The sequence below is a fragment of the Candidatus Diapherotrites archaeon genome, from assembly GCA_016205145.1.
Lineage (GTDB): Archaea > Iainarchaeota > Iainarchaeia > Iainarchaeales > JACQJH01 > JACQJH01.
Genome location: JACQJH010000002.1, coordinates 1 through 112,207 on the forward strand (window position 1 = coordinate 1; position 112,207 = coordinate 112,207).

General features: G+C 51.8%; 117 protein-coding genes, 4 tRNA genes and 1 pseudogene (1 of these 122 cut by a window edge). 49 read left to right on the top strand and 73 right to left on the bottom strand.

Features of this window, described 5'->3' with window-relative positions:
- Positions 1-26: 26 nt before the first annotated feature.
- The gene (locus tag HY394_03125; protein ID MBI4053003.1) at positions 27-1,190 is read left to right on the top strand and encodes a transposase; all 1,164 of its coding nucleotides are present in this window, start codon (positions 27-29) and stop codon (positions 1,188-1,190) included.
- Between the two features lie 84 nt (positions 1,191-1,274).
- Here the strand turns inward: HY394_03125 and HY394_03130 are convergent, their stop codons facing one another.
- Complete coding sequence (locus tag HY394_03130) at positions 1,275-1,817, bottom strand: hypothetical protein (GenBank protein MBI4053004.1); 543 nt, start codon at positions 1,815-1,817, stop codon at positions 1,275-1,277.
- 82 nt (positions 1,818-1,899) lie between these two features.
- Between HY394_03130 and HY394_03135 the strand changes: the two genes are divergently transcribed.
- The 3 genes from HY394_03135 to HY394_03145 are packed head-to-tail and all read left to right on the top strand — an operon-like array spanning position 1,900 to position 4,598.
- Complete coding sequence (locus HY394_03135) at positions 1,900-2,841, top strand: UbiA family prenyltransferase (protein ID MBI4053005.1); 942 nt, start codon at positions 1,900-1,902, stop codon at positions 2,839-2,841.
- Between the two features lie 42 nt (positions 2,842-2,883).
- The gene (locus HY394_03140; protein MBI4053006.1) at positions 2,884-3,606 is read left to right on the top strand and encodes a glycosyltransferase; all 723 of its coding nucleotides are present in this window, start codon (positions 2,884-2,886) and stop codon (positions 3,604-3,606) included.
- Positions 3,603-4,598, top strand: a complete 996-nt coding sequence (locus tag HY394_03145; protein MBI4053007.1) for a glycosyltransferase family 4 protein — start codon at positions 3,603-3,605, stop codon at positions 4,596-4,598. The genes HY394_03140 and HY394_03145 overlap by 4 nt, the downstream gene beginning before the upstream one ends.
- A 214-nt stretch (positions 4,599-4,812) precedes the next feature.
- Here the strand turns inward: HY394_03145 and HY394_03150 are convergent, their stop codons facing one another.
- A complete protein-coding gene (locus HY394_03150; protein MBI4053008.1) occupies positions 4,813-5,061 on the bottom strand; it encodes a hypothetical protein in 249 nt (82 codons plus the stop codon).
- Between HY394_03150 and thiM the strand changes: the two genes are divergently transcribed.
- The 5 genes from thiM (at position 4,953) to HY394_03175 (ending at position 11,156) form a co-directional block, all read left to right on the top strand.
- On the top strand, positions 4,953-5,933 hold the full coding sequence (thiM, locus tag HY394_03155; GenBank protein ID MBI4053009.1) for a hydroxyethylthiazole kinase: 981 nt from the start codon (positions 4,953-4,955) through the stop codon (positions 5,931-5,933). The genes HY394_03150 and thiM overlap by 109 nt on opposite strands.
- Positions 5,914-6,579: a thiamine phosphate synthase gene (gene thiE, locus HY394_03160; GenBank protein MBI4053010.1), complete on the top strand. Its 666-nt coding sequence runs from the start codon at positions 5,914-5,916 to the stop codon at positions 6,577-6,579. The genes thiM and thiE (HY394_03160) overlap by 20 nt, the downstream gene beginning before the upstream one ends.
- 27 nt (positions 6,580-6,606) lie before the next feature.
- The gene (gene thiL, locus HY394_03165) at positions 6,607-7,572 is read left to right on the top strand and encodes a thiamine-phosphate kinase (protein MBI4053011.1); all 966 of its coding nucleotides are present in this window, start codon (positions 6,607-6,609) and stop codon (positions 7,570-7,572) included.
- 261 nt (positions 7,573-7,833) lie between these two features.
- Positions 7,834-10,509: an adenosylcobalamin-dependent ribonucleoside-diphosphate reductase gene (locus tag HY394_03170; protein ID MBI4053012.1), complete on the top strand. Its 2,676-nt coding sequence runs from the start codon at positions 7,834-7,836 to the stop codon at positions 10,507-10,509.
- A 77-nt stretch (positions 10,510-10,586) separates the two neighbouring features.
- Positions 10,587-11,156 (top strand): cob(I)yrinic acid a,c-diamide adenosyltransferase, encoded by a 570-nt coding sequence (locus HY394_03175; protein MBI4053013.1) that lies wholly within the window; start codon positions 10,587-10,589, stop codon positions 11,154-11,156.
- Positions 11,157-11,172: 16 nt separating this feature from the next.
- On the opposite strand, the gene HY394_03180 is transcribed toward HY394_03175, so the two are convergent.
- The 6 genes from HY394_03180 to HY394_03205 form a co-directional block, all read right to left on the bottom strand.
- Positions 11,173-11,535 (bottom strand): hypothetical protein, encoded by a 363-nt coding sequence (locus HY394_03180; protein ID MBI4053014.1) that lies wholly within the window; start codon positions 11,533-11,535, stop codon positions 11,173-11,175.
- A gap of 209 nt (positions 11,536-11,744) precedes the next feature.
- Entirely contained in the window at positions 11,745-13,133 is a 1,389-nt protein-coding gene (locus HY394_03185; GenBank protein ID MBI4053015.1) for a hypothetical protein, read from the bottom strand.
- Positions 13,134-13,177: 44 nt separating this feature from the next.
- Complete coding sequence (locus tag HY394_03190; GenBank protein MBI4053016.1) at positions 13,178-17,899, bottom strand: S8 family serine peptidase; 4,722 nt, start codon at positions 17,897-17,899, stop codon at positions 13,178-13,180.
- 250 nt (positions 17,900-18,149) lie between these two features.
- On the bottom strand, positions 18,150-19,448 hold the full coding sequence (locus HY394_03195; GenBank protein MBI4053017.1) for a threonine synthase: 1,299 nt from the start codon (positions 19,446-19,448) through the stop codon (positions 18,150-18,152).
- Positions 19,449-19,504: 56 nt separating this feature from the next.
- Positions 19,505-20,179 carry a hypothetical protein gene (locus tag HY394_03200; protein ID MBI4053018.1) on the bottom strand — a complete coding sequence of 225 codons (675 nt, stop codon included), beginning with the start codon at positions 20,177-20,179 and terminating at the stop codon, positions 19,505-19,507.
- On the bottom strand, positions 20,176-21,102 hold the full coding sequence (locus HY394_03205; GenBank protein ID MBI4053019.1) for a homoserine kinase: 927 nt from the start codon (positions 21,100-21,102) through the stop codon (positions 20,176-20,178). The genes HY394_03200 and HY394_03205 overlap by 4 nt, the downstream gene beginning before the upstream one ends.
- Positions 21,103-21,245: 143 nt before the next feature.
- Here HY394_03205 and pdxS point away from each other — a divergent pair, with 143 nt between their 5' ends.
- From pdxS to HY394_03225, 4 genes are all read left to right on the top strand, one after another.
- Positions 21,246-22,145 (top strand): pyridoxal 5'-phosphate synthase lyase subunit PdxS, encoded by a 900-nt coding sequence (gene pdxS, locus HY394_03210; protein MBI4053020.1) that lies wholly within the window; start codon positions 21,246-21,248, stop codon positions 22,143-22,145.
- Between the two features lie 66 nt (positions 22,146-22,211).
- Positions 22,212-22,844 (top strand): pyridoxal 5'-phosphate synthase glutaminase subunit PdxT, encoded by a 633-nt coding sequence (gene pdxT, locus HY394_03215; protein MBI4053021.1) that lies wholly within the window; start codon positions 22,212-22,214, stop codon positions 22,842-22,844.
- A gap of 33 nt (positions 22,845-22,877) precedes the next feature.
- Positions 22,878-24,137, top strand: a complete 1,260-nt coding sequence (locus tag HY394_03220) for a magnesium transporter (protein ID MBI4053022.1) — start codon at positions 22,878-22,880, stop codon at positions 24,135-24,137.
- A gap of 37 nt (positions 24,138-24,174) precedes the next feature.
- Positions 24,175-25,407 (top strand): Nramp family divalent metal transporter, encoded by a 1,233-nt coding sequence (locus HY394_03225; protein MBI4053023.1) that lies wholly within the window; start codon positions 24,175-24,177, stop codon positions 25,405-25,407.
- Between the two features lie 188 nt (positions 25,408-25,595).
- Here HY394_03225 and HY394_03230 read toward each other — a convergent pair whose 3' ends face one another.
- From HY394_03230 to HY394_03245, 4 genes are read right to left on the bottom strand one after another with little or no spacing between them, the layout of a single operon-like run.
- Positions 25,596-26,483, bottom strand: coding sequence for a hypothetical protein (locus HY394_03230; protein MBI4053024.1), 888 nt, complete (start codon positions 26,481-26,483; stop codon positions 25,596-25,598).
- 39 nt (positions 26,484-26,522) lie between these two features.
- Positions 26,523-27,845, bottom strand: coding sequence for a cation:proton antiporter (locus HY394_03235; GenBank protein MBI4053025.1), 1,323 nt, complete (start codon positions 27,843-27,845; stop codon positions 26,523-26,525).
- A gap of 53 nt (positions 27,846-27,898) precedes the next feature.
- Entirely contained in the window at positions 27,899-29,209 is a 1,311-nt protein-coding gene (locus HY394_03240; protein ID MBI4053026.1) for a cation:proton antiporter, read from the bottom strand.
- A gap of 12 nt (positions 29,210-29,221) precedes the next feature.
- Positions 29,222-30,175, bottom strand: coding sequence for a sodium:calcium antiporter (locus HY394_03245; protein ID MBI4053027.1), 954 nt, complete (start codon positions 30,173-30,175; stop codon positions 29,222-29,224).
- Positions 30,176-30,238: 63 nt separating this feature from the next.
- Here HY394_03245 and HY394_03250 point away from each other — a divergent pair, with 63 nt between their 5' ends.
- Positions 30,239-31,585: a hypothetical protein gene (locus HY394_03250; GenBank protein ID MBI4053028.1), complete on the top strand. Its 1,347-nt coding sequence runs from the start codon at positions 30,239-30,241 to the stop codon at positions 31,583-31,585.
- A 15-nt stretch (positions 31,586-31,600) separates the two neighbouring features.
- On the opposite strand, the gene aroC is transcribed toward HY394_03250, so the two are convergent.
- From aroC to aroA, 9 genes are all read right to left on the bottom strand, one after another.
- Positions 31,601-32,668, bottom strand: coding sequence for a chorismate synthase (gene aroC / locus HY394_03255; GenBank protein ID MBI4053029.1), 1,068 nt, complete (start codon positions 32,666-32,668; stop codon positions 31,601-31,603).
- 13 nt (positions 32,669-32,681) lie between these two features.
- Positions 32,682-33,515: a shikimate dehydrogenase gene (locus tag HY394_03260; GenBank protein ID MBI4053030.1), complete on the bottom strand. Its 834-nt coding sequence runs from the start codon at positions 33,513-33,515 to the stop codon at positions 32,682-32,684.
- A gap of 13 nt (positions 33,516-33,528) precedes the next feature.
- On the bottom strand, positions 33,529-34,701 hold the full coding sequence (locus HY394_03265; protein MBI4053031.1) for an iron-containing alcohol dehydrogenase: 1,173 nt from the start codon (positions 34,699-34,701) through the stop codon (positions 33,529-33,531).
- Entirely contained in the window at positions 34,702-35,373 is a 672-nt protein-coding gene (aroD, locus tag HY394_03270) for a type I 3-dehydroquinate dehydratase (protein ID MBI4053032.1), read from the bottom strand.
- 1 nt (position 35,374) lies between these two features.
- Positions 35,375-36,472, bottom strand: coding sequence for a 3-dehydroquinate synthase (gene aroB / locus HY394_03275; protein MBI4053033.1), 1,098 nt, complete (start codon positions 36,470-36,472; stop codon positions 35,375-35,377).
- 115 nt (positions 36,473-36,587) lie between these two features.
- Positions 36,588-37,601 (bottom strand): 3-deoxy-7-phosphoheptulonate synthase, encoded by a 1,014-nt coding sequence (gene aroF, locus HY394_03280; GenBank protein MBI4053034.1) that lies wholly within the window; start codon positions 37,599-37,601, stop codon positions 36,588-36,590.
- A 243-nt stretch (positions 37,602-37,844) separates the two neighbouring features.
- Positions 37,845-38,363, bottom strand: coding sequence for a shikimate kinase (locus HY394_03285; GenBank protein ID MBI4053035.1), 519 nt, complete (start codon positions 38,361-38,363; stop codon positions 37,845-37,847).
- Positions 38,364-38,389: 26 nt separating this feature from the next.
- Positions 38,390-39,664 carry a cation:proton antiporter gene (locus tag HY394_03290; protein ID MBI4053036.1) on the bottom strand — a complete coding sequence of 425 codons (1,275 nt, stop codon included), beginning with the start codon at positions 39,662-39,664 and terminating at the stop codon, positions 38,390-38,392.
- Entirely contained in the window at positions 39,661-40,965 is a 1,305-nt protein-coding gene (gene aroA, locus HY394_03295; GenBank protein ID MBI4053037.1) for a 3-phosphoshikimate 1-carboxyvinyltransferase, read from the bottom strand. Before aroA ends, HY394_03290 begins: the two co-directional genes overlap by 4 nt.
- Before the next feature lie 40 nt (positions 40,966-41,005).
- Between aroA and HY394_03300 the strand changes: the two genes are divergently transcribed.
- Positions 41,006-41,686 carry a hypothetical protein gene (locus HY394_03300; GenBank protein MBI4053038.1) on the top strand — a complete coding sequence of 227 codons (681 nt, stop codon included), beginning with the start codon at positions 41,006-41,008 and terminating at the stop codon, positions 41,684-41,686.
- 15 nt (positions 41,687-41,701) lie between these two features.
- On the opposite strand, the gene HY394_03305 is transcribed toward HY394_03300, so the two are convergent.
- The 7 genes from HY394_03305 to HY394_03335 form a co-directional block, all read right to left on the bottom strand.
- Complete coding sequence (locus HY394_03305) at positions 41,702-42,637, bottom strand: transketolase family protein (GenBank protein ID MBI4053039.1); 936 nt, start codon at positions 42,635-42,637, stop codon at positions 41,702-41,704.
- Between the two features lie 39 nt (positions 42,638-42,676).
- On the bottom strand, positions 42,677-43,501 hold the full coding sequence (locus HY394_03310) for a transketolase (GenBank protein MBI4053040.1): 825 nt from the start codon (positions 43,499-43,501) through the stop codon (positions 42,677-42,679).
- 63 nt (positions 43,502-43,564) lie between these two features.
- A complete protein-coding gene (gene pheA, locus HY394_03315; GenBank protein ID MBI4053041.1) occupies positions 43,565-44,623 on the bottom strand; it encodes a prephenate dehydratase in 1,059 nt (352 codons plus the stop codon).
- A 35-nt stretch (positions 44,624-44,658) separates the two neighbouring features.
- Positions 44,659-45,405 (bottom strand): fructose-6-phosphate aldolase, encoded by a 747-nt coding sequence (gene fsa, locus HY394_03320; protein MBI4053042.1) that lies wholly within the window; start codon positions 45,403-45,405, stop codon positions 44,659-44,661.
- A 73-nt stretch (positions 45,406-45,478) separates the two neighbouring features.
- A complete protein-coding gene (locus HY394_03325) occupies positions 45,479-46,141 on the bottom strand; it encodes a hypothetical protein (protein MBI4053043.1) in 663 nt (220 codons plus the stop codon).
- A 72-nt stretch (positions 46,142-46,213) separates the two neighbouring features.
- Positions 46,214-46,471: a hypothetical protein gene (locus HY394_03330; protein MBI4053044.1), complete on the bottom strand. Its 258-nt coding sequence runs from the start codon at positions 46,469-46,471 to the stop codon at positions 46,214-46,216.
- 201 nt (positions 46,472-46,672) lie between these two features.
- Positions 46,673-46,987, bottom strand: a complete 315-nt coding sequence (locus HY394_03335; GenBank protein MBI4053045.1) for a hypothetical protein — start codon at positions 46,985-46,987, stop codon at positions 46,673-46,675.
- A 52-nt stretch (positions 46,988-47,039) separates the two neighbouring features.
- Here HY394_03335 and HY394_03340 point away from each other — a divergent pair, with 52 nt between their 5' ends.
- From HY394_03340 to HY394_03355, 4 genes are all read left to right on the top strand, one after another.
- Positions 47,040-48,350, top strand: a complete 1,311-nt coding sequence (locus HY394_03340) for a bifunctional folylpolyglutamate synthase/dihydrofolate synthase (protein MBI4053046.1) — start codon at positions 47,040-47,042, stop codon at positions 48,348-48,350.
- A 63-nt stretch (positions 48,351-48,413) separates the two neighbouring features.
- On the top strand, positions 48,414-49,649 hold the full coding sequence (locus HY394_03345) for a serine hydroxymethyltransferase (GenBank protein MBI4053047.1): 1,236 nt from the start codon (positions 48,414-48,416) through the stop codon (positions 49,647-49,649).
- A 5-nt stretch (positions 49,650-49,654) separates the two neighbouring features.
- The gene (locus HY394_03350; protein ID MBI4053048.1) at positions 49,655-50,506 is read left to right on the top strand and encodes a bifunctional 5,10-methylene-tetrahydrofolate dehydrogenase/5,10-methylene-tetrahydrofolate cyclohydrolase; all 852 of its coding nucleotides are present in this window, start codon (positions 49,655-49,657) and stop codon (positions 50,504-50,506) included.
- Between the two features lie 104 nt (positions 50,507-50,610).
- A complete protein-coding gene (locus tag HY394_03355) occupies positions 50,611-50,919 on the top strand; it encodes a hypothetical protein (GenBank protein ID MBI4053049.1) in 309 nt (102 codons plus the stop codon).
- Here the strand turns inward: HY394_03355 and HY394_03360 are convergent.
- Complete coding sequence (locus tag HY394_03360; GenBank protein ID MBI4053050.1) at positions 50,916-52,562, bottom strand: formate--tetrahydrofolate ligase; 1,647 nt, start codon at positions 52,560-52,562, stop codon at positions 50,916-50,918. The two genes, HY394_03355 and HY394_03360, sit on opposite strands and share 4 nt — an antisense overlap.
- A gap of 68 nt (positions 52,563-52,630) precedes the next feature.
- Between HY394_03360 and HY394_03365 the strand changes: the two genes are divergently transcribed.
- Genes HY394_03365 through HY394_03375 form a run of 3 tightly spaced genes read left to right on the top strand, consistent with a single transcriptional unit; the run spans position 52,631 to position 55,254 of the window.
- Positions 52,631-53,242, top strand: a complete 612-nt coding sequence (locus HY394_03365) for a phosphoribosylglycinamide formyltransferase (GenBank protein ID MBI4053051.1) — start codon at positions 52,631-52,633, stop codon at positions 53,240-53,242.
- Between the two features lie 33 nt (positions 53,243-53,275).
- Positions 53,276-54,829: a bifunctional phosphoribosylaminoimidazolecarboxamide formyltransferase/IMP cyclohydrolase gene (gene purH, locus HY394_03370; protein ID MBI4053052.1), complete on the top strand. Its 1,554-nt coding sequence runs from the start codon at positions 53,276-53,278 to the stop codon at positions 54,827-54,829.
- 38 nt (positions 54,830-54,867) lie between these two features.
- Positions 54,868-55,254 (top strand): hypothetical protein, encoded by a 387-nt coding sequence (locus tag HY394_03375; protein MBI4053053.1) that lies wholly within the window; start codon positions 54,868-54,870, stop codon positions 55,252-55,254.
- On the opposite strand, the gene HY394_03380 is transcribed toward HY394_03375, so the two are convergent.
- The 6 genes and pseudogenes from HY394_03380 to HY394_03405 all read right to left on the bottom strand — a co-directional run bounded on the left by HY394_03380 (position 55,220) and on the right by HY394_03405 (position 60,917).
- Positions 55,220-55,960, bottom strand: a complete 741-nt coding sequence (locus HY394_03380) for a DUF1624 domain-containing protein (GenBank protein MBI4053054.1) — start codon at positions 55,958-55,960, stop codon at positions 55,220-55,222. The genes HY394_03375 and HY394_03380 overlap by 35 nt on opposite strands.
- 21 nt (positions 55,961-55,981) lie before the next feature.
- On the bottom strand, positions 55,982-56,554 hold the full coding sequence (locus HY394_03385) for a 5-formyltetrahydrofolate cyclo-ligase (GenBank protein ID MBI4053055.1): 573 nt from the start codon (positions 56,552-56,554) through the stop codon (positions 55,982-55,984).
- A gap of 31 nt (positions 56,555-56,585) precedes the next feature.
- Positions 56,586-57,614: a phosphoribosylformylglycinamidine cyclo-ligase gene (locus HY394_03390; protein ID MBI4053056.1), complete on the bottom strand. Its 1,029-nt coding sequence runs from the start codon at positions 57,612-57,614 to the stop codon at positions 56,586-56,588.
- Between the two features lie 9 nt (positions 57,615-57,623).
- Positions 57,624-58,895: pseudogene (gene purD / locus HY394_03395) on the bottom strand (phosphoribosylamine--glycine ligase).
- A gap of 56 nt (positions 58,896-58,951) precedes the next feature.
- On the bottom strand, positions 58,952-60,514 hold the full coding sequence (purF, locus tag HY394_03400; GenBank protein MBI4053057.1) for an amidophosphoribosyltransferase: 1,563 nt from the start codon (positions 60,512-60,514) through the stop codon (positions 58,952-58,954).
- Between the two features lie 220 nt (positions 60,515-60,734).
- Complete coding sequence (locus HY394_03405; GenBank protein ID MBI4053058.1) at positions 60,735-60,917, bottom strand: hypothetical protein; 183 nt, start codon at positions 60,915-60,917, stop codon at positions 60,735-60,737.
- Between the two features lie 126 nt (positions 60,918-61,043).
- On the opposite strand from HY394_03405, the gene HY394_03410 reads away from it, so the two are divergent.
- Complete coding sequence (locus HY394_03410) at positions 61,044-61,529, top strand: GNAT family N-acetyltransferase (GenBank protein MBI4053059.1); 486 nt, start codon at positions 61,044-61,046, stop codon at positions 61,527-61,529.
- A gap of 83 nt (positions 61,530-61,612) precedes the next feature.
- Positions 61,613-61,852: a hypothetical protein gene (locus tag HY394_03415; GenBank protein MBI4053060.1), complete on the top strand. Its 240-nt coding sequence runs from the start codon at positions 61,613-61,615 to the stop codon at positions 61,850-61,852.
- Positions 61,853-61,922: 70 nt separating this feature from the next.
- Here the strand turns inward: HY394_03415 and HY394_03420 are convergent, their stop codons facing one another.
- Positions 61,923-62,690: a hydroxymethylpyrimidine/phosphomethylpyrimidine kinase gene (locus tag HY394_03420; GenBank protein MBI4053061.1), complete on the bottom strand. Its 768-nt coding sequence runs from the start codon at positions 62,688-62,690 to the stop codon at positions 61,923-61,925.
- Positions 62,691-62,770: 80 nt separating this feature from the next.
- Positions 62,771-62,845, bottom strand: a tRNA-Glu gene (locus tag HY394_03425).
- A 131-nt stretch (positions 62,846-62,976) separates the two neighbouring features.
- Between HY394_03425 and rpl40e the strand changes: the two genes are divergently transcribed.
- The 3 genes from rpl40e to HY394_03440 are packed head-to-tail and all read left to right on the top strand — an operon-like array spanning position 62,977 to position 64,918.
- Complete coding sequence (gene rpl40e, locus HY394_03430; GenBank protein MBI4053062.1) at positions 62,977-63,138, top strand: 50S ribosomal protein L40e; 162 nt, start codon at positions 62,977-62,979, stop codon at positions 63,136-63,138.
- A gap of 5 nt (positions 63,139-63,143) precedes the next feature.
- Positions 63,144-63,962, top strand: a complete 819-nt coding sequence (locus tag HY394_03435) for a UbiA family prenyltransferase (protein MBI4053063.1) — start codon at positions 63,144-63,146, stop codon at positions 63,960-63,962.
- An 8-nt stretch (positions 63,963-63,970) separates the two neighbouring features.
- Positions 63,971-64,918 carry a helix-turn-helix domain-containing protein gene (locus HY394_03440; protein ID MBI4053064.1) on the top strand — a complete coding sequence of 316 codons (948 nt, stop codon included), beginning with the start codon at positions 63,971-63,973 and terminating at the stop codon, positions 64,916-64,918.
- A gap of 47 nt (positions 64,919-64,965) precedes the next feature.
- Here HY394_03440 and fen read toward each other — a convergent pair whose 3' ends face one another.
- The 3 genes from fen to eno form a co-directional block, all read right to left on the bottom strand.
- Positions 64,966-65,991: a flap endonuclease-1 gene (gene fen / locus HY394_03445; GenBank protein ID MBI4053065.1), complete on the bottom strand. Its 1,026-nt coding sequence runs from the start codon at positions 65,989-65,991 to the stop codon at positions 64,966-64,968.
- A 331-nt stretch (positions 65,992-66,322) separates the two neighbouring features.
- Positions 66,323-66,592 (bottom strand): hypothetical protein, encoded by a 270-nt coding sequence (locus HY394_03450; GenBank protein MBI4053066.1) that lies wholly within the window; start codon positions 66,590-66,592, stop codon positions 66,323-66,325.
- A gap of 8 nt (positions 66,593-66,600) precedes the next feature.
- On the bottom strand, positions 66,601-67,863 hold the full coding sequence (gene eno / locus HY394_03455) for a phosphopyruvate hydratase (protein ID MBI4053067.1): 1,263 nt from the start codon (positions 67,861-67,863) through the stop codon (positions 66,601-66,603).
- A 71-nt stretch (positions 67,864-67,934) separates the two neighbouring features.
- Here eno and HY394_03460 point away from each other — a divergent pair, with 71 nt between their 5' ends.
- From HY394_03460 to HY394_03470, 3 genes are all read left to right on the top strand, one after another.
- Positions 67,935-68,504 carry a TIGR00270 family protein gene (locus HY394_03460; GenBank protein ID MBI4053068.1) on the top strand — a complete coding sequence of 190 codons (570 nt, stop codon included), beginning with the start codon at positions 67,935-67,937 and terminating at the stop codon, positions 68,502-68,504.
- A gap of 5 nt (positions 68,505-68,509) precedes the next feature.
- A complete protein-coding gene (locus tag HY394_03465) occupies positions 68,510-69,916 on the top strand; it encodes a site-2 protease family protein (GenBank protein MBI4053069.1) in 1,407 nt (468 codons plus the stop codon).
- A 98-nt stretch (positions 69,917-70,014) separates the two neighbouring features.
- Positions 70,015-70,215 carry a hypothetical protein gene (locus tag HY394_03470; protein ID MBI4053070.1) on the top strand — a complete coding sequence of 67 codons (201 nt, stop codon included), beginning with the start codon at positions 70,015-70,017 and terminating at the stop codon, positions 70,213-70,215.
- A 36-nt stretch (positions 70,216-70,251) separates the two neighbouring features.
- On the opposite strand, the gene HY394_03475 is transcribed toward HY394_03470, so the two are convergent.
- The 4 genes from HY394_03475 to HY394_03490 all read right to left on the bottom strand — a co-directional run bounded on the left by HY394_03475 (position 70,252) and on the right by HY394_03490 (position 72,692).
- On the bottom strand, positions 70,252-70,698 hold the full coding sequence (locus HY394_03475) for a PIN domain-containing protein (protein MBI4053071.1): 447 nt from the start codon (positions 70,696-70,698) through the stop codon (positions 70,252-70,254).
- Positions 70,685-70,927: a hypothetical protein gene (locus HY394_03480; GenBank protein ID MBI4053072.1), complete on the bottom strand. Its 243-nt coding sequence runs from the start codon at positions 70,925-70,927 to the stop codon at positions 70,685-70,687. The genes HY394_03475 and HY394_03480 overlap by 14 nt, the downstream gene beginning before the upstream one ends.
- Before the next feature lie 266 nt (positions 70,928-71,193).
- A complete protein-coding gene (gene ftsZ, locus HY394_03485; GenBank protein MBI4053073.1) occupies positions 71,194-72,195 on the bottom strand; it encodes a cell division protein FtsZ in 1,002 nt (333 codons plus the stop codon).
- A gap of 212 nt (positions 72,196-72,407) precedes the next feature.
- Positions 72,408-72,692: a hypothetical protein gene (locus HY394_03490; GenBank protein ID MBI4053074.1), complete on the bottom strand. Its 285-nt coding sequence runs from the start codon at positions 72,690-72,692 to the stop codon at positions 72,408-72,410.
- Positions 72,693-72,725: 33 nt separating this feature from the next.
- Between HY394_03490 and HY394_03495 the strand changes: the two genes are divergently transcribed.
- From HY394_03495 to HY394_03505, 3 genes are all read left to right on the top strand, one after another.
- Positions 72,726-72,998, top strand: a complete 273-nt coding sequence (locus HY394_03495) for a hypothetical protein (GenBank protein MBI4053075.1) — start codon at positions 72,726-72,728, stop codon at positions 72,996-72,998.
- Positions 72,981-73,053: transfer RNA gene (locus HY394_03500), tRNA-Asn, on the top strand. The genes HY394_03495 and HY394_03500 overlap by 18 nt, the downstream gene beginning before the upstream one ends.
- Positions 73,054-73,213: 160 nt before the next feature.
- Positions 73,214-73,375 (top strand): hypothetical protein, encoded by a 162-nt coding sequence (locus HY394_03505; protein MBI4053076.1) that lies wholly within the window; start codon positions 73,214-73,216, stop codon positions 73,373-73,375.
- Positions 73,376-73,463: 88 nt separating this feature from the next.
- On the opposite strand, the gene HY394_03510 is transcribed toward HY394_03505, so the two are convergent.
- The 3 genes from HY394_03510 to thiE (HY394_03520) are packed head-to-tail and all read right to left on the bottom strand — an operon-like array spanning position 73,464 to position 75,096.
- Entirely contained in the window at positions 73,464-74,276 is an 813-nt protein-coding gene (locus HY394_03510; protein ID MBI4053077.1) for a thiazole biosynthesis protein, read from the bottom strand.
- Between the two features lie 32 nt (positions 74,277-74,308).
- Complete coding sequence (locus HY394_03515; protein ID MBI4053078.1) at positions 74,309-74,446, bottom strand: hypothetical protein; 138 nt, start codon at positions 74,444-74,446, stop codon at positions 74,309-74,311.
- Positions 74,443-75,096 carry a thiamine phosphate synthase gene (gene thiE, locus HY394_03520; GenBank protein ID MBI4053079.1) on the bottom strand — a complete coding sequence of 218 codons (654 nt, stop codon included), beginning with the start codon at positions 75,094-75,096 and terminating at the stop codon, positions 74,443-74,445. Before thiE (HY394_03520) ends, HY394_03515 begins: the two co-directional genes overlap by 4 nt.
- Before the next feature lie 279 nt (positions 75,097-75,375).
- On the opposite strand from thiE (HY394_03520), the gene glpX reads away from it, so the two are divergent.
- Both glpX and HY394_03530 read left to right on the top strand, forming a co-directional pair.
- A complete protein-coding gene (glpX, locus tag HY394_03525; GenBank protein ID MBI4053080.1) occupies positions 75,376-76,332 on the top strand; it encodes a class II fructose-bisphosphatase in 957 nt (318 codons plus the stop codon).
- The gene (locus tag HY394_03530) at positions 76,304-77,281 is read left to right on the top strand and encodes an aldolase (protein ID MBI4053081.1); all 978 of its coding nucleotides are present in this window, start codon (positions 76,304-76,306) and stop codon (positions 77,279-77,281) included. The genes glpX and HY394_03530 overlap by 29 nt, the downstream gene beginning before the upstream one ends.
- A 68-nt stretch (positions 77,282-77,349) precedes the next feature.
- On the opposite strand, the gene HY394_03535 is transcribed toward HY394_03530, so the two are convergent.
- From HY394_03535 to HY394_03555, 5 genes are all read right to left on the bottom strand, one after another.
- A complete protein-coding gene (locus HY394_03535) occupies positions 77,350-78,279 on the bottom strand; it encodes a hypothetical protein (GenBank protein ID MBI4053082.1) in 930 nt (309 codons plus the stop codon).
- Between the two features lie 38 nt (positions 78,280-78,317).
- The gene (locus tag HY394_03540) at positions 78,318-78,605 is read right to left on the bottom strand and encodes a GIY-YIG nuclease family protein (GenBank protein MBI4053083.1); all 288 of its coding nucleotides are present in this window, start codon (positions 78,603-78,605) and stop codon (positions 78,318-78,320) included.
- Positions 78,583-79,050, bottom strand: coding sequence for a hypothetical protein (locus HY394_03545; GenBank protein MBI4053084.1), 468 nt, complete (start codon positions 79,048-79,050; stop codon positions 78,583-78,585). The genes HY394_03540 and HY394_03545 overlap by 23 nt, the downstream gene beginning before the upstream one ends.
- 5 nt (positions 79,051-79,055) lie before the next feature.
- Positions 79,056-80,459 (bottom strand): hypothetical protein, encoded by a 1,404-nt coding sequence (locus HY394_03550; protein MBI4053085.1) that lies wholly within the window; start codon positions 80,457-80,459, stop codon positions 79,056-79,058.
- Between the two features lie 66 nt (positions 80,460-80,525).
- On the bottom strand, positions 80,526-81,422 hold the full coding sequence (locus HY394_03555) for a restriction endonuclease (protein ID MBI4053086.1): 897 nt from the start codon (positions 81,420-81,422) through the stop codon (positions 80,526-80,528).
- Positions 81,423-81,557: 135 nt separating this feature from the next.
- On the opposite strand from HY394_03555, the gene HY394_03560 reads away from it, so the two are divergent.
- The gene (locus HY394_03560; GenBank protein ID MBI4053087.1) at positions 81,558-82,313 is read left to right on the top strand and encodes a ZIP family metal transporter; all 756 of its coding nucleotides are present in this window, start codon (positions 81,558-81,560) and stop codon (positions 82,311-82,313) included.
- Positions 82,314-82,340: 27 nt separating this feature from the next.
- Here HY394_03560 and HY394_03565 read toward each other — a convergent pair whose 3' ends face one another.
- Positions 82,341-82,970, bottom strand: coding sequence for a thiamine diphosphokinase (locus HY394_03565; protein ID MBI4053088.1), 630 nt, complete (start codon positions 82,968-82,970; stop codon positions 82,341-82,343).
- A 62-nt stretch (positions 82,971-83,032) separates the two neighbouring features.
- Between HY394_03565 and HY394_03570 the strand changes: the two genes are divergently transcribed.
- Together HY394_03570 and HY394_03575 are read left to right on the top strand one after the other, a co-directional pair.
- Positions 83,033-83,764, top strand: coding sequence for a VIT1/CCC1 transporter family protein (locus HY394_03570; protein MBI4053089.1), 732 nt, complete (start codon positions 83,033-83,035; stop codon positions 83,762-83,764).
- Between the two features lie 65 nt (positions 83,765-83,829).
- Entirely contained in the window at positions 83,830-84,006 is a 177-nt protein-coding gene (locus HY394_03575) for a hypothetical protein (protein MBI4053090.1), read from the top strand.
- A gap of 16 nt (positions 84,007-84,022) precedes the next feature.
- Here HY394_03575 and HY394_03580 read toward each other — a convergent pair whose 3' ends face one another.
- The 3 genes from HY394_03580 to HY394_03590 all read right to left on the bottom strand — a co-directional run bounded on the left by HY394_03580 (position 84,023) and on the right by HY394_03590 (position 85,027).
- Positions 84,023-84,271, bottom strand: a complete 249-nt coding sequence (locus HY394_03580) for a hypothetical protein (GenBank protein ID MBI4053091.1) — start codon at positions 84,269-84,271, stop codon at positions 84,023-84,025.
- A gap of 204 nt (positions 84,272-84,475) precedes the next feature.
- The gene (locus tag HY394_03585; GenBank protein ID MBI4053092.1) at positions 84,476-84,661 is read right to left on the bottom strand and encodes a hypothetical protein; all 186 of its coding nucleotides are present in this window, start codon (positions 84,659-84,661) and stop codon (positions 84,476-84,478) included.
- An 84-nt stretch (positions 84,662-84,745) separates the two neighbouring features.
- The gene (locus HY394_03590; protein MBI4053093.1) at positions 84,746-85,027 is read right to left on the bottom strand and encodes a hypothetical protein; all 282 of its coding nucleotides are present in this window, start codon (positions 85,025-85,027) and stop codon (positions 84,746-84,748) included.
- 107 nt (positions 85,028-85,134) lie between these two features.
- Between HY394_03590 and HY394_03595 the strand changes: the two genes are divergently transcribed.
- Together HY394_03595 and HY394_03600 are read left to right on the top strand one after the other, a co-directional pair.
- A complete protein-coding gene (locus HY394_03595; GenBank protein ID MBI4053094.1) occupies positions 85,135-86,358 on the top strand; it encodes an NAD(P)/FAD-dependent oxidoreductase in 1,224 nt (407 codons plus the stop codon).
- 158 nt (positions 86,359-86,516) lie between these two features.
- Positions 86,517-86,743 (top strand) — tRNA-Ser (locus HY394_03600).
- Between the two features lie 169 nt (positions 86,744-86,912).
- Here the strand turns inward: HY394_03600 and HY394_03605 are convergent.
- Entirely contained in the window at positions 86,913-87,524 is a 612-nt protein-coding gene (locus tag HY394_03605) for a ferric reductase-like transmembrane domain-containing protein (GenBank protein ID MBI4053095.1), read from the bottom strand.
- Between the two features lie 131 nt (positions 87,525-87,655).
- Between HY394_03605 and HY394_03610 the strand changes: the two genes are divergently transcribed.
- Together HY394_03610 and HY394_03615 are read left to right on the top strand one after the other, a co-directional pair.
- Positions 87,656-88,078: a hypothetical protein gene (locus HY394_03610; protein ID MBI4053096.1), complete on the top strand. Its 423-nt coding sequence runs from the start codon at positions 87,656-87,658 to the stop codon at positions 88,076-88,078.
- Between the two features lie 112 nt (positions 88,079-88,190).
- Positions 88,191-88,340, top strand: a tRNA-Leu gene (locus HY394_03615).
- Positions 88,341-88,443: 103 nt separating this feature from the next.
- Here the strand turns inward: HY394_03615 and HY394_03620 are convergent.
- The 4 genes from HY394_03620 to guaB form a co-directional block, all read right to left on the bottom strand.
- A complete protein-coding gene (locus HY394_03620) occupies positions 88,444-89,418 on the bottom strand; it encodes an alpha/beta hydrolase (protein MBI4053097.1) in 975 nt (324 codons plus the stop codon).
- 81 nt (positions 89,419-89,499) lie between these two features.
- Complete coding sequence (locus HY394_03625; protein MBI4053098.1) at positions 89,500-90,690, bottom strand: bifunctional 3,4-dihydroxy-2-butanone-4-phosphate synthase/GTP cyclohydrolase II; 1,191 nt, start codon at positions 90,688-90,690, stop codon at positions 89,500-89,502.
- 151 nt (positions 90,691-90,841) lie between these two features.
- Positions 90,842-91,804 (bottom strand): Fic family protein, encoded by a 963-nt coding sequence (locus tag HY394_03630; GenBank protein MBI4053099.1) that lies wholly within the window; start codon positions 91,802-91,804, stop codon positions 90,842-90,844.
- 75 nt (positions 91,805-91,879) lie between these two features.
- Complete coding sequence (guaB, locus tag HY394_03635) at positions 91,880-93,319, bottom strand: IMP dehydrogenase (GenBank protein ID MBI4053100.1); 1,440 nt, start codon at positions 93,317-93,319, stop codon at positions 91,880-91,882.
- Positions 93,320-93,518: 199 nt separating this feature from the next.
- On the opposite strand from guaB, the gene HY394_03640 reads away from it, so the two are divergent.
- A complete protein-coding gene (locus tag HY394_03640) occupies positions 93,519-94,778 on the top strand; it encodes an adenylosuccinate synthase (protein ID MBI4053101.1) in 1,260 nt (419 codons plus the stop codon).
- 26 nt (positions 94,779-94,804) lie between these two features.
- Here the strand turns inward: HY394_03640 and asnB are convergent, their stop codons facing one another.
- From asnB to HY394_03660, 4 genes are all read right to left on the bottom strand, one after another.
- A complete protein-coding gene (asnB, locus tag HY394_03645) occupies positions 94,805-96,634 on the bottom strand; it encodes an asparagine synthase (glutamine-hydrolyzing) (GenBank protein MBI4053102.1) in 1,830 nt (609 codons plus the stop codon).
- A 120-nt stretch (positions 96,635-96,754) separates the two neighbouring features.
- On the bottom strand, positions 96,755-97,825 hold the full coding sequence (locus tag HY394_03650; protein MBI4053103.1) for a RimK family alpha-L-glutamate ligase: 1,071 nt from the start codon (positions 97,823-97,825) through the stop codon (positions 96,755-96,757).
- Positions 97,822-98,682, bottom strand: a complete 861-nt coding sequence (locus HY394_03655; GenBank protein MBI4053104.1) for a hypothetical protein — start codon at positions 98,680-98,682, stop codon at positions 97,822-97,824. Before HY394_03655 ends, HY394_03650 begins: the two co-directional genes overlap by 4 nt.
- Positions 98,683-98,778: 96 nt before the next feature.
- A complete protein-coding gene (locus tag HY394_03660; protein MBI4053105.1) occupies positions 98,779-99,192 on the bottom strand; it encodes an FAD synthase in 414 nt (137 codons plus the stop codon).
- Between the two features lie 106 nt (positions 99,193-99,298).
- Between HY394_03660 and HY394_03665 the strand changes: the two genes are divergently transcribed.
- The 4 genes from HY394_03665 to HY394_03680 all read left to right on the top strand — a co-directional run bounded on the left by HY394_03665 (position 99,299) and on the right by HY394_03680 (position 103,232).
- Positions 99,299-100,243, top strand: coding sequence for a tyrosine--tRNA ligase (locus tag HY394_03665; GenBank protein MBI4053106.1), 945 nt, complete (start codon positions 99,299-99,301; stop codon positions 100,241-100,243).
- Between the two features lie 145 nt (positions 100,244-100,388).
- On the top strand, positions 100,389-102,041 hold the full coding sequence (locus tag HY394_03670) for a Na/Pi cotransporter family protein (protein MBI4053107.1): 1,653 nt from the start codon (positions 100,389-100,391) through the stop codon (positions 102,039-102,041).
- A gap of 34 nt (positions 102,042-102,075) precedes the next feature.
- Positions 102,076-102,702 (top strand): hypothetical protein, encoded by a 627-nt coding sequence (locus HY394_03675; GenBank protein MBI4053108.1) that lies wholly within the window; start codon positions 102,076-102,078, stop codon positions 102,700-102,702.
- 314 nt (positions 102,703-103,016) lie between these two features.
- Complete coding sequence (locus tag HY394_03680; protein ID MBI4053109.1) at positions 103,017-103,232, top strand: hypothetical protein; 216 nt, start codon at positions 103,017-103,019, stop codon at positions 103,230-103,232.
- A gap of 34 nt (positions 103,233-103,266) precedes the next feature.
- Here HY394_03680 and HY394_03685 read toward each other — a convergent pair whose 3' ends face one another.
- Positions 103,267-103,965, bottom strand: a complete 699-nt coding sequence (locus HY394_03685) for a DNA alkylation repair protein (protein MBI4053110.1) — start codon at positions 103,963-103,965, stop codon at positions 103,267-103,269.
- Between the two features lie 11 nt (positions 103,966-103,976).
- Entirely contained in the window at positions 103,977-104,312 is a 336-nt protein-coding gene (locus HY394_03690; protein ID MBI4053111.1) for a hypothetical protein, read from the bottom strand.
- A 93-nt stretch (positions 104,313-104,405) separates the two neighbouring features.
- On the opposite strand from HY394_03690, the gene HY394_03695 reads away from it, so the two are divergent.
- Positions 104,406-104,660 (top strand): hypothetical protein, encoded by a 255-nt coding sequence (locus HY394_03695; GenBank protein ID MBI4053112.1) that lies wholly within the window; start codon positions 104,406-104,408, stop codon positions 104,658-104,660.
- Positions 104,661-104,666: 6 nt separating this feature from the next.
- On the opposite strand, the gene HY394_03700 is transcribed toward HY394_03695, so the two are convergent.
- Positions 104,667-105,512, bottom strand: coding sequence for a phosphoribosylformylglycinamidine synthase subunit PurQ (locus HY394_03700; GenBank protein MBI4053113.1), 846 nt, complete (start codon positions 105,510-105,512; stop codon positions 104,667-104,669).
- Between the two features lie 2 nt (positions 105,513-105,514).
- Positions 105,515-108,502 carry a phosphoribosylformylglycinamidine synthase subunit PurL gene (gene purL / locus HY394_03705; GenBank protein MBI4053114.1) on the bottom strand — a complete coding sequence of 996 codons (2,988 nt, stop codon included), beginning with the start codon at positions 108,500-108,502 and terminating at the stop codon, positions 105,515-105,517.
- A 112-nt stretch (positions 108,503-108,614) separates the two neighbouring features.
- Here purL and HY394_03710 point away from each other — a divergent pair, with 112 nt between their 5' ends.
- Positions 108,615-109,487, top strand: coding sequence for a hypothetical protein (locus HY394_03710; protein ID MBI4053115.1), 873 nt, complete (start codon positions 108,615-108,617; stop codon positions 109,485-109,487).
- Between the two features lie 6 nt (positions 109,488-109,493).
- Here HY394_03710 and HY394_03715 read toward each other — a convergent pair whose 3' ends face one another.
- The 4 genes from HY394_03715 to HY394_03730 form a co-directional block, all read right to left on the bottom strand.
- Entirely contained in the window at positions 109,494-110,618 is a 1,125-nt protein-coding gene (locus HY394_03715) for a thioredoxin family protein (protein ID MBI4053116.1), read from the bottom strand.
- 2 nt (positions 110,619-110,620) lie between these two features.
- Entirely contained in the window at positions 110,621-111,349 is a 729-nt protein-coding gene (locus tag HY394_03720) for a cytochrome C biogenesis protein (GenBank protein ID MBI4053117.1), read from the bottom strand.
- A 54-nt stretch (positions 111,350-111,403) separates the two neighbouring features.
- Positions 111,404-111,934: a thioredoxin family protein gene (locus HY394_03725; GenBank protein ID MBI4053118.1), complete on the bottom strand. Its 531-nt coding sequence runs from the start codon at positions 111,932-111,934 to the stop codon at positions 111,404-111,406.
- 122 nt (positions 111,935-112,056) lie between these two features.
- A protein-coding gene (locus HY394_03730; GenBank protein MBI4053119.1) for a hypothetical protein crosses the window boundary here: on the bottom strand, positions 112,057-112,207 show its 3' portion. 140 nt of this gene lie beyond the right edge of the window; 151 of the gene's 291 nt are visible here — the last part of the coding sequence; its start codon lies off the right edge, out of view; its stop codon occupies positions 112,057-112,059.

The following is a 112,207-nucleotide window of genomic DNA, read 5'->3' on the forward strand; positions in this document are numbered from 1 at the left end:
ATTGTATAAGTGATGTGGTGAATGGTTTGAGCTATTGTAGGCGTTGCGGTTCTGAAGAAATAGTTAAGCGGGGGAAGGCTCTAAACGCTTTGAAGACTACTTGGAAGCAACGGTATTTCTGTAAAAAATGTGGTTTCAAGTTCATTGATAAAAAACCTAATCTTTGTGTTGATTATGAGCCACCAAAGTTCGAGTACAAATCCAAAGAAATAGCACCTATTGACTGGTCGAGCTACAATGAGGCACAGCTTAATGAGAAACCGATGTTTCTCAAGATTCTGAATGATGTTCTGGAACTATTTATATTTGAGCAAGCAAAGAGCAACGGCAGACCGCTATTCAATGCAAAAGACATTTTGATTGCAATATTGGTCAAAATTTACAACAAAAACTCTGCAAGAAGAACAATATCGGATTTGAAACTTCTGAAAGAACTCGGCTACATAGAGCACATCCCGTGCTATGTAACGTTGATGAACCACTTCAACAATCTGAATTTCAAGCCGATTCTTGAGAAAATGATTGAGCTTACAGCACTGCCTTTGAAAGAGGTTGAAACTGATTTTGCCGCAGATTCGACAGGCTTTTCTACTTCTCAATTTGGCAGGTGGTTTGATGAGAAGTGGGGCGAGGAAAAAGAAAAGCGAATTTATAGGAAAGCCCACGTAATGACTGGCACTCTCACAAATGTTGTCACTTCTTGCATTATCACAAAGCAGGAGGGCAAAGGCACTGGAGATTCAACACAGTTCAAGCCTCTACTAAACAAGACCGCGCTTAATTTCAAAATGAAAGAGGTATCAGCAGATATGGCTTATCTTTCACGAGAAAATATCGAGGCAGTAATCAAAACTGGCGCTCTACCATTCATTCCTTTTAAGTCAAACGTAACAGGCACTGGAAATGGCTTGATTTGGCATACTCTTTGGAAATTCTTCAAAGACCGCCCACAGGAGTTTTACGAGTGTTATCATAAACGCTCTAATGTGGAATCTACTTTCAATATGATAAAACAAAAGTTCAGTGGCTTCCTAATGACAAGAACCTATACAGCCAACACCAACGAGATTCTTGCCAAAGTTGTCGCTCATAACATTTGTTGCCTAATCTCAGCTTATTTCGAGCTAAGGCTCGAAAGGGCTTTTTTAACAAAAGCCCAAGAAACAACCAAAATTTCGATATTACTCTAACTTTTTAAACAAGCCCGGGCGGGCCTTTCACCCGCCAGAAATCGGTATTTTTTCCGAATTTTTGGGGCGGGGATTATTCGGATTTCATGCGCCCGTCTGGCATTTCTTTTTCAGGTAGTCGCCGTAAATCTTTTCGCACAAGGCCTTGTCGTTTTTCGCATTCGCTATCTCGTAATAGCACTGGTCTTTTGCCGCCAAAGCGTTTTCAATCTTTTCGCAAACGCCCGGGTCGAGGAGTTCCACTGCGATGTTTCCGTAGCATGCGTTGCGGATGGTGTCGGTCACAATCCGGCCGCACAGTTCCTGGTCTTTCAGTATGCCTGCCACATTGCCGTAACAATCGTCCCTGACATTGACTGTCTCGATTCCGGAACAGGCCTGTCCGTTTTTCTCGGTTTCCGCCGCCACGCTGATGCAGGACTCGGTTTCGGTTTTAACGCTGAATTTTTGGCATTCGGCAAGCTTTTGGTCAAGCGTGCTTTGCATTCCGCCGGCGGGATTTACCGTGGTGCCGCCCGAGTCGGCTGTGCTTCCGCTGGTGGTGGGGGTTTGAGGGGGTGAATTGCTTTCATTGCCCTGCTGGCTGCAGCCCGCGGCAAAAACTGTCAAGGCGAAAAGCAAAACCATACAAGCTAAAATTTTGGTTTTCATAAATCAGATTTAAGGAAGAACTTTTTTAAATCCCTTTCCGCATTGTTTGTGTCGGCTTATGCCAGCGCAAACACATGCAAACGATTTTCTTGTCGGCTTGGTCAAACTGCTCCGGCCGCTTGAATGGAGCAAGGGCTTCGGCAACATGGCCGTTGCGGCAATCATTGCAAGCTATGCTTTCGGCGTCCAGCCAAGCATTCCGCTTTTTCTCGCCGGCTTTCTGGCGGTTTCGATGCTTTGGTCGGGCCTCTATGCATTGAACGACTGGACCGACCGGGAGGCGGACAAACTGCATCCCGTCAAGAAAAACAGGCCTATTCCTTCGGGCGCAATTCCGGCTGGCTTTGCATTGGGCCTTGCGGTCGTTTTGATTTTGTCCGCGCTGGCGATCGGCTTTTCCCTGGGAATGCTTTTTTTCATCTGCCTGCTTGCAATGCTGTTGAACCAGCTGCTCTACACCCTTGAACCGTTTTCGTTCAAGAAGCGCGCGGTAGTAGATTTGATTTCAGGTTCCGCAATCAACCCGGTTTTCAGGTTTTATGCCGGCTGGGTCCTCCTGGTTCCGGCATTCAATGCGCCTTTGCCGGCATTGCTTTTTGTTGTCGGCGTGCAGTTCGGCGGGTTCACCCTGTACAGGCTGACTTCGCATTCCGTCGAGGAAAAGCTCGGCTATAAAAGCTCGGCAACTGTTTTCGGCGAAGGCAAAGTGAAGGCATTGGCATACCTTGCGATTGTTTCGAGCGGCGCTTCGTATTTTTTGATGGCGCTGAATGGCGGCGGCTTTCTGGATTTTTGGAACGTTGCAGGCGCGGCCAATGATTTGGGCTTTTTGCCGTTCAAATTCTTCTGGCTCGGCGTTCTTTCGCTGCTTGCCCTGCCATTGTATGCGAACGTTCTGCTTAACCCGAAAAAGGCGGACATAAGCAAGGTTTATGTTCTTGTTTACCTGAATTATATCGTGTTTGTCGGCGGCATGATTGTGCTGTTTTTCTGGCAATGAATTTCGTTTTCAATGAATTTTGTTCCGGATGGTGTTTTTGTTTTGGCCCGCAAGCCGGTTGTTTCCGTCATAATCCCGACGCTGAACGAGGCGAAGTTCATCGAGCGGTGCATTTCTTCTTTTCAAACCCAGTCGGTTCCAAGACATGATTTTGAAATAATCGTGAGCGACAGCTCAAGCAACGACAATACCGCTGAAATTGCCCGCAAAATTGCCGACAGGGTTGTCGTCTGCGAAAGGATGAGCGCAACTCACGGCAGGAACGAGGGCGCAAAGCTTGCAAGCGGAAAATTCCTTGTTTTTGTCGACGCCGACACGGTTGTCGGAAAGCATTTCATTGAAGGCGTGGTTTGGGCGCTTGAAAAAGGAATTGCCGCGACCGGCCCGATTTTCGCGCTTGAAAAGGATTCATTGCGCATGAGGCTTTTTCTCCAGTACTGGAGTTTTCAGTCGCTTGTTTCCACTGCAATCGGCTTCCCGATTTTTCCCGGCTTCAATTTTGCCGTGCGCAGAAACGTGTTTGAAAAGGCCGGCGGCTTCCAGGAGAAAAGGACGGGCGAGGACATTGACCTTTCATTGCGCCTTGCAAGGCTTGGAAAAACCGTTTTCAGCGAAAACATGGTTGTGTTCACTTCCACGCGCAGGCTGAAGGAACAGGGCATAATCAAGTATGCGTTCAACGGTTTCACTTACATTTTTTTCGGGAAAAGCGTGCCATGGCACGAATACAGGAAGGATTTTGTCCCGCGGGGTGAGCGCAGATGAAAGTGCTTTTCGTGGTTTCGACTGCAAAGGACAGCGGCATTTTCACTTCCGCTAACGCCCTGGCGGAAAAACTGCGTGAAAAAGGCGTCGAGGTTGAAATCGACAACCTTCTTGGCAATGGCTATGACCTGGTGCATTTCCACAATCCTCTGCCGACAACGTTTTTTGCGGCACGCATCAAGTTCCTGAACCTGCCGTTCGTCTGCACGACAAACATGACAATAACCGAGCTGGACGGCCTCGTTCCAAACTATCTGTTCGGCCTGTCAAACCAGTATCTGCAGTTTTATTACTCGCACTGCGACAGGATAATCTGCACTTCGAGAAAAATCGAGGCGTTGCTCGGAGTTGAAGGATTTGCGTCCAAAACGGTTTTCATGCCGCTCGGCATCGACAACTCCTTTTTCCGGCCGAAACCTGAACTGGGCGGAATTTTCCGGCAGCGTTTCGGCCTGAAGCGAAAGGTTGTTTTGGCGGTTGCGTCCGCGCAGAAGCGCAAGGGCATTTTTGATTTTGTCGAAGTTTCAAAGGCGTTGCCGCAGTACGATTTTGTCTGGGTCGGGGGAATCCCGCAATTGCAGACGCTTGAAAAAAGGGCGGAGCTTGAAAAAATCGTGGCGGAAAAATATGACAACCTGGTTTTCACGGGCTATCTTTCTTTGGACGAGCTTCTGCAGGCGTACAATGCCTGCGATGTCTTTGTTTCGCCTACGTATGCGGAAACTTTTGGTTTGAACATAGTGGAGGCGGCCAGCTGCGGAAAACCCGCAATAGTGCGCGATTTGCCGGACCTGGACAACTTTGACCCGTTTGCCCTGAAGTTTTCCGACAACGAGGGCTTTGCAAGGCAGGTCTGCGCTGTCATGGAAGATGAAAGCCTGCGGAACGGCCTGTCGGAGAAGTCGCTTAAGGAATCCGCGAAGTTCAGCCTTGAGGCTAACTCGCAGAAAATCCTTGAAATCTACGAACGGCTTGTGCAAGGAAAAAATTGAGTGAAAGCAGAGGTTACTTTGCCCTCTGCTTCAGGTAACGCTTTTTCCGCTTCTTGCGGCGCATTTTCTTCTTTTTCCATTTCCATCTCTGGCGCGCCTTTGTCTTCTTGAAGCGGCTTGTTTCCTTAGTTCGAGTTCCCAAAAAAACCACCATTCCCGGCAAAAAAACCGGACAAATCGGATTTGAATACTACTGATTTGGAATGAAAGTATTTTAAAGGTTTGATTCGCCGGTTTCGTCCGGAGCCGTCACGCCCGGCTGGTGCGCTTTGTGGTGTTCGCGCTGTTGCGGAACACCACGCATGCTTTGCGGGATTTGCAAGGGATGCAACCCCTGCGCTCGCTTCGCTCGGAATGGCTGGTCCGAGACTAAGGCGCCCCGTTTGCGAAGCGCCGAGTAAACAAGGCAGGATTTTGCCGGCTTTTTTTCGTCAATCGGCTTTATTGTGTCGTTTTTTTGCATTTTTGCGTGCGGGCATTTTAATAAATTTTCAGCGCAGCATATGTTCTCTGATTTTGGGGTGGTTTGCTTTGGTTGAAGTTGTTTCGTTTTTGAGTGCCGTGCGCGAAAAAAAGCCGTTGGTGCATCACATCACAAACTGGGTCACGATTTACGATTGCGCAAATGTCGTGAGGGCGTTCGGCGCATTGCCCGTGATGGCGCATGCAAAGGAAGAGGTTGAAGAAATGGCTGGCATTGCGAACGCGCTTGTCCTCAACATCGGAACCCTCACGCCTGAACTGGTTGAGGCAATGATTCTGGCGGGAAAGGCGGCAAACAAAAAAGGCATTCCGGTCATCCTTGACTGCGTCGGCGTCGGCGCGACAAGCCTGCGTAATGAGAAGGCGGCTGAGATTCTTGAAACGGTGAAGGTTTCAATCATCAAGGGGAATTCCTCGGAAATCGCAAAAACCGCGGGCGCGAAAGCCCACACGAAAGGCGTGGAAGCGGCGGGCGTCGAGGGCGACCTGAAACAGATTGCAAAAAATTTCGCCAAAAAGCAGAATGCGATTGTAGTTGTTTCCGGAAAGGAGGACATCGTGACCGACGGCAAAAGGGTTTTTCTGGTGAAAAACGGCTGCAGCCAGATGGGCAGCATTGTTGGAACAGGCTGCATGCTTGCATCCGTTTTGGGCGCGTTTGCGGGCGCGGCGGAGAAGGAAAAATTGCTTGACGCAAGCATTGCCGCGTTGGTTTGCTTTGAGATTGCAGGCGAGCTTGCAGCAGGGCAAAGCAGGGGGCCCGGCACTTTCAAGGAAAGGTTTTACGATGAAATCGCTTCGCTTGACGCGTCGCAGGCCGACAGGTTGAAAAATGTCGAAGAGGTATCCTGAATTGGCGAAAGAACTTATTCTCAGCTGGGACCTTTACTTCATTACTGACCGCAACCTTTCAAAGCGGAACATTTTCCTGGATTGCGAGGATGCGCTCAGGGCCGGCGCCAGGGTTGTGCAGTACCGCGAAAAGAATTTTTCGAAGAAAAAAATGCTGGAAGAGGCCCTGAAGATCAAGGCGCTTTGCCGCAGGTTCGGCGCCAGTTTCATTGTGAATGACAACGTTGGCATTGCGTTTGAAACCGATGCTGATGGCGTGCATGTCGGACAGGAAGATGAGGCTGTGGAAAATGCCAGGAAAATTCTTGGCAATGAAAAGATTGTCGGCCTGACCGTGCATACCGTTGCGGAGGCGCTTGAAGGCGGGCGCCTTGGCGCGGATTACCTCGGCTTTTCTCCGGTGTTTGAGACTTCAACAAAGCCTGATGCGGGGAAAGCAGCGGGAGTTGGGGCGCTGGCAAAGGTTGTCAATGCAACTAGTCTGCCGGTTGTTGCGATCGGCGGCATAAGCGAAAAAAACCTTCCGATGGTTTTGCAGGCAAAGCCCTGTGCGGTCGCAATGATTTCAGCGGTTGTATGCGCCGACAGCGTTTTTGAAACCACTTCAAGGATCAGGAAAACAATCTTAAATTCTCGGCAGGAATAAATGCTATTTTCTAGCGAGGGGCATGGCATGGTATCCATCAGGGATTTCGGCGGCGAGTTTGCAGTCATTGACATGATAAAAGGAATTCTTGAAAAGCCCGGCAAAGACGTGGAAGTCGGCATCGGCGATGACTGCGCCATCGTGAATTTTGGCGGTAAAAAGCTTGTGCTTACCGTCGACGCGCTGGTTGAAGGCGACCATTTTGGCGGATGGTTTTCGCCGGAACAGGTCGGCAGGAAGGCGATTGAAGCAAACGTTTCCGACATCGCTTCGATGGGCGCGAAGCCGAAATTCGTTTTGGTGGGATTGTGCCTCAGGCGGGATTCGGAAGCCGGGTTTGTTGAACGCCTTTACAATGGCATCAATGAGGCGTGCAAAAAATACGGCGTTTTCGTCATTGGTGGAAATATCACGCACGGAACGCAGGTCGTAATCGACATTTTTTTGCTCGGCGAGCTGGAAGGCAATGCGAAACCGTGCCTTCGCAGTTCCGCAAGGCCCGGCGATTATATTGTTTCCTCCGGCAGCCTTGGCGGAAGTTGTGCCGGGCTGAATCTTTTCCTCAAAAAGGTTCCCGGCTTTGATGAAGTGAAAAAGTTTCACGTCGAACCGCACGCTAACCTCGGCAAGGCGCTTTTGCTCGCGCCTCTTGTCAATGCAATGGAGGATGTGAGCGACGGCCTCGCATCCGAAGTGAAAAACATCTGCAAGGAAAGCAATTGCGGCGCCGTCATTTTCGCGGACAATGTGCCGATTGCAATGGAAGTGAAAAATGCGGCGAAGGCGTTGGGCATGGATGCCTTGAATTTCGCGCTTTTCGGCGGCGAAGACTATGAACTGGTTGCAACCGTGCCGGAAAAAAACCTTAAAGCGGTCGAAGGCATCGGCGCGGTTGTCGTCGGCAGGATAATTGAAGGGAAAAACGTCTATCTGGAGCGCGGCGGAAAGCGGGTTTTGCTGGAAAAACGCGGCTATGACCACTTCGGAAAATGATGCCGGAAAACTTGGTTTTTTTGCATAAAAAATGCGTTTGGAAAGCAAATTATTTTGGCACAATTTATTAGCATAATTAACGTTAAATTTTTTGGCACATGGTTTTAATTCGGAATCCAAAATTTTTATTTTTTCAAATTTTGTTTTCTGATTTTTTATGTTTCGTGTAAAAAGGTTTTTATATGCCGGGCGGCTCTATTGTATGCCGGCATTTTTCAGCCGTTTGTTGTTGTTTTGCATTATTTTTAGCGGGGGGTCTTCATGGCGCAGGCAGGGTTCTCGGAAATCAGGAAAAGGAACGGTGACATAGCCAAGTTTTCCAAGAAGAAGATTGTCCTTGCAATCTGGAAGGCCGCGCAGGTCGTCGGCGGGAAGGACAGAGGCCTTGCAGACAGGCTTGCCGATCTTGTCATTGATGAACTGAACTCGAAATTTGACGAGAAAAGCCCCCCGAATGTCGAGCAGGTGCAGGACTGCGTCGAAAAGGTGCTCATGACATCCGGGCACGCCAAAACCGCGAAGGCATTCATACTTTACAGGCAGGCGCGCGCCGAAATAAGGAAGGAAAAAATGGTCGTCCTCGAAAAGGAGGAGATCGACGAGGTTGACAAGCGCTTCGACCTGAATGCATTGAAGGTTCTGAAGGCGCGCTACCTGCGCAGAAGCGAGGAAGGCAAGCTTGTCGAGGCCCCGAAACAGCTTTTCACGCGCGTTGCCGTGCACGTCGCCCTGCCGGACATGCTTTACGACGAAAAGGTTTTTGACAAAACCGCGAAGCAGAAAGCGCATCCAGCCGAAGAATTCGATTGCGCCGCAAACGACGGGAAATTTTCGGTCGGCATGTTCAAGCTCAACCAGTTTCATTTGGAGGGATTCAAGCGCCTTTTCGACAGGCTTAACATGGAGAAAAAGATGGTTCTGCCCTGGCATGAAATCCTGAAACTGCTTGAATCGGGTTATTTCGACAAGTTCGAAGGAAACATTTCGGAATTCTACGATCTCATGACTCTGAAAAAGTTTTTGCCCAATACTCCGGCAATCGCGAATTTTGGAAATCCTTTGGGCATGGGTTCGGCCTGCTTTGTCCTGGATGTTCCGGATTCGCTTGAAGATATAATGGAGACGCTGAAGAATACCGCGCTTGTCTTCAAGTCCGGCGGCGGCATGGGCTACAATTTTTCCAAGCTCAGGCCGGAAGGCGATTTCGTTTCCACGACATCCGGAATTGCATCCGGGCCTCTTTCGTTCATGCGCCTGTTTGATACAATGACTGAAGTCATAAAGCAGGGCGGCATAAGGCGCGGTGCAAACATGGGCATCCTGAACAGCAACCATCCCGACGTCGAAAAGTTCATTGTGGCAAAGAAGGGCAACATGGCCTTGCGCAATTTCAACATTTCCGTGCTGATAATGCCGGATTTCTGGGGCTATTATGAGAGGAACGAGCCTTATCCGCTTGTCAACCCGCGCACGGGTGAAGTGCTGAGGCACGTCAATCCGAGAATGCTTTTCGACATGATAGTTTACCAGGCTTGGGAGTCGGCCGAGCCGGGCGTGATTTTCTTCGACCACGTCAACGAGTTCAACCCGTTTTTCGCGCATCTTGGACCGATCGTAACGACAAACCCGTGCGGCGAAGTGCTCTTGTACCCTAACGAGCCGTGCAATCTCGGCAGCGTGAATGTCTGGGCCTTCGCAAAAGAGGACGAGGAAGGCAAGGTTTTCTTCGACTGGGATGAAATGGCGGGCATTGTCCGGCTTTCGACAAGGTTTTTGGACAACGTCATTGACATCAACAACTGGCCTTTGCCGCAGATCGAGGAAATGGCGTTGAACACGCGGAAAATCGGATTGGGCGTAATGGGCTTCGGCGATTTGCTGTATGAAATCTCGATAAGATATGATTCCGAGGACGGCAGGGCTTTCATGGAGCGGCTGATGGAAGCGGTCAACTATCATTCCAAGCTTGAATCCGTTGCCCTTGCAAAGTCAAGGGGCGCACTGCCGTATTTCAACAAGAGCTTCTACCCTGAAGGCAGGCTTCCGTTCAGCGGCAGCGTTGAAAAGGACAAATGGCACTTTGACTGGAACGAGGTTTCAGAAAAAGTCAAGTCGGATGGCATCCGCAACGGTTACACCACGATTATCGCGCCGACCGGCAGCATTTCAATGATTGCCGGCTGCAGTTCGGGCATGGAACCGGTTTTCAGCCTGGTCTTTGAAAAAAACGTCAAGGTCGGAAGCTTTTACTATGTGGACCCGGTCTTTGAAAAGGCGATGAAAAAGGAAGGCCTCTACGACGAAAAGCTCATGGAGCAGGTTTCCGAAAACGGCGGAATGCTGCATGACATTCCCTACATTCCGGAGCATTTGAAGGAAGTCTTCGTTACGGCAAGGGAAGTTTCGCCCGAAAACCACATCAGGGCGCTCGCGGCATTCCAGAAATGGACCGATTCCTCGATTTCAAAGACTAACAACTTTCCGGCCGACGCAACAGTGGATGACATGCGCATGTCATATCTGCTTGCCTATAAGCTCGGCTGCAAGGATGTCACAGTTTTCAGGGACTCGTCCATAATGGACCAGGTTCTTGTCGCGCCGATAAAAAAGGCGGAAAAAAAGGAATCGCCTGCGCTCCAGCCGGCGCACAAGCCATCGCATGAAACCGCAAACGCCGTGCCCGAAGAAAAGGGCTCTTTGAAGCTTGAGATGAAGGCAGTCGAGGCAATCGCCGTTCCGAAGAAAAAAGTCGAATTCATTCCCAACACGACCATTCCAAAATTCACTTTCGAGGACATTTCAAGGCACGGAAAACAGCAGAAGGACATTGCGTTTTCCAAAGCCGAGCTCAAGGACTGCCCCGAATGCAGCAATGCCTTGCAGTTCAAGGAAGGCTGCCTGACGTGCCCGGATTGCGGTTGGGGACTTTGCAAGTAGCTCGGCGATTTCGTCCGCCGGGTCCGACGACGGGTACACCGCTGTTGCGCTGTACCCATCTGCACTGATGGATGCTGATGAAAGAAAAAAATAATTCCGGTTTCGGCCTGGTTCAGGTTTTTTGGGGCAACGGGAAAGGAAAGACGACTGCCGCGTTGGGCACCGCGCTCAGGGCGATTGCGCTCGGCAAAAGGGTTTTGCTCGTGCAGTTCTTGAAGGCGGGCGTTGAAAAACAGCCCGGCCTGAATTCAAGCGGTGAAGTCGAATTGCTGCAGAAGTTTCCCAATTTTTTTGTGAAGCGCTTCGGCACCGGCGACTGGTTTTTTTCAAGGCACAAGGACAACCTTGAAGGGCATAAGCGGGAAGCATTGCTGGCGTTGAAGGAAGCCTGTGCAAACATTTCTTCCGGCGAATTCGACCTTGTTGTTTTGGACGAAGTGCTTTACGCGGTTTCTTTCGGCCTGCTTTCCGAAAAGCAGTTGCTTGAAGAGCTTGCGAAAAAGGCGCCGGGCACGGAAGTCATCCTGACCGGCAGCCACAAAAAGCTGGCAAAAATCGAGGCTGCCGCTGACCTGGTCACGGAAATAAGAAAAGTCAAGCACCCTTTCGACAGGGGCGTGCTGGCGAGAAAAGGCCTTGACTATTAAGCTGGTCGGAATCGAATCAGTTCACGACTGACACTGTTGCCGCGTAACCGGCTGAAGGGTAGTAAGAAGGATAATAGTAGTATGCGGGGTAAGTGTAATAGTAAAACGCATAATACGGGTAATAGTATGGGTAAGCGTATGGCAGGTAAGTGTTGTACGCATACCGGTATGCCGGCACGTACGTTGTGACCGGAACAACCATTGCCGGCTGGGGCGCAGGATAATAAGCCGGGTAGTATTGTGCCGCATAGCCGCCTCCATGAAAGCAATTGTAACCGTAACAGCCGCCGGGTTCGCGCTGGTAGCTTACGCTCCAGTCATCGCCGCCGAACTCGACATAGTTTACCCTTGCAAAGGCGGGGCCTGCAAAAAAAGCCAAAAAAAGAATTGCCGTCAGAAGTGGAACGGTTTTACCCAAACAACCACCAATAACTTGTTTAAGTAAATGAATTATTGCGGGTTTGTTTTTTAAACCCGACTTTCAGCGTTCAGGCAAGGCGGTTTTGGCATTCAACTATGCCGTGCTTGACTTTTGGCCGGCCGCTTTCAAGCCCGAATAGGCCTGCCGAAGGAAAATTCCGCTTGCTTTCAGCAGTTTCCTCCGCCGTCAAACTGCTTCCAGTTCGCGCCATTGCAGTAGCATGGCTCGTTGAGGCTGTTGTCTGCATAGACACTGCCTTCCGCGCCAGCATTGCACGTGCCCGGCGCGTCGGTCGGCGTCAATTTCATCACGCCTGAAATTTCAAGCTTTTGGGTTGGGTTTGCCGTGCCGATTCCGACGTTGCCGCTTGTGTTGATGCGCAGTGTGTCAGTCTGCCTCCATGTGTCGCGTATGGCGAATGAGCCGTCGTTGGTGACTGCGCCGGTGTCTGGTGCATTGCCGCCGGGGCCATTGGTTCGTCCGGCACCGATGGACCAGAACCTGCTTCCTTCGGCTATGTACATTTGTCCGCCTATCGTGAGCTTGGCTTTGGGAGTGTAACCGATTCCGACGTTGCCGCTTGTGTTGATGCGCAGTGCGTCAGTCTGCCTCCATGTGTCGCGTATGGCGAATGAGCCGCTGTTGTCTATGGCGCCGGTGTCCGTGGCATTTCCGCCCGGGCCGTTGGTGCGTCCGGTGCCTATAGACCAGAACCTGTTTCCTTCGGCTATGTACATCTGTCCGCCTACCGTGAGCTTGGCTTTGGGAGTGTAACCGATTCCGACGTTGCCGTTAACAAAGAGGCTGCCGTCGGTTCTCAGCGTGTTCGCCGCCGAGCGATAGAGTTTTGTGTCCGTGCCGAAGAGCAGTCCTGCGGCCGTGCTTGCCGTTGGAAGCTGGAGCTGTCCCGCGGAAGTCAAAGCCATTTTCACGCCATCATACGCGCCCGCGTCGGTATAATGGTGGATGTTAAGCGCATCAGACGCCGAATTGTAGGCAAACCCCCATTTCAATGCGGATAAATTAGTATTGTAAAATTCAAATCCCGCATTCGTTGCGGCGGGAACATTGAACCGAAGTCCTGCGCCGTATATCAGGCCATCGGTTGCCAGGGAATCTGCCGCAAAAATGCTGCCCTCGGTTTTCAGGGTGTTCGGCGCGGAACGGTATAGCCTGACATCCGTGTCGTTGAGGCTTGCCGCGCTGATTGCACTGAGGCTTGAAGGCGTTTTTGTCCTTGGAGACATTTCCGCGTCGTTGTCAATGGATATTCCGAGCCAGTGTTCCTGCGAAAAATCGATTGCCTTGAGCGAATTCGCGTCGCCGAGCATTGCGGAAAAATATCCGTCGCTCACGCTGATTGTCTGGGTTTCACGCCACAGCAATGAGCCTGCGGATGGCTGGGAATAGATTGAAAATGCTACGGAATGGCTTCCCGAAACCGGGTTTCCGAGAACGTCCAAAAGCCTTCCGTTGAACGGAATGGACGAGTTTGATGCGTTCACCGGCAGCAAGAGCGCCAGGAACAGTATTCCAATCCAGACAATTTGCTTCATTTTTCATGCCTCCATAAAAGCCAATAAATCATTCATAAGCATTCTCATGTTTTTGCCTGCTCTTCCCCCACTGAAACAACCGGCAGATCGTACACCGCCGGCTGGGCCCTGAAATTGTCGAAGTATGCGTTGCCGCTTCCGTTGTAGCCCCTTGCCCCTATCCTCGCGATTGTTTTCGCGGAAACGGTTTGGTTCAACAGCGAAGCCAAAAGGCTTGTTCCTGTCTCGTTCCAGATGAAATAATTCATGCTTGTCCCGCCGTTCGCATAATCCATTGCAGCAAGGTAGTTCGTGTTTGCGCTTGGCATGTTTCCGCCGTCATTCATGTTCGCCCAATTCCCGCCGGTATTAGCCAAAAATTTGTTGTCGCCTATTCCAAGGCATCTCATGCACAGCGCGGTATCGCTTGCGCCCATTAGGTCGACAAGCGAGCCGTTGGAAATGCCGTCAGCCTGGATGGCGTAAGAATACCTGTGCCGTTTGCCGTCAGGCATGCTTGGAATGCTTTGCTTGTACGCATTTGACGAGTTCTGCAAATTTGCGGAATACGCGCCGGAAATTTTCTGGATCGCGGTTATGGAGCCGTCGCCCAGAGTCCAGTCGCTTACGTAGGCGTCCTCGAAGTCAAGCCAGTACGAGTAAATTTTTCGCATGTCGGACGGCGGGCTTGAAGCCGAGGGATTGCCGTAATAGATTGCGAGCACGCCGTCGTAATTGGTGTTTGCCTGCCATGCGGACTTCAATTGCACCACGACTTTTGTGCTTGCGGTATTGCATCCGGCAACTTGCCTGTCAAGCTCGATGTGCAGGTTTTCGTCGTACACGCGCAAATCGTCGCAGCCCGTCTGCATCTTTCCCGCCGCCACAAGGCTTTGCGTGTCAAGCGTTATCTCCTCTTGCATCGTGGTTTCGCTCAAGTCCGAAAAGGTGTAGTTTGCGTCCAAGGCTTCCGATTTCACAGAGACAAAAATCGGCTTTTTATAAGAATAGGCGGCGTTTTCCCATCCGCTGTAAACGCCCCTGAACGTTTGCAGTACAACGCTGAACGGCGCGAGCAAAAAGCTCTGGCTCGACACCTGCGGCATGGAACCGCCCACCGAAAAGCTGAGCGAAAAATTCGGGCTTCCAGCAATATGCTCAAAGCCCCTTTCAACGCTTGGCGGCGGCTTTGGCGGCGCAACATATCTGCCAGTATGCCCTGTGTCATGGCCGAACATTGGCCAAGGCATGTTCGCCGCGTTGTAGTCGCCGTCAAGGTCCCAGGCATAGATTGAGCCGCGGTGCTTGGATTCCTGGTTGAAAAAATCGTAGTCGTCCTTGTATCCTGCGATAAGCTCGACTTTTCCGTCATTGTCAATGTCGTCGACAATCGGTGCGGGGCTGTACCTTATGGATTTTTCAGGATACGTGCCGACCGGATGTTTTTGGCCCTCAATGCCTTTGGGAAATCCGTTCACACTGCTTCCGTCCGTGTTCCACGCGTAAATTCCGCCGTGGCTTTCCTTGTTGGGCTGGAACGCATTGCCCGCTGAAACCAGTATTTCAGGCGCATTGTCGGAATCAATGTCCGCCATTATCACGCCGTAATTTGCGTTCCAGTTGATTTCCTGCGGCCAGCCTGAAACCGTTTCGCCGTTTGCGCGCAGCAAATGCGTTTTCGGCTGCCCCGCATAATAATTATAATTGCTTGTTGCGGCGATTTCCAGGAAACCATCATGGTCAATGTCCCCCAACGCGGGGGTTGCCTCAAAGGACAATCCTTTCAGCACGGGCCAGCCCGGAACAAGGCTTCCGTTTGCATCGAAAGCGTATATGCCGCCATAATCTGTACTGTAATTGTACCATTCGCCCGCGTTTCTGCCCATCGCACCGACAACTATTTCCAAATTGCCGTCATTATCAATATCTCCAACTGATGGCGATGCGAATATTGCGCTTGGTATGCTGACAGGCCAACCGTCCACGACCGAGCCGTCCATGTTGTAAACGTAAATGGCGCCCGAATCAGAGTATTCGCTGTCGCCGGTTTGCTGTGCCGAAACTATTTCCAGTTCAGGATCATCATCAAAGTTTCCGACCGCAGGATAAGATTGGATTTTTGCGACGTTGCCCGCAAAAGGGTTCTGCGGCAAATCCCATGACGCGCGAATCGTGCCATTGCCGTCTATGACAAGCATCTGTTCTGTTCCACCAACGCCTACATTTCCTTCAGGCCAGTTTCCCTTGACTATTATCTCGTCCGCGCCGTCATTGTCAAGATCGGCAAGCGTTATCGTATATTTATAATCTGTAGGCAATGGGATGTAATAATTGCCTGAAGACTGCCAAAATTTAAGGTCACCTACATTATTAAGTACGGACAGATAGCTGTTTGAGGCAACCACGATTTCCTTGTTTCCGTCCCCATCAATGTCGCCTATTGTCGGGATTGTCTGCGGGTAATCGTAAACATATCCCGACCACAACAAGGAACCATCATTTTTGAATGCTAGAATTTGAGCATTATCGACATAAGCAGTGATTATTTCCTTGTTTCCGTCATTCGTCAAATCCGCAACAACCGGTTCGAACAAGCCGCCGACAATGTACACGTCCCAAGGCGCATAATAATACCAGCCGTATTTGACAGGCCATCCTTTTTTCAGTGTCGGGTCCAGATAAACGTGGAAAATGTTTTCGTCGACGTTTCCCTGTGGCCTTTCAAGCGTGATTTTCATGTCGTACCATCCTGAAAGGCCCGAAGTGTCCCAAGTCGCCAACGTGCCATTTTCAACAGGCTGCAGGCCATTGTTTGCAAGCGAAATGCCTGAATTGGACCACGTGGCATTCGGGTCCGTGGCGAAATTGAAATCGGGGCTTGCCGCGAATTCTATCGTGTAGCCGTTGAAATTTCCGAGAACACTGCCGTTTATGTCAATAACATCGCCCGCCCTGAAAATGTCGTTGTTCAGCGGGCTTGTTGTTTTGATGTTGTTCACAGTGAAGCCGCCGTATTCGGTTGTCTGTTGCCCATTTGCGTTTACGACCAATTTCAAGCCATAATCGCCGTTTACTGTATTCGCCGCGTCAAAATCGAACGTGCAGAGCAGGCCTTCCTCCGGAACCTGGCTTGAGCCGTTGCAGATTGTCTGCCACGGATCTGTTTCGTTTAAGTGGTAGTAAAGCGTGTACCCGCTGAAATTGTCGCCTGTCGCCGTGCCAAGAATGTTTGCAGTCGTGTCATTCAATGGCTGAAACGAATGTATTTCCGCGATCGGGGGCGCTCCGCTCAGCGATGCCGCAGCAAGAACGTCAATTCTTCCGTGGCCCTGAGTGTTCATCGGTTCGCCGATGTCAACGGCGGTATTCTGCAGCGCCATTTTAATTTCATCCGGCGACCAGCCAGGGTATTTTTGTTTTAAAAGTGCGGCGGCACCCGCTACAACGGGCGCTGAAGCGCTTGTGCCGCTGAAGGAACTATGTTTGCCGTCGTTAAAATAAGGAATACAATTATATGGCCCCCCGTCACCCGACCATTTTGCCACACAAATATTCACGCCTACTGCCACAACGTCAGGTTTGACAAGATATTGATCGTAGCCATTCGAGTCAATCCATTTCACGGGCCCCCTTGATGAAAACGACGCAATTTCATCGTCTTTCCATGTTGCGCCGGCTGAAATGATCTTTCGACCCATCCCTGGGCTTGTCATTGATTCAGGGGAAGACCCGGCATTTCCTGCTGAAACAACCGCTACAACTCCTGCCCTGACTATATTATCGAATGCCTGGTTTTGCGTGTCATCGGGGTTTCCATTGCCCCCGAAACTATAATTTACCACGTCCAAATGGTCATCGAAGTTTCCGTCATTGTCCGGGTCAAGCGCCCAGTCAAGGGCTTCTATGACATCGCTCAAATATGCGCTGCCCTGGCTGTTCCCGACCTTTAGCGCGTAAAGTGTTGCGTCGCGCGCGACACCATTTAAGTCATAGCTTTCGTATCCCCCGTTTCCGGCGACAACAGATGCGACCAGCGTTCCATGCCCCTGGTCATCCATCGGGTCGTTATCCTCGTTAACAAAATCGTATCCGCCAGCGACCTTTGCGCACAAGCCGTCCGTAAACTGCTGGGTCGTGCAGTTCCCGAAATCGTCGTGCGTGTAATCGATGCCCGTGTCCATTATTCCGACCTTCACGCCTTTTCCCGTAATGCATTCCTTTCCGCTGGACGCGCATTGCCCGCCATCAATGTCAAGTGCCCAAACGTCATCCGCGTTGATTATTGGAATGGTTTGAAAAAGCTGCATCTGGCTTTTCGTGTTCGGCGTGACAGATTTCACTCCGGGCAAATCCAGAATTTTTTCCGCGTCCTCTTGTGAAATGTCCAGTGCGATGCCGTTGAATGTTTTCGAGTATTCGCCTAAAATTGCGAGCGTCGGCGTGCCAAGGGTGCTTTGCGCGCTGATTTCCGCCAGGGTTTTTGGGGTTTCGCTGTTTTTGCTTAACGCGTTCAAAATGCCCGTTTTTGCCTGTTCGTGCTGGGATTCGATTTTTTGCGCGTGCAGTCTGAGTTCCGCCCCGATATCGGTTGTCCTGGCGCTTGCGGCGTTAAAAATTTCCGGATTTTCCGACGCGGTCGCATTGGCAAAAAGCTCTTCGGCGTTTTCGTTCGCTTCCTTCAGTTCCGCATACTTCACTGCCAGCGGCGCCTCGTAGAATTCGACAATGAATCCGTTTGCGCCTTCAATGTTTTCATTCGGCCCCGGGCCGCCTGATTCCTGGCGCAAGGCAAAACCTGCGCCAGTAAGCGTATCCTGATTCGGATTTGCATCCGGAAAATCCGGTTCCTGTCCCTGTGCAACCACCGGGTTTGGCACGGCAAAGGCCAAGAAAAGAAAGAAAAGAACGAAACAAGGTAACAAGGTTCTTTTCAGGCTTGAGGCCATCCGATGCAATATATGCGTAAAACGTCAATAAAAATGTTGTGACCATCCACAATTTCGTCTATTGACGAAGCGAAATTTCTGCCGGTTTTGGTCAGGCGGTTTGCACCAATTCTTTGGCAAACCCGATCGCTTTTTGCACGTCTTTTATGTCGGGCTTCGCTGAAACCGGCTTGTTCGGGAACCTTGGCTTTATGCCTTCAAGCTGGCCCAGATGATAGTTGACTGTCGCATCCGGATCCTTCAAAAGGTTGCCCGTGAGTATGCCGACAACAATTTCATCGGGCTTTATGATTCCCTTTTCGACCAGTTTTTTCGCGCCCGCAACAGAGCAGGCGGAAGCGGGTTCGCAGCCGATTCCGGTTGCGTCAACCATTGCCTTTGCATCCATGATTTCCTGGTCGGACACCTCTTCTACAACGCCTTTGCTGTGCCTGACTTCGCGCAAGGATTTTTTCCACGAAACGGGGTTGCCGATTTTGATTGCGGTCGCAATTGTTTTCGGGTCTTTTATGGGCGTGAGGTTTTCGCCGTTTTCCGACCAGAGCCTGTAAAACGGGTTCGAGCCGTGCGCCTGCACTACCGCAAGCCTTGGCACTTTGGCTGTCAGGCCCAATTCTTCGAGTTCGCGGAATCCCTTGCCGATTGCGGAAGAATTGCCGAGGTTTCCGCCTGGAACCACAACCCAGTCAGGAATTTCCCAGTTCATCTGCTGGCAAAGCTCGAAGGCAATTGATTTCTGGCCTTCTATGCGGTAAGGGTTTATGGAATTGACGACGTAAAGGCCGAGTTCTTTTGCGTTTTCCAGCAGGAAGTTAAGCGCTTCGTCGAAATTGCCGTCGATCTGCACGGTTTTGATGCCGTAAGCGAGGGCCTGCGACAGTTTGCCGTACGCAATGTTGCCTTTGGGCACGAAAATGACGCCTTTGAGGCTTTCCGCCGCGGCATACGCCGCCAATGAAGCCGAAGTGTTGCCTGTTGACGCGCACGCAATCGCCTTTATGCCCAAAAAGTTTGCATGCGATACCGCGACGGTCATGCCGTTGTCCTTGAAACTGCCGGTCGGGTTTTCTCCCTGCGCTTTCAGGAAAAAATTTTTGAGGCCGACGTAATGCCTCACCTGTTCGCCGAAATGAATGCTTGTGTTGCCTTCAAGAATGGAAATGACCTTGTCGTCGGGAATGAGCGGGTGGATTATTTCCTTGTAGCGCCAGACGCCCGAACCGTAAGGATATGCCTTGCTGCCGACGCGCTTTTCAAACAGTTCCCTTGAAACAACCTCTTTTGCGGCTTCCAGGTCGTGCACAACGTCAAGCAATCCCTTGCAGTCGCATTCGCACCTTTCTTCCGTTGCGGGATATTCCTTTCCGCAGTCAAAGCATTTGAGGACCATTTCCATCAGTTTCGCACCCAGAAAGATTGGCATTAAAAAAACTTAAACCTATCATTTCACCGTGGCTCTTGTCGGTTGCGGGCGGAACTGTCACGGCGGTTTCTCTGTTGCCTGCCCTTTCCGGCTTGCCGGTGATAATAGCCTCCCGCGCCTGCGACATTTTCAGACGTGGAAAGGCCGCTTTCAATGCGCGCATGTTCAATTGGCAGGCCAAGGCCGTGAACAAGGTGTTCCAAATTCCTTGGCACGCAAACCTCTTCGGTTTCCCCGAAGGCCATGATTCGGAGATCCTTTGAATCGAAGCCGAAGCCGTTCTTCTGCAACGCTTCCTTTACATGCCGCGGGTTAAGCTGGATGCCTGCAGGCAAAACAACGAGCCTGTCGCCAAGCTGGGCCTTTGCAAATTCGAGGAGCCTTGAAGACCTTTTTTGCGCATCGCTTCCCGGAATGTATTCAAACGGCAGAATCACAAGCATGGCGGCATGATTTTCCCTTATCCGCATTATGCGCCGCCCCCAAAGGGCGTTTATTGCCGACCATCCGCGCTTCACCCGCCTTAATGCGCGCCTGTCTTCCCGCGCCAGCACGCCAAGCCAGTCCTGGTGGGAATTTTCAAGTGTTGTTGGTTCGTTGGTGAGATTCCATGCGGTGCCGACATGATATTCGGGGTGGACCAGAAGGTGTATTTCGCTTATTTGCCGCAACGGCACACGCCCGGGCTGTTGGCTCATAAAACCGCCGCGCCCTTCGCATTCATCTTTGAAACAACCGCGCCGCTTTCCATGCCGTTTTTGTAAAACGCCTCTTGCATGGCCTTCGCCGCGCGTTCCGCAACCGCCTTGTTTTCCGCAACGCAGAAAACGCTTGGCCCCGCCCCTGAAATGCTGCAACCAAGCGCGCCCGCTTCAAGCGCGGATTTTTTCACGTCGTAAAAGCCTGGAATGAGGGAAGCGCGGCGCGGTTCGACTACCGCATCATTGACTGCCTCGCCGAAAAGATTAATGTTTTGCGTGTGAAGCGCGTGCACCATCAAGGCGGTGTTCGCCCAATTGGAAATCGCCTCGTTCAATGGAATCTCTTTCGGCAAGACAGCCCTCGCTTTTTTTGTCGGCAGCTCGAAGTCAGGCGTGGCAACCGAAAAGAACGCGTTTTCAAGGCAGCCGATTTTCACTGCGGAAAGCGGGGAATAGCTTTTCACCAAGACAAATCCGCCGAGAAGCGAGGGCGCGACATTGTCTGCGTGGAAACCGGAAACAGCTTCTTCCGCTTTCGCGCAGGCAAAAACCATTTCCTCGCGTTTGAGTTTGTTGCCGAACAGCGCGTTGACCGCTACTGCCGCCGCCACGGCTGATGCGCCGGAACTTCCGAGGCCGCTGCCCAAAGGCATGTTTTTTTCAAGCGAAATTTCAATGCCAACATCATTCAAGCCGAGCTGTTCGAGGACAAGCCTTGCGGCAATGCCGGCAGTATTCCTGTTCACGTCTTTCGCAAGCCTGCCATTGTCGCCTTTGATGGCTGAGATGCGGACGCCTTTTTCGCTTGTGCGTTTTGCCTCGACAAAGTCGCCGGGCCTTTCAAGGCATAAGCCGAAAACGTCGAAGCCCGGGCCGGCGTTTGCAATCGTTGCCGGCGCGAAAGCCCTTGCCTTGTCCATGCAACAAGGGTATACAATAATGTTTTAATTTTTGCCGACGCCACCAATTATAACTGAAATCTTGTAATTATAGCTGAAATATCTTCGGAACTGCCAGTGCATGCCCTTTGTTTTGCATGTCTCCTGGCCTGTGGTGTTTTTGGATGGAATTGTCTGAAAAAATCGTTTTGCAGAAGGGCACTGAGCGCCTGAAACGCGGCTTTGCAAGGATGTGCAAGGGCGGCGTTATAATGGATGTTACAACTGGAGCGCAGGCGGAAATCGCGGAAAAAGCCGGCGCGGTTGCAGTGATGGCGTTGGAAGCGGTTCCTGCTGACATCCGGGCAAAGGGCGGGGTTGCGAGAATGGCTTCCCCTGAAAAGGTCGCCGAAATAATTTCCGCCGTGACAATTCCGGTCATGGCGAAGTGCAGGATCGGGCATTTTGCCGAAGCGCAGGTTTTGGAATCGCTTGGCGTCGACATGGTTGACGAAAGCGAAGTCCTCACGCCGGCGGACGAGGAAAGCCATATTGACAAGAAAAAGTTTGGTGTTCCATTCGTGTGCGGCTGCCGCAACATTGGTGAGGCTTTGAGGCGCATTGACGAGGGCGCGTCAATGATTCGCACCAAAGGCGAGCCTGGAACCGGAAATGTAGTGGAGGCAGTACGGCATTTGAAGCTTGTGAACCGGGAAATCGCGGAACTGAAAGAATTGTCCGGTGCGGAACTCAAAAGGAAGGCGAAGGAACTGCGCGTTCCGGTTGAGCTTGTGAAGGAAACGAAAAAGCTTGGCAGGCTGCCCGTCGTGAATTTTGCGGCCGGCGGCATTGCAACGCCGGCTGACGCGAGCCTCATGATGCAGTTGAAGGCTGACGGCATTTTTGTCGGCAGCGGAATCTTCAAGTCCTCGGACCCGGAAAAATTTGCCAAGGCGATTGTCGCGGCAACCCTCAACTTTTCTGACGCAAAAAAGGTTGCCGACGCGTCCCGCGGATTGGGCGAGGCCATGAAAGGCGAGGAAATTTCGCGGCTTGGCCTGAGAATGCAGGACAGGAGCACCTGAACGTTTTTCCGGGCTTTTTTGGTTTTTTGCCCGCAGGAACCTATTGGCTTTTTGGAAAGTGATTTTGTGCCGGAACCTAAAATTGCCGTCATCGGCGTGCAGGGCGCGGTCGAAGAGCACATCGATTGCCTGAACGCCTGCAATTCAAACGCAATCTGGGCCAGAAACGTTTCGGATCTTGAAGGCATTTCCGGCGCAATCATTCCGGGCGGCGAGTCGACCACAATCAACAAGCTCATGCTCGCAGGCGGAATGCATGCCAGATTGAAGGAAATGGCTTTGAATGGAATGCCGTTGCTCGGCACGTGCGCCGGCGCAATCCTTTTGGCGAAAGAGGGGGATTCGCAAACGCAAAAGACCGGCCAGGCATTGCTTGGCCTGATGGATTTCAAGGTCAACAGGAACGCTTTCGGCAGGCAGGCCGACAGCTTTGAAGCGAAAGTTCGGGTTCCGGAAATAGGAAAGCCGGATTTTCCAGGCGTGTTCATCCGCGCGCCCGCGGTCGAAGGCATTTCCGGCAGGGCGGAGGCGTTTGCAACGCTTGAAGGAAAGCCTGCCGGCGTGAGGCAGGGCAAAATGATTGCATTGGCATTCCACCCGGAGCTTTCAGGCGACCTGCGCATCCACTCGTTTTTCTGCGGGCTCGCCAAAAAATTCGCACAGGCCGATGGCAATGCCCGTGAAGCCAAAAATTTATAATAGGGGTTAATCGTATTCTTTTAGGTTTGCGTGTTGTCCAAAGCCGTTTATTTCAGCCAGCTTGCCGGCAAGGCCGTCAGCGACTCCAAGGGAAGGGCCATTGGCACGCTTAAAGACCTGGTCATGGTTGACGGCGAGCTGACCGCGCCCATTGTAGCGCTGGTCGTGAAATCAAACGGTTCAAGGAAAAAGATTCCATGGAAATTCGTTGAAAGCGTTGAACGGCAGGTTTTCCTTGAGGCCGAAAAGGACGGCGTGGAATTCGGGGATGTCGCCGAAACCGACCTTCTTGTCAATGAGGTTGTGATGGACCGCCAGATAATCGACGTGAACGGCGTGAAAATCCTGAAGGTCAATGACGTTTTGCTGTCAAAGTCCGGCGACCGGCTCGAGATAATAAGCGTTGATGTGGGGGCGGCGGGTTTTCTTCGCAGGCTCGGCATAAAGGCTTTTCCGCGCATTTTCGGCGGAAAAATCATTGGCGATTTTTTGATTCCGTGGAAGCATGTCGCGCCGCTTGAATTGAGTTCGGTTTCAAACATAAAGGTGAATGTCGAGGGCACAAAGCTCAACGAAGTGCATCCCGCGGACCTTGCTGATCTGCTCGAAGAGATGTCGCACAGCGAGCGCGCAATCGTTTTCAAGGCCATAAAGGACGAGCAGGCCGCCGATACGCTTGCCGAAGCCGCGCCGGACGTTGCAAAGTCGCTGTTCAAGTCCCTGACCCAGGCGAGAATCGCGCAAATTCTCAAAAAAATGGAGCCGGATGAGGCTGTTGATGTGCTGAGCCTTTTTCCGCATGAAACAGTTCTGAAAATCCTCAAGTCAATGGCCCCGGAAGAAGCCGCAAAGCTTTTGGGCCTGCTCTCTTTTCCGGATGAGGCCGCGGGTTCGCTCATGAACCCGAATGTGCTGTCCCTTGACAAGGATTTGACTGCGAAAAAGGCCATTTCAGTGCTTAGAACGAAAATGAGGGGCCTTGACAGGGCATATTACATTTATGTTGTGGACAAGAACAACAGGCTTTGCGGGATAACCTCGCTGAGGCGCCTGATAATAGCCGACCCTGACAGGAAACTTGGCGATTTCATGGGAAAGCGCGCCTATCGCGTCAAAACTTCGACGCCGGTCGAGAACATAACAAAGATAATCAACAAGTACGACCTCTTGTCCCTGCCTGTAGTTGACGACCAGAACCGGCTTGTCGGCGCGATAGCGATTGACGATGTCTTCGAGGAAATCGTGCCCGCAAGCCTGAAAAAAAGGCGTTATACTCACGTCCACGTCGGATGATTTTTTTTGTCGGCTGAAGGCTTTTTTTGGTGGCATCATGCCCGGATTTGACTGGAAAAAGATTGCGTTGCTGTTGGCGATTGTCGGCCCCGGCATAATCACTGCCGCTGTCGACAACGACGCGCCCGGCATTGCAACCTATTCGGTTGCCGGCGCAAACTTCGGCTTTTCATTCATGTGGACGCTTATTCCGATTGCGGTTATACTGATTATAATCCAGGAAATGAGCGCCAGGCTTGCGATTGTCACGGGAAAGGGCCTCGGCGACCTTATACGGGAGCAGTTCGGCCTCAAGCTGACTTTTTTCCTTATGCTCGGCCTTGTGCTCACGAACATTGCTAATACCATTGCACAGTTTGCTGGCATCAGCGCGTCCGCGGAAATTTTCGGTGTGAGCAAGTATGTCGCCGTTCCGCTTGCCGCGATTTTCGTCTGGATTCTCATAACCAAAGGCACTTACAAGTCGGTTGAAAAGGCGTTCCTGCTTGCAACCGTTTTTTACCTGACATATGTCGTGGTCGGCCTGACTGCAAAGCCGGACTGGAATGCCATAGTGCCGACGCTTTTCCAGCCGCAAATGCGGTTTGACATGGATTTCCTGCTCATGCTTACCGCGCTCGTCGGCACAACGATTGCGCCGTGGATGCAGTTTTACATCATGGCTGCGATTGTCGAAAAGGGAATCAGGAAGGAGGACCTGAAGTACACGAAGATTGACGTCGTGGCGGGCAGCATTATCACGCTCATAATCGCATTTTTCATCATAATGGTTACTGCAGTCGTCCTGCACTCCAACGGCATGAGGGTTGAAACAGCGGAGGATGCGGCCATGGCCCTTGCGCCTGTTGCAGGGGAATACGCTTCAAGGCTTTTTGCTTTCGGACTGCTTTCCGCCTCGCTTTTTGCCGCTGCGATTCTGCCTCTCGCCACGGCATTCTACCTGTCGGAGGCTTTCGGCTGGGAGCACGGCGTCGACAAGAAGTTTTCCGAGGCACCGTATTTTTACACGGCTTTCACTGCGACCATCGCGGTTAGCGCGCTTGTCATTATGCTGCCGGGCATACCGTTGATACCGCTCATGGTGGCATCGCAGGCAATGAACGGGCTGCTTCTGCCGGCAGTCCTGATCCTGATGCTGTTGCTTGTCAATGACAGGAAACTCATGGGCCCGTATGCCAATTCATGGAAGTCAAACCTTGTTGCGGGCCTGTGTTCGGCAATGCTCGTGCTCATGTCATTGTTCCTTGCCGCAAGCGTTTTTTTCAGGTGACTCCAAAAGCCGGGGAAAGGTTTTTTACCGGTTGCACAGCAGATCATATCTATGGCATCCGACTACGCTTTTTATTTGCAGTTGTTCGCATTGGCAATAGCTTTCCTTGCGGGATTTTTTATCGGAAGGCTGTCTATGGCGGTGCAGGTCGCCTCATTGAGGTCGGCGGCAAAACCCGGCAAGTGACCTCAGTCTTTTTGAAGGGTTTTTGTCACTGCCCAGTCCACAAGGTCCTCGGCAACGCCGAGCAGATGGCTTTTTATCCTCGCCTTGCCGTGGCCCTTCATGCCGGTCGCGTGGATTTCCGGCAGGCCATCCACAAGGTCTATGAATTGTGCGGCGCGCTCGACGTTCAGGCCGGTTTTTTCGCTCCCGGTTTCCTCAAACATTCCTTTCAGGCAGTCTATGACCGGCAGCAGCTGCCCAAGGTATTTCCTGTCGGATTTTTCAAGCAGGATTATGTGGTCGGCGGCGCTTTCAAGATTTTTGGAAACGCGTGAAATATAATGCAGGTCAATGGCCCTTATTTTCTGCTGCTGGCTGTCGGAAAGCGAGGAAATTATCGCCTTTTCTATCAGCACCTTTTTCCTGTCGATTTCCTCCTCGTGCTTTTCGATTATGTTCCGGTCGAAGCCTCCGGTCATAACCAAAACCATCGTCCTTATGCGCTGCACCATTGTGCGGAGCGTTGCAAGCGGGCTTTCAATGGTTATTGTCGACTCGCATGAAACCGAATTTTTTCCGATTTCAATGAGCTCTATGCCGAAAAGCCCTTTTTTTGAAAGCAGGCCTTCAAGCTTCGGCGGATTCCTGATTCGTATCCTGAAAGATTTCGCGGGGTTGACATAGCAGGCCATGACGAGCTTTTCAAGCGCGCCGATGCTGCATTTTTCCAGGTTTATTGAGATGCTGCGTGAAGGCCGTTCCGCGGCGCCAGAACTGATGATCAGCGAGCCGTCGGCCGATTCCTCGGCGGCTATTTTGGATGAAGCCCCCACGCCATGCTTCCTGCACCACGCCGTGGGCAGGTAAACATAGAACATGTTGCCGCTTTTCTGGACATTCCGGACCGGCATGAAAACCTAAATAGTTGCTAAATGTTAGCATTTATAATATTAGTTCCGTCTGGTTTTTGGCCTTTTTCCCGGCCCGGCGGACCCGTTCGTGCCCCCGACCACCACTTTGTCCACGAGCTTTTCGCGTTTTTCCTCTTCCCTTGCCGCCTGTTCGGGCATGGACTGGTGCGAATAGAAAACGCCCGCGCTCGTCGTGATATTGGTGAAAATTATTATCAGGAAAACAAGCTGGCTTATTTCCTGTGCATGGCCGTTGACATCAACGCCGATTGAAAGCGGATATGTCGCCAGCACCGCGGCGGCGAGGCCGCGCGCCATCAGCGACACTATCACGGTTTTGTCGGCTTCCAGCTGCCTGTTCAAAAAGATCAGAACCTTCGCCGCAATGAGCCTTGCCGAGCCGATGAGCACGACAAGGAATGCCGCAGCCAGCAGGGAAAATACCGTGAATGAGTTCAGGTCGGTTATTATGCCGAGATAGATGAAAAAGAACGTTTTAACGAAAAACGCTATTTCGGACTGGAAAAGCTTTATGTTGGCGTCGATTTCGATTTCCCGCATTTTGAGGAAGCCCATTATTTCCTTTGAATTGCCGAGGACCATGCCGAAGACCAGCGCCGCGACCGCGCCGTTTCCCTTGGCGTATTCAACGACAACGTAAATGGCGAAAAGGGTTGCGATTGTCAGCAGGTACTGGTATTCCTTTATGCTGCCATTGAAATCGCGCAGTATTTTCAGCCATGCTATGCCGGATACGGCGCCGACAAAGCCGGCTATCGCGAACGCCCCGAGAATAGACTGCATGACCACCTGGAAATCAATGCTCTTTGACACAATTATCTGGATAATCGTTATCGCGGCAATCACGCACAGAGCATCCGTTATGGTTGATTCAAGAGCCAGCATTGTCTTTGTTTCGTCCCTTGCAGTGGTTTTTTTCACTATTGGCACGATTATCGTGGAGCATGTGCCGCCTATTATCGCGCCGACAAGCAGGCCCACAAGTATGGGCCAGCCAAGGACGAAAAAGAATGCCGCGACAAACAGGAGCGTGATGACAAACGTCATGATGGTGAAAAGGGTTGCCCGGCTTATTTCCCTGAGGACATTCTGGAAATTCAGGTGAAGGCCGCCCTCAAAAAGCATTATTATGAGCGCCAGGGATGCGAAAAACGGCGTGATGTCGCGAAGGAAGGATATTGTTGCCTGGTCAAAAATGTTCAGCACCGGGCCCGCAAGCAGCCCTATTGCCAAAAGCAGTATGAAATCCGATACCCTGGTCCGTTTGAAAATTATCTGCCCGAAAAAACCCGAAAGGATTATTATCGAAATGAAAAGGAACGAAGTTATGACATCAACCATGCGAATCTCTCCGGGCAATATCTAATAGTGGTTCCAGGATTAAAATTTTCTGGTTAAAGCGGCTCCAACTGCATTTCCTTTGCCGTCCGGCCAGGCCCTACAATCACTTCCGAAACAAGCCCGTTTTTGCTGTCTGCATTCACGGGAACCCCGGATTTCTGGCGCGAATTCAGGTAAAACACCCCGGCCATCGCGACGACATTTGTCAGGATTATTGCGATGAAAGTCAGGCGGATTATGGCAGGGCCGAATTCCCCCAAATCGACTCCGGCGGAAACTACGTATGTTGCCAGCACGGCAGTGGCGAGGCCGCGCGCCATCAGCGACACTATCGCAGTCTTGTCCGCCTGCAGTTCCCTGTTGAACCGGGCAACAACCTCTGTCGCGGCAACCCTCGCCAGCACCAGGAACACGACGATTGAAACGCCGAGGGCAATCAAAAGCGGCGTAAACTCGCCGGGGTCGATTATTATTCCAAGGTAGACGAAAAAAAACGTTTTGATGAAAAACGCTATTTCGGACTGGAAAAGCTTTATGTTGGCATCAATCACTGTTTCCTTCATGCCCAATGCGGCGGTTATTTCCCTGGAATTGCCGAGAATCAGGCCAAAAACCAAAACCGCTATCGGGCCGTTGCCCTTGGCGTATTCTGCAAAGAAATAGAGGACGAAAAGAACTGAAATTGTCAGCAGATACTGGTATGGTTTCACTGTTTCCCTGTGGTCGCGCAGTATTTTCAGCCAAAAAATGCCTGCATAGGCGCCGAGAAACGCGGCAACCGCGAAAGCCGCAAGTATTCCCTGGAATATGCCCTGCACGTCAAGGCTCCTTGAAACCATTATCTCCAGTATGGCTATCGCCGAAACAAGGCAGAATGCGTCGTTTATAGTGGACTCCAGAAAAATCATAGTCTTTGTTTCATTGGATGCGCGCAGGCCCTTCAGCATCGGAATTATTATTTCCGCGCTCGTTCCCCCGAGCACCGCGCCAACCAGAAGGCTCACAAGCAGAGGCCAGCCGAAAGCCGACAGTATGCCGGCGACCAAAAAAAGCGTGAAAACGAAAACAAGGAAAGTGAAAAGCGTCGCCCTGCCTATTTCGCGCAGAACCTGCCTGAAGTTGAGGCCCATGCCGCCTTCAAACAGCATGAAAATCAGCGCGAGAGAGGCGAAAAACGGCGCAATGCCCCTCAAAAAGATTACTGTCGCATTGTCAAAAAAATGGAGCACGGGGCCGAGCAGAAGGCCGATTGCCATGAGCAGGAGAAAGTCCGAAATGCCGGTCCGCCGGAAAAACGCCTGGGCAAAAAAACCCGAAAAAATCACCAATGCGAGGAAAAAGAACGCGGTTAAAACGTCGGTCATTCCATACCAGCCTCAAATCAGCGCTGTTTGCCCGTAAACGAACAGGGCGACAAACGCAATATACCCCAAAATCAGCAGGACGCCTTCCCTTTTTCCGAAGCTTCGCTTTACCTGCAGGAAATACAGCAGGCTGATGTTCGCTATCACCGAAAACACTATGAGACGCATGTAATTCGAGACCGCGTAAACCGGCGCTATCAGCAGGGATATTCCCAAAACAAGCGAGAGATTGACTATGCAGCTTCCTATGACATTGCCCACCGCCAGAGAATAATGTTTTTCCCTGACCGAGAGTATGCTGATGGAAAGTTCCGGCAGGGTTGTGCCGACTGCAATCAGCGTTGCGCCGATGAGCGTCTGGGAAAGGCCGGCAATTTTTGAAATTTCAATCGTGGAATTCACCGCAATCTGGGCGCCCAGTATGACCGCCGCTGTCGAGACCGTGAACAGCAAAAGCTCCTTCGGAAGGCCGCGGCCATGGAATTTTTTGGGTTCCTCGACCTCGATTTTGTGCTTTTTCGTAAGCGTGGTGAAAACGTAAAACAGGAAAATTATTATGAAAAAAATGCCCGTCCACCTTCCCGGATTATACAGCAGAAGAAGCAGGGACATAAGCGACGTTCCCAGCAGGATGAGCGTGAGATTGCGCAGGGTTTCGGGGTTTATCACAATCGTGGCAAAAATCGCGGTTGCGCCCAGGACAAGGGCAACGTCTGCAATGTTGGCGCCGAAAACTGTTCCGAATGCGAGGTCGGAACCGTGATTGACCGACGCAATCACGGAAACGACAAGTTCCGGAAGCGATGTTGAAAGCGAAACCAGCAGGAAGCCAATCGTAAGCTCGCTCACGTGTATCCGCGCGGCTAGCTGTACGGCATACTTTATGACAAACTGCGATGCCTTGTAGATTACCGCAAGCGAGCCGGCGAGCAGCAGCAGGTTCAAAATCAGTGGGCTTAAGGGCATTTTAACCGCCATGCGTTCTGGTCTTTTATTTTAAGTGTTTTGTGATTAATAATGTTTCTTGCAATGCAGCCCGAAAAGCCACATGGAAGCATGCGCGCAGCCCCTGCCATGCAGGTGCCGCGGCGTTTTCTTTCCGCAAACATGGAATTCGCTCTCGTTCTGGCGTTCTTCGCGGTTTTCGCCCTGCTGTTCTTCAAGCCGACAATTTCATCGGGCGACCCGTACGGCTACTTTGCCGTTCTGCAGGGCATTGCAAGGGATGGAACGCTTGATTTTCAAAAACAGCACGATTTTGCGCAATCCATGGGCCAGACTACCTTGCAATTCAACGAAACCACGAAAAAATTCGTTTCAAAGTTTGCCTTCGGCTGGCCGCTCATTGCCCTGCCAGCCTACCTTGTCGCATTGTTCCTTTCAAACTTCTGGATTTTCCATGTCAAGGATGCGTTTTTCATGCAAACCGCTGGCGCCCTGCTAGTGGAACAGCTTGCAGTGACGCTCACAACGCTTGCATTGTTTTTCTCGACCCTGCTGCTGGTTTATCTTTCGCTCAAAAAACTGGGCTTCGGAAAAAGGCTGTCCGCATTCTCGGTTTTTGCCGCGGGCATTTCAACGCCGATCCTGCTGTATTACTCTTTCCTCGCAAGCTCGCCGCACGTTGCAGAGGCGTTCCTGTTTTCGCTCGTGATTTTCATTTCGGTTTCAGGAAAACTCGAAGCCAAGAAGCCGGCAATGCTGTCGGGATTTTTTCTTGGCCTGCTCGCCGCAGTAAGGTATCCGGGCATTCTTTGCGCGGCATTCTTTTTAGGTGAAAAACCCAAAACCCTTGCAAGAATTTTTTTGGGCGCAGTGCCCATGCTCCTGCTCCTTGCATTGTACCAGCAGGCGCAGTTCGGAAGCATTTTTTCCACGGGCTACACTTCGGACCCGGCAGGCTTTTCCGCATTTCCCGCCTTCGCCATTCCGATGATTTTTGACAGGGATTTCGGAATACTGTTCTGGTCGCCCATGCTCCTGTTCGGGTTTGCGGGCCTGTTCTTGCTTGAAGACAAGAACATTGCAAAAAAACTGCTCGCGTCATTTCTGGCAGTCTTCCTGTTTTACGCCTTTTGGCCGAGCTGGAACGCTGGCTGGAGCTACGGCAACAGGTTCCTGGTCGTGCTGTTTCCCGCCATCGCAATAGGCATTGCCGCCCTGCTGAAAAAATATTCAAAAATGCGTTCCGTTGTCTGCCTGCTGTGCATTTATTCCCTGCTTGTTGCACTGCTTTTCATCGCCTCAAGCGGGCACATCGAGCCGAACTTCTTTTCACGCCAGGCGGATTTCTGGTTTGCGCAGGGAAAAATCTTGAGCCTGCCGCAGATGCTGTTCGAAAAGCTCAGCGTTGTGCGGTTCTTTCTGGAAAAATAGCGTTGCCTTGAAAAATTACTTGCTTATGGCATTCTGCCTCAGCAGATGGTCTGCCAGAACAATTGCAACCATTGCCTCTGCAATAGGCCCGGCGCGCGGCGCAACGCACGGGTCGTGCCTGCCGAGAACTGAGATTTTTGCGTTCCTTCCCATGTCGTCGACTGTCGACTGCGCTTTTGCAATCGAGGACGGCGGCTTTACCACAAACCTCAAAACAATGTCCTGCCCGGTTGAAATGCCGCCGAGAATGCCGCCGGCATTGTTGGACTTGAATGAAACCTTTCCGCCTTTCATTTCAATCGCGTCGTTGCATTCGCTGCCCTTAAGCCTTGCGGCCCCGAAGCCCACGCCAATTTCCACGCCTTTCACGGCAGGCAAGGACATTATGGCTTTTGCCAGTTCCGCTTCAAGCTTGTCGAAGACCGGCTCGCCCAGCCCTGCGGGCGGCTTTTTCACCACGACTTCGATTATTCCGCCGACGCTGTCGCCCTCAGCCTTTGCCTTCACAATCGCGCGTTCCATGGCCTTTGCGGCTTTCCTGTCAGCACAACGCACAATGTTTTTTTCAATTTCTTTTTCCGAAAAAGATTTTGCGCGGACGCCCGCAATTTCCATTGTGTGCGAAATTATCCTTGTGCCGCGGGATGCGAGGATTTTTTTCGCTATCGCGCCGGCTGCGACCCTTGCAACGGTTTCGCGCGCGGAAGCCCTTCCCCCGCCCCTGTAATCCCGTATCCCGAATTTCTGCGAGTAAGTCAGGTCGGCATGGCCCGGCCTGAACAGGTTTTTCGTTTCCTCGTATTTTGAGGAATCAACATCAAGGTTTTCGATTACCAGCGCTATGGGCGTGCCAATGGTTTTGCCCCGGAAAACCCCTGAAAGGATTTTCATCCGGTCCGGCTCTTTTCTGGGCGTCGTTACTCTGCTCTGGCCGGGCCTGCGCCGGTCGAGTTCCTTCTGAATGTCCGCTTCGCTTACGCTTATCTTCGGCGGGCAGCCGTCGACTATGACGCCCAAAGCAGTGCCATGGCTCTCCCCAAAAGTCGTTATCCTGAAAAGTTGTCCGAAAGAATTTCCCGCCATAAAAACCACTTTTTCAATGCCCCAATGCGGACAAAAGCGCCTTTTCCATTTCGCCTGCAGGCGCCTTTTTCTCCGTGAACAGTTCGAATGCCGCGATCGCCTGGCCCAAAAGCATTTCGGTCCCGCCAATCGTTTCAATGCCTTTAATTTTAGCCATTTTCAACAGCCTCGTTTCCACGGGATTGTAAACTATGTCGAATACAATTAGCTTCTTGTTGTTTAATAATTTTTCCAACACGCCTTCCGGCAGCGGAAGCTCTTTTTCATTCGGATGCATGCCTGCCGGGCTTGCATTCACAAGAATGTCAAACATGTCGAGCTGCAGCCCGCCGATTGTTTCAGGGGAAACGCTTTTCGCGCCGGCTTTTTTTGCAAGCGCCTCGGCCTTTTTCGCGTCGCGGTCGACAACAAAAACGCCTGCCTTCTTTTCCGAAAGGCCGGCGGCAATCGCGCTTCCCGCCCCGCCGCAGCCGACAAGCAAAACCTTTTTTCCCGACAGGGCGGTTCTTTTTTCAAGGCAGCCGATTGCACCGAGCACGTCGGTATTGTAGCCTTTCAGCTTTCCGTCCGCGTTTACGATCGTGTTGATTGCGCCGCATTTTCCTGCCAGCGGGTCGAGTTCGTCAACAAGGCCGAACGCCAGCTGTTTCAAGGGCATTGTCACGTTGTAGCCGCGAACCCCCAAAGCCCTCATCGCATCGATTGCCGCCTTTGCTTCGGTTGTTTCGAATGACAAATAAACAAAATTCAGGTTCTCCGCCCTGAAGCCTGCATTGTGCATTGCAGGGCTGAGGGAATGCCCTATCGGCGAACCTATAAGAGCGCAGATTTGTGTCCTGGAATCCATCTTGAACCCGCCTTCAAAGTGTCTTTTCAAGTATCCCGCGCAGGTCCTGCCTTGAAATGGGCCGCACATTCCTGCGTTTCAGCATTCCCTTCATCGCATCATCCAGAATTATGTCGAAGTTGCGTTCGCTTATGCCTGAGGCCGAGAGCCTTGCATCCGTTCCGACATTGCGGGAAATTTTGGCTATTCTTGAAACGCCTTCCTCCGCCGACTTTTTTCCAAGGGCACCGGCGAGCATTGCAAACTTTTCTTTTTGCGCGGGAAGATTGAGCGCCATGACGTGCGGAAGCATGACCGCATTTATGAGGCCGTGCGTCATACTGAACTTTCCCCCGATGGAATGTGCGAAGGCATGGCAGGCGCCGGTGCCGGCATTGCTTATGGCCATTCCCGCAAGCACGCTTGCCAAAGCCATCCTTTCACGCGCTTCGAGGTTTTTGCCGTCGGAAAAAGCGGTTTCCAGGGAAACGTTCGCAAGCCTTACCGATTCCAGGGCAAACAGGTCCGTCACCGGCGAAGCACCGCCGGAAACAAACGCCTCGATTGCATGCGTGAGCACATCCATTCCCGATTCGGCTGTAACCGACGGGGGGCATGAAACAGTCAGCAGTGGGTCGACTACGGCGACTGCGGGAAACATCCGGTTGCTGCGCAATGCAAGCTTCTCATGGCTTGTGGGATCCTTGAATACGGCGGCCCGCGTGACTTCGCTTCCGCTTCCGGCTGTCGTGGGAACGGCCATGAACGGCAGGCCCTTCTTTGCGAAATCCTTTTCCACGTGGTCGATGGCGCTGCCTTTGTTTGTGGCAAGAATTGCCGCGGTTTTCGCCGTGTCAAGCACGCTGCCGCCGCCCAAACCGACAACCAAATCCGCTTTTTCCTTCCTTGCGAATGCAGCGGCCGCATCGCATGTTTCGAGCGACGGCTCGCCGGAAACGCCGTCGAATACCACAACCCCTGTTTTGCCGTTAACGGCGCGAATGCTTTCAAGCAGCGCGTCAACGTAACCCAGCCTTTTCATCGAACTTCCGCTTGTCACGAGCAGGATTTTTTCCGGCCCGAACGCCGAAGCAATCCTTCCGGTTTCGGAAATCGCATTGTTTCCGAAAACTATCCTGACGGGAAACCCGAACTCGAATTTTTGCAGCAGTTCTTTTGCCATAATAATCCCGACAATCAATTCCATTCAACTATCCTCAAATGCCCTCATTTCGTCGACCGACAGCTGGCCGGGCGCGGATTCCTTTCCAGTGCGCAGGCTCGCAAACGAGAATTCCGCGCCGAGCTGCGGCGAGGAAACCCTGCTGATTGTTCCAAGCGGGCCCATGCAGAATGCCACGATTTTCACGCCCTTCGACTTTGCGGCCTGCACCAATGCAAGAATGGTTTTGTTGTCTTCCTCGGACTTTGCCGCAGTAACAATCTTCACAACGGCCGGCCTGAGTGCGGACATCCGGTCAAGCAGCCTTTCAAGCTCTTCAAGCGCAGGCGTTCCGGAAAAGGAATGGTAAGACAAAATGACTTTCGCTTTTCCCTTTGCCTTCAAAATCTTTTCGAGGAGTTTTTTTTCAGAATGGAATTCGATGTCGACAAAATCCGCGCCAAGCCTGGCCGCATTCTCCAGCACGCCAACTCTTTTCGTTTCGTCGCCTTCGAATTTTCCTCCTTCGGCTCTTTTCCTGTTCGTCGCAATCACCGGCTTTTTGCACGCTTTCAAGAGCCTCTTCAAATCCGCCTCCGAAAGCCGTTCCATGAAATCCAGCCTCAGCTCAATCAAATCCGCCTTGGCATTCGCTTCCTTTATGTCAGAAATGCAATCCTTCACATTGCCCGACACTATCGGCACGCAGATTTTCATTTCACATCAATCCGTTCAAAGTTTCAATTACCGCTTTTTCCGGCACAGCCAGGCCGAAGCTTCCGTTCCTTTTAGCCATCCTGCCGATTTTTTCCGGCAAGGCCATTACGATTGCGCCGTCCCTCGACTTCTTGTCGCGCCGCATTTCGGCAATCAATTCACGCGCGCCGAATTTTGGCAACGCGGGCGAAAAGCCCAGGCTTTCAACCAGTGCAATAATCCTGTCCGCGTCCTTTGCCGCGAGGATGCCAAGTTTTTGCGCAACCTTCGCCTCAACCATCATTCCAATGGCGACGGCTTCGCCGTGCGAAAACTTTTCATAACCCGTAAGGGATTCTATGGCATGCCCAACAGTGTGCCCGAAATTCAGCACCTGCCGCCGGTTCGATTCCTTCTCGTCAGCCATGACAATCTTAGCCTTTATGGCGGCATTTTTTTCCACTATCTTCGCAAGCAGTTTTGGTTTGCCGGCAAAACCCGGGTTTTTTTCCAGAAATGAAAACATTTTTGCATCCGCTATGACGGCGTGCTTGGCTATTTCCGCAGAGCCGTTGCGCAATTCTGTCCCGGGCAGCCCGTTCAAATAATCAAGGTCGGCGAAAACCGCGCTTGGCTGTTTGAAGGCGCCGACGACATTCTTGCCGTTCGGCAAATCAACGCCGGTCTTGCCGCCGATGCTCGAATCGACCATTGCAAGCAATGTTGTGGGCACCTGCACCAATGCAATGCCGCGCATGAAAGTTGATGCGGCAAAGCCCGCGACATCGCCTGTAACGCCTCCGCCCAATGCAACTATGCACGATTTCCTGTCAAGGCCGGCATCAAAAACCTTCTGCTGAAGCAGTGCAAACGTTGCAAGGCTCTTGCTCCGCTCGCCGGCAGGAAAAGAAATGACTGATGCCTGGCTGCCTTTCCGTTCAATTTGCACGCGCAGGCTTTCCGCGAACTTTGCCGTGACAATGCTGTCCGAAATTATCGCGCATTTTTTTGCCTTCAGCCGTTTGGCTATGAATTCCGCTGCCCTGGCGGAAAGGTTGCGGCCGACAACGATATCGTATGATTCGGATGCCGGCCGTTTCAGCCTGACTTTCACTGCCATAATGTTTGCACCATTTGCCATTTTCCATCAAATCAATTTCAGGGCATTTCCCTTCCCACGCAGGAGAAACCAAGGTTTCTCCTTGCTAACCTCATCCTTTTTTGAACTTCATTTTTTACATTTCTCTTCCTACGGCCCTTGCAACCGGCCTCAGTTCCTTCATCATCTGGTCGAAGAGCGCAGGAGTCATTGCCTGCGGCCCGTCGCACAACGCGCTTTTGGGGTCGCAGTGCACTTCGACAATCCAGCCGTCAGCGCCCGCGGCAACCGATGCCTTGCTTATGGGCGGAATAAGGTCCGGCCTGCCCATGCTGTGCGTCGGGTCGACTATGACCGGCAGATGCGATTCCTTTTTCAGCAACGGCACCAGGCCGACGTTCAGCGGAAACCTGAATTCCTGTTCGAATGTCCTGACGCCGCGGTTGCAGAGAATCACCTGCTGGTTGCCTTCGCTCATAATGTACTCGGCCGCCATGAGGAATTCCTTCATTGTCGAGGCGATGCCGTTCTTCAAAATTACGGGCTTGTTGACCTTGCCCACTTCTTTCAGCAAATCAAAGTTCTGCATGTTTCTCGCGCCGACACGGAGAATGTCGACGTGCTTTGCCACAAGTTCGACCTGCCTTGTATCCATGACCTCGGTTTCAACGACCATGCCGAGTTCTTTCTTCGCCTTTTTAAGCAGTTTCAGGCCTTTCTCGCCCATGCCCTGGAAATCGTAAGGCGAAGTCCTCGGCTTGTAGGCCGATGCCCTCAAAATTTTCGCGCCCGACTTTTTCACTGCCTCGGCGGTCGTGAACAACTGCTCTTCCGATTCAATCGCGCACGGCCCTGCAATCATTATGACTTCCTTGCCGCCGATCCTGACGCCATCGACGTCGATGACCGTGTTTTCAGGATGGAATTCGCGGCTTGCAAGCTTGTATGGCTTGAGTATGGGCATTACTTTTTCCACGCCCGGCAATGAGGCAATCCTGTCGGCGTTCAGCTTGCGCTCGTCGCCGATCGCCCCGATGATTGTCCTTTCCGTGCCCTTCGAGACATGCGGCTGCAGGCCTGCAGAAATTATCGCCGCTTTGACGGCCTCAATTTCCTGTTCCGAAACCCCTTTTTTGAGGACTATTATCATTCCAAACCACTCCTTTGCATTTTGTGTTTTTATGATTAATAAACGTTTTGATATCCCGAAGCAAGACAGCAAAAAGACAAGCTTTAGCTGCCCGCTTCAGCCATAGAAGTAATAGGAAAAGAAGATTGTGGCCCCGGCTGGCCAGAACGCATTAACAGAATGAATTGCCTGAATCTCAGCCGAATCCATGAAAACAATTATTGCTGCTAACCTTTTTAAAGCCTAAGGCAGACTAAGGCAGGCTCATTCCAGAATGCCGCGCTTTTTCATCAACCGCACGATTTCTTCGACGTTTTCCTCGACGCTCGCGCTTTCGCTTGAAACCCGCGCATCAGCCGCATTCTCGTAAAACGGTTTGCGCACTTCCAGCAGATGCTTGACTTCCTCGATGCCTTCCTTGTTTGTCAGGGACGGCCGGTTCCTGTCCTTGCCAATGCGCTCGAAAATCTTTTCAGGCGAAGCCTCCAGCAAAACCACAAAGCCGTTTGCCTTCAGGTTCCCGGTATTCTCATCATCCATGACTGCGCCGCCGCCGGTCGCAATCACGTGGTTGTCCAGGCCGGACAGCAGGAAAATCGCTTCTTTTTCCATGCGCCTGAATTCCGCTTCGCCGGACCTGCGGAAAATCTCCGGAACCGTCCTTCCCGCGCGCTTCACTACCTCGTCGTCAGAATCCCTGAATTTCCAGCCCAGCTTTTTAGCAAGGGCCCTGCCGACAAAGGTCTTGCCGGTTCCCCTGTAGCCTATAAGCACGACATTCAACCTTCCACCACCAACAAATTCTCTCTTCAAATTTTCATTTCTTCAATCTTTACCTGGGGCACCGGCGGTTTTTCCGTTTTCGACGCGGCCCGTTTCTCAAAAACAAACAGGCCGATAGTGGAAACAATGTTTGAATAGAATATTATTATGAATCCTAAGAGAATAATAATTTTTTCAAACCCGCCAAAGTTAACGCCCGCGCTTGCAGGATAAGTGGCCATGACCGCGGCGGCAAGGCCCTTTGACATGGTCGTGGAGATAAGCAGCCGGTCAGGACACAGGCGTTTGTTGAAAAAAACCAGTATTTTCACCGCCACAAACCGCGCAAGCGCCATTCCCGCAAAAGCCGCAATGGAAACGAAAATAATTTCCGCCGAAAAGGCATCCAGGCTGAAAATTATTCCGAGGTAAATGAAAAAAAATGTCCTGGTGAAAAAGGTGAGCTCGGAATGCAGGGAAACCGTGCTGACGCCAAGGGAAGACTGCCTCATCCCCAGGAAAGCCATTATCCCGGATGCGTTTCCAAGGACAAGCCCGAAAACAAGCGCGGCCATCGCACCATTGCCTTTAGCGTACTCGACCACCGCAAACAGGAAAAACAGGATTGCCAAAGTCAGGAGATACTGGTGCTTGCTTGTTGTCGTGAAATCTCTCAGGGCCTTAAGCCAGAGAATGGCCAAAATAGCCGCGGCAAAAATAGGGATTGAGAAAGCGCCCATGACGCTTTGCGCAATCGACTGAACACTGATTGTTTTCAGCGAAACCACCTCGATTATCACGAAAGCTGTTGTGATTGTGAAAATGTCCGTTATGACGGATTCCATTTCCAGCAGGATTTTAGTCTGCTCGGAAGCACTTGACTTCCTGACCAGATGGACCACCATTGCCGTGCTCGTGCCTCCGAAAACCGCGCCGACAAACATGGCAGCAAAAAAATTCCACCCAAGGAACGACAGGATTGCGGTAACGAACAGCAGGCTCAGGAAAAAAACCAGCGCAGTGAACATCGTGCTTGACTGCAGGCTTTTAAGCACATTGTGAAAATTCAGCCTGAGGCCGCTTTCAAACATTATGAACGCCAGAGTGAGGGAACCCAAAAAGGGCGCGCTGTCACGGAAAAGCCCGATGACCTCCACAGGAAAGACTTTCAGGACCGGTCCGAGAAGCAGGCCAAAAACCATCAAAAGGATTATGTCCGACAGGCTCGTCCTCTTGAAAATCATCTGCCCCGCAAAGCCGGAAAAAATTATGACCGCAACAAACAGGAAAAGGAAGTAAACATCCGGCATCCTGAAAATCACTTCTCATTCAGGGCTGCAAGCGCGGAAAAAAAATCAGGATAACTTTTCCCAACGCAGTCCGGATTTTTGATTTTCACGCCCGCAACTTTCAGGCCCGCGATTGCGAACGCCATTGCAATGCGGTGGTCGTTGTACGTCTCAATCTCGGCGCCGTGCGGCAAGCCGCCGAAAACTGTCAGCGAATTCCTGCCTGCAACGGCCTTGATGCCCATTTTTGCCAGTTCGTGCGCGGGCGCCTTGATGCGGTCGCTTTCCTTGATTGAAAGGTGCCCTATGCCGGTCATGAGTGTTTTGCCTTTTGCGAACGCCGCGACAACCGCGAGCGTCGGAACCATGTCCGGCAGGGGATTCATATTAACCGAAATGCCCTTCAGTCCGTTTCCGCCTTTTTTCGGCCCTTGCACTTCCGCAAAATCCTTTCCGAAACTGACTTTGCAGCCCATTTTTTTCAGCACCTGCAGGAATGCCTTGTCGCCCTGCACGGATTCCGGATTAAGGTTTTTGACGCGCACCTTTCCGCCGAGAATCGCGGCGGCGGCAAAAAAGTAGCCTGCGCTCGAATAATCGCCTTCGATGTCCAGGTTTCTTGCCTTGTAAGCCTGCCCCGCCCTGACAGAAAATTTTTTGTAGCCTTTTCTTTGCACATTGACGCCGAAGCTTTTCATGCAATCAATCGTTATGTCGACATAAGGCTTGGAACTCATCGAACCCATGCATTCCAGCCCAACATTTTTCCGTGCGTAAGGCGCCGCGACAAGTATAGAGGAAAAGAACTGCGAGCTTTCCCCGCCGTGCATTCCGGCTTTTCCGCCGGCAAGGGTTCCGCCTTGAACCATTATCGGCGGGCAACCATTGTTGACGCTTTCGGCTTTCACTCCCAAGGCACGCAATGCCCTCAGGAGTTCCCCGACAGGCCTCTGCCTCATTCTCTCGTCGCCGTCCAATTCAATTGTCCTGCCGGTTTCGGCAAGCGCGCAAACCGAGGCGAGGAATCGCATTGACACGCCCGAATTGCCTACAAAGATTTTGTCTTTCGGCGCCTTTAGCCTGCCGCCGGTGCCGTGCACGACAACCGAATTCGTGCCGGCCGCGCTTTCAATTTCTATTTTTGCGCCCAATGCGCGCATGGCATTGATTGCATGCAGCTGGTCTTCCGCCAAAAGCGGGTTTTTCAAAACTGATCTGCCATTGGCAAGCGAGGCAAGAAAAATAGCGCGAAGCGTGTAAGCCTTTGACGGCGGCGCGGAAACTGATGCGTCCAATGCAGTTTGTGCGGGGATTGCCCGAATTTCGTCCGCCATGTTAAAGCTTTAAATACGAGGTTTCTTTTAAAATAATTGTATGGCTCAAGACAGGCGGCTCAAAATTCTGTGGTTCGAGGACGAGCCAAATATTTCCATGCTTTATGGGGAGGAACTTGGGGACGGCAGGCTTGCCGAGGCGGACGTGCATTTGTCGACAAGCCTTGCTGACGCGGAAGCCTATCTTGCGGGCAACACGCCGGACATCCTTTTCACCGACGTGAATTTGCACGGCCAAGGCAACGTTGCCGAATTCATCCGCGGCGTGCAGCAAAAAAATCCTGTCTGTGAAATAGCATTCGTCACCGCGGCACAGAAGTCTGCAGTGCACACGTGGCCCGGCACGCATTTTGTCGAAAAGACATCGGACATGGACACGCTGTTCGGGCATCTGCGGCAAATCCATGATTCCGCAAAAGCCAATCTGCGGCACGGCACAGCCCACCAGAGTCCGCAGGTTACGCCCGAATACGTGGAGGAACTCAAAAACGCGCATTTGGGCACTGAGAGAATTGCAAGAAGCGAGGCATACAAGCGGCTTGCAGGCACTGGCACGCATATCGGGGAAGGGAACAGAGAAGCAGACATAGGCATAAGATATGCGGAAACCTTTTTGGGGCGCAAGGGCGTTAACGGCCGGCAAACAAATAAACGAAAGCCCTGGTCTTCAAGTAAAAAACCATCTTCGGGAATCCGGCGGATGAAAGGAATTCCGCGCTGATTTGTTCGGAAAAAATTATTTTCTTTTGATTGCGGCCTTCGCCGCCTTCGCAATGCTTGGCGCGGTCAAACCATACTTTTCCCACAACTGCAACGGCTTGCCGGATTCCCCGAAAGTGTCGCGCGTGCCGATTCGTTCAAGCGGTGCAGGCATTTTTGCCGCCAGGACTTCGGCTATCGCGCCCCCGAGGCCGCCGTAAATGGAATGGTCTTCGCAGGAAACAATTGCACCCGTCTCTTTTGCGGCTTTTTCAATAAGCGATTCGTCAATGGGTTTGATTGAAGCCATGCCGATAACGCGTGCCGAGATGCCGTCTTTTTTCAGTTCCCCTGCCGCGTTGACAGCTTCGCTTAGAATCGGCCCGGCAGCGATTATTGAAACGTCTTTTCCGTCCGCAACGACGTTTCCTTTGCCGAATTTGAAAACGTGGTTTTCTGGGAAAACGTACGGCAGGGCCTGCCTTGCAGTGCGCAAATAAACCGGCCCTTTCACGCAAACCATTTCGCGGATTGCCGCGCGCGCCTCGTTGTAGTCGGCCGGATAAGCGATTTTCATGTTTGGAAGCGCGCGGAACATTGCAATGTCTTCAAGGCATTGCGCCGTTGCCCCGTCCTCGCCTGTCAGCAGGCCGGAGTGCGAGCCCATTAGCTTGACGTTTGTGTCGGAATAGCAAAGGCTGACTCTTATCTGGTCCATTGCCCTTATGAGAAAACAGCTGAACGATGCCGCGCAGGCAATCTTTCCGTCAAGCGCCATGCCCGCGGCAATCGAAACCATGTTCTGTTCGCACACGCCGAGATTGAAATACCTGTCAGGATAGGCTTTTCCGAAATTCCTGCCGTAAGTCGAGGCTGAAAGGTCGGCATCAAGAACGAAAATGTCCCGATTTGATCTGCCGAGCTCGATCAGCTCGTCAGCCCAAGCCTGCCTTGTAGCTTTTTCCCCCGCCATAATCATTCACTTCAACCGGATCCCACTTTGCCCATCCGCCTATTTTTCTCCCAGTTCTTTCATTGCTATTTCGAACTGCTCCGGATTTGCGGCTTTGCCGTGGAAGCTTCCATCATTTTCCATGAACGAAACGCCTTTTCCTTTAACCGTTTTCGCAATAATGATTGCCGGCTTTCCCTTGTTCTGCCACGCCTGTTCATATGCCTCGGCAATCCGCTTCAAATCATGGCCGTCAATCTGCAATACATTCCAGCCGAAAGCCTCGAATTTTTCTTTTATGGGTTCAAGCGTTATTTCGTCTTTTATCGCGCCGTCGTTCTGGAAGCCGTTCCTGTCAAGGATCGTGATAAAATTTTCAAGTTTGTGGTGCCCTGCAACCATGGCTGTTTCCCAGACCTGGCCTTCCTCGATTTCTCCGTCGCCAAGCATTGCAACGACCTTGTTTTTCCTTCCGTCCGCCTTTGCGGCGAGGGCCATGCCAAGCGCGGCGGAAAAGCCTTGTGCAAGGCTGCCGGTGCTGATTTCAATTCCAGGCGTCGAAAGCCTCGAAGGATGGCCCTGCAGTTTCGAGCCAATGAGCCTGAAAGTCATCAGCTGTTCTTTTGGAAAAAAGCCCTTGTCCGCAAGCACGGAGTAAATGATTGGCGAAGCGTGGCCTTTGCTCAGAATGAAGCGGTCCCTGTCCGGGCTTTTTGCGTTCTGGGGGGAAAAGTTGAGATAATTGCAGTAAAGCACTGTCAGCAGGTCGGTTGCGCTCAGGCTTCCGCCCGGATGGCCGGAATTCGCGTTGGAAGTCATTCTGACTATGTTGACGCGGTGCTGCCTCGCTTTCTCTTTCAGCTGTTCGATTGAAAGCTTCTGCATCAAAACCATCTGAACGAATTTGGACACGAAAAAGTATTAAAAGCATTTCAATTCGGTTTAGGTTTATTCTGAGGGATAGCTGCCCAGAATCTTGAGGAACATCGTGCGCTTTTCCAGCTCGCCGATGGTTTTCCTGGTTTTCGCGTCGGAAACATGGCCTTCAATGTCAATGAAGAACACGTAATCCCACTGCTTCTGCCTGGTCGGCCTGCTTTCAATCTTGGTCATGTTAACCTTGTTTTTCGCAATCGGCTCAAGCGCGGAAAACAATGCCCCCGCCTTGTGCGGAACCGAAAACACTATCGAAGTCTTGTTCTTCTTCGCCTTCTGCGCCCCGGTCTTGCCGATCACAAGGAAGCGCGTAACGTTCTGCGAATAATCCTCTATGTTTTCCGCGACAACCTTGAGGCCGAATTTTTCGGCGGCAAGCCTGGAAGCTATGGCCGCAGAGTTAAGGTAAACGCCCACTGTCTCAGCCGCCTTCGCCGTGGAAGATGTTTCAATCAGTTCGGCCCCCGGAAGGTTCTTGTTCAGCCATTCCCTGCACTGCGCGAGAGCCTGCGGAATCGAGTAAACCTTTTTTATTTCCCCCAACGGATGCTTTGAAAGCAGGTTGTGGTGGATGTCCAGGTAAATTTCGGAGACAATCTGCAGGTCAGAATGCAGCATCACGTCAAGGGTGTGGTTGACAGTTCCTTCCGTCGAATTCTCCACCGGCACGACGCCGAAATTCGCGCTTTCATTCTCGACTTCCCTGAACACATCCCTGATGGAGTCCGCGGCCATGTATTCAGTGGAAGAGCCGAAGTGCTTGATCGCGGCAATGTGCGAGAACGTGGTTTCCGGCCCCAAAAACGCGACCCTCAATGGAGTTTCAAGCTTTCTCGAAGCAGAGAAGATTTCCGCGTAAACGCCTTTCAGGGAATCCGATGGAAATGGCCCCCTGTTCTTTCCAGTCAACCTGTCAAGGATTTCCTGTTCCCTGCTCTGGATGTAAACCGGGACTCCGCTTTTTTTCTTTTCGCCCGCGATTTCCCTCACTAGGGCTGCGCGCCCGTTCAGCAATTCTAGCAGCTTTTCGTCAAGCGAATCGATTTTTTTGCGGATTGCGTCAATTGCCATTCAAGACACCGGCTAAAAATTGGCGTTTGCCTAATTTATTTCTTTGCATGCTTTGCCGAAGGCTCGTTTTGCAGGCTTTTTTGCAAAACATTTGGTTTTGCGAAACCCGCAGAATCCGTGATTCTGCTCGGGTTCCCAAAAGCCTTTGCCTTTTCCCAGTCCTCAAGGAAACGCTTTATGCCGGCATCGGTGAGGGAATGCCGGGCCATTTTCTTCAAAACCTCGAACGGCAGGGTTGCCACGTCCGCCCCGGCTTTCGCGCATTCAAGCACGTGCACGGGATGCCTTATAGACGCCGCCAGAACCTTGCATTTGAAATCGTAATTCCTGAAAACCCTGACAATGTCGCGGATGAGCAGCATGCCGTCCTCGCTGATGTCGTCAAGCCTGCCAATGAAAGGGCTAACATAGCTTGCCCCTGCCTTTGCCGCCAGAAGCGCCTGGTTCGCCGAAAAAACAAGCGTCGTGTTGATGACAATGCCTTCCCTGGACAGCACCTTTATCGCTTTCAGGCCTTCGGTTGTCATCGGAATTTTGATTATGACGTTTTTGTGCAGTTTTTTTAGATGGCGCGCCTCTGCAATCATTGCCTCGGCCTTCTCCTCGACGCATTCCGCGCTCACCGGCCCGTCGACGATTTCGCAGATCTCCTTTATGACCTGCTCGAAATCCCTGCCCGACTTCAATATCAGCGTCGGGTTCGTCGTAACGCCGTCAACCACGCCCCACGAAACCGCCTCGCGGATTTCGTCGACGTTCGCGGTGTCAAGGAAAACCTTCATGCCAGTCACTTCCAAATCAGCATTAACCTGCAAATCATTTGAACCTGAAAAAAGGTTAAAAACTCATCCACTGTTAGTCCGGCTTTCCAAGGATAAAATCGTAAAATTCCGGCACGCGCGGCGCGTCAGTATAGGTAACCGCGCTCATTTCGAAATACCTCTGCCTTTGGTCCATTGCAATGCCCGCAGCATGGTGGATTGTTCTCTGGAGCGTCGACATCAATATTGGATTCAGCTGCATCTCCGGCAGCTCTCCCACGGGCCTCCTGAATTTTCCGGTAATCGGATTGTATTCAAGCATTATGACTTTTCCGCGTTCGTCCCTGAACTTGTCGGTCTGGGCTGGCGTCACATGAATCCTCACTCTTGCCATGCCGTCGCCCTGCCCCAAATCAACGTTCACCTGAACTGAATTTTCATAATCTGAAAGCATCCTGACCTTGTGGACTATGAACTGTATCCTGCCGCCGAATTTCTGCCTTTGCTCTTGCATCCAGCCCCTGACAAGCTGGTTTATTTCGTCAGGATTGGAGCGGTCGATGTTGATGTTAATTCTCGGCATGCTGACCCATTCGGTCATTGTCTGCGTGTTCGATTGCGGATCGCACCGGATTATCAGGCGGCTTCTGTCCGAGCTGCCAAACTGGCTGATTGAAAAGCTGTCAGGCGAAATGAAAACCCGGTATGGCAAAAATGTTGCCCCTGTCTGCGGGCAAACCCGTTCTAATTCATGCAATCCAAACTGCTTGGAATGATAAATCGGGTCGCGGCCGTGAGGCTCATAAGGTCGCGGGGTCATTGGCAATCCTCATTTCTCGTCCAGATGCCTTTTCTTGTGCTTCGGGTTCCTTTGGTCAGGATAGGTTTTCATGCCCGCGACAACAACTTCAAATGGGATGCCGTGTATTCGTGCATATGCCTTAAGCGCTTCAATCCGCTCCGGACTTAACCTGTTCCCAGGCACATGGAAACGCCTGCTGTTGCTGTCAGAATCAAAAAATGCCACTTCCCTGTATGCCCTTCTGCCTATGCCGGAAAAAACAGTGCTGCCATCAGGGCCTGTCACTTCAATGGGCCTGCCGCTTGGCGTGTGCCTTCCAACTTCTTTAGGGGGGCGTGGCGTGGGTTCTAAGCCAGTCTTACTGAGCCGCCGCGCTACCTGTTTTCGTTTTGGTGGCATAATCGAATTACGCGCCCCGATTATAAAATACTGCCGTTTTTGCAGGCATAGCCGCCTGCTTTAGATTCCGGCATTGAAAATCATTGATTACATGCCCAGCAACTGCTCAAGCTGCTTTTGTTCCCTTAGGAGTTTTGCGCGTTCTTGCTTTAAGCTGCGAATCAGGTCCTTGATGTCACCCGTGCGGCTTTTTGAAAAAGTGGTTTCACTTAATTGGGCGATCTGCGCTTCCACGGAGTTGAGCCTTGTGCCGGTGCCTGCAAGGCGGCCCATCAAAGAGTTCCTGTCCTGGGCGCGTGCCTGCTTTCCAGGTTCGGGAAGAGGCATTTCTTCTCCAAGCCCCCGGTTTTTGCCGGGCGTGTGTGCAGGCGGAACTCTTCTCCTGCCATTCGGCCGCGCCATGACAGAATTAATCCGATGTTTTATTTAAATTTTTTCCCGCAACAAATCCCTAATGAACTATTCCGGCGCGCTTGACTTCCTCGGTTCCCTGAAGCAGGAGTTCATCAAGTTTGACCTCGACCGCATGGTGAAGGCCGTGCGACTGCTCGGAAACCCGCAGGATTCGTTCAAAAGCGTGCACGTTGCCGGCACGAACGGCAAGGGCAGCGTCTGCGCCATGGTTTATTCGATCCTGCGCGAGAACGGCTATTCCGCAGGCATGTACACTTCACCTCACCTTGTCGACGTCAGGGAACGCTTCAGCGTTGACGGAAAAAGCATTTCGCAGAAAGAGTTTGCGGAAATCGCTTCGCGGCTCAGGCTGGAAAACGAGAGGCTTAACCTTGACCTGAGCTATTTCGAGTTTTCAACCCTGCTCGCATTCGAGTTTTTCCGGCAAAGGAAAGTCGACTTTGCGGTTGTCGAAACAGGCATGGGCGGAAGGCTTGACGCGACAAACGTCCTGACGCCGAAAGTCTCGGTTGTGACTGCGATCGGCCTGGAGCACCAGCAGACACTCGGCAGGACGATTGAAAAGATCGCCTCGGAAAAGGCCGGCATTGTCAAGGAAGGCGTTCCAGCGGTCCTGGGCGAAGAAAATGAAAAGGTCGTGCGGGTTTTTGAACAAAAATGCGCAGAAAAAAATGCCAGGCTTTTCATTGTGCCGCGCAATGCCCTGGTGGAAAGGAAGTTTTTCGGCCTGCACGGGCAGACATTCTCGTTTGCCGGCAACGGCCTGGAGCTCAGGGACGCGAAAATGCCGTTTGCCGGCAGGCACCAGCTGCTGAACGCGTCAATCGCCTTGTCCGCAATTGCCGAACTGCAGAAACAGGGCTTTGCGTTTTCCGAAAAGGGAATCCTGCGGGGCCTTGCGAATGCGGATTGGCCGGGCAGGTTCCAGGCCGAAACTCTGGATGGCGTCACAGTCATTCTCGACGGCTGCCACAATCCGCATGGCGCGAGGGCTTTTGCGGAAACGTTCATGGAAATCTTTCCGGACAGGAAAGCCGTGTTTGTGATCGGGATATCCGCGGACAAGGACATAAAAAAAATGGCGGAAATTTTCGCGCCATTATGCGAAAAGGCAATCGTATGCAGTGCCGGATACCACGGCGCAAAAAAAGAGACCGTCGCAAGGGCGCTTGAAGGCAATAATGGAGTGAAAGCGGTTCTGGCTGAAAGCGTTGCGGATGCGTTAACATTGGGCAGGGAACATGCCAAAAAAGGCGGCCTGCTTTGCGTTGCCGGCTCGCTTTACGTGGTTGGAGAGGCTTTTTCCGCGCTCGGATTGAAAACAATTGGCCGAAAGGACAGGCGAAAGTAAAGCCTTTTAACACTTTAATGGTTAATTCTAATGTTTCAGTTGTGGCGGTGATGTTTTTTGCACCTGGAAAAACTCAAAAAATTCGACCCGGAAATTGCCGATGCCGTTGAAAGGGAAAAAAGGCGGCAGATGGACGGCATAGAGCTCATTCCGAGCGAAAACCTTGTCAGCGACGAGGTCATGGAAGCCATGGGAACGGTCCTCGCCAACAAATATTCCGAGGGAATGCCGCACAAGCGCTATTACGGCGGCAATGAAGTGATTGACGAAGTCGAGGATATCGCCATTGAAAGGGCAAGGCAGTTGTTCGGAGCCCAGCACGTCAATGTCCAGCCTCTTTCAGGCAGCCCGGCAAACATGGCGGTCTACTTTGCCACAATGGAACTGCACGACAGGTTCATGGGAATGGCTTTGGACATGGGCGGGCACCTGACGCACGGTTCGCCTGTAAACTTTTCCGGAAAATTTTACACGCCTCTGCCTTACGGCGTTGACAGGGAAACCGAAACAATCGATTATGATGCGGTCAAAAGGCAGGCTTTGAAGGAAAAGCCGAAAATGATCCTGTCAGGTTACACCGCTTATCCGAGGGCGATTGATTTCAGGGCATTCAGGGAAATCTGCGACGAAGCCGGAGCGATCTGCTTTGCCGACATTTCACACATCGCGGGGCTGTGTGCTACAGGGGTGCATGAAAACCCCGTGCCGTATTTTGACGTCGTGACAACGACAACGCACAAAACGCTCAGGGGACCGCGCGGCGCAATCATCATGTGCAAGGAAGAGCTTGCAACAAAAATCGACAAGGCAGTCTTCCCCGGCCTGCAGGGCGGGCCCCACGACCACATCAATGCGGCAAAAGCCGTTGCGTTCAAGGAAGCCATGTCGGACGAATTCAAGGCGTACGCAAAACAGATTGTGAAAAACGCCAAGGCTCTTGCCGAAGCATTGCAGGCCGAAGGATTCAGGCTTGTTTCCGGAGGAACCGACAACCACCTGATGCTTGTGGACCTGCGCAAGGCCGGCGTAACCGGCAAGCAGGCCGAAATCGCATTGGACAAGGCGGGCATTTACTGCAACAAAAATTCAGTGCCGTTCGATGAAAGGAAGCCCTGGGACCCGAGCGGAATCCGCATCGGAACGCCAGTGCTTACAACGCGCGGCATGGAGGAAAAGGACATGAAAGAAGTCGCGTCCTTCATTGCAAAGGCAGTGAAAAGCGTGGACGATGAGGCAAAACTCAAGGCCATAAAGGGCGATGTTTTGCATTTCTGCAGGAACTTCCAGTTCTACAAGTGACGGTTATGGCGGCAAAAATAATCGACGGCAGTTCGATTGCAAAAAGCATAAGGGAAAAAGTTGCAATTGAAGTTGCCGGGCTGAAGAAAAAAGGAATCTCGCCGGGCCTTGCAGTGGTCATTGCCGGCAACGATTCCGCCTCCGAGATTTACGTGAAAAAAAAGCAGGAAGCCTGCATTCAAGCCGGAATCTATTCCGAAAAACACGCCCTGCCGGAAAACGTCTCCGAAAAGGAACTGCTTGGCCTGATTGCAAGGCTTAACGCGGACAAAAAAATCAACGGCATACTCGTGCAATTGCCCCTTCCGGCCCACATAAACCAAAACCGCGTGATCCAGGCAATCGAGCCGGAAAAAGACGTCGACGGTTTCACGCTCAAGAACATCGCAAAGGTTTTTGTCGGAAAAGAAGACCTTGCCGCCGCGACCCCGAAAGGAAGCATGAAGCTCATAGAGTCAACCGGCCAGCCGATTGAAGGCAAAAATGCGGTTGTCGTGGGCAAAAGCAACCACGTCGGCAAGCCTCTGGCCGTGATGCTCATGAACCGGCATGCGACCGTCACTGTCTGCCACCGCCTGACAAAAAACCTGAAGAGTTTCACGAAAGAAGCGGACATTCTCTGCGTTGCAGTCGGCAAGCCGAACCTGATAACAAGGGACATGGTCAAAAAAGGCGCAATCGTCATTGACATCGGCATAAACCGGCTTGCCGATGGAAATGTTGTCGGCGACGCCTCGGAAGACGTCAAGGACGTGGCAGGCTGGATTACGCCTGTTCCGAGAGGAGTGGGGCCGATGACAGTTGCAAGCCTGCTTGAAAACACCATCATTGCGACCAAAAGGCAGATGGAAAAATGACCCGAAGACCTGAGCACGGCGGCGGCCCCGACAGACGCCGGCAAACAGAAAAACCGGGGCATTTCCGGCCAGGAATATATGAACCAACATCCGAAGAGCGGGCCATGCCAAGGGAAACTCTTCGCGCAAAAATCCAACAGTTGCACGAAACTGCAGAAAGATTGCATCACGAATTTGAAGAATTACGGACTAGATACTTGGCGATTCACAATCCGGAAATGCATTCACGCCCCCAAAATGATCCTCAAAGGAAAGAATGGGAGCACCTTGGGGATGCAATGGCAGAAGCAGAAACTATCCGAAGCGGTCTGTTGCATCAGGCATTCGTGCTAATACAACTTTATAAGGAAAGATTCCGAGAGGAATATTTTCATGATAGAAGCGACTATTTTGCCGGCAACCCGGAAACCTAAAACAGCCCGCTGATTTTCCCATCCGCATCGATGTCCATTTTTTCCGCGGCAGAGTTTCGGGGCAGGCCCGGCATCGTCACAATCTTTCCTGTGAACACCACTATGAAGCCCGCGCCGGCGCTCACGGAAATGCCCGCAACCTTCAATGTGAAGCCTTTCGGCCTGCCTTTGAGATTGGGGTCGTCAGACAAGGAGAACTGCGTTTTCGCCATGCAGACCGGAAGTTTTCCGAAACCATTCTTTTCGGCCCAGGCGATTTTTTCTTCGGCTTCCGCGGAAAATCCCACGCCTTTCGCACCGTACATTTCCTTTGCGACAACCAGGATTTTTTCCTTCACGGGCAATGCAGCATCGTAAAGGAACCGGAAGCTGTTTTTTGACGCGGCCAGTTTTGCAACCTCTTTTGCAAGTTCGGTTCCGCCTTTTCCGCCGCCGCCGAAAAAGTTGCAGACGAATGCCTTGACATCCAATTCCGAGCATTTTTTGCGCACGAATTCAAGCTCCTGAAGGGAATCGTTTTCAAAAAGGTTTATTGCAACCACGACGGGCAGGCCGAATTTTTTTGCGTTCTCAACCTGCTTTTCAAGGTTCGCAAAGCCGTTTTCGACTGCCGGAAGATTCGGCAGGGAAATGTCCTCTGCCAGGCCGTGCTCGCGCAAAGCCTTCACAGTCGCAACTATGACAATCGCACCCGGTTTCAATCCCGCCGACCTGCATTTTATGCCAAAGAATTTTTCCATTCCGAGATCGGCACCGAAACCCGCTTCGGTCACGACAAAATCCGACAATGCCATTGCCGTTTTTGTCGCAATAACCGAATTGCAGCCGTGCGCTATGTTTGCGAACGGCCCGCCGTGGATGAAAGCGGGATTTCCTTCAATCGTCTGCACCAGGTTCGGCTTAATTGCATCCTTCAACAGGATTGCAACCGCGCCCTGCACCCCCAAATCATGCACTGTAACCGGCTTTCCGGCCGCATTCAACGCAACAACTATGCGTGCAACCCTCTCCTTGAATTCCTGCAGGCTTTCCGAAAGGCAGAGGCACGCCATGATTTCGGATGCCGCGGTTATCTGGAAAGAATCCTTTCTCTGCGTTTTTGCTCCAAGCGAAACGGTTATTTCACGCAATGCCCTGTCATTCATGTCCATTGCGCGTTTCCAGAAAATATTTTCCACATTGATATTCAAGGCGTTGCCGAAATGCAAATGGTTATCAATCGCAGCCGAAATGAGGTTGTTGGCCGCCTCAACAGCATGGATGTCGCCCGTGAAATGCAAATCAATGTCAACCATTGGAAGGACCTGCGATTTCCCGCCGCCGGTCGCGCCGCCCTTCATCCCGAAAACCGGACCGAGGGAAGGCTGCCTCAGGCACACAATGGCCTTTTTTCCAATCCTGTTGAGCGCTTGGCAGAGGCCGATTGAAACAGTTGTTTTTCCCTCGCCCGCCCTTGTGGGCGTGATGGCCGTGACCAGAACGAGTTTTGCCCTGGCTTTTTTCCTGGCGGTTGCACGCGCAAGGATTTTCGCCTTGAATTTTCCGAGCGGTTCAAAATCTCCTTTGGCGAGACCGAGCCCTTCCGCGATCGCCTCTATCGGCACAAGTTTTGCGTTTTGGGCTATTTCAAGGCTGGACGGCATAAAAACCTTCACATAACAAATCACCAAAACAATTTTATTAAATTGCCAACCAGATTTGTCTGTTGCAAATGGCGCTCAATATCGCGGTTTTGGGTTCGACGCGCGGAACAGACCTGCAGGCGGTCATTGATGCCATAAAAAGCGGAAAACTCGACGCCAGAATTTCCATTGTCATTTCAAACAGGCCTGACGCATCCATACTTGAAAGGGCAAAAAATTCCGGCATCAGCGCAAAGCCGATTGAAAGCAAAGGCAAAAGCAGGGAAGCCTTCGACAAGGAACTGCTCCAGGAACTTGAACCGCACAGGCCGGACCTCATTCTCCTCATAGGCTACATGCGCTTCCTTTCCGACGCATTCGTGCAAAAATACAGGAACCGGATAATGAACATCCATCCGTCACTTCTGCCGGCATTTGCCGGCGGCATGGACAGGAACGTGCACCAGGCAGTGCTTGACGCGAAAGCCAGGGAAACCGGGTGCACACTGCATTTCGTTGACGAAACCCCTGACGGCGGGCCGATAATTTTGCAGAAAATCGTTGCCGTGGCTGGAAACGACACTGCGGACTCTCTGAAGGAAAAAGTGCAGGAAGCGGAACAGGAAATAATCGTGGAGGGCCTGAAGCTGTTCGCGGAAGGCAGGCTCAAAGTCGAAGGCAAAAGGGTTAAAATCCTTTGAAGTTTCAAGGTGTTTATCCAAAAGGTGGGTTTATTGAAAGTTTCAACCGCGCTGATTTCGGTTTCGGACAAGACCGGGTTGCAGGAACTCGCAAAGGAGCTTGCCGCCCAGAACATCAGGATAATTTCCACTGGTGGCACCGCGGCCGAGATTGAAAAGGCCGGAGTCAAGGTTACCAAAGTCGAGGATTTGACGGGCTTTCCGGAAATGCTCGACGGCAGGGTGAAAACCCTTCACCCCAAAATCCACGCGGGCATCCTTGCGGTCAGGAAGAACAACGAGCACATGAAAAGGCTTGAAGAGCACGGCATACAGGCAATCGACATTGTAGTGATAAACCTTTACCCGTTCAGGAAAACCGTTGCAAAGGAAAACGTTCCGATTGCAGAGGCGATTGAGAATATCGACATCGGCGGGCCCGCATTGCTGAGGGCAGGGGCAAAAAACTTTGAAAGCGTTGCAGTTGTAACCTCGCCGGACCAGTACATGCAATTGATCGCCGAACTGAAAAAAGGCAGGGGAATCCTTTCCGAGGAATTCAGGAAATTTTTGTGCGTCAAGGCATTCGAGCACACCGCGTCATACGACGCCGCGATAAACGCCTTCCTTGCCGAAAAATTCCTGCCCGAAGAACTGTTCCCAAAAACCCTGAATCTCTCGTTCGAAAAAGCGCAGGACTGCCGTTACGGGGAAAACCCGCACCAGAAAGGCGCGTTCTACCGGGAATTCGGCGTGAAAGAGCCCTGCATTGCAATGGCAAAACAACTGCACGGCAAGGAGCTTTCCTTCAACAATTTCAACGACGCCAACGCGGCAATAGAGCTGGTGAAGGAGTTTTCCCGGCCGGCGTGCGCGATAGTCAAGCACGCGAACCCGTGCGGCGCTGCCGTTTCGGATTCCATTTCACATGCATTCGAATCGGCTTATGCGTGCGACAAGGAAAGCGCTTTCGGCGGCATAATCGCGGTGAACAGGAAAATGGATCCGGAAACCGCACAGAAAATCGCGGCGTTTTTCAACGAAATAGTGATTGCCCCGGCCTTTGACGCCGATGCGCTTGAAAAGCTGCGTAAAAAGCAGAACCTGCGCATTCTGGAAGTTGCCGGCCTCGGCGAAAAGCCTGCTGAAAAAAGCCTGGATTTCAAGCGCGTGAAAGGCGGCCTGCTTGTGCAGGAAAGCAATGATGCGAAGCCTGACCGGGGCTCGCTCAAAATTGCCACAAAAAAACCGCCCTCCGGACAGCAGCTCGACGACATGCTTTTCGCCGCAACCGTGGCAAAGCACGTTAAAAGCAACGCAATCGTTTTCGCGAAAAACTGCGCCACGGTCGGAATCGGCGCGGGCCAGATGTCAAGGATTGATTCCACAAAGATTGCCGCAATGAAGGCCGGGGGCAGGGAGAAAGGCGCGGTCATGGCCTCAGACGCATTTTTTCCGTTCAGGGACAACGTCGACCTTGCCGCAAAGCTCGGCATAACCGCCATACTCCAGCCCGGCGGAAGCGTGCGCGACGGGGAAAGCGTGAAGGCCGCAAACGAACACGGGATTCCGATGGTTTTTTCTGGGGAAAGGCATTTCAGGCACTGAAGCAAAACTATAAATTCGGGTTTCAAGTTGTTTCATGCATGCGGACAAGAAGGCTGAAAACCCAAAGGCTTCCAAAAAAGCCCGGAACGCCGCCGCGTTCAATCCGCAACCCGCACACGACCAGGCCAAATACGCGTTTTGGACTGCCACCTGAAAGGCTTGCAAGATTGGCAGGACCGAACAATGCCACTGCAATAATGGGCGAATTGCGAAGAACCGGGAAACTCAGGATTCTTGAAGGTCCCGGTGAAATTGCCATTGGAATTGGCGATGGGGAATTCCCGATTTCCCCGGCAGTGAAAACTTACTTGACGCGCACTTTCCAGAACTATGTCACGCACGGCGCAACCAAATCGGGAATTGCGAATCTGAGAAGCCAGTTCGCTGCACTCAGGCCGATAAGAAGACGCGGGCCACAAGAATAATCCCGATTATTGCCGGCTGGTGCAGGAAATAAACCGGAAGCGAGTTCCTGCCCAGAAAACACATTTCCCTTATTCCGGCTGCACCTGCGGCTTCAGGCAGAGCGATTCTTCTTTTTGCTCCGCCATAAAGCGTTTCACCGGCAAACATTCCAATAAGCACCAGCCCGAACCATGGAAGCAGCGGGAAATAGTCAAAAGTCGTGAAGCCCGCCGGCTTGAGGCCGATCCACAGCAGCCATGGAAAACCGGATGAATAGCCGGATAAAAAAATTCCCGCCGCAATGACCGCAATGCCGGAAAAAAGGCCTGCCATTTTTTTGCCCAGGAACGGCACGGAAAGAATAACCGAAATGCCGATCAGGTGCAGGATTCCGAACCATATCGTTTCGGAGCGGAAAAAAATGAATGTAAACGCCGTTATAAGCATGCCAAGCGCGAATATTTTTGCGCCGCGCAGGAAAAACTTTTTTTGAATCTCCTTCCGCCCGAGCTTTTTTTTCGCCCTGCCGAAACTTATTGAAAGCGACATTCCGGCAAGGAAAACAAATGCAAGGCGGGCAAACCACCCCAGCTGGAACCAGGGAAAAGAGTAAATGTCCGTTTGCGCCGGCGTGAAATAGCTTAGGTCGAATGCAAAATGATACGCGGCCATCGCGATCAGCGCCAGGCCGCGCACAAAATCGATTTCCCAGAAACGTTCGGGCATAAAAGCAATAACATAAAACAGCTATTTAATCACGCGTTTTTCCGTCAGGATCAGGTCCATTTTCACGTCCTTCGCCTTTGCCGGGATTTTTTCAAAAACCTGGCATTCAAAGGCAAGCCCCGCGAACAGCGCTTTTTTGTTCACGCTCCGGATTTCCGCCAGCAGGCTGTCATAATAGCCCCTGCCGTAGCCTACGCGGTTTTTTTTCATGTCGAACGCAACGCCGGGCACGAAAACAATTCCGATTCCCGCATAGTCAGCCTTGACTGAATCGGGCCGCGGCTCAAGCAAGCCAAATGCTTTTTCGTGCAATTCGCCGAAATATGAGACCTGCGACAAAAAAATTTTTCCGTTGTCAAGCGTTACGGGAACGCAGACTTTTTTGCCGAGGCGCCAGCATTCTTCAATCAGTTCCCCTGTTTCGGCCTCGCTTTTGACCGAAACATAGCACCCGGCACTGCCGGCGGCCTTGAAGGCGCCAAGCGAAACGGCTTTTTCAAAAATTGCCGCGCTTTTTTTTGAGATTTCTTCCGCAGAAAGCGCATTGCGTTCTGCAAGCGCCTTTTCCCGCACGGCTTGTTTTTCGTCTTTCATGGAAATCAAAATCAGGCCAGTGCAATTTGTTTCATGTTATTTTGACGCCTTTGCCTTTAACGGTTTTTCCGATGACAAACGCCTTTTCGCCTGACTGTTCAAGCAGTTTCACTGCCTTTTCCGCGTCCTTTGCCCGGACAACCAGGACAAGGCCAATGCCGGCATTGAACGTCCTGAAAAACTCTTCGTCCGGAAGGCCACCTTCGCTTCTCAGTATTTCGAACAGCGCCGGAACCGGCCAGCTGCCCTTCCTTATTTCCGCACCAATGCCTTTCGGCAGTATGCGCGGAATGTTCTCGTAAAATCCCCCGCCGGTGATGTGCGCGATTCCCATTATTTTCACCTTTTTTGAAACTTGTCCGACCGGCACGAGATAGGATTTGTGCACGCAAAGCAATGCGCTGCCTACGCTTTCATTCAGGCCGGATGGCCGGCTGTGCACGTTCAGGCCCATTTTTTCGAAAAAGATTTTCCTTGCAAGCGAGTAGCCGTTCGTGTGCAGGCCGCTGGAAGCGATTCCGACAAGGGAATCGCCAGCGGAAATCTTTTCCGGAACAAAAATGCTGTCTTTTTCCACTACACCCACGATTGTGCCGGCCAGGTCAAATTCACCTTCGACGTATGTTCCCGGCATTGCCGCGGTTTCCCCGCCGACCAAGGCCAAACCGTTTTTCTTGCACGCGCCGGAAAGGCCGCGCACGATTCCGGTTATCGCCTCCGCATCGAATCCGCTTGAGGCAATGTAATCAAGGAAAAAAAGCGGTTTTGCATTCAGGCAAAGAATGTCATTGACCGAATGGTTGACGAGGTCCTCCCCGACAGTGTCCCATTTTCCCATCAATGCCGCGACCTTGAGTTTCGTGCCCACGCCATCAGTAGAGGAGACAAGCACGGGATGCGAGAATTTTTTGAGATCCTTCGCCGAATACGCGCCGCCGAAAGCCCCTATGTCAACCAGCACGTTTTTGTCGAATGTCTGCCTGACAAGGCGTTTGATTTCTTCCTTCGCCTTGTTGCCGGAATCAATGTCAACGCCGGCATCCCGGTATGTTATGGCAATCTTTTCGCCTTTCGGCAGCGCCCTCCAGCCGATGTCCTTCCTGAAATGCGCGTTCTCAAAGTCTATAACCGAAACAGCCCCGTATGCCATGCGGATTGATTCTTTCAGTTCGGGTGCAACCGCCGTGACTCCCAAAACCCTTCCGCCATTCGAGACAATCCTGCCGGTTCCGGAAAAAGCGGTTCCGGCATGGAACACCATTACATTCCTGTGCCTCGCTGCATCAGCCAGGCCGGAAATTTCCTTTCCGGTTTCGTATCTGCCAGGATAGCCGCCGGAAGCCATGATAACGCAGGCAGAAGCCTCGTTTTTCCACTCGATTTTTTCCTTGTCAAGCGTTCCGTCAACGCAGGCCAGCAGCGCATCCAGCAAATCCGACTTCATGAGCGGCAATACAACCTGCGTTTCCGGGTCGCCGAACCTGCAATTGAATTCGATTACTTTCGGCTCGCCGCCTTTTATCATGAGTCCCGCATACAATATGCCGCGGTATTCCCTTCCCTCGGCAGCCATGCCCTTCACGGCCGGGACCAAAATTTTTTCAACGGCTTTTTTCAGCACCGCATCCGAGACAACCGGGGCAGGCGCGTATGCCCCCATGCCGCCGGTATTCGGGCCAATGTCATTGTCAAACACGCGCTTGTGGTCCTGGCTTGAAACCATCGGCATGACGGTTTTTCCGTCGCAAAACGCGAGGATTGAAGCTTCCTCGCCTTCCAGCTTTTCTTCCAGAAGGATTTTTTCCCCGCTTCTGCCGAAAGACTTTTCCTCAAGCATGTCTTTGATTGCAGCAATTGCCTGCGCCTTTGATTCGCAGACGACAACGCCTTTTCCAGCCGCTAGGCCGTCAGCCTTGACGACAATCGGCACGCCGTGCTTTTCCACATGTGCAATCGCATCCTTTGCATTTTCAAAAACAGCAAACTTTGCGGACGGAATGTTGTGGCGTTTTAGAAATTCGCGCGTGAAAGCCTTGCTGCCCTCAAGAATGGCGGCATCCTTTTTCGGGCCGAAGCATTTGAGGCCGAGCTTTTCAAAAAAATCGGTTATGCCTTCAACCAATGGGCCTTCCGGCCCCACAACAGTCAGGCCGACGTCATTCGCCCTTGCAAATTCCGCCAAAGCCCTGAAATTTCCGGGCTGGATGTCGTGGCATTCCGCGATTTCCGCAATGCCCGCGTTGCCCGGACAGCAAAAAACCCGCGACACCTTTTTGCTCTGCAACAGCTTCCACACTATCGCATGCTCCCTTCCGCCGGAACCCACAACAAGGACATTCAAGACAAAAACCGCCTTAGCCTTTGGACCAAAACCGGCCTAGCCGGCAAAAAAAATCATTACTCGTACGTGCGCTTCGAATTGCCCTTGCCGCTGTCGGCAACCGCCTTCTTTGCAAGCTCTTTTCCGGCCGGCGTCGGGTAATGGCCGTTAAGGCACGCCATGCACAGGTCCTTTTCGCCGGATTCCAGGCCGATGGCGCTCACAAGGCCCTTCAAGGACTGGTAGACCAGGGTGTCGGCGCCGATTTCCTTGCGGATGCTTTCAATGACCTCCGGATTTATTTCCTTCATTCCCGTATCACCAAGGTCATCTTCCTTCAAATGCCTGCACGCAATCAGCTCGTCCATCGTGGACATGTCAATGCCGTAAAAGCACGGGCTCTTGATTGGCGGGCACGAAATGCGGACATGCACTTCCTTCGCCTTGCCCTCCTTGCGGATGAATTCCACAACAGATTTCGTGGTGTTGCCCCTCACAATGCTGTCGTCGACAAGAATTACCTTCTTGTCCTTCAGCACCGCCTTGTTGAGGCTGTACTTTTCCTTGACCTTGTCAATCCTGTTGCGGCTTTCAATGAACGTCCTGCCGATATAACGGTTTCTAATGAGGCCTTCCATTGCCTGCACTCCAAGCTCATGCGCATAGCCGTCGGCTGTCGGCCTCGCCGTGTCAGGCACGGCCACAACAACGTAATCGCCGTTTTTTATCTCCAAAGGCTCGACTTTCGCAAGCTCCTTTCCCAGATTCCAGCGCACGTTGTAAACGTTAGAGCCGTCAATGCTTGTCGAAGGATGCGAAAAATAAACCCATTCGAACATGCAGAACGCCTTTTTTTCGCATTTATGATAACGCTCAATCCGGGAATCATTGCCCTCGACAATGAGCATTTCGCCCGGCTGGATGTCCTTCGGTTCCTCCCTTGACACGAGGTTCAATGCAACGGTTTCGGATGCTGCGCCGACAAAATCCTCTGAAACCACGTAGCTCAGGGGCCTTATGCCCATGGGATCCCTGCTCGCAACCAGCGAATCGTCGCCGTTCAGGTAAACTATTTCGTACGCGCCGTCAAACGACTCGGACATGTTAGTCCATGCATCCTTCAGCTCGACCTTCTTGTCGCCGATGAACTGCTTGGCAATCATGTGCATCATGAGTTCGGTGTCATTGTTCTGAATCAGATGATACTTGCTTTTTTCAAGCGAAGCCTTCAGCTCGGAAAAATTCGCGATGTTGCCGTTGAAGCCGAAACTGAACCATTTCCAGATCCTGCCGTGATGCCTTTCAAACGGCTGGGCGCAGCACGCGTCATCCGACCCCGAAGTGGCATACCTGGTGTGGCCTATGCCCTTTGTGCCGGAATACTCGTCAAAAATCCGTTCGAACTTTACGTGGTCCGAGCTGTGGAAAACCTCGTTGACCGTGCCAAGGTCCCTGTACGTGTCAAGCATCTGCATCCTGTCAGCGCGGTAGGTGCTGATGCCCGCACTCAGCTGGCCGCGGTGCTGCTGCTGCAAAAGCATTTTGTATAAATAGGATACAACCCCGCCTTTCGGATACTTGCTCAAGGGTTTAGGCAAAAACGCGGCCGCAATACCGCACTTCTCCTTAGCCTCAGCCATCAGCACACCAGACGGAAAAAAGAAAGAAAATGATAAGAAAATAATAGTTGGCTAACATTTAAAATAAAAAGGTTTGTCATGCAGCCAGAAAAAACCGCAAGCGCAAGCCAGCATTTAAAAAAAAGCTAAAAAAACAGGAAAAAGATGCCTGCAAAAAAAGCTTACTCGGCGTTCTGCGATAGCAGAACGCCTTGGTTTCGAACCAGCCGGACGAAACCGGCTATTTGCAGGCCGGGCAGACGCCTTTGACGTGCGCAAGCTTTGACACGCCGAACAGGCCCAAGGCCGTGCCCGCGACAAGGTGGGCAGTGCTGACATCCAATGATTTCATGCCCATCAAAAGAAACGAAACGCCTGCCACAAGGACAAGAACGCCCATAACCAATCCACAGTTCCCTTTCATACCAGAATTCCTCCAAAAAAATTATGGAAACTATGTTATAAGATACAATTTTCCGGTATAAAAATCCATTAGTCCGAAAAGCGGCCTGACCGCAAGCATTTTATTCCTCCAAAGCTTAATTCGTTCATGCCGCCAAAAATAACTTTTTCCATCACCCTGCTTCCGGAACAAAAAGGCGAATTCGAAAAGCTCAGGCACAGGATATGGCGGCTTGGAACCATGCCGCCCAACCCGAAAAGATTCCACAGGATTTTCGCATATCAGGATGACCGCCTTGTCGGCTATATCCAGCTCATTGACCAGCCGGAATCGCTTGCAATGTATGTCGACGAAATCGCGGTAAGGGAAGATTTTGATTCCGGAAAAGGCAGTAGAGGCGCGGAGGCGAAAGGCGAAAACGCGGGCTTCGGTCTTGCTACAAGGCTAATGCTTGAAGCCAAAAAAGAGGCCATCCGGCGCAATTACAGGCACTTGGCTGCAGAAAGGCTTGTTCCAAGATTCCCTGCGGGAAGCGGCAGGATGCTTTTTGTCCGGGAACGGGGCGGATTTGCAAGGCTCATACCCTTGCCGGGCGCAAAAAAGGGCATAAGGGTGCTGCGCGGGCCGCACTGACTGCGCCGTATGAAGTGCTCACACCCCCAAAAATTATTAACTTTGAAGGCACCAATATTAACGTATCAGTGCAGGCGGTCGGAATGAGGCAGAGCATCGGGGCCATAATCATCGCCGTCATCACGTTCTTTGCGGGCGCGCCGCTGTGGGTTTCCATAGTGCTGCCTGTAATCTACGTGGTTGCCGCCGCATCCAACGGGCAGAAAAAAACCGAAGAAAACTACGACCAGTACAAGGGGGCCCTTGTAGGCATTGGCATAATCGCCACGGCCTTTGCAAGGCGCCTTGAAACCCAGTTGTTGTGGATGGCAATGACGGCGTGAAAAAACGCATTCTCCGCAAACGCGGCATTCAAGAGCCGTCAGTCTAAAAACTAATCCGGGCCACAATTGTTCACGGCATTACCACAAACACGCCTTTTCCAATCTTCCCGGCCCGCACTATTGCGGCATCAACAAGCTTTTCCGCCACTTCAACTGCACGAACCACAGGCATGCCCTTGGCGAGGTTTGCGGCAATTGCGCCTGCAAGCAGGCAGCCAGCGCCATGGCATTTCCTGCCGGCATCCTTTTTTTCAAAAACCCTGAAACGCACAACGCCTTTTTCCTTCCATGCAAGCAGGTCGCAAACCCTGCCTTTTTCCCTGGCCGCGTCTTTCACCAAAACGTGCTTTGGCCCAAGGGCAAGGATTTTGCAGGCAGTGCCTTTCGCGTCCTGCAAACCAGAAATTTTCATGCCGGACAGTTTTTCCGCCTCGAACCTGTTCGGAGTGCAGATTTCCGCGTTTTTCAAAAAGCTTTTCAGGGCGCCCGGTTCCGTGGCAAACTCGTGCGCTGTTGCCGCAACCATGACGGGGTCGACGACAAAACGCCTGCCTTTCAGCATTCTTTCCATTATGCCAAAATGATTTTTGTTAGTGACAACGCCGACCTTGACAACGTCAAATTCAATGTCATCCAGAACCGCTTTGAGCTGTGCCTCGAACAATTCGTCCGAAACGCTTTCCACCATGGAAACGCCTTGCGTGTTCTGCGCGGTAATGCACGTCAAAACCGTTGCTGCGTAAACACCCAGGGCATGGCTCGCCTTCAGGTCCATCTGCACCCCCGCGCCGGCATCGGAAGAAGAGCCCGCGATGACAAGCATTTTGGGAATGGGCATAAAAAACCAGCCGGCTTACCCGGCCTTTCACAAAAAGTGAAAGGCCTTGGTTTCGCTCCACGCAGCCGAAACTGCGTAATTGCTCCGACCGGGATTCGAACCCGGGTTACCGGCTTGAAAGGCCAGTGTGCTTGGCCGGACTACACCATCGGAGCTTCTGCCTGTGCGCTTTTTTAATTGTTTTGCTTTAAAAAAACTTAATAGCAAGCAGGATTTTAATTGGATTCTGTTAAGACTAGTTCAATATTGAATTGTTTTTAAGGCTATCATTGGCTGGTGAGGTTTAATGGCAAAGTTTGAGGTTGCTGTGGCAAGGCTTTTTGAGAACGTCTGGATCTGCATGAAATGCAATGCGCGCAATCGCGGCAGCGAGGGCAAGAAGCCTGACCGCTGCAGGAAATGCGGCAGCATCAGGCTCAGGTTGAAGCATAAAACCAAGAAGGCTTGAATGAAATGGACATCGCCGGTTTTGTGAGGCTTGCAAGGCCAGTCAACTGCCTAATGGCATCCGTTGCGGTTCTGGCGGGCTTTGCCGTTTCATCCGGTTCTTTTTCCTTCGGAATGCCGGTTCTGCTTGCAATGGCGGCCGCGTTCCTGGTCTGCGCCGCGGGCCAGACGGTGAACGACTATTTTGACCACAAAATCGACGCGGTTCTGCATCCAGACAGGCCGATTCCGAGCGGCAACGTCAAGCATTATGACGCACTGATCTTTGCCATGCTTTTGTTCATTGCAGGCAACTACCTTGCCGCGCAAATCAATTACATTGCGTTCGTGATCGCCGCGACGATTTCAGTGCTCCTGTTCTTTTACTCCGCATTCATGGAGAAATTCAAATACGTTGGCAACTGGGTCGTAGCGCTTGGGACTTCCCTGACTCTGGTTTTCGGCGCAACCATAGCCATGGACTTTTACGCGGTTTCATTCCTTGCCGCGCTTGCATTGTTCTCCAATGTCGGCAGGGAGATAACCAAGGACTTTGAGGACAGGGAAAAAGGCGAAACGGGGAAAATTACCTTGCCGAGGCTCATCGGAAAGAAAGCCAAGCTTGTTGTCCTGTCCCTGTTTTTCGCCGCAATTGCGTTGAGCTATTTTGTTTTCTTTGCGGGAATTTTCGGCAACATTTTTTATCCTGCAATAGTTTCGCTTGCAAATCTGGCTTTCCTTTACGCGTTCCTGCTTCTCAAAAACGATTCGTTTGAAAAGGCGCAGAAATACTGCAAGCTCGGCATGGTTTTGGCCCTGGCGGCATTCTTTGCCGGCGCAATGTAGGTGTGCCGATGCGCCAGGCCCTGCTGGAAAAGATTTCGGGCCTGCTTAAACGGAACGGGTTTTTCGTTTCAACCTTTTTCGCGTCAAACTCGTGCTTCGACATCATAGCAAAAAAGCCCGGGACCGGCACGATAATCCTGAAGGCGCTTGAGAACATCGATGCCATCAGGCCCGGCCAGGCCGCGGAACTCGAACGCCTCGCGGAAGTCTTCGGCTGTTCAGCCATGATTGTCGGGGAAAAGACAAAGGCTTTCAGGCTCAACGACAACACGGTTTATTCGCGGTACGGCATTTACGCCGTCAGCTTCGCCACACTGGAAAATTTTTTTTCCGGCAGGATTCCGGAGATAAGCTATTTCAAGGGCAAGGAAATAGTGGAGCTTGACCCTGAACTGCTCAGGAGAAAAAGGCTTGAATCGCAGTTGTCGTACGCATCCCTTGCCGACAGCCTTGGCACGACGATTGAAACATTGTACCGCTACGAGCAGGGCAACAAGGCTTCCCTGGAAATGGCAAAAAGGCTCGAGGACTTTTTCGGCCAGGGATTCGTGAAGGAAATAGACTTTTTCGGGCGCAGGGAAAAAGCCAAATCGGAAAAATCGGAAAAGCCGGCGCCCGCACCGCAAGGAAACAAAAGCGACCTGGCGGAAAGGCTCGAAAAACTCGGCGCCAGTGTTTCGGTTTTCAGGCACGCGACATTCCACGAGGCCGCGCTCGGCGGAAAGGAAAGGCTTGTCATAAGCGAGGCCGCTTCAAAGCGTGAAATCCTCCGCAAGGCCCCGGCGCTTGAAAAAACCGGCTCAGCACTGGAGGCTCATTCCGTGATTTTCGTTGACAGCCAGAAAGACGCGGGAATGCGCGGCCTTGACACCCCGCTCATGGAGAAAGAGGAAATCGCCTCGGTTTCAAAGTTCAAGGACATCATAAGACTTATCAAGGAAAAGAAAAAAGATTAACGAAATAGAAATGAAAAATCAGAGAGAAATGAAAAACCCGAGCAGGATCAGAACCACTTGTCGAGGCTGCTCTGGTTGCCCTTTTCCTGCGCCTTTGCCTCGATTTTTTTCAGGGCATTCGAAACGCGTTCCTCGGAAAAGCCGCGCTGTGCGCACAGGAAGTCGATTATTTTTTCGCACTGGGGCTCTCGGAATTCAAGCGAATAGCTTGTTTCAGGCTTCTGCTCCAGAAAAATCTCTTCAATTTTGCGGTAGTCGAAATCCGGTGCGTGCCCGGTTTCCTCAATAATTTTTTCGAACGAATCGTGCGCCTGCACAAGCTTGAGCGCTGTTTTAGGGCCGACCTTTGGAAACTTTTCATTGAAGTCCGTGCCGACCAGGATGCCTATCCAGACCAGTTTGCGGCGGTCGATGTTGAGAATGCGCAAAGTCTTTTCAAGTTCGATGCGCTCCGGCTCAACATCAATGTAGATGTTCCTGCCGGGAACCTTTCTCTTGCCGGAAACAGCGATGTTCCTGAACAGCAATGGCGCGCCGAAAAGCAATGAATCGTAGTCCTGTGAAACGCAGCCGAAAACATCGCCTTTCGCGCACATGAATGCTGCCTGCGCCTCGCCCTCGCTCGGCGCCTGGACAATCGGAATGCCCATCAGGGACGCAAGCTCTTTTGCTTCTTTCACCATGTCGCCGGTGATTGTCGCGGCCTGCGAGGCAAACTTTCTGGCATCCTCTTCCCTGCCCTCGCGCTTTGCCAGCTCGAATTTTTCCTTCGCCTGCGTCCTGATTGCCGAACGCTTTTCGCGGGTTTCGGCTTTCAGCTCGGATGGCTTGCCGTCGAAAACAAAAACCGGCCTGATGCCCTTTTCCATCAGGTTTGTCGTGCGGTAAAGCATTCCAGTGAGATGGCTTGTAATCCTGCCCCTCGAATCCATCAAAGGCGTGCCGTCCTGCCCGCGGATGGTTGAAACGAACTGGTAAAGCGTGTTGAAAGCGTCAACCCCGACAATCCTGCCCTGCAAGTGCTCAAGAGAAATCTTCTCCTTTTCCAAAAGCTCGCCGATTTGGGTGCCCATGCAAAATGTTAAACATGGCAGAAATAAAAAATCAATTGGTTATTTTTCGGAAGCGGCCCGCCCAATTTGTACGAATTTCGTAAATTTGCCGGAAAGCCTTAAATACGTCGGAAGCACCATTTGTTATGTGGCGGTTTTCCGCCCGTTCGAGCTTAGTTTGGTGAGCCTATCCGGATGTTGCCGGCAAAAGCCGGCGCTAAGTTCAAAGTTGGATGCGAAGGAAGGGATTTTCCCTTTTCCTTCCACATCCACCCCATTTTTCATTCTACACCCGCAATCTTCACCGGCCAGCCAAACCGATAAAAAAATGGGCTGCCTTGCGCAGTTAAAGTCACTGCCTGTGCACGCGCTTGAGCCACCAGGCCCTGAAAAACGGGATTGAAAGCGTTGAAAGCACGAACGCAACCGACGGGATGAGCGCGTTAAGCAGAGGGTTTGGCGTGCCCATCGCAAAAAACAATGCGACGACCACAAAATAAGTCAGCGCAAAAATAACCGCCTTCCGCGACCTGCTTGTTTCCCATGCCTTGTCGGCCTCGACGCGCGCGTTCCTCTTCTTTATTTGCAGGATTTCGTTTTCAAGTTCTTTGACGGACGCCAAAAAAGCACCTACTTTTTACCGAAAACCGCGTTTTTGCCGAGGCAGTCCTCTATGCGCAGCAGCTGGTTGTATTTCGCGTTGCGGTCGCTTCTGGCCGGGCCGCCGAACTTGCTTTGCCCGCAGCCCAAACCTACAACCAGATCTGAAATGAATGAATCCTCGGTTTCGCCGGACCTGTGGGAAACAACGACGTTCCAGCCGCTGCCGGAAGCAAGCTTTGATGCGTCAATGCTTTCGCTGAGCGTTCCAATCTGGTTGACCTTCAAAAGCAGTGCGTTGCACGATTTTTCTTCAATGGCGCGCTCAATGCGCGTTGTATTCGTCACAAGCAAATCGTCACCGACGATTTGAATTTTTTTGCCAAGCTTTGAATTCAATTCCTTCCATCCCGGCCAATCCTGCTCGGCCAGGCCATCCTCGATGGAAACAACAGGATAAGTTTTGCAAAGCCCTGCATAAAAGTCCGCAAGCTCGCCCGCGGAATATTTTTTGCCGTAGAGATGGTACGCGGAACCGTCGAAGAATTCCGATGCCGCGGAATCAAGCGCAATTTCAATTTTGCCGCCATAGCCGGCCTGGCTGACCGCTTCAAGCATGAAGTCCAGCCTTTCCTGAACAGACTTAACAGGCGGAACAAAGCCCCCTTCGTCGCCTAGAAGCGTGGCCTGGGCGCCGAACTTTTTTTTCAAAATTTTTCCAAGGCAATGGTAGCTTTCAACCGACATCTGCAGCGCCTCTGAAAAGCTTTTCGCGCCGGATGGGAAAAACATCTGTTCCTGTATGTCCTGTTCCAGGCCGGCGTGCTTTCCGCCGTTGAGGACATTAAGCTGCGGCACGGGCAGGCAGAATTTTTTGTTGCCCGCAATGCTTCCCAAATGCTCGAAAAGCGCAATTCCCTTTGACGCTGCGCCGGCCCTTGCGCAGGCAAGCGAAACCGAAAGGATTGCATTCGCGCCGAGGCTTGACTTGTTTTCCGTGCCGTCGATGCCGAGCAGAAAATTGTCGATTTCCCGCTGGTTTTCCGGGTTCATGCCCAGAGTTTTCGGGCAGATTTTTTTGTTGACGTTTTCAACGGCTTTCAGTACGGACTTGCCGCCGAAACTTTTTCCCCCATCCCTCAATTCAAGCGCCTCGAACGAGCCTGTCGACGCGCCGCTCGGCACGATTGCAGAAAAAACGCCTTTTTCTGTTTTGACTTCCGCTTCTACAGTTGGATTGCCCCTTGAATCCAGAACCTGCCTTGCATGAACCGACAAAATCTTTGACACCATGTTTTCCTCACCCGCAAGAAAAGATAACCGGCATTTGGTTATTAAGTTTTTCTTTGCCAAAGTTCTTCTGCATGCAATGCGAAATCTGCGGCAAAAGCTTTTCAACCGGAAAAAAAGTCGAACTTGACGGAACGCTAATGTTCGCGTGCGAAGACTGCGCCGGCTTCGGCAAGGCAAAAGAGGACATAAGGCCGATTGTGCGGGAAAAGCCGAGGCAAAACCCGAATGCCGGCAGGCATGGCACGGCCGGACAGGCATTTGCGCCCGCGCCAAAAACCCTTGACACGCAATTCGATTTTGGCCTCGATTTGGCACCGGATTTCGGCCGGAAAATCCGGCACGCAAGGGAAAAGCAGGGCATGACAATCGAAGAGCTTGGCCTGAAAGCCTACGTTCCGGCATCCGAAATCAGGCGCATCGAATCGCAGTCACTGAAACCCAATGATTTGCTCATAAAAAAGCTTGAATCGTGCCTCGGCATTTCTCTTAAGGAAAAAAGTGCCGGCAAAAGCGCGCCGGAAGGAAAAACCGCTACAGCACAGCCGGCAAAAAATGCCTTGCTGGGCGGGTCAACGCACGCTTTCACTCTTGGCGACATGATAAAAAGGAAGTCAGAGGAAAAACAGCAAAGTGAAAAGTGAAATCTATGGCCGACCTTTTTTTGCTGTTCTCCGCATTCCTCGCCTTCGCGCTCATCACGACCTGGCTGCTGAAAAGGTTTGCCGGCGCGCAGACTTTTTACGTCGCCTCTCTTGTCCGGACGACCAAACTTTTGCATCTGCTTGACAAGCCGCTGTTTCTCGGAAAATGGCTCGACAGGCTCTGCGACCTCGGTTTTGTTCTGGGCTTCGGGGCGCTTGCCGTGGATTACCTGCATGGCAGGAAAAGAAAACCGTGGCAGCGCGCCGGCATCTTCGTTGTTTCATCCGCAATCCTGTTCATTTTTTTTGAAACTGTTTTTGCGGCAGTTCTCTCAAACCCATTCATTGCCGGTGAACAGCGCCTGCTGTCGGTTTTCTTCGCGCTGTCCGGCTTTGCGGGTTTCACTATTGCCTCGCTTGCGGCATACGCGGTTTTCATAATCTCGAATTCGCTGGCAGGCCAGGCGGTCTGCCCCGGCATCGCGCCGATCATTCCGGGCGTTGACATTCCAAAAGTGCCGATTTCCGTGCCCCTGCACGCGTGGATATCGTTTTTCATCATTCTCGCGGTGCATGAGGGAATGCACGGCGTTCTGGCAAAAAGGTTCAAGGTCAAAATAAAGAGCGCGGGCCTGCTTTTGCTCGGCCTGCTTCCCATCGGGGCGTTCGTCGAACCAGACGAGGAAAAGCTCAAAAAAATAAAGCACCAGAATGCCATAAGGATTTTCAGCGCAGGCCCGACAGCAAACCTGCTGTCCGTACTGGCAATAATAATCGCAGCCAACCTGGTTGTTGCATTCGTGTTCATGCCGTTCATTTTCCCGCAGGCGCAGAAAATCAGGAACAGCATTTCCGCAGGCGTTTTTGTGGGGGAAGTCGAAAAGGAAATCAGCTTCTGCGGAAAAAAATATTCCAGCCCGGCCAGCGGAATACTTGACGGGGGAATGCAGATAGTTGCCGTCAACGGCGTCAAAGTCAAAACCCTTGCGGAACTCGTGCCAAAACTGCAGGAAAAAGCAGCAAACACTTTCACTGTCTTGGACGCGCAGGGCAATGTTTCCGAAAAAACCGTTGTCCCGAACGAACTCGGCGCAATGGGCTTTGCCGTCGAGGAAAAACAGAAGGAAAACGCCGTTGTGCCGCAATGGTACAAGGCGTACTCCGAAATTGTTTCGTTCCTGGCAAGCTTTTTCGTGTGGCTGGCCATTTTGAGCGTTCTTGTCGGCATAGTCAACTTCCTGCCGGTTGAGCCCTTTGACGGCGGAAAAATAGCAAAGCTTTTGCTCCTGCCATATTTTTCATTCGCAAAAATGCCGGAAGAGGACACGAAAAAGCTGATTGGCAGGATACTTGCATGGCTGGTTTTCAGCCTGCTCGCGATAAACGCTTTGCCGTTCATACTGCCGTTTTAAAGGCAAAAAAACGCTCAAATGGCAGAAAAGGAATCATTTAACCCTTTAACCGTACAAGGGCAACGCTTTTATTCTTTTTTTGGCATATGCTATAGTGCATGGATGAGTTTCTCAGCCTTGCCACTGACCGGCAAACGACAATGGGCCTTATTCTGGTCATTTTCGGCATCATTTTCGTGCTGAACGCAATCGGCATGTTCAGATTCTCCGCAGTATTCTTTTCACGCGACCTTGATACCCTGTTCGCATTCGTGCTATTCGGCATCGGCATGGCGACAATCTACAACGATTCAAATTGAACAAAGCATTTAATCAATACTTCAAACAAACAGGCATTAGCGCCTTTTTAGCGGGTTGATTGCTTCGATCCAGCTTATTTTTCTGAAATCTTTCTCGTTTTCCGTGAAAATCACGGTTATTCCGTGCTCGCGCATTGTTGCCGCGACAAGCGCGTCCCAGAAATGGACTTTGCACGCCTGCTTTACGTTTAGGGCTTCGATAACCGTTTTTTCGTTGTGCGAAACAACCCTTGATGCTTTTGACAGGTCCAGCAGGATTTGCTTGGCTGTTTCAGTGCCTAACGCGTTTTCAAGCTTTTCCGTGGCAGCCGAAGAGAATTCCGAAAAAACCTGGGCCGAAAAAACCGCGCTGCCATTCAAAACCATTTCTGAAACGAATTCCGCGGCCAGCGGATGCTTCTCGGTTTCACTTGCGTCATAAGCGTAAATCAGAATGTTTGAATCAATGAGGCCTTTTTTGCCGCCCAAGTCATTTCCTGCCATACAGTTCAGCCCTGTGCGAGAAATTGATTTTGCCAAGCTTGAAGCCCTTTTTCATCCACTGCGCCTGCCTTTGCGCGGCGCTTTTGGCGTCGTTTTCTGCCGAAAGCATTTCCACTGCCTCCGCAATGACCTTTGCCATGGAACCCTTCCTTCCATCGTATTTTTCATCGGCAAGCTCGCGCAGTTTCTTTTCCGCGGATTCGTCCAATGAAACTGTGATATTGGCCAAAATTACCACCAACAGATATACGTAGATAACAATTATTTAAATACATCTGTTTTTCGTCTTTTGCCGTTTTCCGGCATTGCTTTTTATTCGGAATGGCACGACCGGCGCATCAGAAAAAAGGCGACTACCGCGGTTTTAAGGCTTCAGCCCCGCCAATTCAATCAATTGCAGATAAACTGGTTGCAGGCACGCCTGACAAAATAGAAAAAAAGAAATGGAAGGGAGAAGGCAAACGCCCCTCCCTAAAAAAAGTTTTGGCCGGCCGCTTACCTGATGAAATCCAGGCCTATGTCGTTCCTGCCGCTGCCCCTGCTTCTTGACGAAGCAGAGGAGGACTCCGGACTCCCGCTCTTTATGTAAGGGGAGTGCACGCCAGTGAAAACCGTGATGACTTCCATCTTGTTTTCAAAGGTCGGGTCAACCCTCGCACCCCAGATGACCGTTGCATTGGGATCGATCCTTTCCGTGAGCAGTTCGCCGACGGCGTTCGCATCTCCAAGAGTCAGTTCGGGTCCGCCGGTGATGTGGATGAGCGCGCCCGTTGCCCCGGTGATGTCAACGTCAAGCAAGGCGTTCTTGAGGGTGTCCTCGACAACCTCGCCGACCTTGTTGACCGACTTGGATTCGCCGACTGCTATGACTGAAAGGCCCTTGTTGCTCATTACAGACCTGACGTCCGCGTAGTCCAGGTTGATCAAAGACGGCTGGGTTATTGTTTCGGTTATGCCCCTGACTGTCCTTGCTATGACTTCGTCCGCAACCTTGAATGCGTCCTGAATCGGCAGGTTCGGCACCAGTTCGACAAGCCTGTTGTTGTCGATTACGACAACCGTGTCGGTTACGCCGCGCAAAGCGTCAATGCCTTCCTCGGCCTTGATGAGCCTTGCCTTTTCCAAAGCGAAAGGATAGGTGACCATTGCAATGACAATTGCGCCCTGCTCCTTTGCGATTTCGGAAACAATCGGCGCTGAGCCTGTGCCCGTGCCGCCGCCCATGCCCGCGCAGACAAACAACAAGTCGACGCCGGACAAAACCTCTTCCAGTGCGCCCCTTGAAACTTCCGCTGCCTTCGAGCCGATTTCAGGGTAGCCGCCCGCGCCAAGACCGCGCGTCACGGACTTTCCGATAAGAATCTTTGTCAGCTCGTCGCTCACCAATGCGAGGTGCTGCTTGTCAGTGTTGATTGCGACAAGCTGTGCGCCGCTGATGCCCATTGTTGCGAGCCTGTTGACTGTGTTGCAGCCTGCGCCGCCGCAGCCAATAACCATTATTTTAGGCGTGCCAAACTCTTCCAGCTTGTCATCCTCGACTTTGGACTGCGAAGACTTCTGGACGGCACTATCTATAACAGATTTCACAAAACCACCCCTCTCCGAAAAAAAACTCTTTCCAATCGGATCCTTCCACCAACAAGTTCAATGGAATTCGATGAAAAAATCCAATTGCTATTACAATACCTAAACTCCTTAATATAGGTTTCTTATTGCCAGCGCAAAAATATTAACGCTGAAAAGCAGGAAAAAGCCCAAAATAAGCCCTGTTTGCCAAACAGCCACAAAAAAGGCAAACAAAATGTTCGCAAAACCCGGCAAAACATGAATTCAGGGCTATAAAAGCGCAAAAAAAGCGGCACAATCAAAAATATGCCAACAAAAAGCTTTTCAGCCAAAAATAAGCCAGCTGACAGTGTTTTAAGGCGACGGAAAATGAGCCGAAAACGCCAATTTTTATGTAGCTGTGCTGAAGGGGGCATTTCCGAATCCATAGGCAGGCCAAAACAAAAAATAATTTATGTAGAATGGGCCTTTTCTGTTTTAAATCATGCAAAAAAGCAGGAAAAAATGCCTTAACGCAGGCAAAAACAGCCAACAAAAAAAAGGCCGAAAACGCAGGCAAAAACTCAAACAAAAAACAGCGGCAAAGCAAACCAAACAACAAACTTTTGGCCAACGTGGTTTTTTCGCCTGGCAAAAACAGCTTTTTAAAAGCAACGCATATTAATGTTTTGAGCCAAAAAAACTTAGCGAAAATTGCTGTTTTATCGGCTGGCCATGCCCAGGTAGCTCAGTAGGTAGAGCAATCGGCTGTTAACCGATCGGTCGCAGGTTCAAGTCCTGCCCTGGGCGCTTTAATCTTGTTCTTTCAACCATTCGTGAAACTCATTAGTTGCCTCCCCTTTTGAAATAGCCAAAGAATGCAACCAAAAAAGACTAAAAAAAGCTTTTCACGGCAGCCGGATTCAGCCTGTTTATAAGTTGTTTCACGAAAAGCATTTTTAGGGGTCGAATGCTCGATTGGCTGTTCAAAAAGAGGAAAAGGAAGCGGGAGATGGACGGCGAAGAATTCTTTGACAGCGACGAGGATTCTGATGCCGGCGCGGATGACGCCGGCCCCACTGACGCGGATTCGGATGATGCCGGTGCCGACGACGGCGATGCCGACGATTGAGGCCTTGCCGGAAAAACCGGGCGGTCAAGGCCGATTGCCGGATAAAATCGGTTAAAGGCCCGCCTGAGCGGGCCCCTGTTCGTTTTGGTTATTTTTTTGCTTTTACCTGTTCTTTTTCAATCTGCCCCAGTTTTTCGTGCGCGATCTGCGCGGCTTTTTCCCCGCTCAAGAACATTGCCCCAAAAATGGGGCCCATTCTCGGCAGGCCGTAAGCCGAGTTGACGGCCATTCCGCATACAACCAGGCCGGGATAGATTTCCTGCGTCTGTTCGACCGTCACTTTTTCGGATTTGTCGGCCCACATGCTGCCCTCTCTGCCGCGCACTGGAAACCCGATTTTGTCGCCGGCAACGGAAACTATTTCTGTTGCATGGCCTGACGCGTCAATGACTATTTTTGACCTGAACGCCAGCGGGTCGACGCAGGTAACCCATTCCGGGTAGTTTGAGACGGCGTGCCAGTTTGCTACGACTCCTTTTATGCCGTCGTCGCGGTAAACCACGTCAACCACTTCGACCGCGTTCAGCATTCTTGCGCCGGCATCAAGGGCCTTTGCAAGCAGCTTTGTGGAAACCTCGCATGCGTCCCCGACATAGAGGCTGTCCTTGTAGGGCTTCATCGACCTGACGCCCGCTTCCCTGAGCAAATGCATTGCATTTTCCTCGACGACAAGCTTGTTCATCAGCATTCCGCCCAGATACATGCCCCCGCCCGGCTTGATGTTTTTTTCCATTACCACCACTTTATGGCCTTTTTCGGCAAGCTTCCATGCCGCAATCGTGCCGGCAGGCCCGGAGCCAATCACTATGGCATCGGCATCCGTGCACGAATAGAGTTCCTGCATGAACTCCGAAATTATCGCCTGCGAAATGTCCTTTTCGTCTATTTCAGTTTTAGCCATTTTCCATTACCTCCCAAAAAATTGCTGTTATTTCAGATTCTTTTGACTATTATGTCCTTGCCACGGACAACGTACCGCAGCAAACCGCGCTGGGCCATGCCCTTTTCGCGCAGCTCGTTCAGGATTTCCATTGAAAGCGTTTTCGCGTTGACTTTTCCCTGATGCCTCAAGATTGCACCTCCAAATGTTTGCCTTTGCGCACGCTTGCCTTTGCATTTCGGATCAGCGCCTCGATTTGCGCCGCCTTTTCCCGCACGTTTTCCGCACAGGCGATTTCCGAAACCATGCATGCGAAATCCGCGCCCGCGCAGATGACCGATTCAACGTTTTCCGCTTTTATTCCGCCGATTGCGCCAAGCGGCTTGGAAACAGCCGCACGCGTTTCCCTTAGAACTTCAAGACCGAGAGGCGGGGTTGAATGGTGTTTTGTGCTTGTCGGAAAAATGTGGCCGAGGCTCAGGTAGTCGACATGAAAATCATCGGCCCGCCGTGCCTGTTCAACAGAATGCACGGTACGGCCCAGAATGCCGGAAAAATGCCTTCGGATGTCTTCCACGCTTAAGTCGTCTTCGCCGGCGTGCAACCCGTCAGCGTCAGAGGCAAGGGCAATGTCCAGCCTGTCGTCAACAATGAAGTCCGCCCTGCCGGCGCAGATTTTTTTCAGCTTTTTCGCGGTTTCCGACATCGTGCGCGAATCAAGGCTTTTTTCGCGGTATTGCACGGCCCTGACGCCGGCATTGACGGCCGCTTCGGCGTCATCCAGAACGGTTTTTACTGTAAGCCGCGAATCGGTTATGAAATAAAGGTTCCAGCCGCGCATGCAAACCGAAAGACAAAAGAGCGGAATTGATTTTAAAAACGGCAAAAAAAATTCCGCGAAAACCGGGCAAAATTCGGTGTTCGACGGAATTTAAGCCGGCTGTAAAATATTGACCGGCCCCATGGTTACCCGCATCCTCGTTCGTCCTTGACCAGCCCAATCATGTGCTGATTTCATCATACTTCTTCATACAAGCGCATACCATAGCTTCTGCGAAACAAAATGCAACATTTTAAATATTTGGATGCATATTTTTGTTTGTCAACGGGGTTGGTTTTTTTGGACCGGAATCTTGCCTTGGAGTTTGTCAGAGTCACTGAAGGCGCGGCAATTTCCTGCGCGCGCTTTGTCGGCTTGGGCGACAAGAATGCGGCCGACCAGGCCGCAGTTGCGAGCATGCGCAAGCTTTTCAACGACATCCCCTTCAGCGGAACAATTGTCATCGGCGAAGGCGAACGCGACGAGGCGCCGATGCTTTTCATCGGCGAGAAGGTCGGAGGCGGAAACGGCACAAAGATCGACATTGCAGTCGACCCCCTTGAGTGCACGAACAGCGTTGCCTTCGGCAGGCCGAACGCCATTTCGGTTCTGGCTGCCGGGCCTGACGGCTGTCTGCTGCATGCGCCCGACACTTACATGGACAAGATTGCGGTAGGCCCGAAAGCCGCGGATGCCATTGACATTCACGCGCAGGTTGCAGAGAATTTGAAGCAGATTGCGGATGCATTGAACAAGGAAATCAAGGATCTGATGGTTGTTGTCCTGGACAGGCCGAGGCACGAAAAGCTGGTCGGGGAAATACGGGCTGCGGGAGCAAGGATTACACTGATTCCGGATGGCGACATTTCCGGGGCGATTGCGCCTTCGATTGAAGGTTCCGGAATAGACGTTTTGATGGGCGTCGGCGCGGCACCGGAAGGCGTGATTGCGGCCGCTGCATTGAAATGTTTGGGCGGAAACATGCAGGGCATCCTGAAACCGAGAAACGAAGAGGAAATCGAAAGGGCGAAAAAAATGGGCGTAAAGGATTTGAACAAGGTTTTTGAAATCGATGACCTGGCGAAAGGCGACAATCTCATGTTTGCTGCAACCGGCGTCACGGACGGGCCGATGCTGAAGGGCATCAATTTCACGAGCTTTGGCGCGGTTTCGCATTCAATGGTCATGAGGAGCAGGAGCGGCACGGTCCGTTTCATTGAATCAAGGCATGTTTTTGAAAAAGAACCAAAATACTGATGGAGGCTGGTTTGGATTGAATGGGCACAATTTCAGGGTTCCGGCGGATGTCCCGCCGGCAATGAGGGAAACGTATGCGAAAAACCTTTCCGAGGCAACGCATGGAACCGGAAAGCTGATGCTGTTCGCGGGCGACCAGAAACTTGAGCATTTGAACGACGATTTTTCCGGCGAAGGCATTGCAGCCGACGACAACGACCCTGAGCACATGTTCAAAATCGCAGGCAAGGCCACGATCGGGGTTTTCGCAGCTCAGCTCGGCCTGATTTCGCATTACGGTTTGGACTACAAAGGCGTGCCATACCTTGTAAAGCTGAATTCAAAAAGCCATCTCGTCAAAACCGACCAGGCCGATCCATTCAGCGGCCAGCTTGTCAGCGTGGATGACGTGGTTGAGTTCAAGAAAAACAGCGGCCTGAGGATTCTTGGCGTCGGATACACTGTTTATTTGGGAAGCGAATTTGAAAGCAGAATGCTTGCAGAGGCGTCCGAAATAGTCAGGAAGGCGCACCAGCACGGCCTGCTTGTCGTGTTGTGGGTTTACCCCCGCGGCAAGGCAGTGAAAGACGAAAAGGACCCGCACCTGATTGCAGGCGCAACAGGCGCTGCAGCCTGCATCGGCTCGGATTTCGTCAAGGTCAATTATCCGAAAAAAGAGGGCGCGAATTCCGCTGAAATTTTCAGGGAAGCAGTGAAAGCTGCGGGCAGGACAAAGGCAATCTGCGCGGGCGGCTCCTCGACTGACGCTCGCAAGTTCCTGCAGGGCCTGCACGACCAAATCCATATCAGCGGCGCGCAGGGAAACGCGACCGGAAGGAACATCCACCAGAAGCCTTTGGATGAGGCTGTGAGGATGTGCGACGCGATTTCAGCGATAACCCTTGCCGGCAAAAGCGTGGAAGAAGCAATTGAAATCTACGATGGAAAGAAAAAGCTGGCTTTGAAATAAGAGATTTGTTTTAAACTGAAAAAAAGCCACACCAAGCCAGGGCCGCTTTTTCACTCGCCATATCCGCTTCAAACAATTTTTCCGGAGCCGATTATTCTAGGCTTGGAATCCACGTCAATCAGCGTTATCTTTTCCCCTTTGCACAGCGCAATCGGCTTGGCTGTCTCGATTTTCAGCGGGTTTTCAGCGGAAACTATTTTGCAGCCCGTAATCTGGCACCTGCACTGCAATTGCAGTGAAAGCTGCGGTGAAAGGTCTTTTTTGAAATATTTTGACTTGCGGAATTCCGCGGAAAACTGCTTTGAACCGGAAAAAGCCGGGTCGTTTGTCAGGACGAATCCGCGCGAAAAATCCTTTGCTTCAATGCCCTTCAACGCCAAACCCACGCGCTCCGGCTGTTCGGCCTCATTAAAGTCCTTGTCCTGCTTTTGGATGGATTTGACCACAACCTCCGCTTCCAGAGGCAAAACTTTCAGCTTGTCAAACTTTTTCAGCCGGCCGGACGCGACAAAACCCAGGCCGATTTCGCCGATGCCTTTAACGTTGAACATCGAATCCAAATCCACAACCGTTCCGCCTTGTTCCGGTGGCAGTTCAACCTGCGCCACCCTGTCGAGTATTTCCTCCCGCGTTATGCGCTCAAACTTTTCAAGAGTCGTTCCGGAAACAAGCTTGTTGAACATTGATTCGTCCACTCCCGGGGCAAGGATGATGAAGCCTTTTTCCTTTTGCATTGCGTCGATTGCCACGATCAGCTCGCCCAGAACAGCGTCAATGCGCCCGGCTTCAAGCAAAACGGTTTTTGACAGGAAAAGCGCCTGCAAAAGCGAATTGATTTTTTCTGGATGGCTTGCCGGCAGGATGAACGTCAAAACCTTGCCATTGTGGGGGCGGTGGTAGAACTCCAAATCGGATTCGCTTTCCCTTTTGCCGAGAAACTTTGCAAGCTCCCCGCTGAAAACCGCGCACGTCATCGAATTCATAAGCTTCGGGAACAATCTTGCCTGCGAATTGTTTAAATTGCTTGCCGAAAGTTTCACAAACCACGTGCCGCAAGCAACGCTTTCCGATTTTTTGGCAGCCTTTTGATTTCCGCCTCGCGTTTCATCGCCCGGCTCTGGCTTTCCGCCTTTTCCGAGAAAACCAGCCTTACCGGCAATCTGGCGCGCGTGTACCTGCTGGCCTTTCCCGCGTTATGCGCTTCAACGCGTTTTTCCAAATCATTCGTCCAGCCGCAGTAGAACGAATTGTCGGAGCACCGGAGCAGGTAAACAAAGAAACCCCGTTTTGCCCCCTTAACTTCACTGCCTGCCAAGGGTTTCAATCACCATGCTGCCGTTCTGCATGTAAACGACTGCCCTGTCCTTTTCCAAAAGCTTGTGCAAAACCGCCGGCCACGGAAAGCCGTCGGGCCGTTCAATCACTATCTTGTAGCCCGCGCCCGCGATGCTTATCGAGGCGTTGCCTTCAACCAGGGACTTTAGTTCCTCGAAGAGGTCGGGCTGGCCTGTGGACATGAGCTCGATTGACCGGACATAGGCAAGGAACCTGTCCGAAACGCGCCTGTTGAGCTCCTTGAACTCCCTCACCACCATTTTCCTTATCTCGGCGCTTTCGATTTCGCCCCGTTTTTTTCCGGCCTTAGACGCAATCCTTTCGGAAACCTCGGCGGCCTGTTTAGGGGTTGCCCCCGCCAGTTCCAGGGATTTTTTGAGCTTGAGTTCGTTGAAATCCTCCCTGGACCCGTCGCGTTTTATGACCTTCACCATTTTTTTCACCCCTGCAAAAGCAACGGAATCTGCAAGAAAATTGCGCCGAACGCAATTAAAGACGTTACCGCCACAATGGGAAACGCGGTTTTTATCCATCCAAGCAGGTCCATGCCGTGAATCCCCTTCCTTTCAAGAATACCGATTGCCACAATGTTTGCCGTGCTGCCAATGGGCGTGAGGTTACCGAAAAGCGTTCCGCCGAAAAGCATGCCCCACCACAGGTGCGCGGATGGAACGCCTGCGGACGCCATGCCCTGCACGATGGGAACGAAGATTGCGACCGCGAGGACGTTGTCAAGGACCGCGCTCAGGCCGCCGATGGAAAGCATTACGACCGCAAGCGTCCTGACCGGGTCTGTGCCCGTGAAACTGACCATCCTCTCCGCAATGATGTCGGTTACACCCAAAAACTTGAGCGAGCCCACGGAGGCAAACAGCATCATGAAGAAGATTATAGTCCACCAGTCAACGCGCGTTTCAAGCAGGCCCCTCGCGTTCTCGCCTTCCGCGAACAGGACAATCGCCGCGCCCACCAGCGCGGACGCGATCAGGAGAACGTTTTTTTCAAGGTGCAGCGCCTCTTCAATGCCGTGATGCGATACGAGAAGGCCCAGAACAAGCAGGAAAACGCCCGCGCTGAACCACAGGTTACTGCCTTTCACGGGCTCGAAAAGTTCCCCTTTGGCGGCCCTCAGCTTCTCCGAAAATTCCTTCACTGCGGGCGAAAAAATTTTCATCGCCAGAGGAATTGCCGCGGCCAGCGCGATGACGCTTATCGGCGCGGCCCACCTCAAAAAATCCGAGAACGAAAACCCGCCGCGCAGGGCAATGAGCACGCCTATGGGGTTTCCGACGACGGTTGCGCTGCTGCCGATATTGGTTGCGAAGACAATCATGAGAATGAACGGAAGGGGGTTCAGCTTGAGCTTTGACGTGAGGTGCAGCATTATGGAGGTCATGAAAAGAATCGACGTGACCTCGTCCACGAGCGCCGCGGAAACCGCGGCAAGGACCGAAAACAGGACAAGCGACTTGAGGCCGTCATGTCCGGAAAAGTGCAGGAGCTTTGACACGATGAATTCGAAGAACTGGTTTTTTTCAAGGAACCCCACCACAATCATCATTGCAATCAAAAAGACGATTATGTCAAGGGACGCGAACTCGACGAAATGCGCTATGTCGAGGACGCCGAAAAAGAACAATGCGGCGATGCCGGCAAACGCAAAGGCAACCCTCATGCGCCAGAACAAAAGCGTTCCGTAAATGAAGGACATCATCGTCGTGAGTGCGACGACCTGTTTTCCGTTCATGCCCGCGGCAATCGAAATTATTACGGTCAGGAGGACAAGGCCGAACAAGACCAAAAGCCTGTTGTGAAAACCGGAAAGCCGCATGAAAAAAACCATCTACCGATGATGTTATAAAAAAAAGCATTTTTTAAGGGTTGTTCAAGGATCGCACGGCCGCTGGCATTATTTTCTCTGGATCAGGTACTTTCCGACCGCCTTTGAAAGGTCTTTCGCGTCCCACAATTCGACTTTGTTGCCTTTAGCCGCAACCTTTGCCTTCACTTCAAAGCCGGCTGTGCCGATAATGATGCCTTTTGTCGCGCCGATGCCGGGCGCCTTCATTTCCGCGAGAAGCCTGCCCATGCTTTCGGCTGAAACCAGCGCCTTTTCAGTGAACAATTGTATGCCAATCGCTTCCCCGCCTTTCCTTGCAAGCAAATGCAGGCCGAAATTGCCGATGGGATGCACGACCTGCACGTCATAATCCATTTGCCTGAAAAGGTTCGCGCACATCGCCTCGAATTCCTGCCCGTCAAGGTTTGAAAAATTGGTTGTCAGGCCGAAATCGATTTTCTGGCGCTTCTGCGCCTCGTCAGGCGGAAGCCACAATCCCTTGTATTCGACAAGGCCCTTTGAAGACTGTTTGGCCAAAAACTTTTCCCTGCGCTCGGACAAGGCCTTTGCTTCCGACACCGCTTTCTCGTCATCCGATTGCCTGCCGACGGAAATCGCCCTGAAAAACCAGAAAAGCGGCATCCCCGCCAAAACCAGGAGGATGAACGCCGATGCAACAACCCATCCAAAGAACATGAACAGGCCAAAAACCAGCAGCAATGCGCCCCAAACGTAAAAACTGCGCTTCAAAGACGCGGGGTTGAAAAAAGGATTAACATCGCGTTCAAACTTTTTGAGCAGGAAAAAAACCGAAGCCGCGAAAACCAACCCGAAGATTGCCCCGACCCATGGCAATCCGAAAAATGAAAAAACGCACAGAAGAGCAAGGGATGCAAGCGAAACCGCAAAAACCCTGTTCTTCAACAGCAAACCGGCAACTGGCGCGGGTGCAATCGGTTCAGGCATATGCTATAACACAAAACTAAACGGTTTTCAGGTATTTATTCTTTTATTCGTTCTTTTTTGGAAAAAAAAGCCGCATAACCGCACGCCATCCGACCGAGATTAGCTTAAAAAATACTAACGCGCAGGTGTGTTTCCATGGTTGACGCCTGGCTTTATTCCATTGCAAGCGTTTTCGCCGTCAGCCTGATTTCACTTGTCGGCATCCTCACCATCCGGATGGACGCCGAACGCCTGAAAAAATTCGTGTTTTACCTTGTCGGATTCGCCGCCGGCGCATTGTTCGGCGACGCTTTCATCCACCTCCTGCCGGAAGCAGTTGAAACCTTCGGGTTCGGCCTTGAAATTTCGTTGTCAATCCTAGCCGGAATAGCGTTCTCGTTCATAGTTGAAAAGTTCATTCGCTGGCGCCACTGCCACATTCCCACATCCGAGGAACACCCGCACCCGATGGCAGTGATGAACCTTGTCGGCGACGCCGTGCACAACTTCATCGACGGCGCAATCATTGCTGCAGGCTACCTTACAAGCTTTCCCGTCGGATTCGCGACAACAATGGCTGTTTTCTTCCACGAAATACCGCAGGAAATAGGCGATTTCGGGGTCCTCATTCACGCCGGAGTTACAGGCAAAAAAGCGCTTTTCCTGAACTTTGTGACTGCGCTTACTGCAATTGCAGGCGCGATTGCAGTGCTTTTGCTGGGCTCGCTTTTCGACAAAATAGAATTCTTCATCACGCCTTTCGCCGCCGGAATGTTCATTTACATCGCCGGCTCCGACCTCATACCTGAATTGCACAAGCGCGAGGAAAACCTGGCGAAATCATTCTTCCTTTTGCTCGTGTTCTGCGCAGGAATAGCCGCCATGGCATTGCTGCTCGGCCTCGAGGCGTGAAAAAACAACCAGCTCCGGCAAGTAAATCTAAAACATTCTCACGGCAATCAGGCGGCCTTTTTTGAGGCTTATCAGGGCCTTTCTTCCCGCAAGCTCGTTGCTCATTCCCCTGCCTTCGCCCACTTTCAGGGAAATGTTGCGCGCATTGAATTTGAATCCGGACAATGACAGGCCGGAAACGTTTTCAACCGGAATCAGGGAAACCCTGTCGCCCTTTTTTCCTTTGACCGCGCGGCTTTTGCGCACAAGGAACAGCTCGCTTTTTTCCTCTAGAATGCGCGCGTCAACGCCTTCCGGCACCTGCGACAACAGCATGACGTTTGAAAGCAGATGATCGGTGCGGCTGCCGGTTGCGCCCAAAAAAACTATTTCCCTGAAGCCGTGCTCCAGGGCAAGCCGCAAGGCAAGCTCCGAATCAGTGAAATTCATGTTTCTGGGATAGGCAAGCTTTTCCACTCCGGAAAAAATCCTTTTCGCGTTTTCCGTTATCGAGTCCATGTCCCCGACAATTATGCCTGGAATGATTTTGGTCTTCAGGAAATGGTTCGCGCCGCCGTCCGCGCAAACGAGGAAATCGTTCTTTCGGCAGGTTTTTTCAATCAGGCCGGTTTCAATGTTGCCGTTGCAGGCTATGATTGCACGCTTTTGCGCAGCCATGCTAAAAATGGCTTGGCAATATGTTTTAAACCAAATACAGGCCATTTGCCTTACTGGTCAAAATGAGTTCTGTGACGCGGTTGTCGGAACAGCGCAGGCTGCATGACCTTAAAGAGAACACTGTTAGGGGCGCCATTCTCAGGCAGCTCATTCTCGGCGGGCAGGATGGAATTGTCAACACTTTGGGCATACTCCTGGGCGTTGCAACCGCGACAAGCGAGGCAAGGCTCGTCATAATAACCGGCATTGCCGCGGCTTTCGCGGAAAGCATTTCCATGGCGGCCGTTGCCTACACTTCGGCAAAGGCGCAGAAAGAATACTATCACAGGCAGCGCGAACGCGAAGCCTTTGAAATAGAAAGGTTTCCGGACATAGAGCGCGAGGAAGTCGAGCACATCTACAGGAAAAAGGGCTTTGACGGAAAAATCCTGAATGACATAGTAAGGCACATCACAAGCGACAGGCAGAGGTGGCTTGACGAAATGATGCTTAACGAGCTGGAGCTCACTGAAACTGATTTCGACCACCCTGCAAGGGAAGGCGTTGTAGTGGGATTCTCGTCGCTTGCCGGCGCGTTCGTGCCCCTGCTTCCATTCATTTTCCTGCCGGTCCAGGCGGCAATAGTACTGTCCGTGGCTTTCTCGGCATTGGTGCTGTTCTTTGCCGGCGCGTTCAAGACAAAGCAGACAATCGGCAACTGGGCGAAAGGCGGCATGGAACTCGCAATTGTCGGCATTTGCGCGGCAATCGCGGGCTACATCATCGGCATGCTTTTGGGCGCCAGCGGAATTTAAAGCAGGCGGCTTTTGCGGCCTCCCGCCTAACCGGCTTAAAAAAGGTTCCAGACACAATATTTTCCATGGCAATGAGGATTTTCACCGCGGCAGCGGTGATAGCCTTGCTGGCATTCCTCTGGCTTTATTACAATTACGGTCTGCCGGTGCTTTTGGCCGGCTTAATCCTGGCGCTCCTGGCGGGATTCGTTGGAGTAGGGGCATTGAAAAAAGACAACGCCCAGAAAAGGAAATGGCAATAGCATTCCCTTTCCCGGTTCACGCCAAAATTTTCTGTTTTTCAGCTGCCTGCTCTTTTTCAAGGCAGTCGAGTTCCTCAATCAGGTAAAAGAGAAAATCAAAGCCGGTTTCAGCGCTGATTTTATCCAATTCAAGGCCTTCATCCAGGCCGCGCTCAAGGCAATACGTCCTGAAAATTTCGTTCACGGCCCAGTCAAGGACCGGGTCATCCAGCGGAATGTTTCCGTCCTGCAGTCTTACGACTAACCGTTTAAGCTCCTGTCTCATCAACTCACCCCAGTACACGGGACTTTCTTCCAAGAAAAAATCCCGGGAAAAATTTCCGCGAAACGCGGAAAAAACTGAATTTCCACAAAAAAACGTGGAAGTAAATGAGAAAACAGAAAAGGCTTTTATAACTACTTGGGGTTTACATAATGATTTTCGTTTTCCAAAAAAATCCGCGCATAAAACATGCAGCCGGCTTTTTTATCACAGGAGACCGGAAGTGAAATGCAGTATTATGCCGCCGAAAAACAGGCCAAGGTACAGGATAACAGCGCCCGGCTGGGTCAGGAAAACGAATGCGGAGCCCATGAACAGGAGGATTGACACCATAGCGTGCTTGTCAGCCTCTTCGAAACGAAGGAAGAACCAGACGCTCGGATCCTCTTCCATGCCACTATTATATATACAAGAGAAATTGGTTTAAGCTTTTCGCTTTAATGCATTTCCGCAAAAAACAGCCCCGAAGGCAAAAACTCACAAAACCTCGAAATCCCTGGTGCCGCCAAGCTTTTTCATGCGCTCGTTCAGGGCCTTCTGCCGCTCGGGGGTTGCGGCCGGCGCATCCCTGTTCCGGCCGGTCAAAAACTCCGCATCCGAGGACGACTGCCTCGATCTTGCGGACCGCCTCGCGGCGTTGATGACGTCCATGGAATCATAGTTCATGTTCCCTGAATAACCGCATTTGGCGCAAACCAGTATGCCGTTGGACATTTTCATGTCAAGGCTGACGCACTGCGGGCAATACCTGAATTTCAATCCAACACCAGAAAAATAATTCCAATAAAACCAATAAAAGGCTTGCGCCACGCAAAAATCCGGCCGAATCGTTTTGTTTAAATTCGTTTCCATGACATTTTTTACCAATGGAGACCGATTCTTTCGACGCAATCGTTGTCGGCGCCGGCCCCGGCGGAAGCAGCTGCGCCGCACTGCTTGGAAAACAGGGCTTCAATGTCCTGTTGCTTGAAAAATCAAAATACCCGCGCGACAAGATCTGCGGCGACGCGATTTCAGGCAAATCAATGTCCGTGCTGCGCGATCTCGGCCTTGAAAGCGAAGTCAGAAAACTGCCGCACGGAAAAACGCATGGCGTGGTTTTTTCCTCGCCGAAAAAGGACGTCGTGCAGATTCCGTTCGGAAGGGACGGGAAACGCGTCGAGGGCGTGGTGTGCAGGAGAATGTTTTTCGACAACCTCGTGTTCGGCACAGCCAAAAAATACGCGCACGCAATCGAAGAGTTCATGGTCACTGAAATCATTCAGGAAAACGGTTTTGTTGTCGGAGTGAAAGGCACGGATTTGAAGTCAAAAAAGGCCATGGAATTCAGGGCAAAAGTCGTGATCGGGGCTGACGGCGCGCAGTCAGTCGTGGCAAAAAAGCTCGGCCTCGCGGAACAACAAGACAAGCACCATTGCACCGCGCTCAGGGCATACTATTCCGGCATCGAAGGCATGTCAGACAACATCGAACTGCATTTCATCGATTCCGTGCTTCCGGGATATTTCTGGATTTTTCCGCTTGAAAACGGCAACGCGAACGTTGGAGTCGGGGTTGTCACGGCGGAAATGAAAAAAAGGAACATAAATCTCAAACAGGCAATGTTTAACGCCATTGAAAACGACAGCCTGCTGAAAGACAGGTTCAGGAACGCCAAAATCGAGGGCGACATCAAGGGGTGGACCCTGCCTTTCGGCTCAACCAGGCGGAAAGCGCATGGCAACGGCTTCGTGCTCATAGGCGACGCGGCCTCGCTCATCGACCCGTTTTCCGGGGAAGGCATCGGCAACGCAATGCATTCCGGAAGGCTGGCTGCGCGCATTGTCGGAGAGGCAATCAAGGCAAACAATGTTTCGGAAGAATTCTTGAAGGAATACGAGGACACCTTGTGGAATGAAATCGGAACCGAACTCAAAAACAGCTACAACCTGCAGCGCATCGGCAACATCAAGCCGATCCTCAACTTTGTCATCCACAAGGCCGCAACCAAAAAGGAAGTGCAGGAACTCATTTCAGGCATGCTCTCCAATGAAGAAGCCAAGCGGGAATTCTTCTCGCCGCTGTTTTACCTCAAACTGCTTCTGCCATGAACGTCATGCCGGCAGAGAGGCTTCTTTTTAAATTTGTTTTAATAGTCAAATAACCTATAGACTGCATGCGTTGCAGATGCCGGTTTGTTGCGAGCGCAGCGAGCCAGCCCGATGAAGCGAAGCGGAATCGGGCGCGTACCCGGCGGACGCGACGCCGTGCGGGGGTGGCGGAGTGGTCTAACGCGGCAGCCTGCTAAGACCCTTTTTCTTTCTTTGCGAAGAAAGAAAAAGTGTTCCGTTGCGAAATCAAAGATTTCGCGACGCGACGCAAAACCGAAAGGTTTTGCATCGTACCCCAAAAAGAAAGCCTTTCTTTTTGCGGAATAGAATGTTGCAGCAAGCTGTTTCCCGAAAGGGAGCGCGGGTTCGAATCCCGTCCCCCGCGAGCCGTCACGCTCGGCTGGTGCGTGCACTATGCTCGTTTCACTCGCATAGCGCTGCGCGCTGTTGCGCGAAGCCGCCACAGCCGGCTGGTCTGAGCGCCATGCTTGGCATGGCCGAAACCAAGGCCTTTCACTGTTGTGAAAGGCCGAGTAAGCAGACAAAAAAAAGGTTCACTTGCTTGCCTGCGCCGTTCTTTTTCTTCTGGCAATGAAGCCAGCTATTTGCAGGATTATAACGATGCCCGCAAGCAACAGCAAGGCGATTTCGGCATAGTTCAATGTTTTCGCCTGCGCGGTCCACGGCAGGCCGTTGGCAACCTGCACGAAGTGCGCGAGAATGAGTATGAACGCAATGTAAACCAAGCGGTGCAGGCGCTTCCAGTTTTTTCCCATGACGCGCATTGCCCAATCGGTTGACGTCAAAGCCATGGCAAAGATTATGAAAAACGCGGGAATCGCGATTGTGAGCTGGGGCATCGTGCTAAGCAGGGCAAAATCGAAGTTGAAGTAAAGCATGAGCACTAGCAGGTAATGAGCCGCCATGAAAATGAAGGCGGAAACGCCGACCGCCCTTCTCGGCTCGAAAAGCTGTGCAAACGTTTTAGGCCAAAGCGTTACAAGCGGCCCTATCATGAGCGAAACGCATAGAAGGAAGAATCCGCCCAGGCCCAAAGTCCTTATTATCTGGGTTGCGGGCGACGGCCCCGGAAGGAAGGCGTTGTAAAACGCCAAAAGCGCGATTCCTGCCACGATTATGAGCCACATTTCGCTTGAACGCTGCATGATTTTGCCTTAAATGGAATAGCACAAAGCGGTTTTTATTTTTATTCCCGAGCCCAAAAACGCATGCCCGCGCTTTTTTCCCGGCAACACCTTTTTTAACCAGAAAAGCCGTTTTATGTAGAGGGGTTTTTTTGGGACTGCTTGACGTTCTCGAACTCAAGGGCAGAAAGCCGAAAGACATATGCGTTCCGGAGCACGCGAAAAAGCGGCTTGCCGAGCAGGCGAAAGCCGAGGCAAGAGAGCTTGTCGCAATCGCATCGGAGAAGCGCGCAGAGGAGAAAAAGAAAAAGCCCGAATTCTTCGACGACATCGCGCGCTTTGAAGTCGAATCGTTCTACCGCACCCCGAAAGCGTTTTTTGTAATGGGCACATGCCTTTCCGGAAAAATAAGCAAAAAATCGGTTCTCAGGCGCGGCAGCAGAAACTTAAAGCTGAAAGACGTGAAAGCCGGGTTCTTCAAGGGAAAAAAGCATCTTACAAGATGGGACAAGGGAACGATCCAGTTCGAAGAGCCGATGCCGCTGTATTCGGGCGACATACTCAAATTCTGGTGAAAACGCAAAAACGCCAAGGCCATGGCACGGCCCGGAAAAAACCGGCTGAAAGCATTCACCAAAAGCCAAATTTATTTAAATTGTCTCCCCCAAAATTGTTCTTTGCTTGCATGCAGGGGTAGCGAAGTGGTTAAACGCGCCAGACTCAAGAAACCTTTTTTCTTTGGAAAAGAAAAAAGCTTTGCCAAAAAAGAAAGGCAAAAAAAGGTTTGAGCAATCTGGTGGCTTAGTGCCTTCGGGGGTTCGAATCCTCCCCCCTGCAAAGCCGGTTTCGTCCGGCTGGTTCGACGACGGGTATTTCGCTTTTGCTCAATACCCATCTGCTTTTGAGAGTAAAAAAATGGCTGCATTCTTGCTAGCCCGGACTACTTTTTCATCCACGCGATTATTTTGTCCGCCAGGCCGGAATCGTTTGCCAGCATCTGCGTTCCGTGGCCGGCTTTTTCAAGGTTTATGAGTTCGGTGTTTTTCGGCGCGCCTGCCGCAATCTTCTGGCTTGAATCGTAGGAATACTTGTCGTCGGCGCTTGAAACAAGCAGGACTTTCGTCATGCCTTTCTGGCTGTTCATGGAACTCACCATGCCGCCGCTGACAGTCAGGCCATGGTAACTTTCTCCCGCGGACAATAGGACGACTTTTTCGACTTCTGGGTTGCTTCTCGCGAAGTTGATGCCTGCATTAGCGCCGATGCTTGCGCCGGCAACGATTATGCCGTTGTTTGAAAGCTTGTCCTTTGTGCCGAAAAGGAAGTCTCTCGCAGACTTCTGGTCCTGCGTCAGCAATTGCCAGTCATCGTCAAGGAAGGCCTTGTAGGTTATTATGGAACCGTTCTGGATTTTGCTTTCGCCATGGCCCCTGAAATCAATTGCCAGGACATTATAGCCGGCATCCAGAAGCTTTGGAATGAAATTGTCCCAGACGTGCCTGTCGTTTCCGAGTTCGTGAAGCAGCAGAACGGTTTTGGCGCCGGCGCCGGAAAAATAAAAGTCTCCAACTATTGTCACGTTGTCGAATGTCCTGAACGAAACCTTTTCAGGCTGAACGGCGGGAGTTTCGGTTTGCTGGGCGTTTCCGGAATCGCCAGACGTGCCGTCACCGGAGACTTCAGAATTCACGTCGTTTGTTTGCGTGTTGTCCTGGCTGCCGGTTCCGACTGCCGCATCAGCGTCATCTGTTTGGCTGCCGGCTTCGCCGGAAATTTCCGTGCCCGGCTGCTGTGCATTGCCTCCGGTGTTTTCTGCCGCGCCGATGCCTGGCGCAGGCTCATTGGCCTGCGGTTTTTCCTGCTGCTGTGAAACGCAGCCTGCGGCAAGCGCAAGCATGACAAACAACATTGCCATGGCAAAAAAAGCATTTTTCATTTCCAACCACCGCCAAAAACAAAACGCAAATCCCAGATAATGGAAAAGCGTTTTCTGCTTTTAAAGCATATGCCCCATTTTTTTTTCCTTTGTTTCCAGGTATTTTTCGTTGAACTGCGTTGGCTTGGTCGTCAGGGGAACCCTTTCCGTCACTTTCAGGCCGTAGCCTTCAAGCGCAACCATTTTTTTCGGATTGTTTGTCATGAGCCGGATTGTTGAAAGGCCGAGCTTTGCCAGCACCTGCGCGCCCAAACCGTATTCGCGCAAATCCATCGGAAAGCCAAGGGCCTTGTTCGCTTCAATGGTGTCAAGGCCGTTGTCCTGCAAATGGTATGCCCGGATCTTGTTCATTAAACCAATGCCCCTGCCTTCGTGCCGCGGAATGTAAAGTATGACCCCCTTGCCTTCTTTTTCGACAAGCCGCATGGCATTCTCAAGCTGTTCCCTGCAGTCACACCTGCTGCTCCCGAAAACGTCGCCCGTCAGGCAGCCGGAATGCACTCTCACCAGGACGTTTTTTTTGCCCCTCACGTCGCCTTTCACCAGGGCAATGAATTCCTCGCCGACCGCACTCGCAGTGAAACCGGTTATCCTGAAATTTCCGAAGCGCGTCGGCAGGTTGGCCGAATCGACTTTTTCGACAAGCGATTCGCGTTTGAGCCTGAACTGGATGAGGTCTTTCAGCATCATGATTTTTATGCCATGCTTGGCCGCGAACTTTTCAAGGTCCGGCAGCCTTGCCATTTCCCCATCCGGGCGGATTATTTCGCAGATGACCGCGGCCTCGCCCAGCTTTGCAAGCCGCATCAAATCGGTTGCGGCTTCGGTGTGGCCGGCCCTCTGCAAAACCCCGCCTTGTTTCGCAATCAGCGGAAACATGTGCCCCGGCTTTGTCAGGTCCCGGCTGGAAGCGTTGCCGTTCACGAAAACGCGCACTGTTTCCGCGCGGTCATGCGCGGAAATGCCTGTCGTGATGCCATAGGCCGCGTCAACGGATTCAGTGAAATTGGTTTTCATTTTATCCGAGTTTTTGGGCACGGCGTGCAGGTCAAACTTTTTGGCGAGGGCTCCGGAAACGGGAATGCATACCAGTCCCTTTCCGTGGGAAATCATGAAATTTATCCTGTCCGCGCTGACCTTTTCGCCTGCAAGGACAAGGTCGCCTTCGTTTTCCCTGGCCTCGTCGTCAACGACTATGACGAATTTTCCGGATTTCAGGTCGCGGATCGCCTGCTCGACAGAACAAAACATTTTTCCACCAAAAAAACGCTTGCTTTAAGAGAAGAACTGGAAAAAAGCTTTTAAAGAACACGCTGGGCACATAAAATGTATCTGGCTGCATTAAGCGGACGGAAGCAAAATCAACCCATGCAATCCACTGGTCAAAAATAAAAATTGCCGGCTATTTCAGGTATTTTGCGTAAACGGCAAAAAACCTGTCAAAGGTTTTTTTGTATTTCTCCAGAAAAAAGCGTTCCAGGTTTTCGGAGTAACCGTTCTGGAAATCTTCAAGACAGTTTATATATGAAAGCCGCTGGGTTTTTCTGATAATGAGCGGAGGATAACCGTTGTTAACCAAAATCGTGTTTATGATGAAACGCCCAACCCGCCCGTTCCCGTCAGCAAACGGGTGTATTCGCTCGAATTTGCCATGAAACAAGGCCGCCATTTTCAACGGGTGGGTCTTGGTTATTGCCTTGCCATACCATTCAATCAGCAGACCCATCTCTTCTTTGACTTTTTCTGGCGGAGTGAGTTTCACCCTTGAGCCGACTATTTCATTCGGAAACTGCTTATAGCCAAGCCGCGGGTCAATGTTTTCCATCAGCAGTTTGTGCATGCTGACTATGTCCTTTTCGCGGACCTTGAATTTCTTTGATAGGATTTTCTCAACAACTTTCCTTGAGTTTCTTGTTTCATATATTTCCCTCAGGTCCTTGTTTTCAACCGACCTGTTCTCAAACATCACTATCGCAACATCCTTCAGTGTGAGAGAGCTTCCCTCGATTGCGTTTGACTCATAAGTGAAGTTTGCCGTAAACCTATCAAAAACGTCCCTCAACTGCTCCTTTGAAAACCCATTTATCAGGCGCTTGTAATCAACCCGTATGGCTTCAACCCTTCTGACCTGTAGTTCCGGGAAGACAGAATCCGTGCCAAATGCTTTGACGGCAAAACTTGCCGCAAGACTTTTTTCTTTCTGCAGGAAATAGTCTGCATGCTCACGCTCGAGTTCCTTCAGTGGCCTGTTGTCATTGCCTATGAGCTTTTGGATTGTCGTTACAGTGCCATCCGGCAAACGCACGGATTTGACCAGATAACAGTATGTCCCGCCGGAAATCTTTTTCCTGGAAATGTAAACCATAAAGAAAGAGTTTAACCTTACACTTTTTAAATATAAGCAAAAACGTAAGGTTAAATCTGCTCTGCCAAGGCCCTTTCAGATGCCCGGATAATTCGGGGCTTCCTCGGTTATGGTAATGTCATGGGGATGGGATTCGCGCAGGCTTGCCTCGGTTATCTTGATCCATTTCGTTTTTTTGCGCAGTTCGTCGATGTTTTTGGCGCCGATGAAGCCCATGCCGCTTCTCAATCCGCCCATCAGCTGGAAGACGACTTCCGACAGCATGCCCCTGTACGGCACTATGCCTTCAATGCCTTCCGGCACGAGCTTGCCCTGCTTCGGCTTGCCCAAATGGAAGTATCGGTCACCGGAACCTTTTTCCATTGCGCCCAAGCTGCCCATTCCCCTATACTGCTTGAACTTGCGGTTGTTCAAATAAACAATCCTGCCCGGCGATTCGTCGCATCCAGCCAGAAGGCTTCCGGCCATGACGGAGCTTGCGCCCGCGGCCAGGGCCTTTGTGATGTCGCCCGAATATTTTATGCCGCCGTCCGCAATGACCGGAATGCCCTTCCTATCAGCGGCCTTTGCGCATTCGAGGATTGCAGTGAACTGCGGAACCCCGACGCCTGAAACAATCCGTGTAGTGCAGATTGCACCCGGACCGACGCCGACCTTGATGGCGTCGGCGCCTGCCGCGATAAGGTCCTTGGCCGCATCCGCCGTGCCGATGTTTCCGGCAATGAGCTGGACTTCAAACTCCTTTTTTATTTTGGCGACAGCATTGACAACCATTTTCGAGTGGCCGTGCGCTGTGTCAAGCACAATGACGTCGACTTCGGCTTCAACCAGTTTCTTTGCCCTTTCAAAATCCCTGGGCCCGATTGCAGCGCCCACCATTAGCCTTCCGCGTTTGTCCCTCAATGCGGCGGGATACCTCTGCCTGTTCTGGATGTCCGTCAGGGTTATGAGGCCCTGAAGCTGCCCGTCCTTTCCGACAATCGGCAGTTTTTCAATCCTGTGGCCGTGCATCAGCTTTCTCGCTTCGTCCATGTCGACAACCCTGTCGACCGTCACCAGGTCTTTCGACATTATGTCCTTTGCCCTGCCCTTCGAGTTTTCCTCGAACAGCAAATCCCTCGTGGTGACGATGCCCACAAGCGTTCCGTTTTCCACCACGGGAAAGCTGGAAATGTTTTTTGTTTCGTAAATTTCGATTATCTCGCTTACCGGCATTTCCGGCGGAATCGTGAGCGGCTCCTTTATTATCCAGTATTCCGCGCTTTTCACGCGCTTCACCTGTTCGGCCTGCTCTTCCGGGGAAAAGTTCTTGTGGATTATGCCGATGCCGCCGTGCTGGGCCATTGCAATCGCGGTCCTGTATTCGGTTACGGTGTCCATTGCCGCGCTGATCAGGGGAATGTTAAGCTCAAGCTTTTTTGTAAGCCTTGTCTTTAAGGAAACTTCGCTTGGCAGGACGCTCGAAGGGCCGGGTAAAAGCAGTATGTCGTCAAAAGTCAGGCCAGTTTTTTCCACCGAAAACCCTGCTCCTTTATTTTAAAAGTAGGGCGGCAAGCTTTAAAAAGGGGTGCGTCGGAAAGATGCCGGAAAAAGGCCGGCGGCAGACAAAAACGCAATCTTTTCCAGTATACGCCCTGCAACATAAAACGCCAAGCGCGGTTAGCCAGATTCCCTTTTTAAGTTTTACCGCGTTTTATTAGTTGGGTTTTTTCCTATGCCTTGCACTGCCGTCATTGGAATGCAGTTCGGCGATGAAGGCAAGGGCAAGATAACAGACTATTTGGCAGAAAAATCCGATTTTGTTTTCAGGTACGGCGGCGGCAACAATGCCGGGCACACAGTTGTGGTGGAAGGCAAAACCTACAAATTGCATTTGCTTCCCTCCGGCGTTGTCAGGGGCAAGCGCTCTCTTCTGGGCGCGGGCGTGGTGATCGACCCCCAGGTTCTGCTGGATGAAATCTCGGCGCTTGGAAAAAAGCCGAATCTCGGCATCGACCCGAGGGCGCACATCATAATGCCGTATCACAAGTACCTTGACGCGAATTCCGAGGCGAAAAAAGGCGAAAACCAGATCGGCACGACGGGCAGGGGCATAGGCCCATGCTATGCCGACAAGGCGGAAAGAACAGGCATCAGGTTCGAGGACCTGTTGGACAATGAACGGCTTGAGGAAAAGCTCAGGCAGGTCCTGCCAATCAAGGAAAAAATCCTGAAACATGTTTATGGCGTGGAGTTTCCGCATTCCCTCGGCGAAATCGTGCAGGAATATTCGGCTTACGGGGAAAAGCTCAGGGAATTCGAAGCCGATGCCTCGCTTGAAATCGCACAGGCATTGAAGGCAAAAAAAAGCATTCTGCTTGAGGGCGCGCAGGGCACTTTTTTGGACATCAATTTCGGCACATACCCATTCGTGACATCATCGATTCCGATTGCGCCGGGCGCAGGCGCGGGCATAGGCTTTCCTGCCGCGAAGACGGAAAAAGTCGTCGGCGTCGCAAAAGCCTACACCACGCGCGTCGGCGCCGGGCCGTTTGCAACCGAGCTTTTGGACGGCCTTGGCGACAGGCTGAGGACTGCGGGAAACGAGTTCGGCACTACAACAGGAAGGCCGAGAAGAGTGGGCTGGCTTGACATGGTTTTGCTTAGGACTGCTGCAAGGCTGAATGGCGTGACTGAAATAGCCCTGACAAAGCTTGACGTTTTAAGCGGCGTCGAATCGCTTGAAGTGTGCGTTGCCTACGACTGCAACGGCAAAAAAACCGGGGAGTTTCCGGCAAAAATGTCAGACGCGGAAAAATGCGTGCCCATTTACAAAACATTGAATGGCTTTTCAATAACCGGCTCGGAAAAAAAGTTTTCCGCTCTTGACAGGCACGCGCAGGAATACGTTAAATTCGTTGAAAAAGAGCTTGGCGTTCCAGTCAGCATTGTTTCAACCGGCCCGAAAAGAAGCCAGACAATAATGAAAAAATAGGCGGCCGGAAACTGCTTTTCGATTTTTCATCCGGGCAGCCATTTTTCACGCCAGTCTTCAAGCGCGGCAAATGCGAATGCCCTTGAAAAATTCGTGCCTTTCCGCAGGCAGTCAAGCGCGTCTTCCGCAAGGCCTTTTTCCACGAGCCCGGACCTTTTGAGGCTTAAAATCTTGTCCTCGAAAACGCCTTTCAGGCTTCCTGACAGATACTTGTCAACCGGGCTGCCTAAGCCGGTTTTTGCCCTGCGCTTGACTGTTTTTTCAGGCAGCCTGTCCGAAAGCATTTCCCTGAAAAACGGCTTGTTGCCGCGGATGAATGAAAACTTCCAGTCATTCGGAATTGACTTTGAAAATTCAAACAATTCCCTGTCAAGCAATGATGGCCGCAGTTCAAGGCCGTGCGCCATGCTCATCCTGTCGGATGACGCAAGGTAGCGCGTCACAAAGTTCGAGCTGATGTCGACAAGCCTGATAGAGTCGAGGAAACCGTTTGATTCCATGAAACCGGAATGCATTTTTTCAAGTTCCGCCAGCCTTTGCCCTGAAACAAAGCCGTCCGGCCTTCTTTGCCGGGAAACCGCGGCCTGGATCCAGTCAGCCGGCAGCATTGACGCTTTGAGTTCCGAGCGCAAGGAATGGCAAAAATTTTTTCCGAACGGCAGTGAAAGCGCGTTGAACGCGGACAGGGCTGCTTTGCTGAAAAGCCTGTGCCGCATGAAATAGTCCATGCGGTAGAACTTGTGGTGCCGCGGATAGGCTCCGAAAAACTCGTCGCCCCCTTCCCCTGCAAGGCAGACGCTCACCTTTTCCTTTGCGGTTTCGGATAAAAGGAACAGCGGGACAAGCGAGCCGTTCGTCAGGGGCTCGTCGCAGTAATGGTAGATTTTCCCGAACGCCTCAACAAAGTCGTTCTCTGAAAGGTAGCGCGAATGATGGTCGGTGCCGAAATGCCCTGCCGCCGCTTCAATGTATTCCGATTCGTCCAGTGCGTTGTCTTCAAAATAAATCGAAAAAGACTTTATGCCCGCATCGGGATTCAGCTTTTTCATTGTCGAAAGCACTGCAGAGGAGTCCAGGCCGCCGCTCAAAAAAACCCCGACTTCGACATCTGCAACCTCCGACAGCGAACACGCCTTGTCGAGCAGGATTCTTCCTTTTGACAGGAGTTCTTTTTTTGAAAAGCTTTTTTCCGCAAAGGCGCCGATGTCGTAAAAACGCTTTAAGGACAGCGTTTTGCCTGCGATGTCCAGAACAAGGGAATGCGACGGCGGCACCTTGAAAACGTTCTCAAAAACCGTGCCGGTTTCATGCGGGCAGGCCTGATGCAGGTAAAGCTCCAGGGCGGACCGGTTTATTTTCCTTTCAACGCCATGCCGCAAAATGCCCTTGATTTCGCTGCTGAAAATGAACTTTTCGCCGTCCCAGTAATAGTAAAGCGGTTTTATCCCGAAATAGTCCCTTGCGAGAAAAAACTGCCTTTTAGCCGAATCATAGATTGCGAATGCCCACATGCCCCTGAACTTTCCAAGGCAATCGTGCCCGAATTCCTCGTAAGCGTGCAGTATCACTTCCGTGTCGGAATCGGATTTGAACCCATGGCCTTTCGCCTCAAGCTCTTTTCTCAATTCCCGGTAATTGTAGATTTCGCCGTTGAATACGATCCAGATGCTGTTGTCCTCGTTTGCCATCGGCTGTTTTGCCTTGTCGGACAGGTCGATTATTTTGAGGCGCCTGTGGCCAAGCGAAACCCTGTCGACAAAAATGCCTTCACCGTCCGGGCCGCGATGCGCAATGGCATCATTCATTTTTTTTACAAGGGCCTTGTCTTCCCAGCTGAAGCCGTTTATGCCGCACATTATCCCACTTCAGGTTAGTTGCAGGGCGGTTGCGAAAAAACCCGAACCCGCCAATGCAAAAATAAGCCAAAACAATAAAAATACGGCTTGTTTGAAACGGTTTGAAAGACTTGAAACAGGTTATCCGGGCAATGCCCCGGATGTTCCGCCGGAAGAAGGGCCGGTTCCAACAACCTTCTTGTAGATGAACTCAACCATTTCCCTCGGCACGAGCGGCCCCAAAAACGCGGAGAACGGCCCCGGCATGAAATTGACTTCTATTACCTTCAGGCCGTCCGGGGTTTCAATCAGGTCAACCGCGCAGATTTCCATGCGCATCACCTTCGCGGACCTCAGCGCAATCAATTTCATTTCATCCGTCGCCTCGATCAGGGTTGCCTTGCCGCCCCTTGAAACGTTCGCCCTCCACTCGCCCTGCCTGCCGGTCCTGCGCACCGCCAGAACCTTTTCCCCGAAAACATAGCATCTTATGTCCGTGTTCCTGTCGGGCACAAACTCCTGCGTCGACAAAAACTCGTCAAGCATGTGCATCGTGTCAAGAATCGAACCGAACTGCGTGGAATCGTTCACGAGCACAACGCCTTTGCCGGCAAAACCGGAAATCTTTTTCACCACAACCGGAAAATCCGAAACCTTTTTCTTCGCGGTTTCAGGCGAAATGAACAGGCCGCTGCCGACAACCGGAATGCCGGCGTCGCACAATTCCTTTATAGTGTAATACTTGTGGTTTGAAATCAGGAAGCCGCGCACTGAAACCGGCGAATACATTCCGGAGTCCTCGACAAGCCGCAGTATGGCTTCCGCCAGCACGAAGTCCGTGGAGCTCAGCCTCGGATAGCACGCGTCAAACGAGAAGAGGTCACGGCCCCTGAACCGCATTTCGACCTTGCCGTTGTTGAGGGAAACCCTGATTTTCGTGACCGGCACGAACAGCACTTCCCCGAAAATCCTTTTGGCTTCTTCCCTGAGGTCGCGCACAGTGCGCTTGACGTGGTACCTTGAGCCGATTATGAGTAGGCTGGGCCTGCGGTTTCCCGCCTGCAAATCCGGTTTGCCATTGCCATGCTTGACGCTTTTCCTAATCACGCCCTGCACTCTGCCGCCGGCTGCCTTTCGGCCCTTTTTCTTGCCGCCGGCTTTTGGGCCAATGCGCGCCTTGCCTTTTGCGATGCCGGCTTTTTTGGAAATCATTCGCCCACCCTTTTTTCCGAGGCGTTCTTGAAAAAGAATTCCGCGCACTCGGCAAACAGGTCGACGCCAAGGGTGTCGGATAACGCCAAAAACTTTACTTCGGGGGAAACCCTTGTTACAAGGCCGTTGGAAATCTTGACTGTCGCAACCTTGCAGCCGCACGCCTTTGCCGCCCGGATAGCAATCTTGCGCTCGCGTTCCGGCAGGTCGAGAGGCTTTCCCCTGCGCGGCAATTCGAGTTTGCCGTTTTTCCACTTGCGCTGGACGCAGAAAACCTTTTTGCCTATGACAACGCAATGGTTGACTGGCGTGAACAAAAAATCCATCAGGACTGCGGCATCAATGCCCGAATCCGCGGAAAAGCTTGTCATCTGCTTGTCCAGCTCCTTCTTGGTTTCGATGACAAGGCTCTGCGTTTTTTTCTGGCCGCTGTAAGCCTCGAAAATCGCCGGAAAAGAAAGCCTCCTGCCGGTATGGCTCAGATCCGCCTTTGCCGCGCCGAAAACCGTTTTTGGCAGTGGAACTTTCGCCTTGTCAAGCACGACCAGCTGGAACAGTTCATTGGAATTCAGGTAATACGCGCCGGGCACGACCTGCGAAAAAAGCCTTTTGCGCGAAATCTCGTCAAGCAGAGGCTCGACGAACGGCGCGAGCTTGAGCTTTGCGTTCAAAAAAACCGCGGAAAAATCGTCGATGTTCACCGGCCCCGACAAAAGGGTTTTCCTGCCATTGCCCGAAAAAATCGAAAAATCTGACAGCGATGCAACCTTCGCTGACTCGAAGCCGGCTGCAACAAAAGCCTTCTTGAGCCGCGGCATGGCCGCAGTCTTTTCGGTCGAAAGGATAAGCGCTTTCATTTCCGCACCAAAAAAATTCCAAGCCTATTCAACCATTGAACGGTTTTTAAGGCTTTTGAGGCCGGCATTGCCACTAACATTACGGGCAAGCGTTCTTCAGGCGTTGCCGTGAAATTTTTTGGCTAACCGTTCCTTTATCCTGCCGGCCTTGTGGATGTGCTCGTTGAAAGGTTTCAGGCGCACGATTCTGCCGGAAAAAAGCGATGAAAGCCTTTTTTCGTCCGCAAGCTGGTCGTAGCCGAGGGCAACAACATCAGGCTTTCTCTGCCTGACGATTTCGTAGATGTCGCCTTCATTGCCGAGCACGGCCTCGTCAACGACGCGCAGGGCGCGAATTACTTCAAGCCTGCTGTTTTCGTCGTTGACCGGCTTGCCGCCCTTCAGCCGCGCGACAGTGGAGTCCCTGCCCACGACAACCACAAGCAAGGCATTTTCGCCGCCAAGCGATTTGGCTTCGGCTAGGCAATGCAGGTGCCCGGGATGGAGTATGTCAAAAGTGCCGAAAGCCATCACAGTCAAGGGTTTTGCCATGCTATCACCGGCCACAGCCAGAAAAGCTTGGAAAACAAAGTTTTTATTAAGTGTTAATTCATTCATAGTCTTGGAAGGCGCAAGAATGGAACTGCAGGAAAAACTGGAACTCGTCAAAAGGAACACTGCGGAAGTAGTCACTGAAGCCGAGATTGAAAAACTGCTGTCGGAAAAGAAGTCGCCGCTCGCTTACTGCGGTTACGAGCCTTCGGGGGAAGTGCATCTCGGACACCTTGTCACGATCACCAAGCTGCTGGATTTGCAGAAGGCCGGCTTCAAGGTCAAGGTGCTTCTGGCGGACTGGCATGCCTGGCTCAACAAAAAGGGCGACTGGCAGTTCATAAAGGAAAACTGCAAGCTGTGGGAAAAAACCTTCAAAAAATCCGGCCTCGAAAAAGCGGAATTTGTTCTGGGTTCAGGTTTCCAGCAGGAAAAGGATTACGTGAAAGACGTCCTGGTTCTGGCACAGCACACCACGCTCAACAGGGCGACGCGCGCCATGCAGGAGGTTGCGCGCGATTTGGAGAACGCGAGCGTTTCGCAGATGATCTATCCACTCATGCAGATAGCGGACATGAAATACTTGAAGGTTGATGTGGCCCAGTCCGGAATAGAGCAGAGAAAAATCCACATGCTGGCGAGGGAAAACCTCCAAACAATCGGCTGCAAAACCGTTTCATTCGTGCACACGCCGCTCGTGAACAGCCTGCTCGGCCCCGGACAGAAAATGTCCTCATCGGTTCCGAATTCCCTGATTTCAATGCGCGATTCGGAGCAGGAAATTTCGGCAAAACTCAAAAAAGCCTACTGTCCGGAGGGCGTGGTGGAAAACAACCCGGTTCTTGAAATCGCCAGGCTCGTTGTCTTTCCGCGCATCAGGGAAATCAAAATCGAGAGGCCGGAAAAATTCGGCGGAAACGCTTCCTTCGCGGATTATGCGGGGCTGGAAAAGGCGTTCGCGGAAAAAACCCTGCATCCCGCTGATTTGAAGCCCGCGATTGCAATTGCGCTGGCAAAAATCCTGAAATAACGCAGGCCAAGCGTTTTCAAAATGCCGGCATCCGCCAAAAAAAAACATGGCTTTGTGAATGAAAAAGCCTTATTTTTCCAAATCGCGTTCCGCCTAAAAAATCCCACCGCAACCTAATTAAAGCGCGCGCGCATTATCATTTACGATGGCTTCAGCCGCGGTTTCGTGGGATATTTTCTTTGCCTTGCTCTCGGCGCTCATACTGTTTGTTTACGGCATAGAGCATTTCAGCGAACGCATCAGGCGCATAGCCGGGGAAAGGTTCAGGTCACTGCTCGGAAGGCTGACAAAAAGCCCGTGGAAAGGCGCCTTGCTGGGCGCAGTCGCAACAGCCATCACGCAGTCGAGCACCGCGATAACAGTCATTTCGGTCAGCCTGGTCAACGCGGGAACGATTTCGTTTGCGCAGAGCCTCGGTATAATAATCGGCGCCAACGTCGGGACGACTTTCACCGGCCAGCTGTTGGCAAACAATCTCGCCTCGTTCGGACCGGTTTTCATCATTCTCGGTTTTTTGATTGACGTTTTCGGCAAAAAATACAGGTTTTTGGGCAAACCGGTTTTCTATTTCGGCCTGGTGTTCTTTTCCCTTACGCTTGTGACTGCAACTCTCGCGCCGTTCCGGGATGACCCGGCAATCATTTCGCTTCTGAAAAACAACCTCAGCCTGCCGGTTGCCCTCCTGGCGGGCATTGCCTTCACTATCCTGTTCCAGTCAAGCGCGGTAACAAGCGGCGTTGTAGTTGTCCTCGCGCAAAGCGGCTTTCTATCGCTTGAACAGTCCATTCCCATAATCCTTGGCGCAAACATCGGCACGACCGCAACCGCGCTTTTTGCTTCCTCCCGGATGAGCGTTTTCGCCAAAAGAGCCGCGGCGTCACATTTCGTTTTCAATGCCACGGGAGTCATAGCCTTCCTCGCCTTGTTGCCGTTTTTTGCCGGCGCTGTCACCGCATTGGGCGGCAGCACCGGCCAGCAGGTTGCAAACGCGCATGTCATAGTGAACCTTTCAACCGCAATCGCGTTCCTGCTGGCAATCGGCCATTTCAAGTCCTTCATCGAATGGCTTGTCAAGGGCGATGAAAAGGAAATCGTTTTCAGGACAAAATTCATAATGGAAAAGCCGCCTGAAAGCAATGCCGGGGCGTTCAACGCAATTGAAAATGAGCTGAGGCACGCGGTCGGAATCACGGCGGAACTGCTTGACAACTCAATCGAAATGCTCGGCTCCGCTTCCCTTGAAAACAGGAACCGCGTTGAAAAACTCGGGGAATTCGGCGATTTCCTGAATGAAAAAATCGAGGCCGCAATCCACGAGCTTTCGACAAGGCAGCTTTCCGAAAAGGAGGCCTTGCAGACCGTGCTGCTTGTCAGGATGTCGAACGAAATAGAGCGCATCGGCGACAACGGCGTGAACATCTCACTGCTTGCGGTTGCGGTGGCGGAAAAAGGCCAGCCCCTGCCGGAAGGGCAGGCAAACGGAATCCGCGAAATTTACGGCCTGCTCAAAAAGGACTTGGCGGAACTCGGAAGGACCCTGCCGAGAATCAGCGAGTCGTCAGTGAAATCTATCAAGGATGCCGACAAGGCGTTCTGGGAAAAGGTTTCGCGCGAATACGGCTTGCATCTCAAAAGGCTGTCATCCGGAAACGAGCATGCGGACAGCATGCTCCTCGAAGCATTGTCGCTCATAGAGGCGATAAGCACCAAAACGAGGGAGCTGAGAAAACTCTCGGAAATGTACCCGGAACATGAAACCGGCGGAAATCCAGTCCAGGAAAACGGGCAGAATGTTTAAATACAAAAAAAGCTTAATATTGGAAGTCAGCAGCATGGACGTCAACATTTTAAGCCCGAAAACCGCGGTTGCAAACGCGTTCAAGGAGCCAAGCATAAGCCAGGCACTGTTCGTCGTGGTCCTGGCATGGATTATTCCAATAATCGCGCAGGCAATCCAGGGATTCGGCATAAGCATTTCAAGCGAGATTTTCCAGCTGGTCTTTTCAGCGGCAAGGCTGTTTTTGGGCGCCGCGATAATTTACGCCGCGGCATACCTGTTGAAGGCCGAAAAGGCCAAGGGAAAATTCAATGCAATCGTGTCAGCCTGGTCCCTTGTCTGGATTGTTTCGCTCGCGGCCGCAATCCTCGTGTTCATTTTCCTGCCGCTTGCATTCGCCCCGTCAGTCGTCGACCCGGTCAAAAAGTTTTCCAACAGGGAGATTGGCATTGAAACCCTCTCCGCAAGCCTCAGCGCGGCACTGGATTCAGCCGATAGCCCCGTGAATTTCCCTGTCCTGGCGGTTCTCGGCGTTTTAAGCCTGATACTGTTTGCACTGGCATTTTCCATTGTTTACCGGATTTTCAAGGAAATCCTCGGATTCAGGCCGATTCCCGTGCTTGCAACCGAAATTGCCGCATTGTTCGCCTTTTTCCTCATAACCGGCCTTCTCGGCATCTGACCGGCAGAACCGGAATATGCTCTCCAAGATTTGTCTTGCACGCCCGGAAATCTTTGCTATAGCCTACTCGGCGCCTCGCGAAGCGGGGCGCCTTAATCCCGACGCAGGGGGCTCCGCCCCCTTGCAAGCCCCTGAAAAATTTACCTCTACTTACTCGGCGGTTCATAACGTGAACCGCCTTAGTTTCGGCACGCGCGGTCGAAAACGCGCCCGGACGAAACCGCCGCACAAAAGACTTTTAAGCGCCGCGGAGCAAAAAAAACTTTTAAAAGGCTAACCGATGCCAAAATAATCCTGAAAAAAGTGAAAATACTATGAAAAAAATCAGGTGCCCGGACTGCAGGGAACTCTTTGAGATAGACGAAACCGAGTACGATGAGGGCGACTACGTCAACTGCCCGGAGTGCAACACGGAGCTTGTCATAGTCGAGCACGTGAAGGGCAAATTCAAGATAAAGCTTGCAAAGGAAGTCGAAATGGAAGACGATGACGAGCCTGAAGAGGAAGAGGTCCCTGAAGAATCAGAGTGAAAACAGAACCCGGGGCGCCTGGCCGGGCTTCCGTTCAACCCATTTTTATTTTTCTTTCCCGCAACCGCTTCAAGGTCTTTTCGCTTTGCAGTTCGCGCAATGCGTCAGCCGCAATCCAGCGGCCGGGTTTAGAGCCAAGCTTTTGGATTTCCCTTGCCACGGCAACCGCCCTTTTGTTCAGGCGGAGATTCCGTTTGCCGATCTGCCTCAATGCCCAGTTCACGGCTTTTTTCACGAAATTCCTTTCGTCCCCGGATTCGCGCACAATCAGCGGGAAAAACTTTTCAAAATCCTTGTCCTTCGCGCTTTTGTCATGCACTGAAAGGCACGCCATGAGCACGAAGCCGGTGCGTTTCACGAATTCTTCCTTGCGCGAGCACAACTCAACCGCTTTTTGCCAGGCAAAAGGCGTTTTGTCGAAAAGGTTGCTGCACGTCTGGTCGACGACATCCCAGGAATCAAAATCAGACACCCATTCCTCGAACTGCTTTTCAGAAACAAGGCCCGGGTCACCGGCCATTCCCGCCAAAAGCCTGGCTTCATGAATGCCCGTTTTCCACAACGCCACGGCAAGCTTGTGGTCTGTGCCTAGCTCTTTTGCAAACGGCCTCAAATCATAAATCGAAACGCCGAGCGTGCCCTTCGGGTTGATGCCGAAGCGTTTCATGCCCTCGACGTTTTTTGGGTTCGCCATCGACCTAAGAGTTTTAAGAATTTTTTCAAAAGTATCCATTTTGACCGAACTCAGGCCAGCGCCTTGGTCTTTTCTTTAGGTTGGCCGATTCCGTCCATGGACTTTCTCAAAAGCAGTCTGTCAAGTTCAATAAGCTGCTTGACGACAGGATTGGCAATGTTAAGCTTGTACATTTTCGCTTTTCCGACCTGACGGGTGTATTTTACTGCCCCTTTCTCTTCAAGCTGCCCCCAAAAAGTTTCCATTGTGTTCCATGAAACGCCTGCGTTCCTGCAAATTTCCTTTTTGCCGTAATCAAATATGTCGTTCTCGATAAGGAAATCCAGAACCCTTATCATCGGGTAGTCGCCAAAGAAGTCAACAAACAGGGATTTTTCAGTTTTCATATTATACCACAGTGTAGCGAATACTATACTATTCGCCAATAACAGTTTAATGAAAACACAAGTTTAAAAATCTATATTATAAAGTATTAATTTATGAAACTTTCTTCTTTCGAGATTCGCCGGAAAATCCTTTACAAAATGGCAAGACACAACATCTGGGGCGGCAAGCATACCGCTTTCGATAACATCCCGCACGGTTTTCCAAAAGAGTTGTGGAAAGACGTAAGAAAGGAAACCGAAGAACTGATAAAAGAAGGAATCATTGTCAAAAAACCAACCGGCTATGGCCTGCATGTTTCATTGAATGTCGGGAAAAAAGCGGAAATTGAAAAAATACTCTTTGAATAAAAAAAGCTATAACTTTCCGGCACAATAAGCGAACGCGTTTTCGAAAATTTTCATGCCCGCGCCTTTTTCCGGCACGGAAAGGCCTTTCCGCAACAGCTCGTTTTTCACCCTTGCCCAGTGCGGATGCTGGTAAAAAGAAACGTGCCCTTCGGGGTGCGGCATCAGCCCGAAAACCCTGCCGGTTTCGTCGCAGACGCCTGCAATCGCGTTCACTGAGCCATTTGGGTTTTCAGGATAAGAATTTGTTATGTTGAAGTCTTTGTCCGCGTAACGCATGGCGACAAGGTTTTCCGCTTCGAGCGCTTTCAAAACTTCCGCGCTTGCCGGAATAAATTTGCCCTCGCCATGCCGCACAGGCAATTCAAGAGTTTCAATGCCGCGCGTGAAAATGCACGGGCTTTTTTCGTTAACATTTAGCCCGACCCACCGGTCTTCAAACCTTCCCGAATCGTTGGCAAAAAGCGTGGACTGCTGTTCAAAATATTTTCCGCCCAACGCCGGAACGATTCCAAGTTTTACCATCATCTGGAAACCATTGCAAATGCCGAGAACAAGCTTTTTTTCGTCGATGAATTTTTGCAGTTCTTCGCGGAACGAATGCGAATTGAGTTTGGCAAAAACGAGCTTGTTTGCCATGCCCTTTCCCGCGCCAAGGTCGTCGCCGTAGGAAAAGCCGCCCGGAAACGCCAGAAGCGAATAATCGGAAAGGCTCGCCTTCCTTGCGAGGATATCGTTGACGTGCACGCGCTCCGCAAGAAAGCCCGCGGCATTCAGCGCGGCCTGCGTTTCAAAATCGCAGTTTATGCCATAGCCCGTCAGGACAAGCGCAGTCGGTCTTTTTTGTTCCGCCATTTTTACCACTTCAATGTTTTCTGCCAAGACGCTTTCAGAACGTCAATTTTTTCGTCAATTACGGCTTTGCCTTCAAAGCCGGTTATCAAAAGCCTTTTTTCCCGCAACACCAACCCAACAAAAGATATGCCATTGCCGGAAAGCGCCTTTTCAAACTCCGACTTGTTTTCCGGTGCAACAGTCACGACAAAACGCGAAGGCGACTCGGAAAACAGTGCAAAATCATCGCGCCTTTCGCCCGCGAATTCGAGCTTGCGCAAATCCGCTTCAATGCCGAGACCGCCCGCAAACGCGGTTTCCGAGAGGCATACCGCGAGGCCGCCGTCGCTGATGTCGTGGCAGCTTGCAAGCAGGCCTTTTTCAATCGCTTTCGCCAAGGCGGAGTAAAGCTTCCGCGCCTTTTTCGCGTCAACCTTCGGCACTTCGCCGCCGAAAAAGCCCTTCGAGTCAAAATATTCCGAACAGGCAAGCTCGGCTTTCGTTTCGCCGAGCACGTAGACAAGGTCGCCGGCCCGCTTCGCGTCAATCGTGACGGCTTTGCGCACGTCGTCAATTTTTGCAATCGCCGAGACAAGCACTGTCGGCGGAATTGAAATCTTTTTGCCGCCAATGCGGTAATCGTTTTTCATGCTGTCCTTTCCGGAAATGAACGGCGTGCCATAAGCAACCGCCAAATCATACAACGCCTTGTTTGCGCGCACGAGCTGGCCGAGTTTGAACTTTCCATCCGGATTTTTCTGCGAATCGAAGACCGGGTCGGGCCAGCAAAAGTTGTCAAGGACCGCGATGTGTTCCGGGTTGGCGCCGGTTGCAACCGCGTTTCGCACCGCCTCGTCCAGGGCGTTTGCCGCCATCCAGTAGGCGTCGGCGTCGCTTAAGCGCGGGCACAAGCCGTTTGAAACAACGATCCCTTCAAAAGAATCAAACAGCGGCTTGACAACTCCCGCGTCGCTCGGGCCGTCGTTTTCCGCGCCCTCCAGCGGCTTGACAATCGAAGAGCCCTGCACTTCATGGTCGTACTGCCTTACAACAAATTCCTTGCTGCAAACGTTCAGCCTTGCAAGCAATGCATTCAGTTCCGCGCCCAAATCAGACGGCTCGGCGAAAACATTTTCTTCCGCCGTGCGCGGTTCCCATTCCGCCTCGAGTTTCATCTGCGGGACCCCGTCGTGGAAAAAATGCATTTCAAGCAAGGCAACGGTTTTGTCCTTGAACTTTGCGTGAAAAAACCCGCTGTCCGTGAACTTGCCGACGGCGGTGGATTCCACCGCATGCTTTTTGCAGAGCGCGTTGAACTTTTCAAGATTTTCCGGAATGATTGCAACCGTCATCCTTTCCTGCGACTCGGAAACAAGTATCTCCCACGGCTGCAAACCCGCGTATTTCAACGGCGCCCTGTCGAGCCAGATTTCACATCCGTTGGTCGCGCGCGCCATCTCGCCGATGGAACTGCTCAGTCCGCCCGCGCCATTGTCGGTAATGCTTTCAATAAGGCCGAGGTCGCGCGCCTCAAGAATGCAGTCAAGCATTTTTTTCTGCGTTATCGGGTCGCCAAGCTGGACCGCGGTAACCGGCGAACCCTCGTGCAGTTCCTCGGATGAAAATGTTGCGCCGTGGATTCCGTCTTTTCCAATGCGCCCGCCGACCATCAGCGCCAAAAATCCCGGTTCCGCGTTTTTTTCCACACTATTCCTTTTTCCGATTTTTTTCGGCGCAATCCCCGCGGTGCCGCAGTAAACCAACGGCTTTCCGCGAAATCGGTCGTCGAAAACAATGCAGCCGTTGACTGTCGGGATTCCGGACTTGTTTCCGCCGTGTTCGACTCCGCGCCTTACGCCCTCGAAAATGCGTTTCGGGTGCAGCATTTTGTCAGGAAGCGTTCCCGCGTAAAATGGCGAGGCAAAGCAAAAAACGTCGGTGTTGAAAATCGGCTTGAAGCCGATGCCCGTGCCGAGCGTGTCGCGATTGACGCCGACAATTCCGGTCAATGCGCCGCCGTACGGGTCGAGAGCGGAGGGCGAGTTATGCGTTTCAACCTTGAAGGCGATGTCATGCGATTTGTTGAACGAGATGACGCCCGCGTTGTCGTGGAAGACCGAGACCAGCCAGTTTCTTTCCTTTGAAACAGTTTCGGTTGCGGCGCGGATGTAAGACTTGAAAAGCGAATCGATTTTTCGCGTTTTGGCATTTTTGCCGTTTTTTTCAGCATAAGAAATTTGCGCGTTGAAAATCTTGTGCTTGCAGTGCTCGCTCCACGTCTGTGCGATTGCCTCAAGCTCGACGTCGGAGGGATTGCGGGAAAGCCCGTGCGTTTTCCTTTTCTCGCGCACGCCCGCGTCCAAAAAATATGCCTGCACGGATTTCATTTCATGCAAAGACAATGCCAGCAGGCGGCCGCGGGACATCTTTTCCAGTTCGGTGTCGGAAACGTTCAAATCGATTTCTTCCACTTTTGGCGTGTGCCTGTCGATGACGCGCGCGGATTGCGCGGAAACGCCTTTTTCAAAATCGAAATCTTTTGCGGAAAAGATTTCAAAGCGCTCGATGAGCCCGTTGGCAAGCAGGCCGGAAGCGATCTTTTTCACGTCTTTTTCATCCAGGCCGCCTTTGAGCAGGTACTGCATGCCGGTAAAGACGTTCTCGTCCTCGGCCAACGCCCTTTCAAGCGCATAGCCCACTGCCTCGCGCGCGGTCCTGCCGACGTTGTCCGTTACGCCCGGCCTGAAAGAAACCTCCACAAGCCAGTCGAAGCCGCCTTTCCTTGCCAGCGGCTTGTTTACCGAAAATTCCTGAATAACCGGGTCGATGAAAACCTTTTCCGCAAGAAATGCAAGGTCTTTTTGGGAAAAGTTTCCTTCAAGCGTAAAAACCCGGATCGTCTTGACGCTTTTCGCGTTAAGGCCCAAGTCCGAGGAAACGCGCTTTTTCACGCTTTCGCCCAAAGGGTCGCAAAAACCAGTTTTCAAGCCGACCTCAACACGAGAAAGCATTGCCGCACCAAATTTAACGGAAGAGAATAGATTTGGAATGGGAAAGCTTTTTTAGGCGAACGCGGCGGACGGAAACAAGGATTAAAAACTACAAATGCCAATTATATAAATCATGGAATGGAATCATACAGACCCAAGGCTCTTGAGGCGTGGAACCGTGCGGCTTGAAAAGCCGGCATACCAATCACAGTTGAACGCAGTCAAGATTGCCGCGGAATCCGCTATCGGCCAAAGCGCAATCGCCGACGCGTTTGAAACATTCACTTACGGCGCAGAAAGGCACTCGTTCAGGCTTTCAGTGCTTTCGGCGAAAAGAAGGCGCCAGATTCTGAGAGAAAGGCGCGTTGAGCCGCGGCAGGTCCTGCGCGTCGAAGTGCACATTCCGCTCGAAAAGCAGGGGGAAGTCCGAAGACGCCTCCAAGAACAGGAATTTGTATTTATCAATCACAGGGGATTTGAACCCAGGCGCAAGCTAAGGGGTTTTCCGGGCGTTTTCTTTTTCAAAACCGGCCCTCAGGGGCATTCGACACTGGAATTGGATGTCGTCCTGAAAAGCTGGGACCCCGCCACAAGACACACTGCCGAAGACGGCGTAAGGCAGGCTCATGAACTGTTGGACGCATTCTTCTCAACCCATGAAGACACAAAAAACATCAGGTTAAGACGAAACGGCAGAGTCGAGCCGGAGCAAAGGGAACTCCTGATAGGCTATGAGCGCGTCAAGGAAGCCATAGAAAAAGGCATGTCGGCAACAATCACGGATTCCCCGGAAGGCAGTGTCGCAATAACAACGGATTTTGAGCCGGATGCGCATGCGATGGAACGAACATACCAAGAGGAACGGGCACGAGCCGTGAGATTCAGGCCCGCCGACGAGGTTTTTGGGGAAGTCGTGGACCATTACCCTGAACTCAGTGCCCGATTGGCAGAGAAAAAACCGCACCGCCCAGGCAAAAAAACCGGTCCGCCGCACAATCGCCCATAACCCAGTTCACCCGAACGTGAAAGTGTACAGCTCAAACCCATTTCCTTTCACGTCGAAGACAAGGGTTTTTTCCGCGTAGTCCTGTGCGGAAACGAGATTGTACAGGCGCTGTTCGTTTACGTGCACTACAAAGTTTTCATCCTGCACGGCATCGTCCCCGGCGTTTTCCGTTGAAACCGGCTTTCCGCCAACCGAAACCGACAAAACCGAGCCGTTCGGCGAGCCCGCAACGATATTCGCGTTTTTCGCCTTGAATTTCAGCGCAACCTTTCCCGTGTCGGATTCAAGCTGCACGTTGTCGGAATTGTTTTTCCAGTCGCCTTCAAGGAAAACAAGGTTTGCGGAAAAGTCGCGGTTATCCGGAAATGAATAGGAAACCGTTTGTTCTGGCACGAAACCTTCCTCGTTGCCGAGGCCCTGCCGCGCAAAATCGTAGCCGAGGTAGATTTCGGGCGTGCCTATGCCGGCAAAATCGGTTTGTTCCGGGGGCATGCCGGCATCATCGGGGTTCATTTCGACCTTCGGCCCGTTTTCTGACAGCAGTTCAACTATCTGCTGTTCCGTTTCGTCATAGCCGCCTTCGCCGATGTGGTCGAAGCGGATTACGCCGCTCTTGTCAATCAGGTACTTGTGCGGCCACCAGTGGTTTTGGTATGCATTCCACGTCGCATAATCGCTGTCCAAAACAACGGGGTATTCGATTCCGAATTTTTTGACCGCCTCGCGCACGTTGCCGATGTTTTTTTCAAAATCGAACTCAGGAGTATGCACGCCTATGATTACAAGGCCCTTGTCGCGGTATTTTTTGTCCCACGCGGCAAGGTATGGAAGCGTGCGGATGCAGTTGATGCAAGAATAGGTCCAGAAGTCCACCATGACAACCTTGCCTTTCAGGTCTGCAACGCTTATGTCGGAAGAAGTGTTTATGTAGCCCGTAAGTCCGCGAAGTTCGGGCGCCTGCGGCCCGGACGCCCCCAAAACCGGTGCCGCGGAAGAATTGCCATCGGATGCGTTTCCGCCCGCCCAGAACGGCCTGCTTTTCGTCGACTCGACGACAAGGATTGCGCCGATTATTATGACCAGGACAACCGCGATTGTCACTGGATTGTTGGGTTTGATCTCAAAAGCCATTCCTATCCGCCCACAAGCATGTCCTGCGGCACCCACAGGTTTGCAATGACTCCGAGCTGGTTTGTGAAAACCAGTATGCCGAGGATTATCAGAAGAACGCCGAAAATGAGGTTGAACCATTTGAGCCACGGGCTGATGCGCTCGATGAAGCGTGTGGCGCGCGAAAAGAAGAAGCCCGCAAGAAGGAAGGGGATGCCGAGGCCGACCGAATAGGTCAGCATGAGCGGGAACGCGGTTTCGGGCTTTGTTGCCGCAAGCGTGAGGATTGTCCCGAGAATCGGGCCGACGCACGGCGTCCAGCCCACCGCAAACGCGGCACCGAAAAGAAACGAGAAACCGTATTGCGCGTTTCCGGACTTTGCCTTCTTGAGCTTCAATGTGTGCGGCGCCTGCAATGCGTCAATTTTTATTATGCCCAACAGCACGAGGCCGAAGAAGATTATCACGATGCCACCGACATATCCCAGATATGTGCGCACGTCGTACGCTACATTCAGGAGAACGCTTTGCAGAAGCACGCCAAGCAGTGAAAACACCACCGCAAAGCCCAGCACGAAGAGGATGCTGTTGAGGAAAATCTTTTTTCTCACGCCGGGCGCGTGCGCCTTCACTTCGTCAAGGCTTGTCCCGCCCAAAAACGTCAGGTATGCGGGAATCAGCGGGAACACGCACGGACTCAAAAAAGAGGCGAGGCCCGCAAGGAACGCTATCAAAAACCCGGGTTCAGCCATGCCATTTCACACCCGCAAAAATTCCGCCATTCGCAATGCAAACCATTCAATCCATCAGTTTACGGAGCCCGTGTTTTTTATTATCTCTTCCCTGCTCCACTGGCCCACGCCCCTCAGCAGAACCTCTTCGCTTGCATTGGTTATAATGTGCGTGTGCTGGTACGTTATGCCGAACTTTTTCGCAAGCGCCCTTTCGCTGTCATCGGTGTCGGAATCGTTATAGTTTACCTGGAAGGCAATCACTTTTCCGCCGTCAAGTTCCTGGAACGTGCTTTCAAGGACGGGTTTCTGCTGTGCGCACGTCGGGCACCAGTTCGCGTAAAACTCGAGGAAAATTATTTTCCCGCCAGCCTTTGCCTGCTCGTAGGCGGCCTGCGAGAACGGCACGTAAGACGAATTCTGCGTTGCGGCGCCGGGCATTGCGCCGCCATCACTGCCGTCAGCCGCGGGACCGCCCTGCATCGCGCCGCCGGAATCCGGTGCGGCGCTGTCCGCCTGCGTGCCGGAAGTTTGGATGCAGCCAAGAACAAATGCCATTGATGCCAGAAGCAGTGCCGCAAGAATTTTTCCGTGTTTTTTGCCCATTCAAAAAACCCCAAAAACCGCCTTTAAAAAAAGCGCTTCAGAAGGAAAGGTTTCGGGCGCCTTTAAAAGAGTTTTTCCAGTTCTCGCCAGAAAACTTCCCGGTTTTGTCCCGGAAATTCCGGTTATTCCCGCCATGTGACCCAGGAAAGCGCGGCGAGCGCGATTGTCTGCGCGCCAGAGAGAATGAATGCATGCTGCATCACTTCAAGCGAATAGTATGCAAGCATCGTGAAATGGAAGTAGGCCGCAAGCATGTTCTGGATCAAAAGAAAG

Excerpts from the sequence above, each read along its gene's own strand:
- HY394_03130 (MBI4053004.1), bottom strand. The coding sequence starts at position 1,817 with ATGGTTTTGCTTTTCGCCTTGACAGTTTTTGCCGCGGGCTGCAGCCAG.
- HY394_03135 (MBI4053005.1), top strand. The coding sequence starts at position 1,900 with ATGCCAGCGCAAACACATGCAAACGATTTTCTTGTCGGCTTGGTCAAA.
- HY394_03145 (MBI4053007.1), top strand. The coding sequence starts at position 3,603 with ATGAAAGTGCTTTTCGTGGTTTCGACTGCAAAGGACAGCGGCATTTTC.
- thiM (MBI4053009.1), top strand. The coding sequence starts at position 4,953 with ATGGCTGGTCCGAGACTAAGGCGCCCCGTTTGCGAAGCGCCGAGTAAA.
- HY394_03150 (MBI4053008.1), bottom strand. The coding sequence starts at position 5,061 with ATGCAAAAAAACGACACAATAAAGCCGATTGACGAAAAAAAGCCGGCA.
- thiE (MBI4053010.1), top strand. The coding sequence starts at position 5,914 with ATGTCGAAGAGGTATCCTGAATTGGCGAAAGAACTTATTCTCAGCTGG.
- thiL (MBI4053011.1), top strand. The coding sequence starts at position 6,607 with ATGGTATCCATCAGGGATTTCGGCGGCGAGTTTGCAGTCATTGACATG.
- HY394_03170 (MBI4053012.1), top strand. The coding sequence starts at position 7,834 with ATGGCGCAGGCAGGGTTCTCGGAAATCAGGAAAAGGAACGGTGACATA.
- HY394_03175 (MBI4053013.1), top strand. The coding sequence starts at position 10,587 with ATGAAAGAAAAAAATAATTCCGGTTTCGGCCTGGTTCAGGTTTTTTGG.
- HY394_03185 (MBI4053015.1), bottom strand. The coding sequence starts at position 13,133 with ATGAAGCAAATTGTCTGGATTGGAATACTGTTCCTGGCGCTCTTGCTG.
- HY394_03195 (MBI4053017.1), bottom strand. The coding sequence starts at position 19,448 with ATGGTCCTCAAATGCTTTGACTGCGGAAAGGAATATCCCGCAACGGAA.
- HY394_03200 (MBI4053018.1), bottom strand. The coding sequence starts at position 20,179 with ATGAGCCAACAGCCCGGGCGTGTGCCGTTGCGGCAAATAAGCGAAATA.
- HY394_03205 (MBI4053019.1), bottom strand. The coding sequence starts at position 21,102 with ATGGACAAGGCAAGGGCTTTCGCGCCGGCAACGATTGCAAACGCCGGC.
- pdxS (MBI4053020.1), top strand. The coding sequence starts at position 21,246 with ATGGAATTGTCTGAAAAAATCGTTTTGCAGAAGGGCACTGAGCGCCTG.
- HY394_03225 (MBI4053023.1), top strand. The coding sequence starts at position 24,175 with ATGCCCGGATTTGACTGGAAAAAGATTGCGTTGCTGTTGGCGATTGTC.
- HY394_03230 (MBI4053024.1), bottom strand. The coding sequence starts at position 26,483 with ATGCCGGTCCGGAATGTCCAGAAAAGCGGCAACATGTTCTATGTTTAC.
- HY394_03235 (MBI4053025.1), bottom strand. The coding sequence starts at position 27,845 with ATGGTTGATGTCATAACTTCGTTCCTTTTCATTTCGATAATAATCCTT.
- HY394_03240 (MBI4053026.1), bottom strand. The coding sequence starts at position 29,209 with ATGACCGACGTTTTAACCGCGTTCTTTTTCCTCGCATTGGTGATTTTT.
- HY394_03245 (MBI4053027.1), bottom strand. The coding sequence starts at position 30,175 with ATGCCCTTAAGCCCACTGATTTTGAACCTGCTGCTGCTCGCCGGCTCG.
- HY394_03250 (MBI4053028.1), top strand. The coding sequence starts at position 30,239 with ATGCAGCCCGAAAAGCCACATGGAAGCATGCGCGCAGCCCCTGCCATG.
- aroC (MBI4053029.1), bottom strand. The coding sequence starts at position 32,668 with ATGGCGGGAAATTCTTTCGGACAACTTTTCAGGATAACGACTTTTGGG.
- HY394_03260 (MBI4053030.1), bottom strand. The coding sequence starts at position 33,515 with ATGGATTCCAGGACACAAATCTGCGCTCTTATAGGTTCGCCGATAGGG.
- HY394_03265 (MBI4053031.1), bottom strand. The coding sequence starts at position 34,701 with ATGGAATTGATTGTCGGGATTATTATGGCAAAAGAACTGCTGCAAAAA.
- aroD (MBI4053032.1), bottom strand. The coding sequence starts at position 35,373 with ATGAAAATCTGCGTGCCGATAGTGTCGGGCAATGTGAAGGATTGCATT.
- aroB (MBI4053033.1), bottom strand. The coding sequence starts at position 36,472 with ATGGCAGTGAAAGTCAGGCTGAAACGGCCGGCATCCGAATCATACGAT.
- aroF (MBI4053034.1), bottom strand. The coding sequence starts at position 37,601 with ATGATAATAGTCCTCAAAAAAGGGGTTTCGGAACAGGAAATTGAGGCC.
- aroA (MBI4053037.1), bottom strand. The coding sequence starts at position 40,965 with ATGGCGGACGAAATTCGGGCAATCCCCGCACAAACTGCATTGGACGCA.
- HY394_03300 (MBI4053038.1), top strand. The coding sequence starts at position 41,006 with ATGGCTCAAGACAGGCGGCTCAAAATTCTGTGGTTCGAGGACGAGCCA.
- HY394_03305 (MBI4053039.1), bottom strand. The coding sequence starts at position 42,637 with ATGGCGGGGGAAAAAGCTACAAGGCAGGCTTGGGCTGACGAGCTGATC.
- HY394_03310 (MBI4053040.1), bottom strand. The coding sequence starts at position 43,501 with ATGCAGAAGCTTTCAATCGAACAGCTGAAAGAGAAAGCGAGGCAGCAC.
- pheA (MBI4053041.1), bottom strand. The coding sequence starts at position 44,623 with ATGGCAATTGACGCAATCCGCAAAAAAATCGATTCGCTTGACGAAAAG.
- fsa (MBI4053042.1), bottom strand. The coding sequence starts at position 45,405 with ATGAAGGTTTTCCTTGACACCGCGAACGTCGACGAAATCCGCGAGGCG.
- HY394_03335 (MBI4053045.1), bottom strand. The coding sequence starts at position 46,987 with ATGGCGCGGCCGAATGGCAGGAGAAGAGTTCCGCCTGCACACACGCCC.
- HY394_03340 (MBI4053046.1), top strand. The coding sequence starts at position 47,040 with ATGAACTATTCCGGCGCGCTTGACTTCCTCGGTTCCCTGAAGCAGGAG.
- HY394_03350 (MBI4053048.1), top strand. The coding sequence starts at position 49,655 with ATGGCGGCAAAAATAATCGACGGCAGTTCGATTGCAAAAAGCATAAGG.
- HY394_03355 (MBI4053049.1), top strand. The coding sequence starts at position 50,611 with ATGCCAAGGGAAACTCTTCGCGCAAAAATCCAACAGTTGCACGAAACT.
- HY394_03360 (MBI4053050.1), bottom strand. The coding sequence starts at position 52,562 with ATGCCGTCCAGCCTTGAAATAGCCCAAAACGCAAAACTTGTGCCGATA.
- HY394_03365 (MBI4053051.1), top strand. The coding sequence starts at position 52,631 with ATGGCGCTCAATATCGCGGTTTTGGGTTCGACGCGCGGAACAGACCTG.
- HY394_03375 (MBI4053053.1), top strand. The coding sequence starts at position 54,868 with ATGCGGACAAGAAGGCTGAAAACCCAAAGGCTTCCAAAAAAGCCCGGA.
- HY394_03380 (MBI4053054.1), bottom strand. The coding sequence starts at position 55,960 with ATGCCCGAACGTTTCTGGGAAATCGATTTTGTGCGCGGCCTGGCGCTG.
- HY394_03385 (MBI4053055.1), bottom strand. The coding sequence starts at position 56,554 with ATGAAAGACGAAAAACAAGCCGTGCGGGAAAAGGCGCTTGCAGAACGC.
- purF (MBI4053057.1), bottom strand. The coding sequence starts at position 60,514 with ATGGCTGAGGCTAAGGAGAAGTGCGGTATTGCGGCCGCGTTTTTGCCT.
- HY394_03405 (MBI4053058.1), bottom strand. The coding sequence starts at position 60,917 with ATGAAAGGGAACTGTGGATTGGTTATGGGCGTTCTTGTCCTTGTGGCA.
- HY394_03410 (MBI4053059.1), top strand. The coding sequence starts at position 61,044 with ATGCCGCCAAAAATAACTTTTTCCATCACCCTGCTTCCGGAACAAAAA.
- HY394_03415 (MBI4053060.1), top strand. The coding sequence starts at position 61,613 with ATGAGGCAGAGCATCGGGGCCATAATCATCGCCGTCATCACGTTCTTT.
- HY394_03420 (MBI4053061.1), bottom strand. The coding sequence starts at position 62,690 with ATGCCCATTCCCAAAATGCTTGTCATCGCGGGCTCTTCTTCCGATGCC.
- rpl40e (MBI4053062.1), top strand. The coding sequence starts at position 62,977 with ATGGCAAAGTTTGAGGTTGCTGTGGCAAGGCTTTTTGAGAACGTCTGG.
- HY394_03435 (MBI4053063.1), top strand. The coding sequence starts at position 63,144 with ATGGACATCGCCGGTTTTGTGAGGCTTGCAAGGCCAGTCAACTGCCTA.
- HY394_03440 (MBI4053064.1), top strand. The coding sequence starts at position 63,971 with ATGCGCCAGGCCCTGCTGGAAAAGATTTCGGGCCTGCTTAAACGGAAC.
- fen (MBI4053065.1), bottom strand. The coding sequence starts at position 65,991 with ATGGGCACCCAAATCGGCGAGCTTTTGGAAAAGGAGAAGATTTCTCTT.
- eno (MBI4053067.1), bottom strand. The coding sequence starts at position 67,863 with ATGGTGTCAAAGATTTTGTCGGTTCATGCAAGGCAGGTTCTGGATTCA.
- HY394_03460 (MBI4053068.1), top strand. The coding sequence starts at position 67,935 with ATGCAATGCGAAATCTGCGGCAAAAGCTTTTCAACCGGAAAAAAAGTC.
- HY394_03465 (MBI4053069.1), top strand. The coding sequence starts at position 68,510 with ATGGCCGACCTTTTTTTGCTGTTCTCCGCATTCCTCGCCTTCGCGCTC.
- HY394_03470 (MBI4053070.1), top strand. The coding sequence starts at position 70,015 with ATGGATGAGTTTCTCAGCCTTGCCACTGACCGGCAAACGACAATGGGC.
- HY394_03475 (MBI4053071.1), bottom strand. The coding sequence starts at position 70,698 with ATGGCAGGAAATGACTTGGGCGGCAAAAAAGGCCTCATTGATTCAAAC.
- ftsZ (MBI4053073.1), bottom strand. The coding sequence starts at position 72,195 with ATGGTTATTGGCTGCGGCGGCGCAGGCTGCAACACAGTCAACAGGCTC.
- HY394_03490 (MBI4053074.1), bottom strand. The coding sequence starts at position 72,692 with ATGGATTCGGAAATGCCCCCTTCAGCACAGCTACATAAAAATTGGCGT.
- HY394_03495 (MBI4053075.1), top strand. The coding sequence starts at position 72,726 with ATGGGCCTTTTCTGTTTTAAATCATGCAAAAAAGCAGGAAAAAATGCC.
- HY394_03505 (MBI4053076.1), top strand. The coding sequence starts at position 73,214 with ATGCTCGATTGGCTGTTCAAAAAGAGGAAAAGGAAGCGGGAGATGGAC.
- HY394_03510 (MBI4053077.1), bottom strand. The coding sequence starts at position 74,276 with ATGGCTAAAACTGAAATAGACGAAAAGGACATTTCGCAGGCGATAATT.
- thiE (MBI4053079.1), bottom strand. The coding sequence starts at position 75,096 with ATGCGCGGCTGGAACCTTTATTTCATAACCGATTCGCGGCTTACAGTA.
- HY394_03530 (MBI4053081.1), top strand. The coding sequence starts at position 76,304 with ATGTTTTTGAAAAAGAACCAAAATACTGATGGAGGCTGGTTTGGATTG.
- HY394_03545 (MBI4053084.1), bottom strand. The coding sequence starts at position 79,050 with ATGGTGAAGGTCATAAAACGCGACGGGTCCAGGGAGGATTTCAACGAA.
- HY394_03550 (MBI4053085.1), bottom strand. The coding sequence starts at position 80,459 with ATGGTTTTTTTCATGCGGCTTTCCGGTTTTCACAACAGGCTTTTGGTC.
- HY394_03555 (MBI4053086.1), bottom strand. The coding sequence starts at position 81,422 with ATGCCTGAACCGATTGCACCCGCGCCAGTTGCCGGTTTGCTGTTGAAG.
- HY394_03560 (MBI4053087.1), top strand. The coding sequence starts at position 81,558 with ATGGTTGACGCCTGGCTTTATTCCATTGCAAGCGTTTTCGCCGTCAGC.
- HY394_03565 (MBI4053088.1), bottom strand. The coding sequence starts at position 82,970 with ATGGCTGCGCAAAAGCGTGCAATCATAGCCTGCAACGGCAACATTGAA.
- HY394_03570 (MBI4053089.1), top strand. The coding sequence starts at position 83,033 with ATGAGTTCTGTGACGCGGTTGTCGGAACAGCGCAGGCTGCATGACCTT.
- HY394_03575 (MBI4053090.1), top strand. The coding sequence starts at position 83,830 with ATGGCAATGAGGATTTTCACCGCGGCAGCGGTGATAGCCTTGCTGGCA.
- HY394_03580 (MBI4053091.1), bottom strand. The coding sequence starts at position 84,271 with ATGAGACAGGAGCTTAAACGGTTAGTCGTAAGACTGCAGGACGGAAAC.
- HY394_03585 (MBI4053092.1), bottom strand. The coding sequence starts at position 84,661 with ATGGAAGAGGATCCGAGCGTCTGGTTCTTCCTTCGTTTCGAAGAGGCT.
- HY394_03595 (MBI4053094.1), top strand. The coding sequence starts at position 85,135 with ATGGAGACCGATTCTTTCGACGCAATCGTTGTCGGCGCCGGCCCCGGC.
- HY394_03605 (MBI4053095.1), bottom strand. The coding sequence starts at position 87,524 with ATGCAGCGTTCAAGCGAAATGTGGCTCATAATCGTGGCAGGAATCGCG.
- HY394_03620 (MBI4053097.1), bottom strand. The coding sequence starts at position 89,418 with ATGGCAATGTTGTTTGTCATGCTTGCGCTTGCCGCAGGCTGCGTTTCA.
- HY394_03625 (MBI4053098.1), bottom strand. The coding sequence starts at position 90,690 with ATGTTTTGTTCTGTCGAGCAGGCGATCCGCGACCTGAAATCCGGAAAA.
- HY394_03630 (MBI4053099.1), bottom strand. The coding sequence starts at position 91,804 with ATGGTTTACATTTCCAGGAAAAAGATTTCCGGCGGGACATACTGTTAT.
- HY394_03640 (MBI4053101.1), top strand. The coding sequence starts at position 93,519 with ATGCCTTGCACTGCCGTCATTGGAATGCAGTTCGGCGATGAAGGCAAG.
- asnB (MBI4053102.1), bottom strand. The coding sequence starts at position 96,634 with ATGTGCGGCATAAACGGCTTCAGCTGGGAAGACAAGGCCCTTGTAAAA.
- HY394_03650 (MBI4053103.1), bottom strand. The coding sequence starts at position 97,825 with ATGATTTCCAAAAAAGCCGGCATCGCAAAAGGCAAGGCGCGCATTGGC.
- HY394_03655 (MBI4053104.1), bottom strand. The coding sequence starts at position 98,682 with ATGAAAGCGCTTATCCTTTCGACCGAAAAGACTGCGGCCATGCCGCGG.
- HY394_03660 (MBI4053105.1), bottom strand. The coding sequence starts at position 99,192 with ATGGCTTTCGGCACTTTTGACATACTCCATCCCGGGCACCTGCATTGC.
- HY394_03665 (MBI4053106.1), top strand. The coding sequence starts at position 99,299 with ATGGAACTGCAGGAAAAACTGGAACTCGTCAAAAGGAACACTGCGGAA.
- HY394_03670 (MBI4053107.1), top strand. The coding sequence starts at position 100,389 with ATGGCTTCAGCCGCGGTTTCGTGGGATATTTTCTTTGCCTTGCTCTCG.
- HY394_03675 (MBI4053108.1), top strand. The coding sequence starts at position 102,076 with ATGGACGTCAACATTTTAAGCCCGAAAACCGCGGTTGCAAACGCGTTC.
- HY394_03680 (MBI4053109.1), top strand. The coding sequence starts at position 103,017 with ATGAAAAAAATCAGGTGCCCGGACTGCAGGGAACTCTTTGAGATAGAC.
- HY394_03685 (MBI4053110.1), bottom strand. The coding sequence starts at position 103,965 with ATGGATACTTTTGAAAAAATTCTTAAAACTCTTAGGTCGATGGCGAAC.
- HY394_03690 (MBI4053111.1), bottom strand. The coding sequence starts at position 104,312 with ATGAAAACTGAAAAATCCCTGTTTGTTGACTTCTTTGGCGACTACCCG.
- HY394_03695 (MBI4053112.1), top strand. The coding sequence starts at position 104,406 with ATGAAACTTTCTTCTTTCGAGATTCGCCGGAAAATCCTTTACAAAATG.
- HY394_03700 (MBI4053113.1), bottom strand. The coding sequence starts at position 105,512 with ATGGCGGAACAAAAAAGACCGACTGCGCTTGTCCTGACGGGCTATGGC.
- purL (MBI4053114.1), bottom strand. The coding sequence starts at position 108,502 with ATGCTTTCTCGTGTTGAGGTCGGCTTGAAAACTGGTTTTTGCGACCCT.
- HY394_03710 (MBI4053115.1), top strand. The coding sequence starts at position 108,615 with ATGGAATGGAATCATACAGACCCAAGGCTCTTGAGGCGTGGAACCGTG.
- HY394_03715 (MBI4053116.1), bottom strand. The coding sequence starts at position 110,618 with ATGGCTTTTGAGATCAAACCCAACAATCCAGTGACAATCGCGGTTGTC.
- HY394_03720 (MBI4053117.1), bottom strand. The coding sequence starts at position 111,349 with ATGGCTGAACCCGGGTTTTTGATAGCGTTCCTTGCGGGCCTCGCCTCT.
- HY394_03725 (MBI4053118.1), bottom strand. The coding sequence starts at position 111,934 with ATGGGCAAAAAACACGGAAAAATTCTTGCGGCACTGCTTCTGGCATCA.